The sequence below is a fragment of the Flavobacterium psychroterrae genome (assembly GCF_018380615.1).
Lineage (GTDB): Bacteria > Bacteroidota > Bacteroidia > Flavobacteriales > Flavobacteriaceae > Flavobacterium > Flavobacterium psychroterrae.
Window position 1 is genome coordinate 1 of sequence record NZ_JAGYVZ010000007.1, and the last position, 115,343, is coordinate 115,343.

At 33.3% G+C, this 115,343-nt stretch carries 91 protein-coding genes, 2 other RNA genes and 1 pseudogene (1 of these 94 running past the window's edge); 43 read left to right on the forward strand and 51 right to left on the reverse strand.

The window, feature by feature from the left end; translation table 11 throughout:
* The coding region (locus tag KHA90_RS09130; RefSeq protein WP_244860288.1) for an ATP-binding protein at positions 1 to 106 on the forward strand (106 nt) is incomplete at its 5' end.
* Positions 107 to 330: 224 nt separating this feature from the next.
* On the opposite strand, the gene KHA90_RS09135 is transcribed toward KHA90_RS09130, so the two are convergent.
* The gene (locus KHA90_RS09135; RefSeq protein ID WP_213298224.1) at positions 331 to 1,305 is read right to left on the reverse strand and encodes a YheT family hydrolase; all 975 of its coding nucleotides are present in this window, start codon (positions 1,303 to 1,305) and stop codon (positions 331 to 333) included.
* A gap of 216 nt (positions 1,306 to 1,521) precedes the next feature.
* Between KHA90_RS09135 and KHA90_RS09140 the strand changes: the two genes are divergently transcribed.
* Positions 1,522 to 1,761: a hypothetical protein gene (locus KHA90_RS09140; RefSeq protein WP_213298227.1), complete on the forward strand. Its 240-nt coding sequence runs from the start codon at positions 1,522 to 1,524 to the stop codon at positions 1,759 to 1,761.
* Between the two features lie 89 nt (positions 1,762 to 1,850).
* Here the strand turns inward: KHA90_RS09140 and KHA90_RS09145 are convergent, their stop codons facing one another.
* The 3 genes from KHA90_RS09145 to KHA90_RS09155 form a co-directional block, all read right to left on the reverse strand.
* Positions 1,851 to 2,663, reverse strand: coding sequence for a lysophospholipid acyltransferase family protein (locus KHA90_RS09145; RefSeq protein WP_213298230.1), 813 nt, complete (start codon positions 2,661 to 2,663; stop codon positions 1,851 to 1,853).
* Between the two features lie 535 nt (positions 2,664 to 3,198).
* A complete protein-coding gene (locus tag KHA90_RS09150) occupies positions 3,199 to 3,888 on the reverse strand; it encodes an SIMPL domain-containing protein (RefSeq protein ID WP_213298233.1) in 690 nt (229 codons plus the stop codon).
* A gap of 52 nt (positions 3,889 to 3,940) precedes the next feature.
* Positions 3,941 to 4,579 carry a rhomboid family intramembrane serine protease gene (locus KHA90_RS09155; RefSeq protein WP_213298235.1) on the reverse strand — a complete coding sequence of 213 codons (639 nt, stop codon included), beginning with the start codon at positions 4,577 to 4,579 and terminating at the stop codon, positions 3,941 to 3,943.
* A gap of 114 nt (positions 4,580 to 4,693) precedes the next feature.
* On the opposite strand from KHA90_RS09155, the gene KHA90_RS09160 reads away from it, so the two are divergent.
* Both KHA90_RS09160 and KHA90_RS09165 read left to right on the forward strand, forming a co-directional pair.
* On the forward strand, positions 4,694 to 5,566 hold the full coding sequence (locus tag KHA90_RS09160) for a lysophospholipid acyltransferase family protein (RefSeq protein WP_213298238.1): 873 nt from the start codon (positions 4,694 to 4,696) through the stop codon (positions 5,564 to 5,566).
* 222 nt (positions 5,567 to 5,788) lie between these two features.
* Entirely contained in the window at positions 5,789 to 7,267 is a 1,479-nt protein-coding gene (locus tag KHA90_RS09165) for a glycosyl hydrolase (protein ID WP_213298241.1), read from the forward strand.
* A 227-nt stretch (positions 7,268 to 7,494) separates the two neighbouring features.
* Here the strand turns inward: KHA90_RS09165 and glmM are convergent, their stop codons facing one another.
* Positions 7,495 to 8,883 (reverse strand): phosphoglucosamine mutase, encoded by a 1,389-nt coding sequence (glmM, locus tag KHA90_RS09170; RefSeq protein WP_213298244.1) that lies wholly within the window; start codon positions 8,881 to 8,883, stop codon positions 7,495 to 7,497.
* 269 nt (positions 8,884 to 9,152) lie between these two features.
* On the opposite strand from glmM, the gene KHA90_RS09175 reads away from it, so the two are divergent.
* The 12 genes from KHA90_RS09175 to KHA90_RS09230 all read left to right on the forward strand — a co-directional run bounded on the left by KHA90_RS09175 (position 9,153) and on the right by KHA90_RS09230 (position 26,602).
* Positions 9,153 to 9,737, forward strand: coding sequence for an acyl carrier protein phosphodiesterase (locus tag KHA90_RS09175; protein ID WP_213298247.1), 585 nt, complete (start codon positions 9,153 to 9,155; stop codon positions 9,735 to 9,737).
* 39 nt (positions 9,738 to 9,776) lie between these two features.
* Positions 9,777 to 11,459, forward strand: a complete 1,683-nt coding sequence (gene ggt / locus KHA90_RS09180; RefSeq protein ID WP_213298250.1) for a gamma-glutamyltransferase — start codon at positions 9,777 to 9,779, stop codon at positions 11,457 to 11,459.
* Positions 11,460 to 11,534: 75 nt separating this feature from the next.
* Entirely contained in the window at positions 11,535 to 13,319 is a 1,785-nt protein-coding gene (locus KHA90_RS09185) for a chloride channel protein (protein ID WP_213298253.1), read from the forward strand.
* 62 nt (positions 13,320 to 13,381) lie between these two features.
* The gene (locus KHA90_RS09190) at positions 13,382 to 14,335 is read left to right on the forward strand and encodes a Fic family protein (protein ID WP_213298256.1); all 954 of its coding nucleotides are present in this window, start codon (positions 13,382 to 13,384) and stop codon (positions 14,333 to 14,335) included.
* A 241-nt stretch (positions 14,336 to 14,576) separates the two neighbouring features.
* Positions 14,577 to 17,408: an excinuclease ABC subunit UvrA gene (uvrA, locus tag KHA90_RS09195; RefSeq protein ID WP_213298259.1), complete on the forward strand. Its 2,832-nt coding sequence runs from the start codon at positions 14,577 to 14,579 to the stop codon at positions 17,406 to 17,408.
* A gap of 60 nt (positions 17,409 to 17,468) precedes the next feature.
* Positions 17,469 to 18,620, forward strand: coding sequence for an AAA family ATPase (locus KHA90_RS09200; RefSeq protein WP_213298262.1), 1,152 nt, complete (start codon positions 17,469 to 17,471; stop codon positions 18,618 to 18,620).
* A 2-nt stretch (positions 18,621 to 18,622) separates the two neighbouring features.
* On the forward strand, positions 18,623 to 18,883 hold the full coding sequence (locus tag KHA90_RS09205) for a hypothetical protein (protein ID WP_213298266.1): 261 nt from the start codon (positions 18,623 to 18,625) through the stop codon (positions 18,881 to 18,883).
* Between the two features lie 29 nt (positions 18,884 to 18,912).
* Complete coding sequence (locus KHA90_RS09210) at positions 18,913 to 19,239, forward strand: hypothetical protein (RefSeq protein WP_213298269.1); 327 nt, start codon at positions 18,913 to 18,915, stop codon at positions 19,237 to 19,239.
* A gap of 338 nt (positions 19,240 to 19,577) precedes the next feature.
* Positions 19,578 to 19,937, forward strand: a complete 360-nt coding sequence (locus tag KHA90_RS09215) for a cupin domain-containing protein (RefSeq protein ID WP_213298272.1) — start codon at positions 19,578 to 19,580, stop codon at positions 19,935 to 19,937.
* Positions 19,938 to 20,160: 223 nt separating this feature from the next.
* Positions 20,161 to 20,889 carry an LOG family protein gene (locus KHA90_RS09220; protein ID WP_213298275.1) on the forward strand — a complete coding sequence of 243 codons (729 nt, stop codon included), beginning with the start codon at positions 20,161 to 20,163 and terminating at the stop codon, positions 20,887 to 20,889.
* 361 nt (positions 20,890 to 21,250) lie between these two features.
* On the forward strand, positions 21,251 to 24,001 hold the full coding sequence (locus KHA90_RS09225; RefSeq protein WP_213298627.1) for a gluzincin family metallopeptidase: 2,751 nt from the start codon (positions 21,251 to 21,253) through the stop codon (positions 23,999 to 24,001).
* A gap of 186 nt (positions 24,002 to 24,187) precedes the next feature.
* Positions 24,188 to 26,602: an alpha-ketoacid dehydrogenase subunit alpha/beta gene (locus KHA90_RS09230; RefSeq protein ID WP_213298278.1), complete on the forward strand. Its 2,415-nt coding sequence runs from the start codon at positions 24,188 to 24,190 to the stop codon at positions 26,600 to 26,602.
* Positions 26,603 to 26,883: 281 nt separating this feature from the next.
* On the opposite strand, the gene kdsB is transcribed toward KHA90_RS09230, so the two are convergent.
* The 3 genes from kdsB to KHA90_RS09245 form a co-directional block, all read right to left on the reverse strand.
* Positions 26,884 to 27,618: a 3-deoxy-manno-octulosonate cytidylyltransferase gene (gene kdsB, locus KHA90_RS09235; RefSeq protein ID WP_213298281.1), complete on the reverse strand. Its 735-nt coding sequence runs from the start codon at positions 27,616 to 27,618 to the stop codon at positions 26,884 to 26,886.
* 117 nt (positions 27,619 to 27,735) lie between these two features.
* The gene (gene ygiD, locus KHA90_RS09240; protein WP_213298284.1) at positions 27,736 to 28,566 is read right to left on the reverse strand and encodes a 4,5-DOPA-extradiol-dioxygenase; all 831 of its coding nucleotides are present in this window, start codon (positions 28,564 to 28,566) and stop codon (positions 27,736 to 27,738) included.
* 145 nt (positions 28,567 to 28,711) lie between these two features.
* Entirely contained in the window at positions 28,712 to 30,136 is a 1,425-nt protein-coding gene (locus KHA90_RS09245) for an ATP-dependent DNA helicase (RefSeq protein WP_213298287.1), read from the reverse strand.
* A gap of 304 nt (positions 30,137 to 30,440) precedes the next feature.
* Between KHA90_RS09245 and KHA90_RS09250 the strand changes: the two genes are divergently transcribed.
* On the forward strand, positions 30,441 to 31,262 hold the full coding sequence (locus KHA90_RS09250) for a DUF3822 family protein (protein ID WP_213298290.1): 822 nt from the start codon (positions 30,441 to 30,443) through the stop codon (positions 31,260 to 31,262).
* Entirely contained in the window at positions 31,259 to 31,861 is a 603-nt protein-coding gene (locus tag KHA90_RS09255; RefSeq protein ID WP_213298293.1) for an RsmD family RNA methyltransferase, read from the forward strand. Before KHA90_RS09250 ends, KHA90_RS09255 begins: the two co-directional genes overlap by 4 nt.
* A 52-nt stretch (positions 31,862 to 31,913) precedes the next feature.
* Here KHA90_RS09255 and KHA90_RS09260 read toward each other — a convergent pair whose 3' ends face one another.
* Positions 31,914 to 34,028, reverse strand: coding sequence for an outer membrane beta-barrel family protein (locus KHA90_RS09260; protein ID WP_213298297.1), 2,115 nt, complete (start codon positions 34,026 to 34,028; stop codon positions 31,914 to 31,916).
* 267 nt (positions 34,029 to 34,295) lie between these two features.
* Here KHA90_RS09260 and KHA90_RS09265 point away from each other — a divergent pair, with 267 nt between their 5' ends.
* The 3 genes from KHA90_RS09265 (at position 34,296) to KHA90_RS09275 (ending at position 36,660) form a co-directional block, all read left to right on the forward strand.
* On the forward strand, positions 34,296 to 35,654 hold the full coding sequence (locus KHA90_RS09265; RefSeq protein ID WP_213298300.1) for a sensor histidine kinase: 1,359 nt from the start codon (positions 34,296 to 34,298) through the stop codon (positions 35,652 to 35,654).
* A 10-nt stretch (positions 35,655 to 35,664) separates the two neighbouring features.
* On the forward strand, positions 35,665 to 36,351 hold the full coding sequence (locus KHA90_RS09270) for a response regulator transcription factor (protein ID WP_213298303.1): 687 nt from the start codon (positions 35,665 to 35,667) through the stop codon (positions 36,349 to 36,351).
* Positions 36,352 to 36,423: 72 nt separating this feature from the next.
* Positions 36,424 to 36,660, forward strand: coding sequence for a hypothetical protein (locus tag KHA90_RS09275; RefSeq protein ID WP_244860283.1), 237 nt, complete (start codon positions 36,424 to 36,426; stop codon positions 36,658 to 36,660).
* Between the two features lie 5 nt (positions 36,661 to 36,665).
* Here KHA90_RS09275 and KHA90_RS09280 read toward each other — a convergent pair whose 3' ends face one another.
* The 3 genes and pseudogenes from KHA90_RS09280 to rnpB form a co-directional block, all read right to left on the reverse strand.
* The gene (locus KHA90_RS09280) at positions 36,666 to 37,583 is read right to left on the reverse strand and encodes a ketopantoate reductase family protein (RefSeq protein WP_213298307.1); all 918 of its coding nucleotides are present in this window, start codon (positions 37,581 to 37,583) and stop codon (positions 36,666 to 36,668) included.
* 160 nt (positions 37,584 to 37,743) lie between these two features.
* Positions 37,744 to 38,885, reverse strand: a pseudogene (locus KHA90_RS09285) (cation:dicarboxylate symporter family transporter).
* Between the two features lie 138 nt (positions 38,886 to 39,023).
* An RNA gene (rnpB, locus tag KHA90_RS09290) (RNase P RNA component class A) lies at positions 39,024 to 39,341 on the reverse strand.
* A gap of 124 nt (positions 39,342 to 39,465) precedes the next feature.
* Here rnpB and KHA90_RS09295 point away from each other — a divergent pair.
* A complete protein-coding gene (locus tag KHA90_RS09295) occupies positions 39,466 to 39,759 on the forward strand; it encodes an SH3 domain-containing protein (RefSeq protein ID WP_213298310.1) in 294 nt (97 codons plus the stop codon).
* 61 nt (positions 39,760 to 39,820) lie between these two features.
* Here the strand turns inward: KHA90_RS09295 and KHA90_RS09300 are convergent, their stop codons facing one another.
* Positions 39,821 to 40,141, reverse strand: coding sequence for a nuclear transport factor 2 family protein (locus tag KHA90_RS09300; RefSeq protein ID WP_213298313.1), 321 nt, complete (start codon positions 40,139 to 40,141; stop codon positions 39,821 to 39,823).
* Between the two features lie 27 nt (positions 40,142 to 40,168).
* The gene (locus tag KHA90_RS09305; protein WP_213298316.1) at positions 40,169 to 40,963 is read right to left on the reverse strand and encodes an SDR family oxidoreductase; all 795 of its coding nucleotides are present in this window, start codon (positions 40,961 to 40,963) and stop codon (positions 40,169 to 40,171) included.
* A 135-nt stretch (positions 40,964 to 41,098) separates the two neighbouring features.
* On the opposite strand from KHA90_RS09305, the gene KHA90_RS09310 reads away from it, so the two are divergent.
* The gene (locus KHA90_RS09310) at positions 41,099 to 41,470 is read left to right on the forward strand and encodes a winged helix-turn-helix transcriptional regulator (protein WP_213298319.1); all 372 of its coding nucleotides are present in this window, start codon (positions 41,099 to 41,101) and stop codon (positions 41,468 to 41,470) included.
* Between the two features lie 746 nt (positions 41,471 to 42,216).
* Here the strand turns inward: KHA90_RS09310 and KHA90_RS09315 are convergent.
* From KHA90_RS09315 to KHA90_RS09335, 5 genes are all read right to left on the reverse strand, one after another.
* Positions 42,217 to 42,588: a LysM peptidoglycan-binding domain-containing protein gene (locus KHA90_RS09315; protein ID WP_213298322.1), complete on the reverse strand. Its 372-nt coding sequence runs from the start codon at positions 42,586 to 42,588 to the stop codon at positions 42,217 to 42,219.
* A gap of 7 nt (positions 42,589 to 42,595) precedes the next feature.
* The gene (locus KHA90_RS09320; protein ID WP_213298325.1) at positions 42,596 to 43,072 is read right to left on the reverse strand and encodes a BON domain-containing protein; all 477 of its coding nucleotides are present in this window, start codon (positions 43,070 to 43,072) and stop codon (positions 42,596 to 42,598) included.
* Positions 43,073 to 43,205: 133 nt separating this feature from the next.
* A complete protein-coding gene (locus tag KHA90_RS09325) occupies positions 43,206 to 43,691 on the reverse strand; it encodes a cupin domain-containing protein (protein WP_213298328.1) in 486 nt (161 codons plus the stop codon).
* Between the two features lie 189 nt (positions 43,692 to 43,880).
* A complete protein-coding gene (locus KHA90_RS09330) occupies positions 43,881 to 44,330 on the reverse strand; it encodes a nuclear transport factor 2 family protein (protein ID WP_213298331.1) in 450 nt (149 codons plus the stop codon).
* Between the two features lie 40 nt (positions 44,331 to 44,370).
* Positions 44,371 to 44,946, reverse strand: a complete 576-nt coding sequence (locus tag KHA90_RS09335) for a hypothetical protein (RefSeq protein WP_213298334.1) — start codon at positions 44,944 to 44,946, stop codon at positions 44,371 to 44,373.
* A gap of 376 nt (positions 44,947 to 45,322) precedes the next feature.
* On the opposite strand from KHA90_RS09335, the gene dnaX reads away from it, so the two are divergent.
* Positions 45,323 to 46,408 carry a DNA polymerase III subunit gamma/tau gene (gene dnaX / locus KHA90_RS09340; protein WP_213298337.1) on the forward strand — a complete coding sequence of 362 codons (1,086 nt, stop codon included), beginning with the start codon at positions 45,323 to 45,325 and terminating at the stop codon, positions 46,406 to 46,408.
* 73 nt (positions 46,409 to 46,481) lie between these two features.
* Here dnaX and KHA90_RS09345 read toward each other — a convergent pair whose 3' ends face one another.
* On the reverse strand, positions 46,482 to 46,640 hold the full coding sequence (locus KHA90_RS09345) for a hypothetical protein (RefSeq protein ID WP_213298340.1): 159 nt from the start codon (positions 46,638 to 46,640) through the stop codon (positions 46,482 to 46,484).
* Between the two features lie 52 nt (positions 46,641 to 46,692).
* Here KHA90_RS09345 and KHA90_RS09350 point away from each other — a divergent pair, with 52 nt between their 5' ends.
* On the forward strand, positions 46,693 to 47,067 hold the full coding sequence (locus KHA90_RS09350; RefSeq protein WP_244860284.1) for a DNA polymerase III: 375 nt from the start codon (positions 46,693 to 46,695) through the stop codon (positions 47,065 to 47,067).
* Positions 47,068 to 47,235: 168 nt separating this feature from the next.
* Here the strand turns inward: KHA90_RS09350 and KHA90_RS09355 are convergent, their stop codons facing one another.
* The 7 genes from KHA90_RS09355 to KHA90_RS09385 form a co-directional block, all read right to left on the reverse strand.
* Positions 47,236 to 47,814: an NAD(P)H-dependent oxidoreductase gene (locus KHA90_RS09355; protein ID WP_213298342.1), complete on the reverse strand. Its 579-nt coding sequence runs from the start codon at positions 47,812 to 47,814 to the stop codon at positions 47,236 to 47,238.
* A 6-nt stretch (positions 47,815 to 47,820) separates the two neighbouring features.
* Positions 47,821 to 48,849: a saccharopine dehydrogenase family protein gene (locus tag KHA90_RS09360; protein WP_213298344.1), complete on the reverse strand. Its 1,029-nt coding sequence runs from the start codon at positions 48,847 to 48,849 to the stop codon at positions 47,821 to 47,823.
* A 59-nt stretch (positions 48,850 to 48,908) separates the two neighbouring features.
* Positions 48,909 to 49,469, reverse strand: coding sequence for a Crp/Fnr family transcriptional regulator (locus tag KHA90_RS09365; RefSeq protein WP_213298346.1), 561 nt, complete (start codon positions 49,467 to 49,469; stop codon positions 48,909 to 48,911).
* A 245-nt stretch (positions 49,470 to 49,714) separates the two neighbouring features.
* A complete protein-coding gene (locus KHA90_RS09370) occupies positions 49,715 to 50,296 on the reverse strand; it encodes a TMEM175 family protein (RefSeq protein WP_213298348.1) in 582 nt (193 codons plus the stop codon).
* A gap of 168 nt (positions 50,297 to 50,464) precedes the next feature.
* Positions 50,465 to 51,355 (reverse strand): Ppx/GppA phosphatase family protein, encoded by an 891-nt coding sequence (locus KHA90_RS09375; protein ID WP_213298350.1) that lies wholly within the window; start codon positions 51,353 to 51,355, stop codon positions 50,465 to 50,467.
* 27 nt (positions 51,356 to 51,382) lie between these two features.
* Positions 51,383 to 53,464, reverse strand: coding sequence for a polyphosphate kinase 1 (gene ppk1, locus KHA90_RS09380; RefSeq protein WP_213298352.1), 2,082 nt, complete (start codon positions 53,462 to 53,464; stop codon positions 51,383 to 51,385).
* Between the two features lie 5 nt (positions 53,465 to 53,469).
* The gene (locus KHA90_RS09385) at positions 53,470 to 53,955 is read right to left on the reverse strand and encodes a SixA phosphatase family protein (RefSeq protein ID WP_213298353.1); all 486 of its coding nucleotides are present in this window, start codon (positions 53,953 to 53,955) and stop codon (positions 53,470 to 53,472) included.
* 496 nt (positions 53,956 to 54,451) lie between these two features.
* Between KHA90_RS09385 and KHA90_RS09390 the strand changes: the two genes are divergently transcribed.
* The 4 genes from KHA90_RS09390 to KHA90_RS09405 are packed head-to-tail and all read left to right on the forward strand — an operon-like array spanning position 54,452 to position 63,998.
* A complete protein-coding gene (locus KHA90_RS09390; protein ID WP_213298355.1) occupies positions 54,452 to 54,997 on the forward strand; it encodes a hypothetical protein in 546 nt (181 codons plus the stop codon).
* A gap of 37 nt (positions 54,998 to 55,034) precedes the next feature.
* Positions 55,035 to 61,100, forward strand: a complete 6,066-nt coding sequence (locus tag KHA90_RS09395; protein ID WP_213298357.1) for an HYR-like domain-containing protein — start codon at positions 55,035 to 55,037, stop codon at positions 61,098 to 61,100.
* Positions 61,101 to 61,130: 30 nt separating this feature from the next.
* Positions 61,131 to 62,048 (forward strand): PorP/SprF family type IX secretion system membrane protein, encoded by a 918-nt coding sequence (locus KHA90_RS09400; protein WP_213298358.1) that lies wholly within the window; start codon positions 61,131 to 61,133, stop codon positions 62,046 to 62,048.
* Between the two features lie 12 nt (positions 62,049 to 62,060).
* On the forward strand, positions 62,061 to 63,998 hold the full coding sequence (locus tag KHA90_RS09405; protein WP_213298360.1) for an OmpA family protein: 1,938 nt from the start codon (positions 62,061 to 62,063) through the stop codon (positions 63,996 to 63,998).
* Between the two features lie 240 nt (positions 63,999 to 64,238).
* Here KHA90_RS09405 and KHA90_RS09410 read toward each other — a convergent pair whose 3' ends face one another.
* The 7 genes from KHA90_RS09410 to pyrR form a co-directional block, all read right to left on the reverse strand.
* Entirely contained in the window at positions 64,239 to 64,742 is a 504-nt protein-coding gene (locus KHA90_RS09410) for a CAP domain-containing protein (RefSeq protein ID WP_213298362.1), read from the reverse strand.
* A gap of 171 nt (positions 64,743 to 64,913) precedes the next feature.
* Positions 64,914 to 65,558 (reverse strand): pyridoxamine 5'-phosphate oxidase, encoded by a 645-nt coding sequence (gene pdxH, locus KHA90_RS09415; RefSeq protein WP_213298363.1) that lies wholly within the window; start codon positions 65,556 to 65,558, stop codon positions 64,914 to 64,916.
* An 87-nt stretch (positions 65,559 to 65,645) separates the two neighbouring features.
* On the reverse strand, positions 65,646 to 66,551 hold the full coding sequence (locus tag KHA90_RS09420) for a ribonuclease Z (protein ID WP_213298365.1): 906 nt from the start codon (positions 66,549 to 66,551) through the stop codon (positions 65,646 to 65,648).
* A gap of 120 nt (positions 66,552 to 66,671) precedes the next feature.
* Entirely contained in the window at positions 66,672 to 67,004 is a 333-nt protein-coding gene (locus KHA90_RS09425; protein WP_213298367.1) for a ribonuclease Z, read from the reverse strand.
* Between the two features lie 430 nt (positions 67,005 to 67,434).
* A complete protein-coding gene (locus tag KHA90_RS09430) occupies positions 67,435 to 68,361 on the reverse strand; it encodes an aspartate carbamoyltransferase catalytic subunit (RefSeq protein ID WP_213298369.1) in 927 nt (308 codons plus the stop codon).
* 81 nt (positions 68,362 to 68,442) lie between these two features.
* Positions 68,443 to 69,084: a DUF6891 domain-containing protein gene (locus KHA90_RS09435; protein ID WP_213298372.1), complete on the reverse strand. Its 642-nt coding sequence runs from the start codon at positions 69,082 to 69,084 to the stop codon at positions 68,443 to 68,445.
* Positions 69,085 to 69,251: 167 nt separating this feature from the next.
* Positions 69,252 to 69,791 carry a bifunctional pyr operon transcriptional regulator/uracil phosphoribosyltransferase PyrR gene (gene pyrR, locus KHA90_RS09440; protein WP_213298375.1) on the reverse strand — a complete coding sequence of 180 codons (540 nt, stop codon included), beginning with the start codon at positions 69,789 to 69,791 and terminating at the stop codon, positions 69,252 to 69,254.
* 185 nt (positions 69,792 to 69,976) lie between these two features.
* Here pyrR and KHA90_RS09445 point away from each other — a divergent pair, with 185 nt between their 5' ends.
* The 5 genes from KHA90_RS09445 (at position 69,977) to KHA90_RS09465 (ending at position 74,171) form a co-directional block, all read left to right on the forward strand.
* Positions 69,977 to 70,747, forward strand: coding sequence for a phospholipase D family protein (locus tag KHA90_RS09445; protein WP_213298377.1), 771 nt, complete (start codon positions 69,977 to 69,979; stop codon positions 70,745 to 70,747).
* A 236-nt stretch (positions 70,748 to 70,983) separates the two neighbouring features.
* Entirely contained in the window at positions 70,984 to 71,400 is a 417-nt protein-coding gene (locus tag KHA90_RS09450) for a hypothetical protein (RefSeq protein ID WP_213298379.1), read from the forward strand.
* A gap of 108 nt (positions 71,401 to 71,508) precedes the next feature.
* Complete coding sequence (locus tag KHA90_RS09455; RefSeq protein WP_213298381.1) at positions 71,509 to 72,690, forward strand: T9SS type A sorting domain-containing protein; 1,182 nt, start codon at positions 71,509 to 71,511, stop codon at positions 72,688 to 72,690.
* 47 nt (positions 72,691 to 72,737) lie between these two features.
* A complete protein-coding gene (locus tag KHA90_RS09460; RefSeq protein WP_213298383.1) occupies positions 72,738 to 73,136 on the forward strand; it encodes a VOC family protein in 399 nt (132 codons plus the stop codon).
* 861 nt (positions 73,137 to 73,997) lie between these two features.
* The gene (locus KHA90_RS09465; protein WP_164502527.1) at positions 73,998 to 74,171 is read left to right on the forward strand and encodes a hypothetical protein; all 174 of its coding nucleotides are present in this window, start codon (positions 73,998 to 74,000) and stop codon (positions 74,169 to 74,171) included.
* Positions 74,172 to 74,230: 59 nt separating this feature from the next.
* Here KHA90_RS09465 and KHA90_RS09470 read toward each other — a convergent pair whose 3' ends face one another.
* Positions 74,231 to 75,850, reverse strand: a complete 1,620-nt coding sequence (locus KHA90_RS09470; protein WP_213298385.1) for an ABC-F family ATP-binding cassette domain-containing protein — start codon at positions 75,848 to 75,850, stop codon at positions 74,231 to 74,233.
* Positions 75,851 to 76,066: 216 nt separating this feature from the next.
* Positions 76,067 to 76,837 (reverse strand): TlpA family protein disulfide reductase, encoded by a 771-nt coding sequence (locus tag KHA90_RS09475; protein WP_213298387.1) that lies wholly within the window; start codon positions 76,835 to 76,837, stop codon positions 76,067 to 76,069.
* Positions 76,838 to 77,465: 628 nt separating this feature from the next.
* Here KHA90_RS09475 and KHA90_RS09480 point away from each other — a divergent pair.
* A complete protein-coding gene (locus KHA90_RS09480; RefSeq protein WP_213298389.1) occupies positions 77,466 to 77,696 on the forward strand; it encodes a hypothetical protein in 231 nt (76 codons plus the stop codon).
* Positions 77,697 to 78,105: 409 nt separating this feature from the next.
* Here the strand turns inward: KHA90_RS09480 and chiA are convergent, their stop codons facing one another.
* The 8 genes from chiA to KHA90_RS09520 form a co-directional block, all read right to left on the reverse strand.
* Complete coding sequence (gene chiA, locus KHA90_RS09485) at positions 78,106 to 82,851, reverse strand: T9SS-translocated chitinase ChiA (RefSeq protein WP_213298392.1); 4,746 nt, start codon at positions 82,849 to 82,851, stop codon at positions 78,106 to 78,108.
* Positions 82,852 to 83,338: 487 nt separating this feature from the next.
* Positions 83,339 to 85,405 (reverse strand): beta-N-acetylhexosaminidase, encoded by a 2,067-nt coding sequence (locus tag KHA90_RS09490; RefSeq protein WP_213298395.1) that lies wholly within the window; start codon positions 85,403 to 85,405, stop codon positions 83,339 to 83,341.
* Positions 85,406 to 85,556: 151 nt separating this feature from the next.
* Positions 85,557 to 87,494, reverse strand: coding sequence for a glucosamine-6-phosphate deaminase (gene nagB / locus KHA90_RS09495; RefSeq protein ID WP_213298398.1), 1,938 nt, complete (start codon positions 87,492 to 87,494; stop codon positions 85,557 to 85,559).
* Positions 87,495 to 87,612: 118 nt separating this feature from the next.
* Positions 87,613 to 89,196, reverse strand: a complete 1,584-nt coding sequence (locus KHA90_RS09500; RefSeq protein ID WP_213298401.1) for a RagB/SusD family nutrient uptake outer membrane protein — start codon at positions 89,194 to 89,196, stop codon at positions 87,613 to 87,615.
* 11 nt (positions 89,197 to 89,207) lie between these two features.
* Entirely contained in the window at positions 89,208 to 92,240 is a 3,033-nt protein-coding gene (locus KHA90_RS09505; protein ID WP_213298404.1) for a SusC/RagA family TonB-linked outer membrane protein, read from the reverse strand.
* Between the two features lie 350 nt (positions 92,241 to 92,590).
* Positions 92,591 to 93,613, reverse strand: a complete 1,023-nt coding sequence (locus KHA90_RS09510) for a glycosyl hydrolase family 18 protein (RefSeq protein ID WP_213298407.1) — start codon at positions 93,611 to 93,613, stop codon at positions 92,591 to 92,593.
* Positions 93,614 to 93,701: 88 nt separating this feature from the next.
* Positions 93,702 to 95,225 carry a SusD/RagB family nutrient-binding outer membrane lipoprotein gene (locus KHA90_RS09515; RefSeq protein WP_213298410.1) on the reverse strand — a complete coding sequence of 508 codons (1,524 nt, stop codon included), beginning with the start codon at positions 95,223 to 95,225 and terminating at the stop codon, positions 93,702 to 93,704.
* 11 nt (positions 95,226 to 95,236) lie between these two features.
* Positions 95,237 to 98,425, reverse strand: coding sequence for a SusC/RagA family TonB-linked outer membrane protein (locus KHA90_RS09520; protein ID WP_213298413.1), 3,189 nt, complete (start codon positions 98,423 to 98,425; stop codon positions 95,237 to 95,239).
* Positions 98,426 to 98,694: 269 nt separating this feature from the next.
* Between KHA90_RS09520 and KHA90_RS09525 the strand changes: the two genes are divergently transcribed.
* The 3 genes from KHA90_RS09525 to KHA90_RS09535 all read left to right on the forward strand — a co-directional run bounded on the left by KHA90_RS09525 (position 98,695) and on the right by KHA90_RS09535 (position 102,072).
* Positions 98,695 to 99,747: a sensor histidine kinase gene (locus KHA90_RS09525; protein ID WP_213298416.1), complete on the forward strand. Its 1,053-nt coding sequence runs from the start codon at positions 98,695 to 98,697 to the stop codon at positions 99,745 to 99,747.
* Positions 99,737 to 100,438: a LytR/AlgR family response regulator transcription factor gene (locus tag KHA90_RS09530; RefSeq protein WP_213298419.1), complete on the forward strand. Its 702-nt coding sequence runs from the start codon at positions 99,737 to 99,739 to the stop codon at positions 100,436 to 100,438. The genes KHA90_RS09525 and KHA90_RS09530 overlap by 11 nt, the downstream gene beginning before the upstream one ends.
* A gap of 179 nt (positions 100,439 to 100,617) precedes the next feature.
* Complete coding sequence (locus KHA90_RS09535) at positions 100,618 to 102,072, forward strand: MFS transporter (RefSeq protein ID WP_213298422.1); 1,455 nt, start codon at positions 100,618 to 100,620, stop codon at positions 102,070 to 102,072.
* A 201-nt stretch (positions 102,073 to 102,273) separates the two neighbouring features.
* On the opposite strand, the gene KHA90_RS09540 is transcribed toward KHA90_RS09535, so the two are convergent.
* Together KHA90_RS09540 and fsa are read right to left on the reverse strand one after the other, a co-directional pair.
* The gene (locus KHA90_RS09540; RefSeq protein ID WP_213298425.1) at positions 102,274 to 102,771 is read right to left on the reverse strand and encodes a hypothetical protein; all 498 of its coding nucleotides are present in this window, start codon (positions 102,769 to 102,771) and stop codon (positions 102,274 to 102,276) included.
* Positions 102,772 to 102,861: 90 nt separating this feature from the next.
* Entirely contained in the window at positions 102,862 to 103,518 is a 657-nt protein-coding gene (fsa, locus tag KHA90_RS09545) for a fructose-6-phosphate aldolase (protein ID WP_213298428.1), read from the reverse strand.
* A gap of 266 nt (positions 103,519 to 103,784) precedes the next feature.
* Between fsa and KHA90_RS25730 the strand changes: the two genes are divergently transcribed.
* Positions 103,785 to 105,071, forward strand: a complete 1,287-nt coding sequence (locus KHA90_RS25730) for a GAF domain-containing sensor histidine kinase (RefSeq protein ID WP_213298432.1) — start codon at positions 103,785 to 103,787, stop codon at positions 105,069 to 105,071.
* A 30-nt stretch (positions 105,072 to 105,101) separates the two neighbouring features.
* Here KHA90_RS25730 and KHA90_RS09555 read toward each other — a convergent pair whose 3' ends face one another.
* The 4 genes from KHA90_RS09555 to ffs form a co-directional block, all read right to left on the reverse strand.
* Positions 105,102 to 105,905, reverse strand: coding sequence for an SDR family oxidoreductase (locus tag KHA90_RS09555; RefSeq protein WP_213298435.1), 804 nt, complete (start codon positions 105,903 to 105,905; stop codon positions 105,102 to 105,104).
* An 84-nt stretch (positions 105,906 to 105,989) separates the two neighbouring features.
* Positions 105,990 to 106,943 (reverse strand): hypothetical protein, encoded by a 954-nt coding sequence (locus KHA90_RS09560; RefSeq protein WP_213298436.1) that lies wholly within the window; start codon positions 106,941 to 106,943, stop codon positions 105,990 to 105,992.
* Positions 106,944 to 106,946: 3 nt separating this feature from the next.
* Positions 106,947 to 108,407, reverse strand: coding sequence for an MBOAT family O-acyltransferase (locus tag KHA90_RS09565; RefSeq protein ID WP_213298439.1), 1,461 nt, complete (start codon positions 108,405 to 108,407; stop codon positions 106,947 to 106,949).
* 179 nt (positions 108,408 to 108,586) lie between these two features.
* Positions 108,587 to 108,684, reverse strand: an RNA gene (gene ffs / locus KHA90_RS09570) — signal recognition particle sRNA small type.
* A gap of 87 nt (positions 108,685 to 108,771) precedes the next feature.
* On the opposite strand from ffs, the gene KHA90_RS09575 reads away from it, so the two are divergent.
* Complete coding sequence (locus tag KHA90_RS09575) at positions 108,772 to 109,824, forward strand: glutaminyl-peptide cyclotransferase (RefSeq protein WP_213298442.1); 1,053 nt, start codon at positions 108,772 to 108,774, stop codon at positions 109,822 to 109,824.
* 209 nt (positions 109,825 to 110,033) lie between these two features.
* On the forward strand, positions 110,034 to 111,269 hold the full coding sequence (gene hutI, locus KHA90_RS09580; protein WP_213298445.1) for an imidazolonepropionase: 1,236 nt from the start codon (positions 110,034 to 110,036) through the stop codon (positions 111,267 to 111,269).
* A 426-nt stretch (positions 111,270 to 111,695) separates the two neighbouring features.
* Here hutI and KHA90_RS09585 read toward each other — a convergent pair whose 3' ends face one another.
* A complete protein-coding gene (locus tag KHA90_RS09585) occupies positions 111,696 to 112,574 on the reverse strand; it encodes a hypothetical protein (protein ID WP_213298448.1) in 879 nt (292 codons plus the stop codon).
* A 97-nt stretch (positions 112,575 to 112,671) separates the two neighbouring features.
* Here KHA90_RS09585 and KHA90_RS09590 point away from each other — a divergent pair, with 97 nt between their 5' ends.
* Both KHA90_RS09590 and KHA90_RS09595 read left to right on the forward strand, forming a co-directional pair.
* Positions 112,672 to 113,709 carry a formimidoylglutamase gene (locus KHA90_RS09590; protein WP_213298451.1) on the forward strand — a complete coding sequence of 346 codons (1,038 nt, stop codon included), beginning with the start codon at positions 112,672 to 112,674 and terminating at the stop codon, positions 113,707 to 113,709.
* Between the two features lie 487 nt (positions 113,710 to 114,196).
* A protein-coding gene (locus KHA90_RS09595) for a DEAD/DEAH box helicase (RefSeq protein ID WP_213298454.1) crosses the window boundary here: on the forward strand, positions 114,197 to 115,343 show its 5' portion. The gene runs 104 nt beyond the window's last position; only the first 1,147 of its 1,251 coding nucleotides appear in the window; its start codon is at positions 114,197 to 114,199; its stop codon lies beyond the right edge, outside the window.

Genomic DNA, 115,343 nt, shown 5'->3' on the forward strand with positions numbered 1-115,343 from the left:
CATTGCAGATGCAATTTTAGACAGAATCGTTCACAATGCTCTTCGGATAGAATTAAAAGGAGAATCAATGAGAAAAAAGAAAATAGAAAAACAACTAATAGAATAAAATAATTTTATATTTTTAAACTACTTTTTAGACACCTTTTTGAGTTCATTTATACTGCTCACTTTTATCCAGAATTAGGTGCTCACTTTATCCAGAATATCCACCCTTTGGAATGGATATGAAAATTAATCTTAATCAAAAAGGAAACTATATTTTGGTAATTGGACATTCGCAAATGGCTGATAATCCTTTTTGGGGTAAATTCAATGTGGAAATTCAGAATATTAAGCCTTAAAGCGCTCTATATTATTGCCGGTAAAAAACTCATAGGCTCTTTTCTCTGCATAAGAATATGTTGAATTACGCAATGGAAAAGCGCAGTGTCCACCATATTTTGGAGTTTCGAGATAAACATAATCGCTGTCTTTTGATATAGCTCTGGGATAACACCTTTCACCTAAAAAAGGATCATCAAGTGAATTAATAATTAAAACCGGTGTTGTAATATTTTTAAGCGAAAATTCCGGAGAGACACGTTGATAGTATTCATCACGGCTTGCAAAGCCATGAAGCGGTGCTGTAAAATAATGATCAACTTCGTCAAACGAAGAAATTTTATCAATTTGATCACGGTTTATAAAATCAGGAAACTGTGCGGCTTTATATTTCAGTTTTCTTTTTATATCAATTGTAAAATTCTTTAAATAAACTCTGTTAAAGCCTTGTTTAAGTATTGCAGCACTTGTTGCGATATGAGTTGGCACTGAAATAGTGACTGCTGCCTTTATACGCTTATCGATTTTTGACCAGCCTAAATAATTCAAAAGCTGAACACCTCCCATTGAATATCCAATTAAATAAACATCTTCGAATCCTTTTTGTAAAACAAACTGCACCACTTCATCAAGATCATCAACTGCACCGTGATGATAAAGCCTCGGAAGACGGTTCATTTCACCTCCGCAAGTGCGATTATTCCATGCGAAAACTGAAAAATTTTTCTGCTGAAAATAAGTTGCACAGCTATTATTATACGTTCTTCTGGAATCTCCTTCTAAACCATGACATAAAATAACTGCTTTTTTAGGATCACTTATAATAAAATCAATATTAATAAAATCTCCGTCACTCAACTCCAGTTTTTCTCTGGTGTATCCAGGAGCATCAAACCTTTTGAACAAAGCAGCATAAATAGTCGAAATATGCCTGTTGCGCTGAATAATAGGTGAATTATATTCTGATTGTTCAATTAAAGGCATAACAAAAAAGTTTTTATGGTGGGTAATGCAAATCTAAGCAATCCATTAACATGTAATTTAAAACTGTCGTTTTATTTCATTTCTACAAATCATAACCTTAACTCTTTGCCACAAATCATGTTTCATTTTATATTTTGAAACCTGTTTTTTTAATATTCCTTTTTAGTTATATGTAACTTTACAATAGTTATTCCAATAGTTAAAAAAATAAAAAACATGTTAATCCCTAACGAATTGTACAATGTTAAATTTGCAGAATTTATAGAGACTATAAAAAAATTGTATTTAGTAGATGATAAGTTCAAAAACATTTGTGATGATTACTGTAATAGTAAAATGAATACCGAAAAGTATAAGAGAAAATTTGAGAAAAATTTTAGTAATAAATTAAAATCCGAAAATTTATCAAAAGAACTAGAAGAAGAAGTATTGATCTACGTGATGAGAAAAATTTAAATCAACTATCAAATTTATTTACAAACCAGTTTCTTCTTTATTGTGATCATTACTTAACAAGTAAACGGTAATTACTTAAAAATTGCCAATTAATTATTTGTCCGGTTCTTAAGAGCATACACCTTTTCCCTAAGCTTTTGTAATAATAAAGGATCTTTTCCTTTTGCATCATTTAAATGAATGGGTTTTCCAATAGTCATTTTAAGTGCACATCCTTGTTTGTTAAAAAGCTCAGAAATTAGTTTTGAAGTTTGCAGCATAGGATGAATTGATTTTAGCATACTAAAGAAGAAACCATTATTTCCGTGAAAATATACAGGCAAAATAGGCACATCTGCTTTGCCAATAATTTTCCCCACAACGGGATGCCATTCAGGATCTGTAATTTCACTGGTCTTAAAATTATAAGATGAAACCTCACCGGCAGGAAATATTGCTACAGGCGTACCTTCAGACAAAGTTTTAAGTGTCATCTTTAATCCAGTAATACTAGCAGAATTTTGTACGTTTTCAAATGGATTTACTGCAATAATACATTTTGCAAGATTGGGAATTTCCTTTAATAAAAAATTTCCCATATACTTAGTGTCAGGACGAATTTTTGAAATTGTACTTAATAAAGCCAATGATTCAATACCTCCGTACGGATGATTAGCAACAACTATAAATGCTCCTTCTTTAGGAATATTAAGTAACTCGGCTGCATCAAATTGCACTTTTACACCAATTTTCGTTAAAACATAATTGGCAAAATCTGCATTCTCCAGATTACCCGCCTCTTTTACAACGGTATTTAAGCTGTTAATTTTCAATACTTTCATTAAACACGATGATAAACCGGGAATAGGAATTTTAGAAAGACCAGTAACTTCAGAAAATTTTTCTTTGGATATCAATGTCATAATGTTGTAATATTAAATATGTTTGTTAGTGTTATATATTAAAATTATAAGAATCTAAAAAGAAATAAAATTAGCGATGTCTATTATTATAAATTTTGCCAAAATTCTGATGATGGCAATGAGAAATCTAGTAAATACAATGTAATCTTTGTTTTGATCATGGCCAAAGATACTCGGATTTTATTTGCGAACATCGAATATGCAAATAAACAAATATAAAAGATGAAGTTATTTTTGTGACCCCTTCTCCAATTTCTGTTCAAATTCATATTTAGAGAACTCATAAAAAAATAATTAAATAAATTATCTAATTATTTTTAGAGTTATTTGTGACTATTGTCAACTTCATTAAAGTCATCCTTTTTAGAACAAGACATATTAGCCTGTCCGAAAAATTGTATTTTTGCTTTATAGTAAAGCTTATCGAGAAATTATTCAATAAATAAAATTTACATTATATTTTAAACAATAAAAAATCCAAACCCCAATTTTAAAGTTGGGATTTGGATTTTTGTATTTGGAAATTTATATGTCGTTAGTCTAAAATAAAACTCACACTTACGTTTGCAACAACTTCGATTTCACCCACTGCTAAAGTTTGATTTTCGGCACCGGCTGAATCCATAGCCATAGTTTTCATTGCTGAGTACATTGGTTGTGGACGATAAACCTGAGTATTATCAGCAATAGTATATGCTTTACCAACTTTTTGTCCTAAAACCGAAACGTAATCTTCTGCTTTTAGTTTAGCATCTTTTATCGCTAATTTTCTGGCTTCTGTTTCAATTTGAGCTAATTTCGATGTTTCAAAAGACACTTTGTCAATACGGTTAATACCTTGTTGAACAAGACCTTCCATCAACTCATCGTATTTAGTTAAATCTTTTAATACAATTTCTATTGTTTGAGTTGCGTTGTAACTTGTTTTCTTTTTTTCATAATCATATTGCGGATTAAGAGCTACTTGTTTTGTTTTAAAATCTGCTGTTGGCACATTCATCTTTTTGATAAATTTTAAAACTGCGTCGATTTTTTCGTCATTTTGTTTTTTGACATCTTTAGCATTATTCCCTTTTGTTTCAACAGTTGCTGAAATACAAACCTGATCCGGTGCTACTTTTACTTTTCCTTCGCCATTTACATTGATTTGAGGAATTTGTTTGATTTCCTGGCCGTAAGACATAGTCATAAACATGATTGTTAAAAATAATACTACTTTCTTCATTTTTGTTATATTTAAATTGTTTGATTATCGAATTTCAAAAGTTGTGCCAATATTATAATTTCCCCAATTTTGCCATTACAAAAAGTATTAGAATTGGGATCGCCAGTAACACCACCATCAATGTATGGTCTGCAATTAGCGAAGGCTCTTTTACCAAAGTTATTAAATACCCGCCTATAGCACCTCCAAAATGCGCTGTATGCCCAATATTATCATTTTTAGCACGCATTCCGTAAATTGAATATAATAAATATAAGATTCCGAATAAATATGCCGGCATTGGTATCACAAAGAAAATCCCCAACATCATATCAGGCTGAAGTAATATTGCAGAATATAAAATACCCGTCACCGCGCCAGAAGCTCCAACGGCACGATAACTATAATCATTTTTATGAAAAAGCATGGTTAGTAAACTTCCGAAAATTAAACTTCCAAAATAAATTAAAACAAAAGAAATCGGACCCATCCATTGAATTACTACCGGAGCAAAAAACCAAAGTGTCAACATATTAAATACCAAATGCATCATATCTGCATGTAAAAAACCGGATGAAATCATTCTGATTTGTTCTCCTGAACGAATACTTCCTACATGAAATTCGTATTTTCTAAAAAAAGCAAGATCATTAAAACCTTTGTAACTAATTACAGCATTAGCCAGTATAATCCCTATTAAAATGGTATTCATAAAAAATATTTATTGTGATTTGTAAATATAGTCATTCTTAAACATATGTTACCTTCAGACCAAATTATCGCTCATTATCCATTTTTACTTTATATTTGCTAAAAAAAATAGTACATGCAATTTCTCGTTTATATATTAGCCTATCCTTTACTTTGGCTTATCTCTATACTTCCTTTTCGATTGTTTTACTGGTTATCAGATTTTGTCTGTTTTATTATATATAGGATCGTAGGCTACCGCAAAAAAGTAGTACGTGAAAACCTGGCGCTTACTTTGCCCAACTTAAGTAAAAGCGAGTTAAAAATAATTGAAAAGAAATTTTACCACCATATGTGTGATATGTTTTTGGAAACAATTAAAACAATGAGCATTTCGCCTAAAGAAATGGAAAAGAGATTTCATGTGACCAATATTGATCTTGTAAACGACTATGCAAAAAAAGGTAAAAGCGTAATTCTTGTAGCTTCGCACTATGCAAGTTATGAATGGCTTTTGACAATTAACCCTAAAATTGACTTTAAAGGAATTGCCGTTTACAAAAGAGTTGCAAACCCATATTTTGATAAACTGGTTCGAAAAATACGCTCTAAATATGATACAGAATTAGTTGAAACAAGAAAGGCAATCCCAACTATGGCGCAAAATCAGCGTGACGGAATTTTAAGCATGTATGGATTAGCAAGTGATCAATCGCCTAAACTGGATAGAATTTTTCATTCAATGAAATTCATGGGAATCGAAGTTCCGGTTCATACAGGAGCCGAAATGCTGGCAAAAAAATACCACTTAAGCGTGATTTTTGTAAAAGTAAAAAAAGTAGCAAGAGGGTATTATGAAGCAACTTTTGTACCTATTGCAGATAATCCAAACGATTATGAAAACTTTGATATTACAGAAAAGTATTTAAGAGAAGTCGAAAAACAAATTTACGAAGCTCCTGAATTTTATTTATGGACGCACAAAAGATGGAAACATCGAGTTGAATAATATTCTTCAAAAAAAAATAAAAATCCAAAAAAGTAACAATTGCTTTTTTGGATTTTTTCATTTTATAAACTTTATAATAACAGAAACTCGTTATTCAAAGTAGAAAAATAAATTTTGATGTGTTTTTGTACTATTTTTTTTCTGAAAGAATCAAATGATAAATTACATAAAGAACATATATTTGAAAAAGATTAACCCTACTTAAATCTAAAATAACCTACTATGAAGAAAAACTTATGTTCTTTAATTTTATGTATTTCAATAGCTGCTTTCGCTCAAAGCCCCAAACGCGGAATTGCTTACGGAAATAACTCAACGGCAGATTTACTTGCTCTAAAACCAGGAGTTTCATGGTGGTACAATTGGGGATCTTCCCCAGAAAATGACACTAATGCTAATTATGAATCTATTGGTATTGAATATGTCCCGATGACATGGAATGCGGTAAGCGATGCTGATGTACAAGCTTTTATAAACAGAATAAAGCCCGGTGCAAAATATTTACTCGCCTTTAATGAACCTAATTTTAATGATGGCGCAAGATTAACTCCGCAAGAAGCCGTAAATGCATGGAAAAATGTTGAGAAAATTGCTGCCGCCAAAAACTTAGAAATAGTAAGTGCCTCACCAGCCTATAATGACCCGAATAATAATTATGGCGGTTATAGTAGTCCAACTGCGTGGCACGATCAATTTTTTCTTTTATGCCCCAATTGCAAAGTCGATTATATTGCTTTTCATACTTATGATAGCTCTTCTGGATCAGTTATTGGCGTTACCAGTCTTTTAAAAAAATACAATCGTCCGGTTTGGGTGACCGAATTTGCGAACAGAGTAATTCAAAGTGCCGCTGACAAAACTAAGTTTATGAAAGATATCATAACTAATTTTGAAAATGATCCGGACATTTACAGATATTCCTGGTTTACAGGACGAGTTCCAGCCGACTGGTTAGATATGGCAGAAGGTCCTTTATTAGCTCCCCAAAGCGGCGTTTTAAGACCAATAGGAACTGAATATATAAATACAACTTATACCTCAAAAAAGATGAATGTTCCGGGCAGAATAATTGCCAATAAACATTATCGCCGAAAAGGAACAACACTGCAAAACACAACTGATTCAGGAACAATACAAAATGTATCTAATATAGAAACAGGCGATTGGAATGAATTTATGCTGAATGTTGATAACGCAGGAACTTATAATTTCACGTTTAGAGCTGCATCAACAAGTCAGGGAAAATTTGATATTTTAGTTAATGATGTTGTAGCAAAAACAGATGAAACATTTCCAGCAACGGGAAGTTTGCAAACGTATACGAACAAAATTGTAAACGGAATCGCATTACCAAAAGGAGAAGTTTACCTGAAAATTAAATTCAAATCAAACGATATGAATTTTAATTTTATCGATGTTTCAACAGCAAACTTAGGCGTAAATGATCCTGCGGTTGAAACAGATTATTTTACGGTTTACCCAAATCCGATTAAAACGCAGGCTACACTTCATATAAAATCTGCTATTACAGAACCTTTGACTTTAAGAATAACAGATATGAAGGGAAGTATTTGTTTTTTATCAGATACAAATTTTACAAATGAAGATATTAAAATTGGAGACAAACTTTCAAGCGGAATTTATATCGTAACCGCAACTTATGGTAAAGTCAAAAAATCCTTGAAAATCATCAAAGATTAAAATTTTACCACAGAGTGCACAAAGTTTTAATTTTAATTTATGCATAGCAAACACAAAGTTCGCAAAGCTAAATATTGAATCAGCTTTGCGAACTTTGTGTTTTGTGAACGCACTATCAAATAAATCTTAGCGAACTTTGCGGTTAAATACAAGGCCGTTTTTAAACAAAAAAACACCTCTTTCGAAATCAACGAAAGAGGTGTTTTCTGTATTATAATTGTCAAAAATTAAATTCCTGCAATTGCTTTTATTTCATCTATAATTCGAAGTGCTAATACATCTGCTTTTTCCTGAGAAGGAGCTTCAGTATAAATTCTGATAATTGGTTCTGTGTTTGATTTTCTTAAATGAACCCATTCTGTAGCAAAATCAATTTTTACACCATCAATCGTTGTGATATCTTCGTTTTTATATTTATCTGTCATAGCTTCTAAAATCGCATCAACATCAATTTGTGGTGTTAATTCAATTTTATTTTTGCTCATATAATATTCAGGATATGAAGCACGCAATGCCGAAACTGATATTTTTTTGTTAGCCAAATGTGTTAAAAACAATGCTACCCCAACTAAACTATCACGTCCGTAATGAGATTCAGGATAAATGATTCCGCCGTTTCCTTCACCACCAATAATAGCGTTATTCTTTTTCATTAATTCAACAACATTCACTTCTCCAACTGCGCTGGCTTCATATTTTCCGCCATGAGCAACCGTTACATCGCGTAAAGCACGAGACGATGACATATTCGAAACTGTATTTCCGGGAGTTTTACTCAAAACATAATCGGCGCAAGCCACTAAAGTATATTCTTCGCCAAACATTTCTCCGTCTTCACAAATAAAAGCAAGACGATCCACGTCCGGATCAACCACAACACCTAAATCAGCTTTTTCTTTTACAACTAATTCAGAAATATCAGTTAAATGCTCTTTTAAAGGTTCCGGATTATGAGGGAAATGTCCGTTTGGTTCGCAGTATAATTTTACCACTTCAACGCCCATTAATTCTAATAATCTTGGGATAATTATTCCGCCTGACGAATTTACTCCATCAACAACCACCTTAAATTTTGCCGCTTTTACCGCTTCAACATCTACTAAAGGTAAATTTAAAACCTCGTCGATATGAATATCCATATAAGAATCATTTACCGTGATTTCGCCTAAATTATCAACATCCGAGAAATCGAAAGCTTCAGCATCAGCAATATCTAAAATTTTTGCTCCTTCATCTCCACTTAAAAATTCTCCTTTAGCATTCAATAATTTTAAGGCATTCCATTGTTTCGGATTATGAGATGCTGTTAAAATAATTCCACCATCCGCTTTTTCTAAAGGAACAGCAATTTCAACCGTTGGCGTTGTCGAAAGTCCCAGATCAATTACATTAATCCCTAAACCTACTAAAGTATTTACAACCAGATTGTGAATCATAGGCCCGGAAATTCTGGCATCGCGACCTATTACAACCGTTAATTTTTCTTTTGAAGTATTGTTTTTCAAGAAAGTCCCGTATGCCGATGCAAATTTTACAGCGTCAACAGGAGTCAGGTTATCTCCTACTTTCCCACCAATAGTTCCTCGTATTCCTGAGATCGATTTTATTAAAGTCATGTTTTGTGAGTTATGGTTACCAGTTACAAATATAGATTTTTTTTAAAGATGCTAAGGTGCTGAGATACTAAGTTGCTAAGGTTTTAAGATTTAAAAAGAAACCAAAATATTAAGTTTATATTGTGAAGTCTACTCTAAAAGCGATTTAAAAAAGATTTCATACTTTTACTAAAACAACTTAGTTTCTTAGTCCCGAAGTTTCTAGTAGCAACTTTAAAAAAGAAAAACTTAGAATCTTAGCCTCTCAGAAAATTAGCAACTTATAAAGAATGAACTTCCTAGCCCACATCTATTTGTCCGGAGACAATGATTTAATCAAAATTGGTAATTTTATGGCCGATGGAATTCGCGGGAAACAATTTGAACATTTTCCTGAAGAAGTTCAAAAAGGCATTATTTTGCACCGCTCCATAGACACTTACACAGATTCTCATGATGTTTTTAGGCAAAGTACCAAACGGTTACATGAAAAATACCATCATTATGCAGGCGTTATTGTTGATATTGTTTATGATCATTTCTTAGCCAAAAACTGGACAAAATATTCAGATGAAAAACTGGAAGATTTCATCAATCGGTTTTATACTTCATTACATACTAATTATGATATCCTGACCGAAAAAACTCAGGGTTTAATGCCGTATATGATCGAAAGAAACTGGCTTTTAAGTTATCAAACCGTTGAAGGAATCAAGAACATTTTGACACAAATGGACCGACGCTCAAAAAACACATCAAAAATGCAGTTTGCAAGTGAAGAATTAGTTGAATTTTATTCGGAATTTGAACAGGAATTCACGCTCTTTTTTGAAGATATCAAAAAGCATTCAAAACAAAAATTACTCTCTTTATAGAATCAGCAAAATTTTATAAAAACAAATACAATTCTTTTCATGAAAAAAATCGCCTTTTTATTCAGCTTTATTTCTATTTATAGTTTTGCCCAACAAACCGCAAAACCAACCGGATTAGTCGCTACAAAAGCAATGGTCGTTTCGGCACGTCAGGAGGCATCTAAAGTAGGTTTAGAAATTATACAAAAAGGCGGAAATGCTTTTGATGCAATGGTTGGTACCGAATTGGCTTTGGCAGTCGCATTTCCGTTTGCAGGAAATATTGGCGGCGGCGGATTTATGGTGTACCGAAAAGCAAATGGCGAAGTTGGATCTTTAGATTATCGTGAAAAAGCACCATTAGCGGCAACAAAAGATATGTTTCTGGACAAAGACGGAAATGTTATAAAAGGAAAAAGTACCCAAACTGCTTTAGCAATTGGTGTTCCGGGAACTATTGCGGGAGTTTTTGCCGTACATAAAAAATTAGGTTCTTTACCAATGGCTGAAATTTTAAAACCTGTTATTGCTCTAGCAGAAAGAGGTGTGGTTGTCACCAAAAAACAGGAAAAAAATATAAATGATTATCGGGATGCTATTGTAAAAATAAACGGTGATAAAACGCCATTGGCAACTCTGTACAAAGAAAATGACACTATTAAATATCCGGCTCTTGCCAAAACGTTAAAACGAATTGCAAAAAACGGAAGAAATGAATTCTACAAAGGCGAAACAGCTAAAATATTAGTCGAGTATCTTAATAAAAAAGGCGGAATTATCACACTTCAGGATTTAGCAAAATATGAAGCGAAATGGAGAAAACCATTGCAATTTACTTATAAAGATTTAAAAATTACTTCGATGTCTCCTCCAAGCAGCGGCGGAATTTGTCTGGCGCAGATCATGAAAATGATTGCTCCTTATGATTTAGCTAAAATGGGACATAACTCTGAAGAATCTATTCAAATAATTGTTGAAGCCGAAAGAAGGGCTTACGCCGACAGAAGCCAGTTTTTAGGAGATCCTGATTTTGTAAAAATTCCGATTAATGGTTTATTGTCTGATGTTTACTTGAAAGACAGAATGTCAACTTTTAATGTAAACAAAGCCAGTTTATCATCAGAAATAAAAGAAGGAAAAGTAAATTTTAACGAAAGTACCGAAACTACTCATTATTCGATTATTGATGCTCAGGGAAATGCCGTTGCTGCAACCACAACACTTAATGACGGTTACGGATCAAAATATTATTGTGATGAATTAGGTTTTTTTCTAAATAACGAAATGGATGATTTTAGCGCAAAACCCGGATCTCCTAATATGTTTGGCTTGGTAGGAAATGAAGCCAATAGTATCGCTCCGCAAAAAAGAATGTTAAGTTCAATGACGCCAACAATTGTCGAGAAAAACGGAAAGTTATTTATGGTCGTAGGTTCTCCAGGCGGATCGACTATTATTACAACTGTTTTACAAGCCATTTTAAATGTTTACGAATACAATTTGAGTATGCAGGAAGCGGTAAATGCACCACGATTTCATCATCAATGGTTACCGGATTTAATAACGTTTGAACCTGATGCATTTGACAAGATTACGACAGACAAACTAAAAGCTAAAGGATATTTAATCAATGAAAAAACTACGCCAGTAATTGGCAAACTTGATTGTATTTTGGTTTTACCAAATAATAATCTTGAAGGCGGAGCAGATTTTCGAGGAGACGATACTGCTGTAGGCTTTTAATTTTATTGATAATTTTCATTTATATTCAAACATTATGAGTTAAATTTGTAGTTTCCCTAACTTTTTACAAACAGAATGCTAAAAAAATATTTCAGAAGATTAGAAAGCATTATCGCTTTAGGACAATCATTAATGACTCCAAAGCAATTTATTTTTTTATCAAGTGTTTTAATTGGTGTTTCGTGCTCTTTGGCAGTAATTGTATTAAAAACTTTTGCCCATAGCGTTTTCTCTTTTGCCACCTACATCAATGGTATTTTAAAACTGAGTTTCATTAATAGTATTCTTCCAATCATCGGAATTGTACTGACGGTTTTTGTGGTAAAAAGGGTTCTTAACGGAAGCATCGAAAAAGGAACTTCTCAGATTTTATATGCAGTGGCTAAAAAAGCCAGTATTATTCCGAAGAAGCAAATGTATGCTCAAATTGTGACCTCTTCACTTACTGTTGGTTTAGGAGGTTCTGCAGGTTTAGAAAGCCCTATCGTTATTACAGGTGCAGCATTTGGATCTAATTTTGCTCAAAATTTCAAATTACCTTACAAAGACAGGACATTACTTATTGGTTGTGGTGTTGCTGCCGGAATTTCGGCTGCTTTTAACGCACCCATTGCCGGAGTTCTTTTTGCTATAGAAGTTTTATTAGTCGACGTAAGTATTTCAGCCTTTACTCCTATTATGATTTCTGCTGCGACCGGTGCTTTGGTTTCTGCTATCGTCTTAGACGAAACTATTTTATTGTCGTTCAAAAAACAAGAAGCTTTTAATTATCATAATATTCCTTTTTATGTTCTGTTAGGAATTTTAACTGGTTTCATGGCTGTTTATTACGCACGTAATTTTCAAAAAGTCGAGCATTATTTTTCGAAGTTACAAGTTGGTCCTTACAGAAAAGCGTTAATTGGATCTTCACTACTCGCATTACTTATCTTTATATTTCCCACCCTTTTTGGTGAAGGTTATGAAAGCATTAAAACACTATCTGAATCAGATCCGGGGAAATTATTAGACAATACATTATTTGCAAATTTTAGAGATAATCAATGGGTTTTACTTCTTTTTGTAGGATGTACCATGATGGTAAAAGTTTTTGCTTCCGGACTAACTCTTGGCAGCGGTGGAAACGGAGGTAACTTTGCCCCATCGTTATTTTTAGGCTCCTATCTGGGTTATTTCTTTGCGAAATTTATCAGCATGATTGGTTTATCAAAATTGCCCATTAGTAACTTTACTATGGTTGGTATGGCAGGTATTTTGAGCGGATTGTTTCATGCTCCGCTTACTGCAATTTTCTTAATTGCCGAAATTACTGGTGGTTACAGCCTGATGATTCCGCTTATGATTGTTTCCTCTATAAGTTTTGCAATCTCTAAACGTTTTGAGAAATATTCACTTGATGTAAAAGGTCTGGCTAAAAAAGGTCATGCATTCACAAGTAATAAAGATTCTAATATTTTATCTACATTAGATATTGACACCATAATTCAATGCGATTATTTAACGGTTCATCCTGACGAAAATCTCAGCAAATTAGTAGATCTTATTTCACATTCAAATCAGGTTGTTTTTGCAGTTGTTGATAATGAAAAAGATCTTGTTGGAATTGTTCATTTCAATGATATCAGGGAAATTATATTCAACAGTTATCGCGTTAAATATACTTTGATTAAAGATGTAATGAAAACTCCCGCTGCTACAATTTCATCTGATGACAGCATGGAAATCGTAATGAGCAAATTCGAAAAATCTAAATCGGCTTTTCTTCCCGTATTACGAAATGAGAAATACTTTGGATTTATATCCAAATCTATAGCACTTGAAGCCTATAGAACAAAACTCCGTTCCATGACAATTGAGTAAGCTTAATATCGGATAGTTAAAAATTTGAGTTATCCGATATTAAGACGTATCTTTGTGGGATTATGTGGAATATAGACTTGACATACAGAGAAGAATTTCAATCAACATTTGATCGATTGTACCAAAAAAGGCTTGATTTGCAAAACAGCAGACCATTGCCCAATATTGCTTTACACAAAATTCGCGAAAGCCTATCCCTTGAATGGACTTACAATTCAAATAGTATCGAAGGCAACACAATGAGTTTACGAGAAACACAAATGGTAATTCAGGAAGGAATTACTATAAAAGGAAAATCGCTTCGGGAACATTTTGAAACCCATAATCACGATAAAGCAATTGATTATTTATACTCGATTGTTGATGATAATTACAACTTAAGAAGTATAGACATTCTATCTATTCATGGATTAGTTTTACGTTCCATCGAAGATGATTTTGCCGGGCGATTACGAAACGGAGGCGTTCGAATTTCAGGCGCTAATTTTATGCCTCCCAATGCCAGCAAAGTTTCAGATTATCTGGATGAATTGATTGATTTTATCAATACAAATCCGTTAAGTTTAAACGATATAGAACTTGCCACAATTTACCATCATAAACTAGTCTGGATTCATCCATTTTTTGATGGAAATGGCCGTACAGTTCGTTTAAGCATGAATTTATTATTGATGCGTTGCGGTTTTCCGCCCGCTATCATCTTAAAAAATGATAGAAAAAAATATTATGAAGCACTTAATCAGGCTAATACTGGTAATTATCAAAAATTAACTCTTTTGATGTGTCAGGCTTTAGAACGTACGCTCAACATATACTTAAGTTCGATGCCGGGAAGTACTTATGATTTTCAGCCCATACAAAATATTGTAAGTGAACCTGAAACTCCTTACGGTCAGGAATACATTAGTTTACTGGCAAGAACCGGCAAAATTGATGCTTATAAAGAAGGTCGCAACTGGTACACCACCAAACAAGCCATCGAAGAGTATATGGCAACCCGAAAAAGAAAACGCTAACTTAGGTTCTATCGTCAGGATACAAATATTTTAATCAATTAAAACACGAATTGCACTGATTTGCACTAAATCTTTAAGATTAAATTAGTTTGTGAAATTAATTTCACAAACTAATTAGTGACAATTCGTGCAATTCATGTTTATTTTTTTGGCATTTTTTGTTACTATTTGTAACATAAAGTTTTGCTATCGAGCACAAAAGAACAAATCAAAGTGTTAACTTTGCGTTTTGCTCAAAATTATGTTAGAAAAAGACAATACTATTGAAGTTCTTGGTGCAAGAGTTCATAATCTAAAAAATATAGACATTTCTATTCCGCGTGAAAAACTGGTTGTAATTACCGGTTTATCAGGATCGGGAAAATCGTCTTTGGCATTTGATACCATTTATGCCGAAGGACAGCGTCGTTACGTTGAAACTTTTTCGGCTTATGCCAGACAGTTTCTTGGCGGGCTTGAACGTCCTGATGTTGATAAAATCGACGGACTTTCGCCTGTAATTGCGATTGAACAAAAAACAACCAGTAAAAGTCCGCGTTCAACTGTGGGAACTATTACAGAAATATACGATTTCCTGCGACTTCTTTACGCTCGTGGCGCTGACGCTTATAGTTACAACACTGGCGAAAAAATGGTTTCCTACTCTGATGAACAAATTAAAGATTTGATTATTCAGGATTTTAAAGGAAAACGTATCAATATTCTTGCTCCAATTATTAGAGCCAGAAAGGGTCATTATGCTGAGTTATTCCAGCAAATTACCAAACAAGGTTTCCTTAAAGTTCGTGTAAATGGCGAAGTAAAGGATTTAGTTTCAGGAATGAAATTAGATCGTTATAAAACCCACGATATTGAAATTGTAGTTGATCGAATGTTGATTGAAGATACTGAAGACAATCAAAAAAGATTATCAGAAAGTATCAATACTGCGATGCATCATGGTGAAAACGTTTTGATGATCCTGGATCAGGATTCCAATGAAGTTCGCTTTTTCAGCAGAAATTTAATGTGTCCATCAACTGGAATTTCATACCAAAATCCGGAACCAAATTTATTTTCGTTCAACTCCCCAAAAGGAGCTTGCCCGCATTGTAACGGATTAGGAACAGTACACGAAATCAATGTTAAAAAGATAATCCCAAATCCTAAATTATCGATTAAAGCTGGAGGTTTTGCTCCGCTTGGTGAATACAAATCGTCCTGGATTTTTAAACAACTGGAAGTTATTGGCGAAAAATTCAGTTTCAAAATAACAGACCCTATTGAGAAAATTCCGGAAGAAGCCATGACAATGATTTTGCATGGTGGAAAAGACAAGTTCGTTGTGAACTCAAAAGATTTAGGAGTAACCCGTGATTATAAAATAGATTTTGAAGGAATTTCGCATTTCATAAAAAATCAATTTGATGAAACTTCTTCAACCACAATAAAACGTTGGGCGAAAGATTTTATGGACGAAGTAAACTGTCCGGTTTGTGATGGTTCACGTTTAAAAAAAGAAGCTTTATTCTTTAAAATCAACGGAAAAAATATTGTAGAATTGTGCGATATGGATATCTCTGATTTAACGATCTGGTTTCAGGATTTAAATCAACATTTATCAGACAAACAGCTTTTGATTGCTTCAGAAGTTGTGAAAGAAATCAAGGATCGTTTGAACTTTTTAATGAATGTTGGTTTAGAATATTTGGCTTTAAGCCGAAGTTCAAAATCACTTTCGGGTGGTGAAGCGCAACGTATTCGTCTGGCAACACAAATTGGTTCACAATTGGTTGGTGTTTTATATATATTGGATGAGCCAAGTATTGGTTTACACCAAAGAGATAATGAAAAACTGATTCACTCATTGGAACAATTACGTGATATAGGAAATTCTGTTATTGTCGTTGAACACGACAAAGACATGATCGAACGCGCTGATTATGTTATTGATATTGGACCAAAAGCGGGAAAATATGGTGGAGAAATTATTAGTATCGGAACTCCGGCAGAAACTTTAAAATCAAATACAATTACCGCTCAATATTTGAACGGTACAATGAAATTAGAGATTCCGAAAGAGCGCCGTAAAGGAAATGGAAAATTCCTAAAACTAACCGGAGCAACGGGAAACAACTTAAAAAATGTTTCGATTGAATTGCCCCTAGGGAAAATGATTTGCGTAACGGGAGTTTCAGGAAGTGGAAAATCGACTTTGATAAATGAAACCCTATACCCTATTTTGAATGCTTATTATTTTAATGGCGTAAAAAAACCACAACCTTATAAAAAGATTGAAGGTCTTGAACATATTGACAAAGTAATTGATATTGACCAAAGTCCGATTGGGAGAACACCACGTTCTAATCCAGCAACTTATACCGAAGTTTTCACAGAAATTAGGAATCTGTTTACGATGACTTCTGAAAGTATGATTCGTGGATATAAAGCAGGACGTTTTAGTTTTAACGTAAAAGGCGGACGTTGCGAAACCTGTGAAGGTTCTGGTGTTAGAACTATTGAAATGAACTTTTTACCTGATGTTTATGTAGAATGTGAAACCTGTCAGGGAAAACGTTTTAACAGAGAAACATTGGAAATTCGTTATAAAGGAAAATCAATTTCGGATGTATTGAATATGACAGTTGATGAAGCGGTTCCGTTTTTTGAAATGATTCCGAAGATTTACAGAAAAGTAAAAACAATTCAGGATGTTGGTTTAGGATATATCACGCTGGGTCAACAAAGTACAACACTTTCGGGTGGTGAAGCGCAACGTATAAAATTAGCAGGAGAATTGTCTAAAAAAGATACTGGAAATACGTTTTATATTCTCGATGAACCCACTACAGGATTGCATTTTGAAGACATTCGTGTTTTGATGGACGTGATCAACAAATTAGTTGATAAAGGAAATACAATCCTGATTATCGAACACAATATGGACGTTATAAAACTTGCTGATTATATTATCGATATTGGTCCAGAAGGTGGAAAAGGCGGCGGACAATTAATCGCAAAAGGAACTCCGGAAGAAGTAGCGAAAAATAAAAAAAGCTATACGGCTAAGTTTTTGAAAAAGGAGTTATCTTAAAAAACCTCGCAAAGGAATTTTAAAAAAGTAATTATATTTGTTCTAAACACATAAAACAAAATGAAAGAATCTATCATCATAAAAAATCTTGGTCCATTAAAAGACATCTCTATTGAAGAAATAAAACCATTTACTGTCTTTATTGGAGAATCTGGAAGCGGGAAAAGTACTTTGATGAAAGTTATTTCTTTGTTTAGATGGATATATAAAATGCAAAATATTTATTCATATCTAAAGATAAGTAATGTTAATATTCCATTTGAATTTAAATCCGATATACATTCTTATTTTGAAAATAGCGGTATAGATGAATTCATAACACCAAACACTCAAATTATCTATAAAGCTACATTTGACAAAAACGTAAATTACGAGATCAAATTCCTGGGAATGAATACCTTAAGCTTTTCAAATCAAACAATCAATGCATCTTATTTATCTTTTAACAAGATTAGTTTCATTTCTGAGACTCGAAATATTATTCCACTTTGGAGTAATTCGATTTCTTCTTTAACAGGGGGGAATTTAGGATTCTACTTTCAAGAAGTATTCAAAGATTTTGATTTAGCTTCTAGTTCAATAAAAAAAATAGAATTAAAACATTTAGATTTAAAGTTTTTTGTTGATAAAAATCCTTTTGGAAAAACCTACAAAATAGAATCTAATACCAATGAAAAATTTAATATCGAATTCAGAAATAGCTCATCAGGAACTCAAACTTCGGTTCCAATACTTTTGATTTCACAATTTTTTGCAAAAAATTTCAAATTTGAGGACAGTTTTAATACTTCTATTTTAAAATATTTATCTTCTACAGATAGCTTAACAGAGTTCAAAGCAGTAAAAAATCTAAGTGATTTAAATAAAAAAATATACATTCATATAGAAGAACCAGAATTAAGTTTATTTCCTGATGCACAATGTAAATTAATAGATAATTTGGTAGAAAATTGTTTTATTAGTAATACAAATCCCGTAGAATTGTTAATTTCTACTCATAGTCCATACATCATAAATTATCTTAATCTACTTATTAAAAGATTTGACGAAAATATTAAAGAAGCAAGATACAATTATGATGAATTAGCAGTTTATCAAGTTGCTAATGGTACTTTAATTAATTTAATGGCACAAAATGAGCGATTAGTAAACACAAATCCTCTATCTGACACCATAAATGATATTTATAATGAATATGAAAAATTAGGATAATTATGGATAGCTTGTTAAAAAATGATTTTACTTCATTCCATCAGCTACCTCTTTCTAATCTAAACATACGTCAAGATACAATTTTACCATATTTTGAATTAGAAGATATTGATACAGTTTTAACACTATCTAGTATTAAAGATTCAGGAACAGCAAAATACACTAATCCTAATAATTTAGAAGTAGCTATAATTGATTACGATACTTTTCTAACTAGTTATCACATAGATTTAAGCAAGGTAAAAGTAGATGTGATGCAATAGTTTACACTCAAAATAAATCTTATTTTCTATTGAATGAATTAAAAAATAGAAAAATCGTTGATAAAAACGCATCAGAAGAAGTACTTTCAGGTGCAATTTCTCAAATGCTTAAAACTTTAAAATTAATTAAAACAACTCCATCTATTGATACTTTTATAAACCTTTTTACCCAAAAAAGATGTTGTTATTGCAATAAACAATCTACTAACCCCTCAATTACCATTGATGCTCCAAATGCGTTTAACAGATTAAACAATTTAGTACCTGATGGAATTGAAATGGAGCATATTGAAATCAATGATTTAGGATTTCAATTATTTCAATATACAGGTTCGCAAACTATAAAATTGAATTAAGTAAAAAAATCGATTGTCCCCCCTGGAACACGTTTTGTAATAACACATTTCAATATGTTAGGAATTATAATCAAGTATTCAATCCATTGAAAATTTCAACGTGCCAAAGATTTAATCATTGAATATTTCAACCACAGATTATTCCGCAATAACAATTCATCTTGTCGCATTATTATATTAATCTCCTGATAATGAATCCCCAACCAAAAACATACACTAGAAAATGTTACATTTAGATTAATAAATCCCCATTTCTGTAACAATTATCGAAAAAAGCAGTAATTTAGTACGCCCTTTTTGCCAAAGCTTTTGAATCTGGCAAGATTAAGATAAAATGTATGAATCTAAAAGAGAAATTCAGTAGCGTAAACCAATATTTTTCGCCTAAAATTATTGATGAAGTAAACGATCAATATATTAAAGTGGCTAAAATAAAAGGTCAGGAAGTTCCGTGGCATAATCACGAGAATGAAGACGAATTATTTTACATCGTCGATGGTGAACTTTTAATGGAAATTGAAAACAAGCCATCATTCACCATGAAAAAAGGTGATTTATTCGTTGTAAAAAAAGGCGTTAATCACAGGGTTTCATCGGTAGAGGAATGTTCAATAATGCTAATTGAATCGAAAACTACAGAACATACCGGAAAAGTTAAAAGTAACATTACAAAATCAATTGAAGAACAAACGTATTAATTAAAGAGAATTGTTCCTTTCTACAAAACAATGTTTCAATTGAAAACTGGTGCCCTAGCCCTGATGGTAGCGGCATCCTTTTTCTGGCTTCTTTAGCCAGGAAAAGATATAGCGTACAGCAGGAAACAGCTCCTTATTTCGATTCCGCTCAATGTAACAACTTGAATGACAATTTAAAAAAGACACAACTTAAACAAAAATATAAATTATTAAAATATCTAAAATGAGATTAGAAGATTTTGACAATGATGAGGATAAAATAATCCAGGATCGTTTGAAACAAAAAACGTGGAATGAAATTAGAACGAATGATAGTTGGGCGATTTTTAAAATCATGGCCGAGTTTGTAAATGGTTACGAAAGCATGGGACGTATTGGTCCTTGTGTATCTATTTTTGGATCTGCGAGAACAAAACCGGAGGATAAATACTATTTATTGGCCGAAAAAATTGCATACAAAATCAGTAAAGCTGGTTACGGAGTAATCACAGGAGGTGGTCCCGGAATCATGGAAGCCGGAAATAAAGGTGCACATTTAGGTGGCGGAATTTCGGTGGGATTAAATATCGAATTGCCTTTTGAACAACACTTTAACCCTTATATCGATCACGATAAAAACCTAAATTTCGACTATTTCTTTGTGAGAAAAGTAATGTTCGTTAAATATTCGCAAGGTTTTGTGGTTATGCCTGGAGGTTTTGGAACTCTTGACGAAATGTTTGAAGCGATTACTTTGATTCAGACGAAAAAAATTGGAAAATTCCCAATTATATTAGTTGGTGTTGAATTCTGGTCTGGTTTAATCGATTGGGTAAAAACGGTTTTGGTTGAAAAAATGCAAACTGTAAGTCCTGATGATTTAAACTTATTCAAGATTGTAGATACTGAAGATGAAGTTGTTGATGTATTAGATAAATTCTACAAAAAATACGATTTAAGTCCTAATTTCTAAATTATTTTTTTTACCATATAAGTGATATAAGATAATTTAAGTTGACGCAGATTAAACTGATTCGCTAAAGCGAAGATGCTGATAAAAACGGATTTATTTGGGATTTGGAATTTAAAAAATTGGAATTTTATTTTTCAACTTATATGGTAAAAAGACATTAAATCTTACAAAAAATTAAAGCTGTTTTTTAAAACAGCTTTTTTTATACTATTTTTACAGAAAACCAAAATAAACTTACAAACGTAACTTAAGCTATATCGTTAATCATTCTAAGCCATCCTTGAAACCATTTTATAAAATTATTTTCTTCGTTTTTGTTTTGATGAGCTCATTAAAACAATATGCACAACATCAGTCAAAGATGGAAGTGGCATTTAATGTTGAGCTGAAAACTTTAAACGTAAAACAGGATATTACGTATTATAACACTTCAAACGACTCTTTGATTTCGATTGTTTTGAACGATTGGAACAACGCTTTCTCTGATAAAAATACGCCGCTTGCAAGAAGATTTTCAGATGAATTTTACAGAGGTTTTCATTTAGCGAAAGCTGCGGAAAGAGGAAATACTACAATCATAAATCTAACCGATTCTGATAATATGGCGCTCGAATGGGAACGAACTGAAAAAGATCCTGATCTTGTTGTTGTTAAACTTAGGAGAAAACTTTTTCCGGGCGAAAAATTAGATTTACATCTAATATATATTTCTAAAATTCCGAGTGATAAATTTACGCATTATGGCTTTGATCAAAATGGCGGAATGAATTTGAAAAACTGGTTTTTAATTCCTGCTCGTTTTGAAAATCATAGTTTTGTGACCTATAATAATTTCAATCTGGATGATATTGCAAATGCACGCACAGATTATGAAGTAAACATCAAGATTCCGAATGAATATTCGGTTACTACAGATTTGAATTTGGTTGGTGAAGATGCAGTAAATTCGTCCTTTAAAACATACTCGTTTTCGGGAAATAACAGAACGGACTTTAACTTTTTTATCGAAAAACAAAATAGCTTTATAAGTTATGAAAATGGCTCTGTAGAAGTACTGTCGAATCTTAAAAACAAAAAAATTACCGAGATTCAGAAAGCAATTATTATCAATCGCGTTGTGACTTTTGCAAATAGTTTTATTGGGAAATATCCGCATCAAAAAATCACAGTTTCTCAAACAGATTATGATCGAAATCCGTTTTATGGACTGAATCAGTTACCATCATTTATTAGTCCGTTTACAGATGATTTTATTTTCGAAATCACCTTCTTAAAAACGTATCTTAATAATTATCTTAAGAATAGTTTAAAACTGGATCCGCGAAAAGACAATTGGGTTTATGATGGAATCCAGATTTATACAATGATGAAATTCATGGAGGAAAATCATCTGGATCAAAAAATGCTTGGAAAGCTGTCTGATTGGAAACTCTTTAAAAGTTACAATATTGCTAATTTGACTTTTAATGAGCAATACAGTTATTATTATATGCTGATGGCGAGAAAAAATCTGGATCAGCCGCTTGGGGATTCAAAGAATACTTTAATAAAATTCAACGAACAAATTGCCAGTAAATATCGTGCAGGTTTAAGCCTTAGTTATTTAGATGATTATTTAAATCATAATATTGTTCCGGAAAGTGTGCAGGAATTTTATAACCTGAACAAAACAGAACAAACTAACCGTTTTGATTTTGAGAAAATTCTAACTAAAAATAGTCCTAAAAAAATTGATTGGTTTTTTAATACGATCATCGATTCAAGAGATATAATCGATTATAAATTCTCGAACGTTTCAAGAACTAAAGACAGTGTTCAATTTAAAGTAAAAAACAAAACCAATAATTTTGTTCCTATTCCGGTTTATGGACTGAAAAAAAATACAGTCGTTTTTAAAAAATGTATCGAACCTAAAAACAATGATTCGATTTATGAATTTGATCGAAAAAATGCCGATAAAATAGTTTTAAACTACGATAATGAAGTTCCGGAATACAACTTGAGAAATAACTGGAAATCATTGAAAAGTCTGGTAATCACAAATCGACCTATCAAGTTTAATTTTGCTAAAGATTTAGAAGATCCTTATTACAATCAGATTTTATATATCCCTACCCTTACTTATAATTTATATGATGGTTTTACGCCGGGAATTCGTTTTCATAATAAAACCATTCTGGATAAACCATTTACGTTTGATGTTAATCCTGCCTATTCTATTAAAGCTGGAACTATATCCAGTTCATCTGCTTTTGTCTGGAACCAATACTATCGCAACAGCACACTTTATAATGTAAGATATTCTATTAGCCAGAATTATTTTCATTATGCGCCTGACGCAACGTATTTAAGGTTAAATCCGATGGTTCAATTTAGAATTCGGGAGGAAAATTTCAGAGACAATAGAAAACAGCTTTTTATGTTTCGTCAAGTGATCGTAAATCGGGAAGACAGTCAATATATCACAGACAATTCAAAACCTAATTATTCGATTTTTAATGCTCGTTATTCGAATACAAAAACGGAATTGATTAATCATTTTAACTTTATGACTGATCTACAATTTGCGGGAAATTTTGGAAAAGTTGCCGGAGAAATTGAATACAGACGCTTATTTGAAAACAATCATAAACTGAATTTGAGATTTTATGCAGGAAGTTTTTTGTATAACACAACAAATTCTGATTATTTTAGTTTTGGTTTAGACCGTCCGACCGATTATATGTTTGATTATAATTTTTACGGACGATCTGAAAGTACCGGCTTTTTTAGTCAGCAATATGTAATGGCCGAAGGTGGTTTTAAATCAAAATTACAGCCAGGATACGCCAATCAATGGATGACGGCATTAAATGCAAGTTACTCCATATGGAATTGGATTGAGGCTTATGGCGACATTGGTTTTATGAGAAATAAACATCAAAGTGAGAATTTTGTTTACGATAGCGGTATCCGATTAAATCTGGTTCCTGATTACTTTGAAGTCTATTTTCCTGTTTATTCTAATAACGGGTGGGAAATTTCTCAAAATAAATACAACGAAAAAATACGATTTGTTATCACATTATCACCAAAAACATTAGTCAATCTTTTTACTAGAAAATGGTTTTAATTGAATAAATTTTAAATAAAAACATGCGTTATTATCACTAAATTACGTTTTTATATCAATATACCTTAAAAAATATACGTAGTTTTTTGATTTTAAATACAAATAATTAAATTATATTTATTTTAAAGAATTATGATTATTGATTGTTTTTAAGTAATTTCGCAGTCTAACTTGACCCTCAAGATTATGATAAAAGAAAAAAGCAATACTACACTAACATTTGAAGATTTCAAAACTGAGGTATTGAACGACTACAGAATTGCAGTTACCAGCCGCGAATGTAGCCTTTTAGGTCGTAAAGAAGTATTAACAGGAAAGGCCAAATTTGGAATTTTTGGTGACGGAAAAGAAGTGCCGCAGCTTGCAATGGCAAAAGCATTTCAAAACGGAGATTTCCGTTCCGGATACTATCGCGATCAGACTTTTATGATGGCTATTGGAGAATTAACTCCTAAACAATTTTTCGCAGGTTTATACGGCCACACTGATTTAGAATATGATCCAATGTCTGCCGGAAGACAAATGGGCGGACACTTTGTAACGCACAGTTTAAACGAAGACGGATCCTGGAAAGACTTAACAAAACAAAAAAATTCAAGCGCAGATATATCTCCTACAGCCGGACAAATGCCAAGATTATTGGGATTAGCTCAGGCATCTAAAATCTATAGAAACGTTGACGGAATCACAACCAAAGACAAATTCTCTGTAAACGGAAATGAGATCGCCTGGGGAACTATAGGAAACGCAAGTACATCTGAAGGTTTGTTTTTTGAAACCATAAACGCTGCCGGAGTTTTACAAGTACCAATGGTAATGAGCGTTTGGGATGATGAATACGGAATTTCGGTTCACGCAAGACATCAAACTACTAAAGAAAATATATCTGAAATTTTAAAAGGATACCAACGCGACGAAGAATCAAACGGGTATGAAATTTTTAGAGTTAAAGGTTGGGATTATGCAGAGCTGGTTTCAACATATGAAAGAGCTGCTGCAATTGCCCGCGAACATCATATTCCGGTTTTAATTCACGTAAACGAATTAACACAGCCGCAAGGTCACTCTACTTCAGGTTCTCACGAGCGTTACAAAAATGCAGAAAGACTGGCTTGGGAGAAAGATTTTGACTGTGTTCGTCAGATGCGTTTATGGATGATTGCCATCAATATTGCATCTCCTGAAGAATTGACGGAAATTGAAAATGAATTGAAAAAAGAAGTTCTGGAAGCTAAAAAAGAAGCCTGGAATTCTTTCATTAATCCAATTATTGAAGATCAAAAAAATCTAATGGTTTTACTGGAGCAAATTTCTGCTGCGAGTATTAATCATAAAGATAAAATTCAAAAATATATCTCAGAATTAAGCGTAATTAAATCTCCTTTAAAAAAGGAAATGCTGGTAATCGCCAGAAAAATATTGCGTTTTATCGAAGTTCCAAACAGCAAGGTTTTATTATCAGACTGGATTACGAATTATATCGAAATCACACAACCAAGATTCAGCAGCAATTTGCATTCTGATTCAGATAAAAATGTTTTTTCAGTAGAAAAAGTGCTTCCGGAATATGCTGATAATGCAAAACCTGATTTAGACGGTCGAATGATTCTTCGTGATAACTTTGACGCTTTATTTACCAAATATCCTGAAACACTAATTTTTGGTGAAGACGTAGGAAACATTGGTGATGTAAATCAAGGTCTTGAAGGCATGCAGGAAAAATACGGTGAACTTCGTGTTGCCGATGTTGGTATTCGTGAAGCCACTATTATTGGGCAAGGAATTGGAATGGCTTTAAGAGGTTTACGTCCAATTGCTGAAATTCAGTATTTAGATTATTTATTATATGCGATTCAAATCATGAGTGATGATTTGGCTACTTTACAATACAGAACCGTTGGAAAACAAAAAGCACCATTAATTATCAGAACCCGCGGACATCGTCTGGAAGGAATCTGGCATTCTGGTTCACCAATGGGAATGATTATTAACGCCGTTCGCGGAATCCATGTTTTGGTTCCAAGAAATATGACACAAGCAGCAGGTTTTTACAACGCTCTTTTAGAGTGTGATGAACCAGCTTTAGTAATCGAATGTTTAAATGGTTATCGATTAAAAGAAAAAACTCCGCTGAATTTTGGTGAATTCAAAACGCCAATTGGTGTTGTTGAAACTCTAAAAGAAGGTGCAGATATTACTTTAGTATCTTACGGATCAACTTTAAGATTAGTAGAACAAGCAGCAATAGAATTACTTGATTTAGGAATTGATTGTGAAGTAATTGATGCTCAATCTCTGCTCCCGTTTGATATTAATAAAGATATTGTAAAAAGTATTGCTAAAACAAATCGTCTTTTAGTAATCGACGAAGACGTTCCCGGAGGAGCTTCCGCTTATATTTTACAACAAATTCTGGAAGAACAAAACGCTTACATTCATCTTGACAGTAAACCGCAAACACTAGCCGCAAAAGCGCACAGACCTGCGTACGGAACTGATGGTGATTATTTCTCTAAACCTTCAGCCGAAGATATTTTTGAGAAAGTATATAGTATGATGCATGAAGTTAATCCTGCTAAATATCCTAATTTATACCAATAATTTAGTTTGAATTTCAATATAAAAAAAGCTCCAAATCGTAATGATTTGGAGCTTTTTTATGCTTTTTTTGTTATTAAAACAGATAAAATCCGCGACAATCAGCGTTTTCGTGTTAGTGAATCCGTATTCATCCGTGTGCCATTTCGCAAACCAGAACTTCGACTCCGCTAAGTCTGACACACGTAAAAAACAAAAACATCGAATAAAAAATCCGTATTAATCCGCGCTTTTGCGATAGCAAATCCGTTTCATCCGTGTGCTATCTCGCAGCAATTTCACAACTATTTAGCCGCTAAAATAACACGAGCCTTTTCTAAATCTTCAGCTGTATCAATCCCAATACCTACATGAGTAGTTTCGACCATTTTAATACGTTTTCCGAATTCTAAATATCTTAGTTGTTCCAGTTTCTCAGAAGCTTCTAAAGATTTCATTGGAAGACTGTAAAAGTCTAACAAAGCCTGTTTTCTAAAAGCATAAATCCCAATATGTTGAAAATAACGCACGCCAACATCCTTATCTCTTGGATACGGAATTACTGATCTTGAAAAATACAATGCAAATTGCGACTGATCTACAACAACTTTTACATTATTAGGATTATTAATTTCGTCTTCATCTGTGATTTCACGCATTAACGAAGCTAAATCGACTTTACGATCTGCATCGTTCTTAAAAACCGACAAAACTTGTTCTAATGGTCCGGCTTCTGTAAAAGGTTCGTCTCCCTGAACATTTACTACAATATCAACATCTAAATTAGCAATGGCTTCGGCAATTCGATCACTTCCAGATTCATGTTCTTTGATACTCATAATGGCTTTTCCGCCATTTGAAACGATTTCATGAAATATAAAATCAGAATCTGTTACAACAAATACATCATCAAAAAGTTTTGTAGCAACAGTTGCTTCGTAAGTTCTTAGAATTACAGTTTTTCCTCCAAGATCCTGCATTAATTTAGCAGGAAAACGTGTTGATGCATATCGCGCCGGAATTACAGCTATTATTTTCATTCGTACTATCTTTAATTTTCTATTTTTTTTATTTTCTGTGAAAAACTTTGTGCAGCTTTGTGCTATAATTTACCACAGAGGGAAACCAAGTTTTTCACAGAGATTCGCAAAGTTTTTTTACATAATTTTCACCGAAGTCATACTTAAGGATCCAGCTAATAATTTATCATTAAACAAACTCAAATCTTCTGAATCTTCTTTTAAACCTAAAGTATAAAGCAAAGGCAGATAATGTTCAGGCGTTGGAATTGCGAGCTGGATTGCTTTATTCATTCTTTCGAAATCAATTAAAGGCTGAAAATTTCCATCTAACAAATAATTATTAATCGTTTCGCGTGCTTCAATTGCCCAATCGAAACCATAATTATCCTTGTCAAAGTTTCTAAAATCGACCAAACGTAAATTGTGAACTATATTTCCGCTCCCGATGATTAAAACCCCTTTATGACGCAAAGATTGTAACTTCTGAGCCAACTCAAAATGGTATTGTCCTGATTTTGTATAATCAATACTCAACTGAATTACAGGAACATTCGCTTCAGGATATAAATGCTTAATTACGCTCCATGCACCATGATCTAAACCCCAATGTTCGTCTAAATCAACATGAACCTGTTCTAGTATTTTTTGAGTTTCTAATGCTAATTCCGGACTTCCTTTTGCAGGATATTCTACATCGAATAACGCCTGCGGAAAACCTCCAAAATCATGAATCGTTCTTGGCATTTGCATCGAAGTAACTTTGGTTCCGTTTGTAAACCAATGCGCCGAAATACATAAAATTGCATTGGGCTGTGGCAATGTTTTGGCAAGATCACGAAAACCTGCCACAAACTGATTTTCTTCAATAGCATTCATTGGGCTGCCGTGTCCTAAAAACAAAACCGGCATTTTATCTGTATTCGAGAACGTAGATGAAATCGAATGTAAGTCATTTAATGTTGTCATTTTAAAATTGTTTTGCCCGCGGATTGTGCGGATTAAACGGATAAACACAGATTTTTTTGCCACGAAGACACGAAGTCACAAAGTTTTTCTTAGCCACAAATTACTTTTTATAAACTAATTAGTGCTAATTCGTGAAATTAATGTTTTATTCTTCAAAACTCTCGTCTTTAAATCCTATCAAATATAATTTATTTTTGGCACGCGTCATCGCCGTATAAAGCCATCTGATGTAATCACGATCGATTCCGTTTGGTAAATAAGGCTGTTCGATAAAAACAGTGTTCCATTGCCCTCCTTGTGATTTGTGACACGTAATTGCATAGGAAAATTTCACTTGCAATCCGTTGAAATATTCGTTCTCTTTAACCTTTTGGAATTTCTTGTATTTCGTCGATTCTCCTTCATAATCTTTCATTACCTCTTCATACAAACGATTTGATTCTTCGTAAGTTAATGATGGAGATTCACTTTTAATGGTATCCAAAAGTAATACTGTTTCAAAAGGTTTCTGATCCGGATAATCGACCATTCTGATCTTTACTCTTGCAAAATTGAAACCATAAAGTTCTTTTATACCGAACAATTCTAAAACCTCGATAATATCACCATTGGCAATAAATCCGGCTTCATCAGTATCTTTTAACCAAAAATAATTATTCTTCACGACCATCAAAAAATCACCAACAGAAAGTTCACTTTCTTTAAACAAAATTCGGGTTCTGATTTGCTCATTATATTGATTGGCACGTTTATTTGAACGCACAATAAAAGCCGTATCTTCAATACTATAATTACTATATGCAGAATTTATAGCATCCTGAATATCATATCCATCTGTTAAACGAACGATGTCTTTGAACTTTTTAACGTTGAATTTAAACTCGGTAATAAAACTATCTTTTAGTAATTCGCGCAGTTCAGTTGCGTTGAATAAAATCCCTGAACTTTCCTCCTGACGCATAACTTCGTCCAATTCTATATGTTCAATTTCCTTATCATAATGAATGCCCAAAGTCTGTATATCAAGCGCCGGACTAATATCTAAATTCACCGGCGGCAACTGTGCAGTATCTCCCAAAAGAATCATTTTGCAATTAGTTCCTGAATACACGTATGAAATCAAATCATCTAAAAGAGATCCATTATCATACAATTTAGAATCTGAATTGCTGTCTGAAATCATCGAAGCCTCATCGACGATAAAAATGGTGTTCTTGTGCTTATTTAATTGCTTTGTAAAAGCCACACCTCCACCAGCTGATTTTTTAGGAAAATATATTTTTTTATGAATGGTAAAAGCTGGCGTATTCGAGTAATTGGCAATTACTTTTGCCGCACGACCTGTTGGTGCCAGCAAAACAAACTTTTTATTGATATCTCCCAGATTATTTACAATCGTAGAAATCACAGTCGTTTTTCCTGTTCCTGCATATCCTTTCAAAACAAAAATCGTATCGTTATGCGTATCTGTCAGGAAAATAGCAATTTTCTGAAAAAAAATATCCTGTTTGTAAGTTGGTACAAAAGGAAATCTTTTTTGTAAAACGCCGTAAAAAAGTGATGAATTCATAAGGGAAAATTGAAATACAAAGTTCGGCTTTTTTAATGGCAATATCAATGTCAATTACAAAAATCAATTTCAATGTCAATGGAAAAAATAACGAAAAACCAAAATCTGAAATAATTTTTTTAAAAAAAATTAATACTTTCAAAATTTAAAACGTTATAAAATTATTTAAATTAATATTGAATTTCATTTTTGATTTTTCCCATTGACATTGACATTGATATTGATATTATTATTTATTTTATTTGTAAGTTTGTAATCGCCTTAAATTCTTTCTTGCAAAACAGGTAACGAATTGTAAATCAATATGTCATTGCAAAATACAAACATCACTTCTAAAAATTACAAAAAGCTTTCTATTCAGGTTTCATTGAATGGATTTTCGTTTTGTTGTTTTGATACACTAAATAATACCATTACAGCTTTTAATGAAGTCAACTTTGATAGTGCACAAAAAGCATCTAAAATCGAAGAATTATATAGTTTAGCTTTTAAAAAATTTCCGGAGTTAAAAGAAACTTACGACGAAATTTTAGTAATTCACAACAATAATCTTTCGACTTTTGTGCCCACTGCTTTATTCGACGAAGATTACTTAGGCAGTTATTTACAGTACAATACAAAAGTTTTTGAAACCGATTTTTTTACTTTCGATCAAATTTCAAAATACGAAATGCACTCCGTTTATATTCCGTACATCAACATTAATAATTTCCTCATTGATACTGTTGGTTCGTTCGACTACAAACACGTCAACAGCATTTTAGTAGAGAAAATTTTGGAAAGTTCAAAAAATAACGACCAGAAAAAAATGGTAGTGAATTTCAATCCAAATCATTTCGAAGTTATCGTTGTTCAAAATCAAAAGCTTTTATTATTTAATTCATTTGAATACCAAACGCCTGAAGATTTTATTTATTATTTGCTTTTTACAGCCGAACAATTGAGTTTAAATCCGGAAAGTTTTCCACTTGAATTGTTAGGTACAATTCATCAAAACGACGCGTTTTATGAAATTGCATACAAATATATCCGACATATTTCATTCTTGGATGTAAGCACTTTACAAGAAAAAAACAGCTTTTCAACTGCACAGAATCAAAAACATTATATCTTATTTCAATCATGAGAATCATTTCAGGAAAATACAAAGGACGACGCATTTTTCCGCCAAAAAACCTTCCTGTAAGACCTACGACCGACATGAGTAAAGAAGCATTGTTTAATGTTTTGAATAATCATTTTAGTTTTGAAGGCCTGAAGATTTTGGACCTGTTTTCAGGAACGGGAAACATTAGTTTCGAATTCGCTTCACGCGGAAGCGCACCAATTACATCTGTTGATGGAGATTTTGGATGCGTAAAATTTATCAAACAAGTTTCATCAGAATATGATTTTGACATTGCTGCAACTAAAAGCGATGTTTATAAATTTCTGGATAACTGCAAAACATCTTATGATATTATTTTTGCCGATCCTCCTTACGGATTAGATCAGGCTGCGTTTGAAAAAATTGTTCTGACGGTTTTCGAAAGAGAATTGCTTCACGAAGACGGAATGATGATTATCGAACATTCAAAATATACAAAAATGGAGCATTTGAGTAATTTCTCTTTTCAGAAGAATTATGGAGGTTCATTTTTTAGTTTCTTCGAATTAAACTCTACAGATGATGATGAGGAACTGACGATTAAACTGGATAAAGCTACAGAAGACGACGAAGGTTAATTTTTATTTAAAACATAAAAACTCCCTTGAAATTCAAGGGAGTTTTTATGTTTTATTTCAATCTATCTGAACTTTCTTCCATGGTTTTTCCTTTGAATTCAGATTCCTTCACCTTTCCAAAAGAATATTTCATCGAAAGTGAAATCTCATGCTCATCAAGGAAATAACGTGATTTTGAAGAAATTCCGTTAATAGTAAATTCTTCCTGCTGAACAATGCTTTTAAAAACATTATTACAGCTCAAAGTACAATTTAATTTTTTAAAAAAAGTCTTGGAAATTGCCGTATCTACAATAAATCTTCCACTTGTTTCATAAACGCCGCTATTTTGTTTTGTAACTCCGCGCAACGCTAAAACAGCCGAATATCCTTTTGGAAGTTTAAACTCATTATTAGAATAATAATAAAAATAGGGTTTTGATGATACAAACACCGCTGAAGCATCTTCTATCTTCTGTGAAACAAAAAGAAGTGAATTCGTAATTGTCCAGAATTTATAAGTAAAAGGCAACTCAAAATCAAGCATGAATACAGATTCCTTGTCGAAATTGACATCCTTAAAAGTCATAATATTTTGTTCTTTATCAAAAAAGAAACTACTATAAACGGGATCTGTATTTTGATAATACGTGAATTTCACAGATTTATCATGATATTGAAAAGTAGATGAAATTTCATTAACAATTGCCGGGTCCAGATTAATATTTCTTGCATACAGAAAGTTTGGATTTATGTAAGTTGTTCCCTGACTTAAAGAGGAATAGTTGGGCCTCGAAATACTTTTGGCCAAATTTAAACTAATACTTTTTACACTATCTATTGCAAATGAAAACTGAGCTTTCGGGAAAAATTTTGTATAATTTTTATCAATTAAAGGCACAAGATCAGTTTTAAATTTTCCGTCTACATTTGTATTCTCCACTCTAAATCCAATTGAGAAATCTACTTTCTTAACCTTTCCTGAAAATTGACTGTAACCAGCTAAATTTTGCTCTTTAAAATCATAATGGTTCACTTCATTAGTATTGTTTTCATAATAAAATATGTCAGAATCTGATTTAGAATCCGCTGAAGAATATAATCCTCCAATTTCAAATTTCATTTCATTTTTAAACTTTTTTTCTATATCAATTCTGCCTGAAAAAACATTTACCTCAAATTTTTGATCCCGAAGTTGTGCCAATTCAAACTGGGTATTATCATAATTATTTTCGACATTACTCCACAATCCCTGATCGAAATTTGAATATTGAAAACCTGTAAAAAGCTGCGTATCAATTGATTTTATCCTTTTATTATAATTCAAAAATGAATTAACAAAATTCTTTTTGCTGTTATTATCACTAAAAGTAATAATATGATTTTCAATATTTTGGTTTTTATTATCCGTAATTGTGTTGATAGGAAAAATGTCTTTCTGCAATTTACTATTGACGCTAAACGAAAAAAAATCATCTTCGTTCATTTTATAAAATAAGCTGCCGCCAAAAATAAATCGCCTTTTTTTAGAATTCGCCATAACATCATATTTAGAAGCAATTTTAGCGGATGGAATTTGATAGTCAATACTATGATTTTCCCAAGGATTGAGTTGGTTGTAATTAAAATTAGTTTTCCATTCCAGTTTATTCTTTTTGAAACTGGAATTAAATCCGAGATAATTATTGTAATTCTTTTTCAACGAAGCCACCTCAGAAACTTCAGTTCTAAAACTATCTTTTTTACTAAATTTTCGTGTAATTAAAATCACTGACCGCCCTTCGGCTTCATATTTTGAAGATGGATTCTGGATGATTTCGATGGTTTTAATATCGGCTACAGCCAAAGCATTCAAATCGTTCATTCCAACTTTTTGATTATCAATATAAATCAAAGAATTTCCTCTGCCAATAACCGACATACTTTCTTTATCAGCGCTCACCTGAACCGTTGGTAATTTTGCCATTAAATCAATTGTATTGGGAATCGAATTATAAATAGAATTAGCAACGTCCACCTTTATATTTCCGTTTGTATTGGTGAAAGTTTTTTTGTTTTGATTAACAACAACTTCATTTAGTTTATTCGAAATACTATCTTTCGGAGTTTCATTCTGAGAATATCCCATTAAAGAAATAAGGAAAAACAAGAGAATTAAAAAAAGTTTTAAAGGCAAATAAAGGTTCATTTTTGGTTTGATTAAGATTGTAATCCTGCAAAAGTGCTTCTAAAAAAATGTTCTGTAGGTTAATTGAAGGTTAATGCGGAGTTAACGCACTTTTGGAACGGTAAAAAGATTATTTTTGATTTTGAAAATAGCCCACAGATTTTACAGATTGAACTGATTTACACAATTCACTTATTATAAAATCTGCTTAAATAATTTTTTAAATCTGGGAGAAAAAAATCAGTCTAAACCAGTTAAATCCGCTTCATCCGCGAGCCATAAAAACTAATGAAACAAAGGATCAACTTATTAATCGCGTTTTCTGTCATTGCTTTAATCGTTTTATCAACGGTTCAATGTTATTTGGTAAAAACTACTTATGATTATAAAGTAGCGCAGTTTCATACTGAAATCAAAAATGAAATTGCTAAAATTTCTAATAATTATAGTGATATTGATTCTGTAATAGTTGCAAAAAAAGAAGCGCTTTACAAACAACTATCACAAAATTATATTCAGAAGAAAAATACGAGGCTTGAAGTAAAAAAATATATTCTTGAAAATGAATATCGGGATGTTTTGACACAGAAAATCCAACGTAAGTTTGAAATGGAATTACCCAATTTAAAAATAGATTTTGCCATTGTACTCAATAAATTTATTCTATCTCAAAACACCAAAAAGGCAGATACTATTTTCTCTGAAAAACCTCTTATACAAAACAAACTATACGGCAATCTTGCGTCATTAAATCATGCTTTTTTAGTTCGCAATTATGTTGGAACCACAAATGGTTTTTATGCAAATCAGGATTATCAATTATTGACCGAGGATTCTATGTACATCTCTGTAATCGATTGGGAAATGATTATTTTAAGACGAATGATGATCGTTCTGATTTTGTCCTTACTTTCGATTTTAACCCTGATAACGCTTTTTGTAATTGCCATAAAAGCTTTAATCAAACAAAAAAAAGTAAACGAAATCAAAACTGATTTCATCAATAACATCACGCATGAACTTAAAACGCCTTTGGCTACTTTAGGAATTTCGACTAAAATATTAGAACGAAAAGACATTCGTGATAATGATGAAAATTTTAATACAATTGTCAATACCATTTCACGTCAGAACAATCGTTTACAAAATTTAATCGATCAGGTCATGGCGAATTCATTGGCCGAAAATGGAATCGACTTACAAAAGGAAACAATAGAAACCGAAGATTTTATAGCTACAATAGTCAATGATTTTAAGATTACTTATCCTGAAATCGATATTAAAACCAGTTTTCAAACCCAAAACACAAATCTTGTTCTGGATAAATTTTATTTGACAACGGCACTTTTAAACGTACTGGAAAATGCCGTAAAATATGGTTGTAATACGATTACAATAAAAACAAAAATACATCAGAATCAATTCTCGATTAGTATTGAAGATGACGGAATTGGAATTGAAAAGAAAAAGCAATCACTTCTATTTGAAAAATTCTATCGCGTAGAACAAGGAAATCTGCACAATACAAAAGGATTAGGTTTAGGATTGTATTATGTCGATCAAATTATAAAAGCGCATCAGGGCTCAATTAACGTTGTGAGTGATTTAGGAAAAGGAACTCTGTTTACTATTTTATTAAAAGTTTAATTACATTATTTTGAAAAAATTACTTTTAGCGGAAGACGATTTTGATTTTGCCGCAATTTTAAAACAATATTTAGAACTGCATCAATTTGAAGTAATCTGTGCAGAAAATGGAGAAATAGCTTTGGACTATTTTAAAAACCAGACTTTTGACATTTGTGTTTTTGATGTCATGATGCCAAAAATGGACGGATTTTCATTGGCCGAAAAAATAATTACAATCAATCCTGAGATTCCATTTGTTTTTTTAACGGCAAGAAAGTTAAAAGAAGACAAAATCATTGGATTAAAACTAGGTGCAGACGACTATATCATCAAACCTTTTGAAGTAGACGAACTGGTGCTGCGCTTGCAGAATATTCTAAAGAGAATCGAACAAAAGAGAAGTCTGGACGGAAATAATATAATTGAAATTGGTTCTTATATTTTTGATAATGAAAGATTGACCCTAAATAATAAAAATCATGTCCAACAGCTCACAGAAATGGAAGCTTCACTTATTGAATATCTATATTTAAACCATAACCAGTTATTAAAGAGGGACCAAATTTTAATGTCGGTTTGGAAAAAAGATGATTATTTCTCAGGGCGAAGTATGGATGTTTTTATCAGCAGACTAAGGAAATATTTTAATTCAGATCCAAAAATCAGCATTGAAAGTGTTCGAAATATTGGTTTGGAATTTAAAATAATACCTTGAAAAATAAATCAACCTCAAGTTTACTGTGAATGATATAAGTTTTTTACATCAATTGTATAACATTTTCATTTTATGAAGATTATACATTTGTACAGAACATTAAAACCAAACATCATGAACCTAAAAAGATTTTTCGGAGGATTATTAACCATCCTCGGGATTGTTGGTTTGATTTACACTGCTGTTATATTTGCAGGTACATCAGGCGAAACACGAGATATTAAATCATTAATTATTTACGGTATACTTGGAATCGTATTTTTCATGTCTGGAATCAGTTTAGTTCGCGCTACAAAAGACGAAGCATAAACTTTTCAGGACAATAATATACCTGATATTTTTTCGTACAGAGGAGTTTTTACGCCATATTTTACACCTTCACTCACAACGAATTTTGTAAGCGAAGATGCTTCTATTTTATTCCCTGCCAAATAATCCCTGTGCATAGATGAAGTCGCTTCTTTAGGCGATTTTTCTAGTTTTAGAATGGTTTGATTTACGATATCTTCGGGTAAACTCAAACCTTTTGCTTTCGCAACTAATTCGATTTCATTCAGCAATTCTACATAAACCGCTTTAGATTCCGGATTGCTTAAAATCTTTCCAATATTCTGATTGAGATAAGAAGTTGCAGAGGCTAATGCAGATATAAAAATGAATTTTTCCCAAACGGTTTCTTCAATATTTTCGGCAATATAACTTTCGATTTTTGCGTTTTGAAAAATACTTTGTAATTCATTTATTTTTGAAGCCGAAACTGTTTTTGAACCAAAGAACAACTTTTCATAAAAACCAATTTTACGAATGGTTCCAGGCGAAAAAATCATCGAAATAATATAAACGCAACCATGTAAAACTTCATTTTCAGGAAATAGTTCAAGAATGCGTTCCGGCGCATCAACGCCATTATATAACGGAAGAATTATAGTTTTTGAAGTAATGCATTGCTGTAACGAAAGCAAACTGTCCTCAATATCATACGTTTTGGTAGCGCAAATTAAATAATCTAATTCGCCAATTTCATCCGGATTATTAGAAACTAATTTTGGGTAAGCTACCATTTCAGCATCATCTGTAATGATTTTTAATCCGCTTTCAGCGATTGCTTGTTTTGTTTCACCACGAGCAATAAAGATAATTTCGATATCATATGATTTATAATAGGCTTTTGCCAAAAGTCCTCCAAAATAGCCACCTACTCCACCAAGTCCTAAAATTCCGATTCTTCTCATAAATTCCAAATTTAAAATTCCAAATTCCAATACTATAAAAAATGCGCAGACTAACTGATAAACAAAACACAAACCAATAAAAAAATCTGCAAAAATCCGCGCTTTCGCGAAAGCGAATCAGTCTCATCTGCGTGCCATTTTCCACACAGCTAGCAAGCCATTATTCTCCTGCAACAGGTTCTAAATTCAATTCAATAAAATCTTGTTCACTTTTAGAAATTACAATTGTCGCCACCGTATTTCCTATCAAATTCGTTATGGCACGCGCTTCGCTCATAAATTTATCAACGCCCAATAAAAAAGCCAAACCTTCGACCGGAATTTTATGTAAAGCCGTCAAAGTCGACGCCAACACAATAAATCCGCTTCCGGTAACGCCCGCCGCACCTTTTGAAGTAACCATCAGAATCCCGATTACGCTTAATATTTCGAAAAAACTCAAATGAACATCATACAATTGCGCCAAAAATATCACCGACATCGACAAATAAATCGAAGTTCCGTCGAGATTAAAGGAATATCCGGTAGGAATCACCAATCCCACAACCGACTTACTGCAGCCCATTTGTTCTAGTTTTACCATAATACTTGGTAAAGCGGCTTCAGAAGATGAAGTTCCTAAAACCAGCAAAAGTTCTTCTTTAATGTATTTTAAAATCGACAGCATGCTAATTTTATAATACCTTAAAATACTTCCTAAAACCAGAAACACAAACAAAGCCATTGTCAAATAAACACACAACATCAATTTCCCAAGCGGAATCAAAGTTGCCAGTCCAAACTTACCAATTGTAAACGCCATTCCGCCAAAAGCACCTATTGGAGCCAGATACATTACGTATTTCAAACCTGTAAAAACCACTTTTGAAACACGTTCTAAAACCAAAATTGTCTGTTCACGTTTTTTATAAAAATTCAAGGCAATTCCACAAATAATTGCCGCCAATAAAACCTGTAATGTAAAGTTCGAAAAGAAAAATTGCAGCCACGAAAAATGTTCGGCATTTCCTTTTGTATATTGACTTGCATCGCCAAGAGTCAAACCTGATCTGTCAATTTTTCCGGGCTTAAAAAAATAAGCAACGCTAACGCCAATTGCCACGCAACTGTTGAAACTACCTCAAAATATCCGAGAGCTTTGATCCCAATTCGCCCCACTTTTTTAAGATTTCCCATTCCGGAAATTCCCAAAACAATCGTCAGAAAGATAATCGGACCAATAAAAAGTTTGATAATATCGATAAATCTTTTTCCTAATATTTCCATTTTTACCCCATTTTCAGGAGAAAAATGTCCAAGCAAAATACCGGCGATAATAGCAATCAATACCCAAAAAGTAAGATTGGTAATTATAATTTGAAAAGTACTTTTTTTAGGTTTATTCGAAGATTCTGGAGCGGTTATATTCATGAAGATAGATTAGGTATTTCACAAATATATAAAAAATGCAGACCTATAAGCCGGATTCTGTCCCTGATAAATCAGAGCCTTATCATTTATCTAGATTCCGCATTACTACGGAACTCAAGCTACCTACCCTTCAACAACGGACGAGAAGCCCTTAAATGCTGATATACTTGGTATTTCACCGCATAGAGTTTACCTGGTTTCACTACAGCATTACCTGTACATACTTTCTGTTGCACTTGTCCTTGTCCCGAAGATTCGGGACCGACGGGTGTTACCCGCTATGCTTCTCTCTGGTGTCCGGACTTTCCTCCCCCCAACGAATTGAGCGACGATAAGGCGGTCTGCGCGGCAAAAGTAGCGATTTATACCCTAACAATAATGATTTTAAATTTTAGATTTTCGCATAAAATTCGCAACGATTTAATTTTAAATTAGTTATCTTTAAAATCCATAATTTTAAAATTCAATTATCATGACAAGAATGTATCACTACGCAACTGTTTCAAAAGCTTTAGATCAACTTCATGAAAAAGGATTTACATGTGATTTTAATCTGAACTCAGATCTGATTAAAAAAAATCCTGAAAAATTTGAAATTGTACATGTGTATCGATACGAAGGGGAATCAGACCCTGGCGATGAGGCAGTTGTATACGGAATTAAATCAACATCAGGCAAAAAAGGCGTGTATGTAGCAGGCTTCTCCGCCGACTCAGATCAGGAAACCGCAATGCTTTTAAATGATTTGACCATTAAAGGAAGATAATAACAAGTCGGTGAGTTTAGAGATTGCTTTAAAACTCACCGACAAAAATAATTTTACGATTTTAAACCGTAATTTTCAAACTATCAATTTTTCCGTCCTTCAATTCAAAATGATATTTTAAAATAATTGGGCTTCCTTCAAAATTTCCGCTCACTTTTGTTTTTACAATAGTTGTATCAGCTATTAAAAAATCTAAAACTTCAAGTTGAGTCTGATACATTTCATTTGTTTTTTCATTCCATTTCTTTATTTCGTTTTGACCTTTATGCGTTTCATTTTCATCAAAAACCAAAGCCGATTCCGAGAAACATTTCGCGTAAGCTTTACTATCAAAATTTGATTGTGCTGCAATTAAATCTAAAATTATGTTCGGTAAATTCATCACTATTCTTTTATTAATTATTACAATTTAAATCGTCGGAATTGTTCCGCCATCAATTACAAATTCAGTTCCTGTTAGATAATTTGCTCTTGGCGAAACCAGAAAACCAACTAATTCGGCCACTTCTTCTGGTTGTGCAGGTCGCCCAAAAGGAATTCCGCCCAAAGCGTTCATCACACTTTCAGTAGCTTCTTCAATTGTTCCGTTTGAACTTTCGGCAATTCGTTCCATCATTCTCATTGCCGATGTTGTCATAATCCAGCCTGGTGAAACCGTAAGTACGCGAACACCTTTTGGCGCCACCTCATTAGATAAACTTTTGCTGTAATTTCGCAATCCCGCTTTTGCCGCCGCATAAGGCAAAGTCGAATCATACAAAGGTAATTTTCCCTGAATTGAAGCAATATGAATTATCACGCCCGACTTTTGCTGGATCATTTCGGGCAAAAAACCACGATCTAATCGTACTGGCGCAAACAAATTCGCCTGAAAAGTTTTTTCCCAGTCTTCATCATTCAAAACCTCAAAACCGCCACCTGGAGTTTCAGAGCTTCCCAGATTATTAATCAGGATATTCAATTTTCCAAAACTCCTTTGTACTTCCTCAATTACCTTTTTAGTTCCGCTTGAAATACTCAAATCAGCCGAAATAAAATGCACGTTCGCGTTCTCATTTTCGGGTTTGTTTCTTGCCGTAATAATTACAGTTGCGCCCGCTTGCAATAATCGATCAGCGATTGCTTTTCCTGTTCCTTTTGTTCCGCCGGTTACCAAAGCTATCTTGCCCGATAACTCCATATTAAAATCAAATTGTTTTTCCATTTTTTGTGCTATTTAGTTTTCTATAGCGCAAATTTCGGCAGTATCGCCGGTTCTCACAATTACGGAAAACCGAATTGCATACGGATAAATTTTTCCCCTATTGTGCAGTTTCGAACATTAGGTTATTTTTGTGTTATGTACGAAAGAAAAATTCCTTTGAATTTAAATTGCGGACTCGACCTCATTGGCGAAGTCCTTTACGGCAAATGGAAAATCCGTTTGTTGTGGTTTATCAATGAAGGGGTTCTGCGTCCAAGCGAACTGCAGCGCAAAATTCCCGATGCTTCAAGAAGAGTATTAAACATTCAGCTAAAAGAACTTGAACAGCACGAATTAGTCTCCAAAATTATTTACCCACAAATGCCTCCCAAAGTCGAATACAGCCTGACCGATTTTGGCAAAACATTAATTCCAATAATTTCAGCCTTGGGAAACTGGGGAGACGAAAACGAAGATCGTTTGAGAAAGGCGATTTTAAAACAGCCTTTAAGTGATAATGATGAATAGTAATATTGTTTTCAGGAGCTAATTCCTGCTGTCCGCTATATCTTTTTCTTGCTAAAGAAGCAAGAAAAAGGATGACGCTCCCATCAGGGCTAGGGCTTTAGGATTTATAAGGGGATTTTTTTACTACAATTTAAACTTAGTAACCACAATTTATGTCATCCGATTTCTATAATAAAACCAAATCTTTTTGATAAGGGATTTGGTTCTAATTTCTCGCAGATTTTGCAGATTAAGCAGATTTTTTATTTTGACAAAGACTGGCATTCCGAGGAACGAGGGATTTTCATAAGTAGCTCGACATGCAAGATAAACTTTGCGTTAGTTTCTTACGGAGATCCCTCGTTCCTCGGAATGACAGACTTTACGATTAATCCTTAAAATCTGCGGGCAAAATAAAAGACAATTTTTATCTAGCAACTTGCTTAGATCCCTCGTTCGGGAAGACAAACCATACAAAAATAGTGTTATGAAAATGATTTCCCTAGCCCCGATAGAAGTGGAAATCCTTTTGTGGCGAGGTTCGCCACAAAAGATTGAAACGGATAGCGGGATTAGCTCCTGAAAAAAAAATGTTTTATCATAAAATCGGGATGACAAGCAATGAGAGAAGAAAAAATAAAAAATCCGCTTAAATCTGCGTTTTCGCTTTAGCGAATCCGTCTCATCCGCGTGCCATATCTCACCAATAAGCACAAAAAAAAGTCCATCATAAAATGACGGACTTTCAATAACAGCTTATAAATAAATTATGCTGTTGGTATTTTTATTTTCCAACCCGGTTGAATCAGGTCAGGATTTTTAATAATATCTCTATTGGCTTCAAAAATTGATTCCCATGAAACACCGTGTGCTTTCCCTATTTTTGATAACGAATCGCCACTTGCAATAGTATATTCTGTAGTTGCACCTTCGGTAACATCAATATTCATTACCACATCACCAGCTCTAAAGTCAGGATCAATTTTTCCGTAAGCGTCCCAGATTTTTTGTTTATCATCTGCAGATTTTGATGTACCATCAATATACAATACATTATCCTGCTCTCTTACCTGCAAATTAGCGATTCCTAAATTAGTAGCAAGATCTGTTAACTCTTTGTATTTATCTTTTAAACTCATGATATCCTTATTTAATAGTTAACTTATTATCGACTTTTTTAGGTTTCAATTCCTGTACACTTTTTATCAGGTTTGGCAATTGACTTTTTTTGATTTCTCCAGAAAGTGTTACAACACCACCTACAACAGTTACACTTACACCATCATAATTATCAACTACTTTGTGTACCGCTTTATCTAATTCAGTATCCGGGCTAATTATCACAGCAGCTGCGGCAGTTTCTTCCGGCGCTACAATCTGGCAGTTGTTTACTACAGATTTTACCCCTTTAATTTCTTTTATAGAACTTTCAACACTTTGCTTTAATGCATCATCCTTACAAATTCCTGAAATCGTAGCAACTCCATCCTGTACGGTAACTTGAACTTCAGGAGTACTGCTTAATTTTGCACTGATTTCTTTTTGAATATCTGCATCTTTTGGTCCACAAGCTACTAACGAAATCGCAAGACCCATTCCTAATAAAACTGATTTAATCTTCATAATCGATATTTTTAATTAATTACTAATAAAGTTAAACGAATAAAAATACTAAATATTACATAATAATCTTACAATTTTATATTTTTTTAATTTAGAAGTTAAATTAAAATGGAGTTGTTGTTAATATCATTCTCTAATCCAGATAATTTTCCGGATACATAGTCTGACCGAATTTTTCAAAAAGAGTTTGTACTTTCTCTTTTTTAGTCGATTCATCGTCCGTAGAAGCTATTTCCATGTATTCCGCCATTTCTTCAAACAAACCATCCAATCCTGCCGGAGTTACGGTGCATAATAATTTAGCCGTTTCGTTACTCAGGTTTTTAAAACCATGAACAATTCCGCCTTTTGGGATATTGATAAACGAATTTTTCTTAGCGACATAACTTCCTAATTCTGATTTAAAAGAAACTTCCCCTTCTAACACATAAAAAGTCTCCGCAAAATCAGCATGAGAATGTGGATTTGGTCCCGCTCCCGGAGGAACCGACATTTCGATTACGGCATATTCTCCATCGGTTTGCTTTCCCGAAATTATGATTCGGTAATTTCCTCCGGCAATGTTTAGTTTTTGACCTTGGGTTTCGTTAACAGTTATGATTGGGTTTGGAGTTTTCATTTTTTAAGCAATTTTTAGTTTTTTCTACTCTGTTTTTTTATTTAATTAACTAAAATTAAAACTGAATATAAAGGCAAAATAGAATACGATTAATCCAATAAAAAGGAGAAAAATTCCCAAAGCTATCAACCCGGTTTTTACTAATTTATTCATTTTACAATTAATTTAAATTAATTTTTACAAAGAGATTCACTCATGCTGCGTCACATCATTATATTGCCAAAGCACATTTATTATTTTCCATTCTCCATTTGTTTTTACAATGTGCATATAATCAATCCAGGCATCGGCTAATAATTTTACAGATGCTGTTCTGGCAGAAACATCTAAAAGCTTAATTTCTTTTCTTGGATTCTTTGGGAATTTATCTCCTTTTACATTGTAAGTTTCGGCGAGAATAATCATGTTTTCGGTAAAATATTCAGATACAAAATCTTTTTGGGCTGTTTTATTTCTAAATACGGATCTCTTGACCATTCTTGGATGCAAAGCACTTTCCATCAATTTCGGATTTGGATTGTGTTGTGCTTCAATATATGCCAAAGCAACACGTTTTATGTCAAGTGTATCTTGAGCAGTTTGCGCCTGAAGTTGAAAAGAAAATAAAGCAATTGTAAATAATAAAAAGTATTTTTTCATTGGAAAAGAATATTTAATCATTAAATAATTTCGTTGTTTACTATTTCGAAATTATATCAAAAATGGTCTTTTCCTTTAATAATTTGCCTTGCAAAAATGGAATTCCAACAGGAAAACACCATGCTCCGGCAAAATATAAAAAATTAGGAATTCGTTCGTTCTTAAGTAACAGCGTTAATTTTTTTGAAACAAAATAGCTAAGATAAATATAACTGGCAAATACTATCAAAGTATACAAACCTGCTATTATTCCCAAAATTGTCCAAATAGAATTATCTAATAAAACTGGTTTATGGGTGATATCAAGTTCTAGATTTAATGTAAACTGAACGATACAATAGGAAAAAAATATCCAATATGAAATTTTAAAATACAGCTTATCTACAATTTCCTTTTCTTCAACATAATAAACAATAGCCCAAGTCCAAATTAAATAAATTAAAACGTCTATTGTAATGGAAATAGTAAATAATGGAAAGATAAATTCAAAATCTGTAAACAATAATATAATGGTGATTATTGCTGTTATTGTCATTGAAAGAAAAGGAACTAATAGTAATAATATCGCTAAAGTTGCAGGTTTTAATTTTAAAATTTTATAAAATATTTTTTCCATTTTGATAAGGTTAGTTTGTTTTGGTTGATGCTAAAATAATTCTTTTTCATCATAAATTAAATTATATGTTGTTATCATAATATTTTACGCCTAAACTTCACCAGATTGCTTCATTCAACGCAAAAAGTTGATTGTCCACAATCTTTGTGATCCTTCGACTCCGCTCAGGAAGACAATGGAAAAAAAAAATCCGCACAAATCCGCGTTTTCGCTTTAGCGAATCCGTTTTATCAGCGTTCCATTTCGTCAAGCTTATATTAAAATCGCTCCTTACTTTCTCATATTCAAAACACTCAAAAATCACTTGAATATTTATGAATTTCAGATTTGTGATTTGGTAAATTTCAGCCTATATTTGTTCTCGAATAAAAAGAATATGGAACAATTTGTAGTATCGGCTCGTAAGTATCGCCCACAAACCTTTAAGGATGTTGTAGGTCAGAAAGCCATTACCAACACTTTGCTAAATGCTATTGAAAGCAATCACCTTGCTTCTGCCCTTTTATTTACAGGACCGCGTGGAGTTGGAAAAACGACTTGCGCCCGTATTTTGGCTCGTAAAATAAATCAGCCGGGATATGATGATCCTAACGAAGATTTTGCTTTTAACGTTTTTGAGTTAGATGCGGCTTCAAACAACTCTGTTGATGATATCCGTAGCCTGATTGATCAGGTTCGAATCCCGCCACAAACTGGGCAATATAAAGTTTATATTATTGACGAGGTTCATATGTTGTCTTCGGCAGCTTTTAATGCTTTTTTGAAAACATTAGAAGAACCGCCTAAACATGCTATTTTCATCTTAGCAACAACAGAAAAACACAAAATTATTCCAACGATTTTATCTCGTTGTCAGATATTTGATTTTAAAAGAATTACCGTAAAAGATGCTAAAGAACATTTAGCGGAAGTTGCTACAAGTCAGGGAATCAATTTTGAAGACGATGCTTTGCACATTATTGCTCAAAAAGCTGATGGTGCAATGCGTGATGCTTTATCTATTTTTGACCGTGTAGTTTCATATTGCGGAACTAATTTGACGCGTCAGGCTGTAACCGAAAACCTTAACGTTTTAGATTACGAAACTTACATTAGTATTACCGATTTACTTTTAGAAAATAAGATTCCGGATCTTTTATTGGCTTACAATGATATTTTGTCAAAAGGTTTTGACGGACATCATTTTATTGCCGGTCTTGCATCACATTTTAGAGATTTATTGGTAAGCAAAACCCCCGCTACAATCTCTTTACTTGAAGTGGGCGAACAAGCACAGCAAATGTATGGCGTACAAGCTCAAAAATGCTCTCAGGAATTTTTATTAAAAGGAATTGATACTGCAAATGATTGTGATTTAAAATATAAATTAAGTCAGAATCAGCGTCTTTTAGTTGAATTATGCCTGATGCAATTGGCCTCTATCACTTTTGATGGAGAAAAAAAAAAGTTGAGCAATTCATAATTCCACCTACTTATTATAAAAACGGCAGCTACTCAATAGTTGAAGTTGAAAGTCAAAAGTCAAAAGTCGAAAGTCAACCTGAGACTGAAAAAACAACTGGAAATATTGCTGTTGAAACCCCACAAAAGGATGAAACTCCTGTAACTCCTAAAGCTGAAGCTCCTGTCACTCCAAAACCTGAAGTTAGCGGTGAACCTAAAATTTCGGCTTTTTCATTATCCAGTATTCGCAAGAAAAAAGAATTGGAAGCCACCAATAAATCTTATGTAAAACCTACGTCGGTAATGCCTACGGAAGAATTTACAGAGACTGAAATGTTAGTGGAATGGAATAAATATGCGCAGCGTTTGGGCGATAAAGGTTTGAAAATTATGGAATCGTTATTACTCATTAACGATCCAACTTTGGACGGAACTAAGATTACGCTAGAATTGCCAAATGAAGGTTCTAAACTGGATTTTGAAAGTCAGATTAATGGACTTTTAGGTCATTTAAAAGGTCATTTACACAATCACGACATCACAATTCATGTTAATGTAAATGAAGCGGTAGAAAGTAAAAGAAGTTTAAATGATCAGGATCGTTACAATCGTTTATTAGAGCTGAATCCAAATATTGAGCTTTTACGTTCTACTTTTGGATTGGATTTACATACTTAAGATTTTACATTGACTTTTTTTTAGCCACGAATTCACGAATTTTTATTTGCTGTACGCGAAATTACTATGTTTTTTTGCCGCGAATTTCACGAATTTTCATTAATTTTTTTATGAGGAATGTGTAAAAATTAATTAGTGAAAATTCGTGAAATTCGTAGCAACCTTTTTTTATTTATTTCTCATTCCAAAATCATACACTTTTTCAAGCCATTTTTTTCTCTGAGTATCTTCAGAACCTTTTATGATTCCGATGTAAGTTACTTTTACAGGTTTTACTCCAGAGAATTCTAAGGTTGATTTCTTTAATTGATTGACGCTTGGTCGTCCATAAAAAAATCTGTAATACCAGCTTGGCTGATCTAATGTTGTGATAATATGTGCCGTTTTTCCTTTTAGTAATTTATCCCACCAAACCGAATTTTCGCGATATTGAAACGCCATTCCGGGTAAAAACAAACGATCGATAAATCCTTTTGTAATTGCGGGAAGTCCGCCCCACCAAACCGGATGAATCCAAACTAAATGATTGGCTTTTTTAATTTTCTCCCATGATTCTAATAAATCAGGTTCTAATTCGGTTCGTTTTTGATAACCAAATTGTAAATTCGGATTAAAATTTAAAGAAGCAACTGTAATCGTATCAACTTCTGCTCCGGAAGCAATTGCGCCTTTTAAGTAAGATTCGGCTATTGCGAAATTAAAACTTGACGGATTAGGGTGTCCGTTTATAATGAGTATATTTTTCATTTTCCGTTAAGTTAATTTAATATTAATTGTACTATAATCCTGGAATGCATCATAAACTTCATGTGATGAATGTATTTGATGACTGAAATAAACTCCGCTCAGTAAAGTGTTACTCAACATTTTTTCGATATGTAAAACTGTAGAAAATGCAGTTAATTCAGCCTGACCTTTACTACTTTGTACGCTGACTTTTTTTATTTTATCATTAGTTTTAATAACTACTTCAAAAATAGTCTGATCTCCATTTCCACTTGAACCAAACAGCAATTGTCTTTCTCTTAGAAACATGATATTAAAAATCTTAAGCGATTGAAAATATCCCATTAAATTAGTTATAAACTTTGAGTTATACGTCATCTTAACAGAAACGGTTGGTACTTTTTCTATCTGATTTAAAATGAATAAATCCGGAACATCAAGGTTGTAAGCTTTACGTTTCCCTATTCCGAATGAAAAATCAAAATTTTCAGCATCTAAAAAGTGCTTGACTTTTTTTGGCTGGTTATTTCTATAAACAATGAATGGCTTACATACATTTTCGGCTAAAAAATTAGCTGAACTTTTTCCAGCCAAATCTTTCACAGAGTAATAAATATAGATATTTACTTCCTGAATTTTATGTTTTTCGGGCTCTGTAAAATTGATTAAACTTGCTACGATACCTCCCATCCAACCAGAGCTAAAAATAATTCGGCTATTTATTTGTTCAACTGATTTCGCTAAATTATATGCAGCAGTTAAATCCGGAGTTGGCTTTGTAATATCAATATAATCAAGTTTGTTTTTTATAGCAAACTGTAAAATTTCATTGTTACTATCTTTGGTACACATTACAATCAAATCGATTTTATTCTGTATAATGCAATTAAAAGTTTTAGGATTATTTACATCAATAACTAAATCATTGTTAGTATTTCCTAACTGGCGACTTCCAACAAACAAGTTATAGTCAGGATTTCTTCCTTCAAGAATACGCAATATGACTTTGCCTACTAATCCTGTTCCTCCAATTACTAAAATATTTTTTCTCATCATTATATATTGTTTTCAGCAAAAATAATGACGGAATATCTCTTAACAACCAGACAAATGTCCTATAAAATCGCTTTTCTGATTCGGCTTAAATGCCTTGGCGTTACGCCTAAATATGACGCTAAATATTGAAGCGGAATCAACTGAAGGTATTTTTTATGATGCTTGTAAAGTTCTTCGTAACGTTGCGTTCCGGACAATTTCTGGAAAGAAATCATTCTTTTTTGAAGCGTTACATATTCCATTTCAGTTAGTTTACGCCCTATTTGCTGCCAATGAATACCTAATTGATACAGCTTTTCTAAACTTTCACGGCTTAGGACTTGCAACTCTGTATCTGATAATGCCTGAATGTTTTCTTCGGCTACATTTTGTGTTATAAAACTGGAAAAAGATGCCATAAATTCGTTTTCGAAAGCGAAACAATTCGTGATTTCGTCTCCTTGATGATTGAAAAAATATGAACGTAAAATTCCTTTTTTAATAAATACAATTTCATCGCAAACCTGGTTTTCCTTTAATAAAAGTTCTCCTTTTTTGAGTGTTCTAAAAGTAATCAAATCATCTAATTGATCTAATTCATTTTGCGGTAAATCCTGAATCGATTGAAAAACTGATTTCATTATAAGGAAAAAAATTATTTATTTAGGGTTGAAAAACTATATTATTATATGTCGCTCCGCTGGAGCTTTGGCTGGGATCTGATCTTTCTATAAATATATCGCTCCGCTGGAGCTTTGGTTGGGATCTGATCTGTCTATAAATATGTCGCACCGCTGGAGCTTTGCCAGAGATCTGATCTTCTTTTCTATACATACCGCTCCGATGGAGCGTTTAATAATAGAAAACTAAACCATTTTAAAGGAAATTAATTTTTAGATTCAAAAGCGCGTTCTATCCTTTTATCGGGAATTAACCATAATAAAGCAACAATAAAGTAAGCTGCACCGGCAATCCATTCGTTATAAAATGAAGAAATTATTCCGATTACGTATAAAATTGAAGATGCTTTTCCTTTTACATCTCGTCCAATTGCTTTTGCCAATATGGAGTTTTCACCTTCGTTGTTAATGACAATTTTCTGTAAAATGAAATATGCTACAGAAGATAAAAACAAAACTCCGCCATACAATGCCATTGAGGCTTTAGCAAAATTATGTTCTCCCATCCAGCCCGTTGAAACGGGAATTAACGACAACCAGAAAAGTAAATGTAAGTTGCTCCACAAAACTTTTCCGTTTACTTTTGATAATCCGTGAAATAAATAGTGGTGATTGTTCCAGTAAATTCCAACATAAATAAAACTCAAAATATAACTTAGAAACTTCGGAATCAGCGGTTTTAAATCAGCGAATTCGTGCCCTTCAGGAACTTTTATTTCTAAAATCATGATGGTTATAATAATGGCTAATACACCGTCACTAAAGGCTTCGAGTCTTGTTTTGTTCATTTATTTATATTTATTGTATTTTCTTAGTGTAGCAAATATTAGAAAAAGTTCGCCGCGAATTTCACGAATTTTCACTAATTTTTCATACTTAATATGCAAAATAGTAATTCGTGAAAATTTGTGAAATTTGTGGCAAAAAATCTTTCTTCTTGCATCTTTATCTAACTCTTAGATTTTACCGTAGTACATTGCTTTTACGATTCCGTCAGAAAGTCCAATTTTTGGGACGTAAATTTGGCGTGCTCCACTCCATTTCATAGCATTCAGGTAAATTCTTGTAGCGTGAATAATAACATCGGCGCGATCAGAGTTTAAACCTAATTCAGCGATTCTTTGTTCGTAAGTCAATGAATTTAAAAACGCATACTGCGAATTAATATAAATGTATGAAAGCGGTTTTTCCTGTTGTTTTCCGGACATTTTAAACAATTTATTGATGTTTCCGCCAGAACCAATCAAGGTAACTTCTTCATACCCTGCGGTGTTGGTTTTAATCCATTTTTCGATTTCATCCCAAACCACACCATGAACCATATTGTTTAATAAACGAACTGTTCCGGCTTTAAAAGATCTTGAATTGACCAATTTCCCGTCTGAGAATAAAGTAAACTCTGTACTTCCGCCGCCAACATCTACAAAAAGATAGGTTTCGTCTGTTTTTAAAAGATGATGTAAATCTGTAGAAGCAATAATTGCCGCTTCTTTTTTACCATCAATAATTTCGATTTTTATGTCGGCTTTTTTCTTGATTATAGCAACAACTTCTTTGGCATTATAGGCTTCACGCATTGCCGAAGTGGCAAACGCCATATAACGTTCTACTTTATGTACTTTCATCAAAAGATTGAATGCTTTCATGGCATCAACCATTCGGTCTATATTTTCTTCCGAAATTTCTCCTACTGTAAAGGCATCTTGTCCCAAACGAATTGGTACACGAACAAGCGAACTTTTATTGAATTGCGGTTCTTTGCCATCTTGTTCTACAACATTGGATATCAGAAGCCTCATGGCATTTGAACCGATATCTATTGCTGCAAGTTTTTTTATATTAATCATGCTCACTTTATGATTTGAAATTTATTTTTAATTTATTTTTTGTGGAATCTGCTCTGACAACAAAACTTTATTTTGGTAATATTTATAAGTTTCAAGCTGAGCTCTAAATGGGGCATGATGATTTCGTGGCTTGTATTTATTATCTAATTTATAGGAATGATATCTCACTTTAACATTCCCTTTCCATGCAATACTAAAATTATCAATTAGTTCTTTCTTTATTTCAAGATCATAGATCGGGCAGGTTACCTCAACTCTTCCGTCAAGATTTCTGGTCATAAAATCTGCTGATGATATGTAAACTTCGGTTAAACCGGCATTCCCGAAAATATAAACCCGGGTATGTTCGAGGTAATTATCGACAATACTTATGGCTTCGATATTTTCGCTCATTCCAGGAATTCCAGGAATCAGGGAACAAATTCCTCTTACCTGAAGCTGGATTTTTACTCCTGCATTACTGGCTTCGTATAATTTATCGATCATTTTAAAATCTGACAAACTATTCATTTTTAATTTGATATGTGTTTTTCTACCTGCTAATGCGTGCAGAATTTCACGATCAATTAGTTTTATGAATTTGGTTCTCGTATAATGTGGCGATACTATTAAATGTTTGTATCTGTGTACTCTGTAATTGATATCAAAAAATTCGAATATTTTCGAAATGTCTTTCAAAATTCCCTGATGACAGGTGAAAAGGGTAACATCTGTATAAATTTTTGCTGTTGATTCATTGAAATTTCCTGTTGAAATAAATCCGTAACGGCGTGTTTTTTCATCTTCAACTCTTTCAATAACACAAATTTTACTGTGCACTTTTAAGCCTTTTATTCCAAAGATTAAATTATTTTTTTTTTTCAAGCAGAAGACGGCATACGAGATATTGGTTGCTTCATCAAAACGCGCCTGAAGTTCGATTTGTACGGTTACTTTTTTTCCGTTTTTCGCCGCATTAATCAAGGAACTAATGATTTGCGAATTTTTAGCCAAACGATATAGGGTAATTTTTATACTGGTTACTTTTGGATCTAAAGCGGCTTCACGCAAAAATTTGGTCAAATATGAAAATGACTGATATGGTGCGTGTAATAAATAATCTTTTCTGCTGATTTTTTCCAGAATACTTCCTCCCAAACTTAATCCGGGAATTGGCAATGGCTCGTTTGGTTTGTAGAGTAAATCATATCTTCCTAAATTGGGGAAATTCATATAATCACGACGATTATGATATCTTCCGCCTGGAATAATACTGTCCATTTCTACGATTTTCATTTTATCAAGAAAGAATTGTAATGTATCTTCTTCGATTAAATTATCATATATAAAACGAACGGGCTCGCCTATTCTTCTGTCTTTTACTGATGTTGCGATTTTTTCGAGCATACTTTTACTCAAATCACTATCAATATCTAATTGTGCATCTCGCGTAATTTTGATCATATGTGCCGAAACACTTTTATAATCAAAAATATTAAAGATGTTTTTTAGATTATATCTTATTACGTCATCAATTAAAATAACATAATGTTTTTCATCGTGCGATGGCAGGACAACAAACCTGTTTATAGTTTTTGGAATTTCGATAACAGCGTAACGAACTTCATCGTTTGTATTCATTTCTAAACGAACGGCAAGATATCCTAAAGTGTCTTTCAGAATAGGAAATTCGGCAAGATCATTTAAGATAATCGTCACTAATTCCGGACTTAATCTTTGGGTAAAAAAATCTTTTAGAAAAATTTCCTGATCGGCTGTAATTTCATTTTCATTGATCATGAAGATGTTTTCAGCCTCAAGTTCTGCTTCGATATTGCCTAAAATACGTAGACTTTCAGATTGCTGCTGAATCACGATTTCGGTAATATCCTTAATTAACTGGTGTGCAGAAACTCCTCCAAGATATTTTTCACCTGAAATTCCAGAAAGACTTAATCGTCTGATTGCGGCATAACGAACTCTAAAAAACTCATCTAAATTGTTCGAAAAAATTCCAACAAAACGCAGTCTGTCTAAAAGCGGAACCGTGTTATCTGCTGCTTCCTGAAGAACTCTGGCATTAAACGCTAACCAACTTTTTTCTCTATCGATATATTTCTGTTCGTACACTTTATTTATTTTAAATCTTTGGGGAAAATTGTTTTATGAGTTTTACCTTTATTAATGGTATTCCAGCTTTCTGCATCAAATTGTAGGGACACAAAACCGGAAGTAGGAACATTTTCGATAAAAACATCCCCAAATTTATTAACAAAATTTGTAATAGCCTCGTTATGTCCAAAAAGAATAACGCTTTCGAAACTATTATCACATGATTTGATAACCTTTTCGAGCTGTTTGTCATCAAAAGTATATAAATCGTCTTTAAAAATGATACTTTCTATAGGGTATGAAATATTTTGAGCAAATATAAGTGCCGTTTCTGAGGCTCGTGCGGCAGTACTGCTCCACATTATATATGTTTTAGGAAGAAATTTTGAAATGTTTGCTGATACATCATGAGCATCTAAAATTCCTCTTTTCATTAAAGGCCTGTCAAAATCTTTTAAAGGTGCTTCCCAACTTGATTTTGCATGGCGTATTAAAATTAAATTTTTCATAAGCTAAAGGTTTAGATACCTCTTAAGAGGTAACATTTTTTTATAGAACTTCTAATTTACAAAAGAAATATGAAACCCTCTTACTTTTTTAATTCTGTTAACATTTATTCTAAATTTTAACAGGAACATTTTAACTTTTAAGTGTAAAACTCACTAAAAAGTAAAAATTAAATATTTATTAAAATGTGCTCTTCATCTGTAAAATCAAACACTTAGTCGATTTGCGCATATTTGCAATAAATTAACTAAATAACTGATTATTAATCATTTAAAATATTTTAAAAATTGACTATTTAATCAAAAATGAAAGAAACTTCCTTTTTTTATTTGTTAGAAATTACCAAAAAAATTGCTTTTTAAACTGTTATTTAACAAAAAAGTGACGTTTCAACGAGTTTTTAGGTTAGTTACAGATAAAAAAAATCAAAAATAGTTGCTCTATATAACTTTGAATGTGTTAAAATTTTATAAATATCACAAACAAAAATCATAAGTTATGAGAACTAAAACTACTCTTGAAAAAGCAGTGAAATTTGTTAATAATTGTAAGTTCATTTTTTCTTTCCGAAATATTTTTAAGAAAAACCTTTTTCTCTTATTCTTTTTAATTCCAATAATTTCATTTGCTCAGTCTGGTTCGTGCAATGGTATCTTGATTGTTGAAAATAATGGAAATATCAGAAGCACTCCGCTTGACGGAACGTATTATTCGATGGTACTTACCAATAACAGCTCATCGACAGACACTTATGTCCTGAGTAAAAAGAATATTAATGTTTCCTGCGCCAATACTGACGGAAGTTCTACAGCAGGAAATATAACGATTAACGCAGATTTTATAGATTCTGAAAGGAATTCTATCAGCGAAATTACCTTAAATGCGGGGCAATCTGTCAATTTCTACATTCATATTACAATACCAAATGGGACTTCTATTCAAAAATGGTCTTGTGATGAGATTACTGCAACTTCAAAAAACTGTTCAAACTACGCTGTTACGACTGTTTTACATACTTATATCATTAATCCGGTTAATGATTAAAAACAAAAGATCAAGTATTCCCTTAAAATAATTTAAAATGGAAAAACTATTACTCTCTTTAAGCAATTATTTACGAGATTTTAAAAAAATATACTTCACTGTATTATTTCTTATGCCTTTATGTGGACTTGCGCAATCAATCACAACGAACAAAACCGTAACTGCCAATGCAACAAATTGTGGCATTGTGAATGTAAAAGTTGCTATTACGGGCGCGAATCCTATTACTCGTAACTCTGACGTAATTTTAGCAATTGATGTTTCCGGAAGTATGGGAAATACGATTTCGGGAGATTTTAAAACATCTATGGATTATGCGAAAGATGCTGCAAAAGCGTTTCTGACTCAGGCAAAAGCGAATCCTCAAAACCGAATTGCGATTGTTGCCTACAGTACAACTGCGTCTTTAAAAATAGGACTTACTTATTTGAATGCGGCGGGTGTAACTTTGATAACCAACCAGATTAATGCTTTGCAGGCAACAAATTCTACCAATATTTATGCGGGAATTGTTAAAGCTGAAACTGAATTAGAAACAAACGGACGTTTTGATTGCAGCACGGCAAGGGCAATTATTTTACTTACAGATGGTGTAACTAATGTAACTGGCACAAACGGAAATACAAATTGTAGTGTCAGCAAAACATCACAATGTGTTACCGATGCTATAAATGCTGCAACAAATGCAAAAACGACAACAAAATCAAGTGTTGTTTATAATAATCAGGTTTTTTCGGTGGGGCTTTTTGGAGGTATCAGCGGCAATATCAATACTAATAACAGCGATCAGAATATTGCTAAATTTACTTTGGATGGTATCCAGGGAAGTCCGGCTTCTATTACGCAAAGCGGCGCTAATTTAACCGCCATATACAACCAGATAGCGACTCAAATTTCATGGATTGCTCAAAATTTAATTACAAAAGAAACTGTTATTCCCGGTTTTACAATTGCTTCGATTACAACAAGCAAAGGAACTACTTCGTTATCAGGACAGGTGATTACTTGGAATACTGATTTTTTAAATTCGGAAACTATTACTTTAAATTACCAATTAACTCCTACGGGAACCGCGTGCGGAACTCAAACGGTGAGTACTTCGACTTTAAATTATCAAAATTCAGCTTGTGCCAATGATTCAAAAGCAATCAGCAGTCCAAGTTATTTTGTTCCTTGTGCGCCTGTAATTACAGGGGTTTTAACAGCCTGCGGATCAACTACATTAACCGCTACAACAAATGCAGCTTCGCCAGCCTATGTTTGGTATAAAGATGGAAATGTCATAAGCGGAGAAACTGCTGCTACACTTTTGGTAACCGTAAGCGGTGCTTATAAGGTAAAAGTAAAAAATGGCGTTACAAATTGTGAATTAACCTCAGCAGAATCTACAGTTTCTATTAGTCCGGCAGCGGCACTTACAGCTCCTGCAAATGCAAATATTTCGGGCTGCGGAACATCAGCAATAACCGGACTTTTGTATAGTACGGCAAGCACGACTATAACTTTGGCTCAATTAACAACTGCAGGAGGAATATTGCCTAACAATGCTTCAATAGGAAATTATACTATTTCTTATTCTGATGTTGCATCCGGAACTTGCCCAACAATTGTTACCCGAACTTTTAAAGTGGCGACAAGTTGCGGAAATAGTACTTCGGCACAAATTATTACAATCACAGATACTACTGCGCCAACATGGATAACTCCCGTTTCTTCTTTGAATAAAACCATTGAATGCAGCGACGCTTTGGGTTTGACTTCCGCGCAAGCGTTGTTTCCTGTGGCTTCAGATTTATGTGATAGCGATGTTTCGAATATTGTAAAAGTAAGCGGTGTTTTTGTGGCTTCCGCCGATTGTTCGAATTCGGGAACTTATACGAATACATGGACGGTGAAAGACGATTGCGGAAATACTTCTGAAACTTTTACACAAGTAATTACAATTCAGGATACTTCTGCTCCAACTTGGTCAACTCCCGTTTCTTCTTTGAATAAAACTATTGAATGCAGCGACGCTTTGGCTTTGACTTCCGCGCAAGCGTTATTTCCTGCGGCTGTAGATTTATGCGATAATGATGTTTCGAATATTGTAAAAGTAAGCGGTGTTTTTGTGGCTTCCGCAGATTGTGCAAATGCGGGAACTTATACGAATAAATGGACGGTGAAAGACGATTGTGGAAATATTTCTGATGCTTTTACACAAGTAATTTCTATTGAAGATACTACTGCGCCAACTTGGTCAACTCAAATTGCTTCTTTGAATAAAACTATTGAATGCAGCGATGCTTTGGCTTTGACTTCCGCGCAAGCGTTATTTCCTGTGGCTTTAGATTTATGTGATAATGATGTTTCGAATATTGTAAAAGTAAGCGGTGTTTTTGTGGCTTCTGCCGATTGTGCAAATGCGGGAACTTATACGAATACATGGACGGTAAAAGACGATTGCGGAAATACTTCTGAAACTTTTACACAAGTAATTACGATTCAGGATACTACAGCGCCAACTTGGTCAACTCCCGTTTCTTCTTTGAATAAAACTATTGAATGTAGCGATGCTTTGGCTTTGACTTCCGCGCAAGCGTTGTTTCCTGTGGCTTTAGATTTATGTGATAGCGATGTTTCGAATATTGTAAAAGTAAGCGGTGTTTTTGTGGCTTCCGCGGATTGTTCGAATTCAGGAACTTATACGAATACATGGACGGTGAAAGACGATTGTGGAAATACTTCTGAAACTTTTACGCAAATAATTACGATTCAGGATACTTCTGCTCCAACTTGGTCAACTCCTATTTCTTCTTTGAATAAAACTATTGAATGCAGCGACGCTTTGGCTTTGACATCCGCGCAAGCGTTATTTCCTGTGGCTTCAGATTTATGTGATAATGATGTTTCGAATATTGTAAAAATAAGCGGTGTTTTTGTGGCTTCCGCCGATTGTTCGAATTCGGGAACTTATACGAATACATGGACGGTGAAAGATGATTGCGGAAATACCTCTGATAATTTTACGCAAGTGATTTCTATTGAAGATACTACTGCGCCAACATGGATAACTCAAATTGCTTCTTTAAATAAAACTATTGAATGCAGCGATGCTTTGGCTTTAACTTCTGCGCAAGCGTTGTTTCATGTGGCTTTAGATTTATGTGATAGCGATGTTTCGAATATTGTAAAAGTAAGCGGAGGTTTTATAGCTTCTGCCGATTGTTCGAATTCGGGAACTTATACGAATAAATGGACGGTGAAAGACGATTGCGGAAATACTTCTGAAACTTTTACACAAATAATTGCACTTGAAGATACTACAAAACCAATATTTATTGGAGATCTTCCATCTGATAGTACTGTTTCTTGCGACGCTGTTCCTGAACCTGCAAATGTAGAGGCTTTGGATAATTGCAACGGTAATTTACCTATTGTTTTCAGCGAAATAAAAAGCAATATCGTAAACGAATGTGCTACAAATTACACCTTAACTCGTACCTGGAAGACCAGCGATTGTGGCAGAAATACAGCATCTTACACTCAAATTATTACGGTTAGAGATACTACTCCGCCCACGGGAACTGCTCCTGCCGATGTCACTAATTTGCAGACTGTTGCCGATATTCCCGTTGGAAATGTGACCGACATAATAAATCCCGCTGATAATTGCAGTGCTACGGTAAATATTACGGTTAGTGATGCTAATAATGGCGGCACTGGTTGTGAAGGAAACGCTTATATCTTAACCAGAACATATATTTTGACGGATTGTGCGGGCAATAAAACCGAATTAAAACAAACTTTTACTGTCGAAAATAAAGTTTCGGTAACAGGAATTGCTACTAATGCAACTTGTTTTGGCGGAAAAGATGGTTCTATTTTAGTTACCAATAGTCCTGGATCAACTGTTGTTATTACCAATGAAAATAATGAAGTTGTTGGAAATTCGAATTTATCTGCCGGAACTTACACCCTTACAGCAACATCAGCAGTAAATTCAGGAAACCAGACTTGTTCTGCAATTGTAACTGTTGTGATTACGCAACCCATTTATACGGTTAAAATTTCCGGACAAATCATTAATAAAGACACGAATACGCCCATTGCAAATGTGCCGGTTACTTTAGTTCCGCAAGGTGCTACAACTGGTCCTGTTTTATTGCGTATTACGGGTGCTGATGGTTTTTATACTTTTTCGGGTATGGTGGCCGGAAGTTATTTAGTTCAGGTTCAAGATGCTAATTTAAATAGCGCACATCAATTGTATCCTGTAGATTCCAGTTTGTTTTTTACCACTCTTGAAGACTGTAAAATTCAGCAACATAATTTTGAATATGGCGCATCAACGCTTCCCGTTTTAGGTGATTATGTTTGGTATGATACAAATAGTAACGGAATTCAGGATGAATGGTATGACGCTAATAATGACGGAATTGTTACTAAAAATATCCCAGACGGAAACGGCGCCGTTGATTACAGTCAATGGGAATGGATTGACCTTAATGGCGACGGAAGTTACAAAGGAACTTTGAATGTTGGGGAATTAAATGCAGGCGGTTTCGGGAATTCTTTGAGCCCGAATGTTATTATTGATGGTCCTAACGGCTATCATCAGGAAGTAATTGTAGGTATTGAAGGTTTCTGGAGAACGAGACCAAATGCTGTAAATCCTTATGGAGATTACACGATTAAACTCGTAAAAGATGCTAATCTTAATGCTGTTGCTTCGGCTTTAGGAAATACTGGTTTGGTAAAAGTGCTTCCATCTATTACAGATAAAAAAGCGACCAATAAAACCAGTAAATCACAATTACACACAGTTTGCAGTACAACCGGCGGTGCAAGCGGATACATTGTAACTATTACGCCTGAAGATTTAGTTCATTTAAATGCTGATTTTGGTGTGAATTGCAAAGTGTTCGCTGATATTGTGGCTAATGATGATTCGGCTGGACCAATTGCGAGCGTTAACCATATCACGGAAAATGTCCTCAACGTATTAAATAACGATACGCTCGAAGGTGTTGTTGTAAAAGCATCTGATGTAATTATAACGACTGTAACACCAAATGAATTTTTACAATTAAATCCGGACGGATCTGTTGCAATTTTACCAAATGCGCCGGTTGGAACATTGACATTGGTCTACCAAATTTGCGAGGCAGATCAAACATCAAATTGTGATACGGCAACTGTAACTGTTATAATTAGTGCTTCAATTCCGGCAATAATTGCTAATGATGATACTTACAATAACATTGGCTGTAACACTTTTGGATTAGTCGGCAATGTTTTGAGCAATGATTTTAAAGGTTTGACAAAAGCTTCATTAGATCTGGTAAACTTCACCTTATTGAGTTCTAATATCGGAACAAAAACGGATCCGAATATCACTTTTGACATTTTAGGAAACGCAACCGTTTCGGCTTTAACACCTGCGGGAACTTATACTTACAGTTATCAGATTTGTGATAAACTAAATGCTGATAATTGCGATACTGCAACTGTGACAATTATTGTGGTTCCAAATGCAGTAACAAATATATCGAGTACGGCTTGTAATGATGATTCGACACTTATTGATTTACTGGCTTTATTACCGGAAAATACGCCAACAACAGGAATTTGGATTGATCCAAATAATAGCAATACGATACAAGGCAATACTTTTAACGCATTAGGTTTAGCACTTGGCAATTATACATTTGAGTATAAAATAACCAACCAAATTTGTCCAAGAAGCATTTTACTGACTATGATAATTAATAATGATTGTAAAGTATTAGCGTGCGGAAATGTGATTGTTCACAACGCGTTTTCTCCTAATGGTGACGGAATAAATGATGTTTTTAAAATAGACAGTATTGACGATATAACTTGTTATCCTGAAAACGACGTAGAAATCTACAATCGCTGGGGAATATTAGTATTTGAAACTGAAAATTATAACAATATTACAAATGTATTTGACGGAGTATCCAGAGGAAGAACAACGGTAAAACAATCTGACGGATTACCTACGGGAACTTATTTCTACATTATTAATTACAAATCATTAGACGGCAATAATGTACTTCAAAATAATAAAAAAGACGGGTATTTATATCTATCCAAATAAAATCAATAGTAATACTATAAATAATCTACTATGAGAACAAAATTATTTTTCTTCGTCATTATGTTTGTCACCATTGCCGGTTATGCACAACAAGATGCACAATTTACGCAATACATGTACAACACAATAGCTATTAATCCAGCTTATGCGGGATCGCGGGGAGCTTTAAGTGTTTTTGGTTTGTACCGCACCCAATGGGTTGGGCTTGACGGAGCTCCGGAAACCAGCAGCTTTTCTGTCAATTCACCTATTAATAATAGTAATTTAGGAATTGGCGTATCACTTGTAAACGATAAAATAGGACCAACTAACGAAAACAATCTTTCTGTAGATTTATCCTATACTGTTCAGACTTCGGCAGATTTTAAATTGTCGTTTGGTATCAAAGGAACTGCTAATTTATTCAATCTTGACATCAATAAATTAAATCCCGAGATTCAGGGAGATCCACAATTTCAGGATTTGGATAATAAATTTTCGCCCAATGTGGGAGCCGGAGTTTATTGGCATTCTGATAAAGCCTACATTGGATTATCAGTTCCTAATTTTATCGAAACCAATCGTTATGATGATAATGAAATTGCCATTTTTAAGGATAAAATCAATTATTACTTCATTGCAGGTTACGTTTTTGATTTGGATAAATACCAATACATAAAATTCAAACCTGCCTTACTTACAAAAATGGTCGAAGGAGCGCCGCTTCAGGTTGATGTTTCGGCAAATTTTATGTTCATTGATAAATTTGTTGTGGGTCTTGCTTATAGATGGAGCGCTTCTATAAGTGCCATGGTGGGATTTCAGGTTACAGACGGACTTTATATTGGATATGGTTACGATCGCGAAACCACCAACTTAAACAACTATAATTCAGGATCTCACGAAATATTCCTGCGTTATGAATTCTTCAAAAACAATGGTAAACTGACAACTCCTCGTTTCTTCTAAAAATAAATGATTATGAAAAATTATATATTCCTTTGCTTCAGCCTTATAATTGTTTTTTCATTTAACAGTTATTCGCAGAAATCAAAAACAGCTGCCGGAGACAAAAAATACGACAGTTACGCTTATATTGATGCTATTAAAACCTATGAACGTGTTGCTCAAAAAGGATACAAGTCTGAAGATATGTTTAAAAAACTAGGCAATTCCTATTACTTTAATTCTGATTTTGAAGGCGCTGCAAAATGGTACGGTGCATTATTTGAAATGAATACAGCGGTAGAACCTGAGTATTATTACAGATATGCGCAATCGCTAAAATCAACGGGACAAAACGAAATGGCAAATAAAATTTTATCTGAGTTCACCGCCAAATACAAAAACGACAACAGAGGAAAATTATTCAAAGATGATGTCAATTATCTAGATGAAATCAAAGCAAATTCAGGACGCTATACAATTGAAGATGCGGGAATCAACTCAAAATATTCTGATTACAGTTCCTATGTTTACGACAATAAAATCTACTTTGCCTCAGCAAGAGATACAGGAAATTTTTCGCAGCGCAAACACAAATGGACGAATGAATATTTTACCAATTTATATTTTGCCGATGTTGATCCAACAACAAACAAAAGTTCGAAAGTCAATAAATTCAAAACTTCGATAAATACTAAATTTCATGAATCTTCTCCGGCTTTCGCCAAAGATGGAAAAACAGTTTATTTTACCCGAAACAATTATGTAAACGGCAAAAAAGGAAAAGATGACAACAAAATTACTTTAATAAAAATATACAAAGCCACGCTGGATAATAATGGAAAATGGGCGAATATAACCGAACTTCCTTTTAATAGTGACAATTACAGTACGGCTCATCCTGCACTTAGTCCTGACGATAAAACTTTATATTTTGCCTCAGACATGGCGGGAACTTTAGGACAATCAGACATTTATAAAGTGACGATTAATGGAGATAATTACGGAGCTCCGCAGAATTTGGGAAACAGCATTAATACCGAAGGCAAGGAAACTTTCCCGTACATTACTAATGAGAACGAAATTTATTTTGCTTCTGACGGTCGTCCCGGACTTGGCGGATTGGATGTTTTTGTGGGCAAAATTGAGGATGACGGAACTATAAGTAACATTCAGAATCTGGGCGCTGATATAAATTCTCCTAAAGATGATTTTGCGTATATAATAGGTCCGGTTTCCCGAAGAGGCTATTTTAGTTCCAATAAAGATGGTGGCAAAGGTTCTGACGATATCTATAAATTCTTGGAAACCCGAAAACTTCAATGTATTCAGGAATTAACGGGAATCATTACTGATGCTGAAACAAATATGATTTTACCTGAAACAAAAGTTACTATATATGAAGGTCAAAACATAAAAAGCACTACAATTTCTGACGGAAGCGGCGCATATACTTTTCCTGTAGAATGTGGAAAAACCTATAATCTAAGAGCCGAAAAACAAGATTATACCACGAAAGAAGTCAGTATTACTATTAGCAAATTGACAGGAAAAACAAGTTTGCCAATTGCCTTGGATAAATCAACTTGCAAAGTCATGATTGGCGATGATTTAGGGAAATGTTTCGCAATTAAAATGATTTATTTTGATTTGGATAAATCCAATATCAGAATTGAAGCCGCTTTAGATTTAGAAAAAATCCTCGACGTATTGAACAACAATCCCACAATGAAATTAGACATTCGTTCACACACAGATAGTCGGGCAACATTTAAATACAATGAATCTTTATCTGACAGAAGAGCAAAATCGACTATTTCATGGCTGATTAAAAATGGTGTTGCCAAAAACCGATTAACCGGAAAAGGTTACGGTGAAACCCAACTTGTAAACGGCTGTTCTGATGGCGTACAATGTACAGAGGAAGAACATCAAATGAACAGAAGAAGCGAATTTATTATTACCGAACTATAAAGGATAAATTCAAAATTTTTGAAATTCCAAGTTTTTTAAATTCCAAATTCCAATAATGAATCCGTTATTGGAATTTGGAATTTCTTCTTTTATCTTTCATCTTTTATCTTTCATCTTTCATCTTTCATCTTTCATCTTTCATCTCTCTTCTTTCATCTTTCATCTCTCTTCTAAACAGAAAGTCGTTGTAAATCAATGATTCACAACGACTCCTAAAAACCAACCAGTCCAATAATATATCTAAATTTTTGCGAATATATTCGTATAGTATTTTTTTCCGGTTGCATCAGTTGTTACTGATAAACCAAAATGAGTATAATCACCTTCGATATTTGCTTTATGTCCAGGACTATCTAACCACCCTTTTACTACAGCTTCAGATGTTTTGTAATTATAAGCGACGTTTTCGCCTACTTTTTTTGCTCCTAAAACAGTTATAATATTATCTGAACGTGAAGTGAAATCATTATGATCGACAACATTATTAGCGATCATATATTTATTATGCTCCTCACATTTAAACGAAATATGATTTATTTTTTCTAATGCATTTAAACCAATACTTACTCGATAATCGTTGATAAGTTTCATGGTTTCAATCTCTGAATCGTTGTACGCGTAGTTCGTAATCAGAGTTCCTGTTGTAATACTATTATCTGTTCCTTCGGCATTGTCATCTGCTGAGCATGAGTTCATTGCAATAAGCATCACAACGAACATCATGGCACACATAATCTTTTTCATAAATCAATAGCAGTTAAAATTAAAGTAGATGTTGGGGCAAATTCCTTAATATATTATTTTAATAAATTGTTCTTGTTTTTTCTTCTTCAAACATATTCAATTTATCGGCAAACTACAAAATTAATCGATGAAATACATATTATATCCTTTATTCAGAATAAAAATCTTACATTAAGAAGATAGTCGTTCTATCTTCCATGAAAAATCAGATTGACTTTGATAACGAATCCTGTCATGCAGCCTGTTAGGTCTTCCCTGCCAAAATTCTACTTCTAAAGGAGTTACTAGAAATCCTCCCCAATTGTCCGGTCTCGGAATTGGTTTTCCTTCAAACTCAGCTTCTAGTTTTTTTAAATTATCTTCTAAAAATGTTCTTGACGGAATTACTTCACTTTGATGCGAAACTATCGCACCTAGTTTACTTCCGTCAGGACGGGAATCAAAATAACCATCAGATATATTTTCAGATGTTCTTTGTGCAATTCCTTTTATGATTACCTGACGTTCCATTTCCTGCCAAAAAAAAGACAAACAAACATGAGGGTTTGCAGCAATTGCTTTTCCTTTTTCTGAATCATAATTGGTATAGAAAATAAAACCTTCCTCAGAAAATTTCTTTAGTAAAACAACTCTTGATTTCGGGAAACTATCTAATCCAATTGTTGAAACTGTCATGGCGTTTACTTCTCCGTTTGCGCCGAAATCCTCCACTTCATGAAACCATCTGTTAAAAAGATTAATGGGATCTTCCGGAATATTAGATTCTAATAATTCACTTTTCTCATAAGATTTTCTATAATTGCTTAAATCATTCATTTTTTTAGATTGTTAGATTTTTGGAATCCTTAGATTGTTAGATTTTAAACTTAGTAACTTAGAACCTCAGCAACTTAGAACCTTAGACTAAAACTCAAAACTAACTCCGTCATCTCCGGATAAAACATTTGGAAAAATGGTTTCGGCTTCTTCTTTAAAACGTTCAATTCCGTCATATCGAGTTGAGTAATGACCTAACACAAGATGTTTGGCATTTGCTTTAAGCGCGATTGTGGCGGCTTCTTTTGCTGTTGAATGCAATGTTTTTTGTGCCAAAGCAGCTTCGGATTCTAAAAAAGTAGCTTCGTGATACAGAACATCCACATCTTTAATAATCGGAAGTATAACTTCGTGATATACGGTATCAGAACAAAATGCGTAACTCAATGGAGGAATTGGATCAAAAGATAATTTCTCATTTTCGATTACAGTTCCGTCATCCAGCGTGATGTCTCCGCCATTTTTTATCTTTTGATAATATGCGGTATGAATATCGTATTGCTGAACCGCTTCAACATTCAGTTTTCTTTCTCCGGGTTTTTCCTGAAACAAAAAACCATTCGTATACACGCGATGTTTTAAAGGAATTGTTGTAACAATTACGCGATTATCTTCAAAAATAACTTCACTTTCTTTCGATTCTAATTCATGGAAAAACAATTCATAAGTTGTCCATGAATTGGACAATTTAAGTTGTAAAGTGATAATTTCTTTCACTCCTTTTGGACCGTAAATATGTAAATCAGTTGTACGTCCTAAAAGTGCAAATGTAGAAATGGTTCCTATTAATCCAAAAAAGTGATCTCCGTGCAAATGCGAAATAAAAATGTGATTAATTTTTGAGAATTTAATCTTGTTTTTACGCAATTGAACCTGAGTTCCTTCGCCACAATCAATTAAAAACAATCTGTTTTTAATTTCTAAAACCTGCGAGGTCGGATTAGTAAGTGTTCTGGGAGTTGCGGCATAACAGCCAAGTATGGTGAGCTTCAATTTTTATGTTTATTCGTTTAATTGTTTATTGTTGAATCGTGAAATTGGTAATTTGTCAATCATAAATTGATTAAACAGCTTAACGATTAACCAATTAACAGTTAAACAATTAAACCAATTTTAAAATCCCAGGTCTCTTTCTATTTCGTCCATTTCAATAATATCGTGTGCTTCTAAAAGAGAAGGAACTACGATTAATTTATCAGAAATTGCATTAAAATCAAGATCTGCAACCACGATTACAAATGACTTTTTTGATTTTTTTTGTTGTTTCGAAAGGGGTAAAAAAAGTTTCAAATCTTTCTCAGTCAATCCGGAATCAGCTGATAAATCGATTATAATATTTTGTTTTTCAAAGGTTTTAAACTGCTGCGTTACTTTTTCCAGAAAAGCATTAAAATCTCCCTGTGTATTTTTAATTGTAACGGTATGTCCTTTTTGATCTACTTTCATCTTCTTATTTATGGGCGCTTATTTCAAAAGCTAAGGTACGTTTTTTTTAGTTTTATTTTTTGTTTCATATTGAAATGAGAATTTACCGCAAAGGCCGCTAAGTTTTTTAACTAATATTATGTTGAGAAAACACAAAGTTCGCAAAGTTAGATCAATACAAAGCTTTACAAAGTAAATGAAAAAATTTACCGCAGAGCACGCAAAGTTTTTTGTCTGGCGTTGCGGTTAGTAAACACGAAGTTCACAAAGCTAGATCAATACAAAGCTTTAGGGTAAAAGTTAGTTTCAATTTTGAGGCTTCAGGTTTGTCAGGCTGAGCGGAGTCGAAACCTGTTCCTATTGGTGCGTCCTTCGACTTCGCTCAGGGTGACAATCATTTCAAAACTGAGACCGAGACTGAAAACTGCGACTGAAAACTGAAAACTAAAACCTACTGAATCTTAGACGCCAATAAATAAATCACCGCCATTCTGATCGCTACTCCATTCTCCACCTGATTCAAAATCACCGAATGACTGGAATCAGCAACTTCAGAAGTGATTTCTACTCCTCTGTTGATTGGTCCGGGATGCATGATTACGATTTCTTTACCAAGGGAATCTAATAATGGTTTATCGACTCCATATTGTTGTGCGTATTCACGTGTTGAAGGGAAAAAATTGACGTCCATACGTTCGTTTTGTACCCGAAGCATATTCGCAACATCACACCACTCTAATGCTTTTCGTAAATTCGGCTCGACCGTAACTCCAAGTGATTCAATATATCTTGGGATAAGCGTTTTAGGCCCGCACACTTTTACTTCTGCACCTTGCATTTGCAAAGCATATATATTTGATAAGGCAACTCTTGAATGCAAAACATCACCTACAATAACTACTTTTTTTCCGGCTACATCGCCTAATTTTTCTCTGATAGAATAGCTGTCTAATAAAGCCTGAGTGGGATGTTCGTGTGCTCCGTCTCCGGCGTTTACGATACTTGCTTTGACATTTTTAGATAAAAAATAAGCCGCTCCGGGATTGGAGTGGCGCATTACAACCATGTCAACTTTCATGGAAAGGATATTATTTACAGTATCAATCAGGGTTTCTCCTTTTTTAACCGAAGACTGAGCTGCCGAAAAACTAATAACATCGGCGGATAATCTTTTTTGAGCTAACTCGAACGAAAGTTTTGTTCTGGTACTGTTTTCGAAGAAAATGTTAGCAATCGTAATATCTCGTAATGAAGGAACTTTTTTAATAGGTCGGTTAATGACTTCTTTAAAATGATCGGCAGTTTCAAAAATCAGGTTAATATCATTCTCGTTGATGTATTTTATTCCTAATAAATGATTTACGCTTAATTCTTTCATTTTTATTTCTTTAATATTTATTTGTCAAATTCCTGAAGTTCTGAAAATATTCAGTTCTTCAATGCTTTAAAGAGAACTTCTCTATTGAACCATTCTGTCTACCACTTCACTATAATCCTGCAAATCTCTTGCATCTTCATCAAAAATCTTCTGCCATCTGAAACCTGGAATTTCAATTTTTGTTTTTGCAGAACCGTCCCATTTTATTTTAAAATCGTTGTTTATTAAAACTTCGGCAACTCGCTTCCCTACTTCTATTGTAGTTGCATCATCAGTATTGTCTACTTTCTGAAAAGCAATAAACAAATTCGAATCTTCAACAGCAACTGCTCTTGCCAAATCCTGTCCATGATAAAAACAATAACCATCAGACTCAACTTCGTTTTCCTGCAATTCTCTTTCAACCTCAACTACTTCATATTCACCTTCGGTTGTCGTGTAACCAGCGTTGTGAAGCGCTACAATATTTTCATCACCTAATTCATCAAACGCTTTTATTAGCCTTTCAGTATCTGTTGGGCTTTTCCATTGTTTACTTTCTGCAAGTAACTTTTGGTATTCCTCTTTTATTTTATCGAAAGCCCACTCTTCTGAAATTTCGTCTGCAAATTCGTTGTCTTCAATTTCTTCTAAAATGTTTTCCTGAATCTCATCAAGAGAAAGAAATCCCATTCTGACCTGATTAAAAATTGATTCATAAATAAACGCTTCGTTCTCTGTCATGTTTTTTTGTTTAATCGTTTTATTTTTTAACCGTTTATTTGTTTGTTTATTTGTTAAATTGTTTAATCGTCTCGTTTTTGCGATTAACAGTTTAACGATTTACCCTATTAAACTTTTTAATCCTCTCATTTTCCGATTTAACAATTAACCGGTTAACCGATTAAACTTTAATTAGTTATCAGGAAAACGGTGTCTTCTCCGTCATTTTCTTTCCAGCTTACTTTTACTTTTTCGCCATTAATTGCATCTACCTGACGACCGCGATAATCGGGCTGAATAGGTAAATTACGACTAAAACGTCTGTCGATTAACACTAACAATTCGATTTCTGAAGGTCGCCCAAAAGACTGAATTGCGGTTAAGGCAGAACGAATGCTTCGTCCGGTAAACAATACATCATCGATAAAAATGACTTTCTTGTTTTCGACTATAAAATTTATTTGTGTTTTGTTGGCTTCTAATGGTTTATCAGTTCGGCGAAAGTCATCTCTAAAAAAAGTGATGTCCAGATATCCCAAAGAAATTTCAGGGACCTGATATTCGTTTTCTAATATTTGTTTTAAACGTTCAGCTAAAAAAACGCCTCTCGGCTGAATTCCGACTAAAATAGTATCTGAGAAATCTAAGTGTTTTTCGATTAACTGACAAGCCAAACGATGGAGTATGATAGTAACTTCTTTTGAATTAAGTAATACTTTTTGGCTCATAATTAAGTGTGATGTTTGGTTGGGCAAATATACAAAATCAGAATTATTTGTTGGGGTGTTATGTGGGGAAATATTTTTTTTTGATTTTTAGCAAGAAGAAGAATTTAAAGCAGCTTTTTTTATACAAATTTATTCCAATGACTTTAAAAATAAAATCTTAAATTTGTAAGAAATTATACAGAAAAATGGGTGTGTTTTATAATGGTGCTAATTGCGATATTTATATAGGTAAAGGAGCTGGTAAAAAATTACTCCAAGAGATTTCAAATGCGAAAAAATCCGTTAAAATAATTTCTCCATACCTTTCCCCTTCATTAATAAATGAATTAATAGTCCTTCATTTAAAAGGTATCAAAATTTCGTTAATAACAAATGATACAATTGAAGATTTCCACAAAGACTCTGATAAAAATATTTATAAATTAATTCTTCAAAAACGTACTTTAGATCACGATGCTGAAGAAATAAGAAATAAATGGATTAATGTTGAAGAAATACTTCGTTATATATTTTGGGGATTATCTGCTATTTTAGTTTTTACATTATTTTTATTTAATAATTTTAAACTTTTTTATATTCTAATTCCTTTATCTTTAATCTTTATTGTAAGGAAAGCTTATTTAAATAAAATAAGAAATAAACGCATCTATCATTATCAATATAATCAGTTATTTCTTTTCAAAGTTTTTATATCATATCAAAAGACGAATACTAACGCAAATACATTTATTCATGGTAAAATATATATAATTGACGACGAAATAGTTTTTATGGGTTCATTAAATTTTACCTATAGCGGCACAACAAATAATTATGAAACAAGAATTAGGACTATAGATAAAACTGCTGTAGATAAAATTGTAAAAGAGCATGATGACTTATTTTACAGATCTGGTTATCCTGAAAGAGATATTCAAGATTGGGGAAAAGAATTGTATAAGGAACCTATAAATTAAATCATAATAGTTTCAATTAATAGAATCACTCACAAAGACGGTGTAAATTAAAGGTAGAATATCTATTACTCTTTTCCTTTCTTGTGCTTGTAAACTGGATTAAAATCCAGCTCTACGATATGTTCGAGCCGATGGCTCTTTTTTTTAGATAATGTTCATTACAATTGATAGATATAAAAAATAAGTATGGAAAAAACAGTAAATTTAAAAAACATAAAACCTGACCGATCAGATATATGATTTACATAGATAAAAGTACATTTCCACATTCTTATATCGAAGAAAAAAAATTTGATTGGGGAGAACCTTACGAAAATATAATACCAATTTTTAATTTATCTATTAATCCTGAATTATCAGATATTGAATATACAATTGAAGTTTTAGGCAAAAACAATTTCAAAATTAATTTACAAAAGCTATATAATATTCTACTTAACAAAGAAGAGAATGATCGTATAGAAAACTTTAATACGCCAATTTTTAATCGCGAAATTCTATTAAATAATATTCAAAAATATTTGAACTCTAATGAAGATCCGAATTCTCCTTGGGAACAATCATATGATAGATATCCTAGCGAAAATGATTATTTGGAAGCAATTGAAAAAGATCTAAACAGAATAATATTATTTGAACGAAAAGAATACTAATTATATTTACACAACGAAGCCCTAAAGCGTTATATAAAATTCTCGAACCTAATTACATTTTTAACCAAGAAAGTGAGGAGTCAACACATAAACACTGACACAATAAATATGAAACATACATTACTTTTAGTATTCTTTTTATTCGGTTTACAAAACAGCAATGCGCAATGGAGCAAAATCACATCGCCATATGCCGGAAATTTATGGACCATTAAATTCTTTGATGCACAAAATGGATATATAGGTGGAAACACTGCCATTTTAAAAACTACTGATGGCGGTGTAACGTGGACATCAAAATCGATTAGTAATTTTTTAATAAATAGTTTTTCATTCCCAAGTGCTACTGTTGGATATTATGGCTGCAATAATAATATTGTTGCAAAAACTACGGATGCAGGTATAACCTGGACAAATCAGAATCCAAATGCAAGTCCTTATGCAATTTTATCTGTTAGTTTTCCCACCGCAACTACAGGATATGCAGTTGGTGACGCAGGAACAATCAGAAAAACAACTGATGGCGGATCAACGTGGGCACCTCAAACTTCGGGATTGACAACCGGAATAGAAGAAGTTCATTTTTTTGATGTAAATACCGGTATTTGTATTGGAGATGGCGGAAAAATTAAAAGAACAACAAATGGCGGTGCAAACTGGGTTACAATAGCAAGCGGAACTACGCAAAATCTATATGATCTCTTTTTTCTAGATGCAAATACAGGTTTTATAGCCGGAGGAACAGGTACAATACTTAAAACAACAAATGGCGGACAAAGCTGGGCTGCTTTAAGTTCAGGATTTACCAGCTGGTTATATGCAATCTGTTTCAAAGATGCATTAACAGGATATGCAGGAGGTGCTAACGGAAAAATATTTAAAACTATTGATGGAGGATTAACCTGGACGCCAGAAGTTTCCGGAGTCAGTAGTGCAAATAGTATAAACGACATTATTTATTTTAATAATAGATTTATTGCCGTAGGAGATCAGGGAGTAATAATTACTGATGTAGCTACTTTAGGTACTGCTGAAAACATTAAAGAAGATGCTTCGGTAATAGTTTATCCAAATCCTGTTTCTGATTCGTTTTCAATAGAGTTACATAACAATAAAAATTTGGCTTTAAACATCCATATTATTGATATAAATGGGGCTATCGTGAAATCAAAAGTTTTAAGCGATAATGAACGTACAGTGAATGTTAAGGATTTAAGCAACGCTGTTTATATTATTGAAATGAAAGCGGAGCAATTTTCAGCCAGAAAAAAAATAATAATTAAAAAATAATAATTAAAAAATAATAATTAGCTTTATGCGAGTAAAAAAGCATAAAGATGAAAGTAAAAGTTATCGGAATTCCAGTTTTAGATCAGGAAAAAGCATTGCAGTTTTATACTAACAAATTGGGTTTTATAAAAAAGCATGATATTCCTCTAGGTGAAAACAACAGATGGTTAACGGTAGTTTCTAAAGACGAACCAGACGGAGTTGAAGTTTTATTAGAACCTTCTCCAAATCATTTTGAACCGTCAAAAACATATCAAAGCGCACTTTTTGAAGCTGGAATTCCGTACACTCAATTTAATGTTGATAATCTTCAGGATGAATTTAACCGATTGATTAATCTTGGTGTCGAATTTACCATGCAACCAACAGCAATGGGAAATGTAAAAATTGCGATTCTAAATGATACGTGCGGGAATAAAATTCAGTTGATTGAGATGTTATCGTAATGTACGGTCATCAGTGATAGTCCCAGCGGGACGTTATATTTATAGCAGATTTATAGATTATATCAGATAACCCCAGCGGGGTGACATGTATTGAATTCAAATAATATATCGCTCCGATGGAGCTTTTACCAATCGAACGTATTTATTAGCTATAAATATGGCGCTCCTATGGAGCTTTTATGTATTGGAAAGCGATTATTTATTATTAAAAAACAATCTCTAAATTAAAACTTTTGATCCAATTATATAACCATTTGCAACAATTGCGATTTTGGGATGATTCGTGCGGGAATAAAATTCAATTAATGGAAATGTTATCTTAATTTATGTTCATCATTCTGAATAGTCCCAGCGGGACGTTATATTTATATCAGATTATAGATTATTTCATATGAACCCCAGCGGGGTGGCATGTATTGAATTCAAAATATTATATCGCTCCGCTAGCTTTAACCATTGAACATATTAATTAAGCTATAAATATTATATCGCTCCGCTGGAGCTCTTATGAATTTGGAAGGCGATTATTTTGCAGCATATACCCTTATTTTCTTTTTTGTCTTCTTCTTATAATAATATTTGAAATAAAATTAACTTCAATCATTCATATGACTACTTTTTATAGTATCAAATGATAGTTTCAAAATAAAATCTACATACGAAATAACCACAGAATATTAAAGCTAATTGTTTCTGTGTCTGAAAAATTCTTATGAGCATTTTCTAAAAACAAAACTCTTATCCAAATCATAGAACTTTCCCGTAAAATTATATAACACTTTTTTTGTTGTTTGAAGTAATTTTATTCTACGATAATTAGAATATTAAATTCTTTTTAAAACAATTAAAAACAGCAAAATCATGCAAAAGAACATTACACGTTTGTTAATGGTATTCGTAATACTATTTTCATTTACAAGTTGCGAAGTTATTGGAGACATTTTTAAGGCCGGAATGGGATTCGGGATCTTTATTGTGATTTTTATTGTTGCAATAATCATCTTTATATTCGCTAAGCTTTTCGGAAGAAAGTAAATATAAAAAAATCCCGTTCGATTACCGAACGGGATTTCTTTTTTATATAAAACTATGTTTTATTTAGCGTACATTTTTGTTCTTAATTCCTGAACTTTTTCGTCGTCTAAATATTCATCAAATGTCATGTAGCGATCGATTGCTCCGTTTGGTGTAAGCTCTACTACTCTATTACCAACAGTTTGTGCAAACTCGTGATCATGTGTTGTGAAAATCACAGAACCTTTGAAGTTTTTTAATGAATTATTGAAAGCTGTAATAGATTCCAAATCCAAGTGATTTGTTGGTTCATCAAGCATAAGGATATTGGCTCTTTCCATCATCATTCTGGAAAGCATACAACGTACTTTTTCTCCTCCTGATAACACACGGCTTGTTTTTAAAGCTTCTTCTCCAGAGAAAATCATTTTTCCTAGAAATCCTCTAATAAATACCTCATCGCGTTCTTCTTCTGTTTTTGCGTATTGACGTAACCAGTCTACTAGTGTCAAATCGTTTTCAAAGAATGAGTGATTTTCAGCTGGTAAATAAGCTTGATTCGTAGTAATTCCCCAATCAAAAGTTCCTGCGTCAGCTTTTTGCTGATTGTTTAGGATTTCGTAGAATGCTGTTGTAGCACGTGAATCTTTTGAGAAAAGCACGATTTTGTCGCCTTTTGCCATATTCAAGTGTACTCCTTTAAACAAAAGTTCTCCATCTACAGAAGCTTCTAAATTTTCTACATTCAAAATCTGATCTCCTGCTTCACGATCCTGATCAAAAATAATCGCAGGATAACGACGGCTTGAAGGTTTAATATCTGAAATATTCAATTTAGAGATCATTTTTTTACGGGATGTTGCTTGTTTTGATTTTGCAACGTTGGCGCTAAAACGACGAATAAATTCTTCTAATTCCTGTTTCTTTTCTTCTGCTTTTTTGTTTTGCTGTGCACGTTGTTTTGCCGCTAATTGGCTAGACTCGTACCAGAATGTATAGTTTCCTGAATAATGGTTTATTTTTCCAAAATCAATATCTGAAATATGTGTACAAACTGAATCTAAAAAGTGACGGTCGTGAGAAACTACAATTACTGTATTTTCATAATTTGCTAAGAAATTTTCTAACCAGGAAATGGTTTCAAAATCCAGGTCGTTGGTAGGCTCATCCATAATAAGCAAATCAGGGTTTCCGAAAAGGGCTTGCGCCAAAAGTACACGCACTTTAATTTTCCCCTCAAGATCACCCATTAATGTATAATGATGTTCTTCGTTGATTCCTAAGTTAGACAACATCGAAGCTGCATCAGAATCTGCATTCCAACCGTTCATTTCTTCAAACTGAACCTGAAGTTCTCCAATTCTGTCTGCGTTTTTGTCGTTGTAGTCTAAATAAAGTTCATCCATTTCTTTTTTAACAGCATAAAGAACTTTATTTCCCATCAAAACAGTTTCCAAAACCGTATGCTCGTCGAACAAATTGTGATTTTGGGTTAAAACCGACATACGTTTTCCCGGTTCTAAATGAATGTGTCCGGAAGTTGGGTCAATATCGCCTGAAATGATTTTTAGAAAAGTAGATTTTCCAGCACCATTGGCTCCAATAACTCCATAAATATTTCCGTGTGTGAATGTGGTATTTACTTCGTCAAACAAAATTCGTTTGCCAAATTGAACTGATAAATTATTGACTGTTAACATGAATGTCTTTTTAATTAATTTTGTGCAAAAGTACGGAAAAAGGTTCAGAGTTGCAAAGGAACTTCGGGGCGAAATTTTCACCATATAAGTGATGTAAGTTCATTTAAACTAAACTTATTGCCTAATAAAAACTTTGCACCTTTGCGAGATTAATTAAACTTCTTTGCAATTTAAATCAACCTTATATTTTCTTATATCACTTATATGGTTTAAAAACTACAATTCACTTACCTTCGATAGCGCTACTTCCAAGCTTTCGAAATTAGGAAGAACCTTTGAAATCAAACCTTCTTTATTTAAAATAAAATGTGTTGGGAAAGCATTTAAATCGAGTTTTTCATTCATATAAATTTTCATATCCGGAATTACAGAATATGCCAATGGTCTTTTTGCTAAAAATACTTTTAATTGTTGGGGAGAATCTTCGGCGAGGCTTATAAATAGTATATCTTTTCGGTCTTTGTATTTGTCTGCTAGTTTATTTACTTGGGGAAATTCTCTTATGCAAGGCGTGCAGTGAATGTACCAGCATTTTATGACAATAATTTTACCTTTCATTGATTCGTTTGAAACCAGATTTCCGTTTAAATCTTTGAAGGAAAATTTAGGGAAAGGCGTTCCTTCCATTTTGTAATTCTTAAGTGCGTCAAAAGCAATTTGATTGATGGTGGCTTTTATGCTTGTATCTGAATTAGGCTGAATCTGAAATAATTTAAAATAGTAAATTGAATCTTCTGATTTTAATTGAATTGGAATATAGTTTCCATTTGCTAATTGGTCTAAAAAAGATTCTTTTGAAATTTCTTTTGAATTTGAATCAAATGCAATAAAATCTCTGGAAAGCATGATGTTTTTGCTTTGATATACTGACCAATTGCTGAAGTTATTCTGAATTTGGATTGGGTCAACTTTCGGGGTTTCATGATTTGTTTGACTGAAACATGAAGTGAATATTAAAAATATTATGATGTTGATTGATTTTTGCATGGAATTTTTAATGGAATAATTGGGATTCAAAAGTACTTAAAATTACTGCGCAAAAAAATGGCACGCGGATGACACGGATTTGCTATCGCGAAAACGCGGATTTGACACGGATTTTTTATTCTCCTTTTTGTCGAAAATGATTGTGGTTAGTTTGTGTTGTAATGGCGCACGGGTTTTACGGATTTAACTAATTTACACGGATTTTCTTTTTGTTTTTACTCGCATTTTTTGTCATCCTGACGAAGGAAGGATCTCCGTAAGTAGCTCGACAAAGATTGGTCACATTCTGTACGGAGTATCTTGCGGAGATCCTTCCTTCGTCAGGATGACAATACTGGGGTTACTTTGTGTTTTTATACAATCTCAGGATGAAAAACAAGATGTTAAATACTTCTAGATTTCTTATGAATTCTAATGTCATAGCCCCGATAGAAGTGGAAATCCTTTTGTGTCCGCCGCGGCGGACATAAAAGATTGAAACGGATAGCGGGATTAGCTCCTGAAAAAATTGCTTATAATTAAAATAAAATTTAAAAAGTTACTCTAATATCAAGAAATACATCACTTTGACACAAATTTGTGTCATATCAAAAATAAATGTTCTTTAAGTTTGTAAAAAAATAAGACAATGACTACAGATAGCCTTTCAAATAAAGTTGAAACGAGATTAAACATTTTTTTTAATGATGATATTGATTCTAAAGAAATGGCAAAAATAATACGAGAAGTAAATAATGCGCTTTCGTTAAGCGTTATGAGAGGGTGTGAAACTATACAATCTGAAATAAAGAATATTGAAGATAATTTTTACTGGCTTAATAAACTGGCAGAAATTTTAGATCCTTATTTGGAAGATTAAATATTGTAAATAATTCTAACGCAAAGTTCCCTAAGATTTTATCGAATAGGATGTTTAAAAAACACAAAGTTCACAAAGCTTTGTCTCGATCCAGCTTTGTGAACTTTGTGTTTTCTATGTGTACAGTAAAATTAAATCTTAGTGAACTTTGCGGTAAAATTCATTCCTAATTTATAACTCCACAGGTTTTGGCATTAATCCTAAATAATTAATAGAAATTGTTCCAAACAAAAAAACCTGACAATAAAATTGCCAGGTTCATAATGCTCTCCTTTAGGTGAAAACCAAATAACAAATCACCTAAACTTGATGCATTTATTCGAAATAAAAACCAGATTAAAAAATAAATAACCAAACTCAATTTTAACCGTTCCAATTTTTTTATTTCTAGATTTTCATTCGTTGAACTTTAGTTTAAAAAGTTCATTACTTTGAATGATTTTTTGTTTCCTGCTTTGTCGGTTACTACAACTATAAACAATTGTTTTGTTGTGAAACTTTGGTTTTGAAGCAAGATTTCTTTGTTATTCTGAATGTTTTTATGACTTAGAACTGATTGTCCGATGGTGTTGTATACATCAACCTGTGCGATATCTTCGGTGTCATTTGTAACTGATAATAAATCGTTTTTGAAATAAGCTATCGTTTTACCATTCGCTTCGATTTTATCCAATGACAGCATTTTTGCTGTTGACTGTGAAGCAAAATAAGCGGCATACGCTTTAGATAATTCAGATGAATTACCACATGAAGATGCATCCCAGTTTACAGACCAGGTCATTAAACCTCTTAACGAAGGATAAGGTCCGCCTGGCTGCATAGTGTATGTTCTTCCTGAAAAAGTGGTTCCGGTTCTTAAATAATTCATAGCACTAATTCCTTCTGCCGGCGTTAAATAACCGCTGCCTGCTGCACTTGGACATGCCGGTAATGCAATAAGAACTTTTGACGGCGGTAAACCATCAAAATGCATTCCTGTTGTACCAATGTTATATCCTTTTATCACCATATCGGTTAGGGCTGTTACCATGTTTGCTTTTTTAGCTGAACCATAATATTGACCATCTAATCCGTTTTCTCCTCCTGTATTATACAATTGTACCGCTAACAAATCTAATTCATTACGTAAGTTTTGAATGATTGGCACAAAAGAACCAAAAGTATCTGTATAGGTAGAATATCCTCCTTGTACGTATTGTGTTTCAGGAGCTGCAGTTAATAAAAATCCAGGACCATAGTACGCTTTTAATTCTTTGAAAGCATCTACTACGTTTTTTAATCTTGGATAAGCAGAAATACCTGCATAAGAAATATCTCTTAAACCTCCTGCATTAAAATTCATTGATCCGCCTTCAAAATCAATATCAACTCCATCAAATTGATACTCATCAATAATTGCTTTCAGGCCATTAACAAAAATATTTTTTTGAGTTACATTGTCTAAAACAACATGACCATTTTGACCTCCAATAGAGACAATAACAGGAACTCCGCTATCTCTTAAGGATTTTATATCATTTTTCAACAATTGCTTATTGAAAACGCCATTAGTCAAATATCTTGTGTCATTTGTAGTTAATATTGGTGTGTAACCATCACGATTAACTGTTTCTACGAAAGAATAATCAACTACGTTAAATTTACTTCCCACCATTTGAGAAAAATACAAAAATGGAGCACCAGCATTTTCCCAAGAATGTGCGTATCCTAAAATAATTTTGGATGGAAGCGGAATGAATCTATTCGTGCTTACCGGAGCAATTTTAATGGTATTGTTTAATGTAGTTACACCAGATTGATTATCGGTTGCTTTGATTACAACTGGATAATCCTTGTAAGCAGATGGTGTAAAATTATACGTATAGGTATTATTTGTACCTGCTGTCATGTTAAACGTACCTCCATTTATTGTAATAGTAACGCCTGAAACCGATCCGTTACTATCTACTGCTGTAACTGAAATTGGCACAACCTGGAAAGTACTTTGGTTTACAGTCGTATTCGATGGTGAATTCCAAGTAATTACAGGCAATGAATTTGGACAGTTTGCACCTGAACAATTTAATGTAAAACTGTATGTTTTTGCATCTGTTGTCCCGTTTGATGCAGTAGCCGTAACGGTTAAAGTATGACTAAGCGAAAACTGATTTGCTGCCGGTGTCCAAACGGATGTATAAGTTCCTGATGAATTTGTAACACTCAGGCTTTGTCCATCTAAACTAAATACAACCGATGAGATTGTAGTGGCATCAGCAGCACTTAAACCAACACTTGCAACAAAATTAATTGCTGATCCTAAATTTATAGCAATCGTTGAAGCTGTTGGCGCTGTGATCGTAACCACTGGCTTAGTCGCAACCACCGCTTGTCTATTAAAATTATAAACTGTTGGAGTTGTTGGAACTGCAAAGTTGGCTAAGTTATTTGGGTAATAAGTCACTTCACCATTTTCCCAAGCATTTAATTTCAAACTTAAAACTTGTGTATAACCAGCTACAACTGTATTATCGAAAGTATAATTTCCTGATGCATCTGTTGTTGCTATAACACTTTTCCAGTTGTGTGTGTTATCTGTCCATGGTAAAACTAATTCTACTTTTGCTCCTGCAACAGCAGTTGTTCCATTTTTTACAGAACCGCTAATAAAGTTTGTACTCGCCAGCGCAGCTCTTGCAGTAGAACTTGTATTAAAGTTATACACGGTTGGGTTTGCAGGAACTGGAAAGTTTGCCAGATTAGATGGTAAATAAACTACTTCTCCGTTTTCCCAACTATTTAATTTTAAGCTTGTAACTGTTGTATATCGTGCTACAACTGCGTTATCAAAACTGTATTTTCCTTGTGCATCTGTTGTTGCAATAACACTTTTCCAATTGTGCGTGTTATCTGTCCAGGGTAAAACCAATTCTACTTTTGCACCAGCAACCGGATTAGTTCCGTTTTTAACTGTTCCGCTAATTTTGTTTGTACCAATTACAACAACATCCTGAGCGAAGTTTAATGTTTTATTTGCATTTAAATTAGTATAAACTGTTGAAGCCGGCGTGTACGTTTGTCCAGCTAAAGCAGCTGTTACTGTATAATTTCCTGCAGAAGGCAAACTAAGCGAATAAACGCCGCTTGCATTTGTAACTGCTGTAAAATTTCCTGCTGTAGAAGTTGCTGTAACTGTTACACCAGAAACCGGAGTTGTATTGTTTAAAATAGTTCCGCTTACTGTGTAGTTAACAACTGGTAATCCCTGAGCAAAATTCAACGTTTTGTTTGCATCAATTGCATTGTAAACAGTTGAAGCCGGTGTGTATGAGAATCCTGATTTTGCAGCTGTAACTGTAAAATTAAGTCCTGCTGTTAAACCTGCAACGCTGTAAACTCCGCTTGCATTTGAAACTGCAGTTAAAACTGTTGCTCCTGAAGTTGCTGTAACTGTTACGCCAGAAACTGGAGTTGCTCCGTTAAGCACTGTTCCTCCAACGGTATAAGTTGGTTGAGTTCCGTTGATAACGACAGCGGTTTGGTTTACTGTAACATTTGTTAACGTTACGGCAGTAAAAGTATACGTCGCTTTTGAAGCGGTAAGAATATAATTTTGTCCCGATGTTAAATTGCTGAAGGTAAAATTACCGCCTGTAGAAACTACTGTTTGTAATACTACATTGCTTGCATTACGTAAATCAACGGTTACATCCGGAACTAAAGCTGATCCGTTTTTCACAGATCCTGAAATACTTACTGTTCCGGGAACAACGCTTCCAAATGATGTGTCAACCTGAGTTAATAATGAATTTGGGATAGAACCTCTGGTATCCTGAGATAATTCCCAAACCATACCTCCGGCAAGATTTCTTGATTTAATATATTGTACTTTTAAATCCATTGATTGCTTATCTTCATAAGAAATAAACTGTTTTAAAGTAGCATTATACAAATAAGGAACTTTTGTTGTATTGTCAAAATAGCGAACCCATCCTGCAGCTGCTGCAGTTGGTGTAACTAACATGGTACTTGGATCTAAATAAGCATGTGAATTTGTTACGGGATTCCCGACTAAATCACAAATTTCGATGCTTCCTGATTTTTCGCAGGCAGCGGGACCGTCCCATGTTCCTGTTGGATTTTGCGGATTTGTGCATCCTGAAACTGTATATCTTGGTGCAGAAACGAATAATCCCGGTAAATTAGGATTGGTTCCGTTATTGGCAACATTATCGAATTTCTTTCCGTAGAAAGGCAATCCCATGATTAATTTATTCGCAGGAAAACCAACAACATTTAAATATTGATTCGTTAATTCGTCTAATGATTCGGATTGTGCTGCGCCATAAAGTGGATCGTTTGTGTTTCCGCTTGCATATAATGGTGCATTGTAGCATGTTTTATCGTACCAGTTTCCGCCAAAATCATATCCAAAATAAGTGATGTAATCACAATAAGTCGAAATGTCTTCTGTCATTCCGTATTGTGTTCTGTTGTTTGGTCCTAGATATTGAGATCCAACTTTACGAACATTGTTTCCGGCAGCAATTGTCACTAATTTATTTGGCATTGCCTGACGCATTGCTTTCAATAAATACACTAAATTTTTGTTGTCGTCCGGACTGTACTTTTGTGGAGGAATTGGTGCGCCGTTAATTACTTCGGTACCATCTGTTCCGCCGGAAAGAGGATATTCCCAGTCAATGTCAAATCCATCAATAAACGGATATGTTACAATAAATTTTGCCATATCTGCTGCCAAAGCGGCTCTTGCAACTGGACTTGCTGCAATTGGAGAAAGATCCTGACCTTTTGTCCATCCTCCTACAGAAATAAGAATTTTTAAGTGCGGATACTTTTGCTTGAGTTTCATCAAGTCATAAAAGTTTCCTTTTACCGGAGCATCCCACGGGATTCCGCCTTCCATATGTTCAAAATCCGCGTAGGAATCTAAACATAACAACTTCGTATTCTCCGGATGGGCAGGATCAAAAGTTGTCCCATAAAAAGAATAATTCAAATGCGTAATTTTACTTCCATCTATTTTTGGGACATTGAAATCCCGGGCATAAATAGACCATTGCGCATAATACCCTACTACCTTTTTACCGTGAGCCGGTTGAGCTAACGCAAGTAAGGGAAACAGTAACAAAAAAAGCAATCTGTAATAATGTTTCATAATTAAATTAATATTGGTTAATAGAAAATAAATATTCCAATTACGATACCTTACATACCAACAAAGCATGTAAATACAACAACTGGGATTCAGTTCATTGCAAATAGAAAACATTGCAACTCACTGGAAATTAATTCATATAACTTCTAGAAATAAATACTACTATTACCGATCATCCATAATCATTAGTAAATAGTACTGATTGATATTTATTTAATTGTTTAAAAAATTAGGTTAACTACAACTGATAAATTTGGGATTCATCAATTTCACTACTTGGTTTGTCATGTTTTGTTTTTACTCTACTTATTTGGTTTTTAAATGTTAATAATTCTTTTTGGTGGTTATTTTTTATGTTTTTTGATTCATTGTTCTAAATGTATTGCGTTACCATATTATCTCTGCCAGAGAGGAATTCTGGCAGAGATAAAAAAATTACTAATAATCATGGTAACAAAACGTACTAAATACTAACTCAAACTAAACTTTATATTAATTTTTTAAGACTTGTATATACTGATAGCTCAACATCAGCATGGTCTTTAGAATTACATTGTTCAATTAAATTTTTTAAATCATCTGTTTTTAATGTGGATTTTTTGTCTAAAACAAGCAACAATTCCTGTGATGCGTCATTTAGTTTTTTAGACAATGGTAATAGAGATTGCACTAAAGGAGCATTGGCACTCAGTTCGATTAATCCTTTGTTTACTGCAATCCATTTATTAAAAAATGCGGTTACTTTTGCTTTATTTTCTGGCGTTTTATTGGCTAAATATTGTGTTACGGCATCATCAAAAGCTAAAGATTCTTTGGCATCCGGCGTACAGGCATCGGCAAAAAGTGTGAATGGAGAATACATTTGATATTCTGTTCCGCCTTTGTTACGTGTGTATCCTTTTAATGGTTCGCAAACATTTGCAAATTCGTTTAGGGATTTTATATTTTGATTATTTGAGATGTTTCTTAAAATAACGGCTCTGTTTCGAATGTGTGTCAATCCAAGTTCTTCTAACCTAAAAGAAACTACTTCAAGACGTTTGCGCATACTTGCCACATCTGTGATATCTTCGGCTGACCAGAGTCTTTCTGCAATTGCAGCTGTTCTTGGCCAAAGTCTTGAATCAATTGTTGTTGGCGTTGCTAATTCTGTCCACATTGTAGCTTCTCCACCTAATATTCTTGCTTTTTCTTCTGCTGTTAAATCCGCTCCTTTTGGCATTGGATCATTTAAATAATGACTTGCAATTGGGTACATCAAATCGATATAATAGCCGTTTGACAATACTGTTTTATAGCCTTTTTTTACGGCATCCGTTAATGATTGTCCTGCAACAACTCCTTCATTAGGACCTCTCCAGGAATGAATAATGGCCTCTTTTGACATGTTTTTAGTCAAAATTTCTTCCCATCCCATTAATTGTTTTCCGTGTTTTTTCAACATTGGAACTAATTGCATGGTAAAATAGGTTTGCAATTCATGATTGGATGCTAACTTATTTTTCTTTTTGAATTCCTGAATTTTTGGGTTTGCATCCCAGTCTTTACCTTCGTTTTCATCGCCCCCGATATGAAAATAAGAGCCTGGGAATAACGGACAAACCTCATCAAATATCTCACTTAATAATTGGTATGTTTTAGGATTTGAAGGATCTAATGTTGGCGAAAAAATCCCAGCATTTCTTTCAATTCCATAGGTCGCAATTGCTGTTCCCTGAATATTTTTTTCAGATGTTCCTCCTGTCAGTGTAATCACTTTGCTTCCTATTTCCGGATAAGCGGTAAGTATTGCCGATCCATGACCCGGAACGTCTATTTCAGGAACGATTAAAATACCACGCTCATCAGCATATTTTACGATATTTCTAATTTCCTCTTGTGTGTAATATTGTCCATCCGAAGCTAATTCGATTAATTTTGGATGTTTTTTCATTTCGATTCTCCAACCCTGATCGTCTACTAAATGCCAGTGAAAAACGTTCATTTTCATGGCTGCCAATGCATCGACATTTCGTTTAATAACATCAACCGGCTGAAAATGTCTTGCAGCATCTATCATTAATCCTCTCCATGTAAATCTTGGAAAATCTGAAACTTTTGAGTTTGGAAAATAAAATGAAGTACTATTATTTTGCAACATTTGCAATAACGTTTCCAGGCCGTGAAGTGCGCCTAAATCACTGGTTGCATTTATTGTAATTTGATTTTGTTTGATGTCTAAATGGTAACTTTCATCTTCATACAAACCAATTTTTCCGCCTTTCTCACAATTGATCTGAAGTGTCGCATTAGGAACTTCATTTAATTTTGCAATAAAACCCTGTTCGAAAAAAATACCGGTTCTACCATCTAAGCGGCGCAAAAAACGAGTTACTCCTCCAAAAATTCTTGGATTAGGATTTCCGGTAATGTTTACTTTAAAATTTTTATTTAAAGTAAAATTTCCATCGTTTAAAACAACACTTTGAGGCCAGGGCATAAGATTTAATTGCTCTTTTTGAATTTGAGCACTAGATGTTACACCTGCTAATATTAGGACTAATAAATATTTCATTTTTAATTTTTTTGAAAGATGTTATCCTGAGATAACGGTATTAAATAATAAGAAACAAAACTCAGAGTGACTTCCGGACCCTCACTATCATTATGAAATCAATCTGAATTTTGTAATGTGATTCGCTCTCACCCGAATCTAAATTTTAATTTTAGTAATCAAAACGTTTGAATGCTTCGATTGCTTCGTATTCTGCCAATCCTAAATCATCGTATAGAATTGCTGTATTTTTATTACGGTCCTCAGCTCTTACCCAAAATTCTCTTGAGTCATTTCCCTGAAACATTACTCTGTCTTTTTGAGACTGGTGGTATAAAATCGCATGACGTTTCAATAATACTTCTGATGGAGAAAGCGGCACTGCCATATCAATTTCGTGAATGTCCCATTCGTGCCAAGCGCCTCTATACAACCAAAGCCAGCAATCGTCCATGTATTTTTCTGGTTTCAATTGCTTCATTGCTGCAAATATTGCGTTTAAACAAACCTCATGCGTTCCGTGTGGATCTGCAAGATCTCCCGCAGCAAATACCTGATGTGGTTTTATTTGAGCAATAATATCTTTTACAATAGCAATATCTTCAGGCCCTAGCGGATTCTTTTTTACTTGTCCTGTTTCATAAAACGGAAGATCTAAAAAGTGTGTATTCTCATCTTTTAAACCTATGTATCTTGTTGCTGCATAAGATTCTCTTCTTCTGATAAGTCCTTTTAATTTTCGAACTTCAAGAGAATCGATCTGGTTTTCTGATTTATTGTTTAAAAATTCAATGATCGATTTGAAGTTGATTCCACTTGCAGCATCGCCAACAAAATCCTTGGCAACTTCAGCAAATTTCAATGCTTCGTCATCTGTAACAGCTATATTTCCGGAGGTTTGATATACTACGTGTACATCATGACCTTGTTTTATCAATTTTGAAAAAGTTCCTCCCATAGAAATCACATCATCATCAGGATGTGGACTAAAAAGAATCACTCGTTTTTTTGCAGGATTTGCTCTTTCCGGACGGTGTGAATCGTCGGTATTGGGTTTTCCACCCGGCCATCCTGTAATGGTATGTTGCAATACGTTGAACATGTTGATGTTCAAATCATAAGCAGAACCTTCTTGTGCCAAAAGATCAGACATTCCGTTGTTATTGTAATCTCTGTCGGTTAATTTTAATATCGATTGTTTTGTTTTTTGGCACAACCAAACAATCGCTTTGCTTTTTAATTCCTGATTCCAAATGCATTCTCCCACTAACCAAGGCGTTTTGAAACGCGTTAATTCTGATGCTGCAGACTGATCCAATACGAAAGTTGCATTGGCATGATTTTGTAAAAATGTAGCCGGAACTTCTGAAGTAATATCCCCCTGAATGGTTCTTTTGACGATATCGGCTTTGTTTTGTCCCCATGCCATCAGTACAATTCTTTTTGATCTCATGATGGTTGAAACTCCCATGGTAATCGCTCTTTTAGGAACGTTATCAATACCATTAAAATCTGATGAAGCATCGACTCTTGTAATGTGATCCAGTGTAATAATTCTGGTTCCGGAATTGATGTGTGATCCTGGTTCGTTGAAACCTACGTGACCTGTACGCCCAATTCCTAATAGTTGAAAATCAAGTCCTCCTGCATTTTTAATATTCATTTCATAGTCGATACAATATTGATTTAATTCTTCAATATTGATGGTTCCATCAGGAATATTAACATTATCAGGGTTGATATCAATGTGATTAAAAAGATGCTGATGCATGAAATAATGATAGCTTTGATTGTTCTCTCTTGTCATTGGATAATATTCATCCAGATTAAAAGTGATAACATTGCTAAAGCTTAATCCTTCTTCTTTGTGCATTCTCACTAATTCCTCATAGACTTTTATAGGAGAAGAACCTGTTGCTAAACCTAATACGCAAGATTTATTTTTTTCTTGTTTAGATCTAATTAATTGCGCGATTTCCTGCGCTACAATTATCGAAGCTTCTGCTGAATTTTTGAAGATTTCATTGTGGATTTTTTCAAATCTGGTTTCTTCAAATTTTCCCGCGCTTTTATAGCTGATATCAGGTTTGATTTCTAAAGCACTTTTCATTTCTTTTTCTTTTTTTTGCTATTTACAATTTTGGTTTTGAAATGGTATAAGTAACTTTCGTCACTCATACCATTTACTTACCAAACTTAAATTCTTATAATTCTTTTGATATTTTTTTTTAGAAATTTGGAGCTGTAGTATCCCACCAAAGTCTGGTTCCGCCATTATCCGGTCCTCCTAATTTAGCAACTCCCGTTGCCACACCTTCTTTGTTGTTTGCAATCTCAGACTGAACAAAGTTGATTCTTCTTACTCCAAGGGCTGTAGAAATTTTTCCTCCACTGTTATTTACAACTACAGGAAATAATTTTGGATAACCTGTTCTTCTGTAATCAGACCATGCTTCTTGTCCTTCAGGAAAACCAGCGATCCATTTTTGAGTAATAATTTTTTGCAATTTTACCTCGTTAGTCGCAGCAGCATCCCAGGCAATTGTTACATTATTTACTGGAGCAGCATTATTGACAGGAAAACTAGGATCTGTGTAAGCTACAGGTAGTTTAACATTGTCTGCTGAATATGCAGCAGCTCCCGAAGCACCTCTTTGATCAAATGAAGCCTGAATACCTAATTTATATAATGATTCAGCATCACTACCCATATTCCAGCCTCTTAAAGCTCCTTCAGCTCTTAAAAAATAAGCTTCGGCAGTTGTAAAAAGATAAATTTCTTTCGATTTTACAACAGCACCAATTCCTGAAAAATCCTGGTGATCTCCTTTTCCTCCAATAGTAATACCAGTACGAATTCCTTTATATTGTCCTGGAAATTGAGTTGATGTATCAAAATATGTAGCTATTCTAGGATCTTCATAACCTTTTAAAATAGATTCCATATCTGCAGACATGCGAATATCTAACCATGAACCACTAATTGTAGCAATAGGATTTGTAAAATCCGGCGATACAATTTTAAACGCATCTCCATTTGTAGTCATTACTCCAAATTTTTGTGCAATTGCTTTTTCAGCCTGAGCTTTTGCAATATCCGGTTTTACTTTTACAATGCGCATTGCTAATCTTAAACGTAAAGTATTGGCAAATTTTACCCATTGTTTATAATTACCTTCATAACCTGATAAATCTGTAGCGGTAAAAGCTGAAGGTTCACCTGCATCCACCCTTTTTGTCAATTCGGTAACAGCAATATCTAATTCAGAAAACATTAGGTTGTAAACCTCTTCCTGAGAATCGTAAGGTATTGGTGCTTCTTTACCGTATTGAGAATAAATAATTGGTCCAAAAATATCCGTAACTCTGTGCATTCCTTCTACTTTTAAAATAAGAGAAAGTGCATAAAACTGATCGTATTTCCCTTTTGCTTTATTGGCAATATTATATGCATTAAACATTACATTTGGATACGCATTACTCCATATTGCAACGTTCCATCCATCAACTAAATCGTAAGTTGTATTATTACTTCCTCCTCTAAAACCAGTTGGTGTAGCCATATAACCAGACCAAACATCAGCATTTAAGTTTTGTTGCAGCTGGTATTGATCTTCTCTTTGATTCCCTAATACCTGAATATTATTAAACATTGGAGCAAAACCTCCTTTGATGTGGTTAAAGTCTTGCGTTAATTGCTCCTCACTAAAACCATTAGGATTTGTATTAATATCCTCAAAATTATCTGTACAACCTATTGCAGCAAGTAATGAAATACAGACAGCTGTTGTTTTTATATTTTTTAATTTCATTTTTTTTGAATTTAGAAAGTTACATTTAAATTAAGACCGACACTTCTAGTAGATGGTAAACCATAGATATCAACACCTTGCAATCCTTCTCCTGTACTTAATGCAATATTTGGATCAAATGGAGCGTCTTTATAAATAAAGAATAAGTTTCTGGCAATTAAAGAGATACTAGCTGTTTGAAAAACAGGAAGTCTTTTAGGATTAAAAGTATATCCTATAGAAATTTCTCTTACACTTACATTTGTACCACTATAAACATATTCTCCCGTAATTCCGTCTCTTCCTCCAACTGTTTTGTAATAATCTTTAGCATCCATTGTGGTAACTGCTGTTCCATCAGGCATAACAGCATTGATTGCAACTCCTCCAGCATTTCTGGCATCACCTGTAGCCTTAGATACTCCAAAATAATCATTTTGAGCCTGAGTCATACTCATTACCTCGCCACCAAAACGTCCGTCAATTAAAACATTTGCAAAGAATGCTCCTAATTTGAAAGAGTTAGAAAAACCTAACATAAAATCAGGATTTGCATTACCTACTTCAACAAAATCTGAACCGTTATTTTGAATTTTTCCATCTGCATTTAATAAAATTCTACCTTGAGCATCTCTTAAGATATTTTTACCCATAATGGCTCCAAATGGTCTTCCTTCTATTATTGAATATTGGTAATTGTTAACTCCAGGATCTGTAAGGTTAACAACTTTTTCTAATGAATCAGGAAGTTCTTTTACCTTGTTTCTATTTTGAGAGAAGTTTATTGATGAATCCCATGAAAATTTATCACCTCTGACAATACCAGCATTTAATACTATCTCGAAACCTTTATTTTCGATACTTCCTGCATTAAATCCGTAATATTTAACTCCTTCTGGGTTTCCTTCGGGAGCAATAACCTGTAAATATTGATTTTTAGTTTCAGAGCTATAGTAAGAAATTTCAAAACCTAATCTGTTGTTAAACATTCTCCATTCAGTACCAAATTCAAACTCTGATTTTAATTCCGGTTTTAAAGTCGTTCCACTTTGTACACCAACCTGAGGCTGTGCAGGAAGTCCAGGAAGGAAATAATTTACAGGAGTTGTAACGAAAGAAGAAATGTCATTACCAACTTGAGCATAAGTTCCACGAACTTTAGCAAAACTTATAAATTCAGGCATTGTAAACATTTCGCTAAGAATTCCTGTTACACCCACTGAAGGATAAAAGTAAGATGGACTATCTGTATTCACTAATGTAGATGACCAGTCATTTCTAGCCGCTAAATCTAAATACAACATTTCTTTATATCCAAAAGTAGTAGTTGCAAATACAGATTGTACTTCTCTTTTAGAGCCAATTGTTTGATAATTTCCTGTGTTATTTACAAAGTTATGTAGTGTAAACCAGTTAGTAAGAGTTAATCCTCCACCAATTCCAGAATCTAAAATTGTTTTTTGATTTGTTAATGTATTTGTTATACTTGTACCAACGTTAGCATTGAATGTTATATCATCAGTAATTTTTGTATTAATTGTAGCAATTAAATCTCCGTAACGTTGTGTGCTATAAGAGTTTTCGTTGATGTAGCGTCCATTTGCATTTGACAATGTTCCCTGAGTTGTAGCAAATATTTTTTTATCAAATTCGCTGTCAATTCTGTTATAACTATATCTTGAAGCAATAGTTAACCAATTATTAGCTTTGTAAGAAGCTGTAATTGCACCATTAAAGAAAGTATTTAGGTCTTCAGATTTATTTCTGTTAATTGCCCAATATGGGTTTTGCATAATATCTCTGTTAGTCATCCAATTTTGAGCCATTAAATTTCTGTCTGTATCAAAAACTTCATAATTTTCCTTATATGCATTAAAGTCATTTCCTCTAGGCATTAAATAAACTCCTGTCAAAGGATTAAAGTAAAGACCGTTAACTGGTTTATTTGCAATTGATTGGGTTGTATAGTTTGCATTTACTCCAACTGTTAATTTATCATCAAAAAACTTAGCACTTTGGCGAATACCAAAATTATTTTTCTTGATACTATTTCCAGGGATAATTCCTGTTCCTGATGTATTAGCATAAGATAATGCTGTAGAAGTAGTTGCTGTTGCTGCAGAATATCCTACAGATGTAATTTGTGTCGTTCCTGTATTAAAGAAATCTTTTACGTGATCTTTCGATTTTTGTTTGTCACCCCAAGTTTCGTCTTCACCTACATTAGCAATGTAATCAGATTGAAATTTTGGTAAATAAGCAGCTGTTTCAAAAGTTGTAACAGATGAAGCTGTAATGTTTCCTTTTCCTTCTTTAGCTTTTTTAGATGAAAGTAAAATTACTCCGTTTGCTCCCTGAGAACCGTATAATACAGAAGCTGCAGCTCCTTTAAGAACTGTCATTCCTTCGTAATCATCAGGATTAATCAATGAAACAACATCTCCTCCATCACGGTTTCCTCCTGATAAACTACCAAATGTATCATTAGGCTGACCTGATCCTGAGTTCAACATTGGGATACCATCGATAACATATAAAGGTTGATTATTTGTCACAGAAGAGTTTCCACGAATCACAACTTTAGTAGATCCACCAGTACCTCCAGAACTTTTTGTTACGGCAACACCGGCAATTTTACCTGCAATTGTATTGATAAGGTTGGCATCTTTTACACGAGTTAACTCTTCTCCCTTAAGTTCCTGAGCTGAATAAGTCAATGATTTTCTTGTTTTCTTTATACCTAATGAAGTTACAACAACTTCATTTAACGCATTAGATGCTCCTTGTTGCATTTTTACATTAATTGTAGCAGCATCTCCTACAACTATTGATTGTGTTTCAAGACCTACATAAGTAAAAACTAAAGTCTGTCCTTTTTGTGCTTCAATTGTGTACAAACCATCAAAATCGGTAGTAGCACCTTTTTGACCTCCTTGCACTGCAACAGATGCCCCTGGTAATGGCAATCCATCAGAATCTGTAATCACACCTTTGACACTTTTTACTTGTGCAAGCGAAACTTGCGCTGTAAAAACAATCATAAAGATTAAGAAAATTTTTTTCATGTTTATTTATTTTGTTAGTTATGGTGTAAATTTATTCTTAACGTATTGTTAAAAAAAATAATTTATACAAACGACTTTAAATTTTAAACCAACGACATAAAACAATCAATAATGCGTTTTACGAAAACGTTTTCAAGTTGAATTATTTATTCCTTTTATCACTTTTACTAAAGCTTTATGCAGTGTTTTTAGATATTTGATAAAAAATCATCATTTATAATAAAAACCTAATACTGTGGTATTTAGAATAAAAAGCATCTCAAATGGCATATAATTTATATTAATTCGAAAAATGCAAAGAGTTAAAATCTTATTAATATATAGTAATCGTGTTTTTATTCTTAAAATGATTAATTACCGCACAATCGTGTTGTTCTAACTTTTAAACTTGTATATTTTTCATGAATTACATCTAATAAAGAATATTCTGTAAAAGAATCCTGTGCTATTTCCCAAATCATAATTCCACCGGAATTTTGAAAAGCGAGTTCCACTTTTTGGGCAATTGTTGGTCTTCCGTTATAATATATTTTTCCGAGTTCGTCCTGATCTGCAAATTGAATTCCGGATTCGACAATTTCACTATATGTAGCACTTTTAACATCCGGAGAAGTAAAATTGTAACCATAAAACGGAACGCCAAGAGTTAGTTTATCACTTGGAATATTTTGAAGTTTGTGCCAAAAATCAATTCCTTCTTTAGCAAAATCAAAAGAACTATGTTGCCCCGGATTATTGGGAGTCCACGGTCCGGTACTATCATAAGCCATTATATTTATAAAATCGAATGTATTTAATGCTTCTGAATTTATATTTTCGAATCGGGAATTATTGGGCAAAGATGCTGTCAATAATTTTTTATGTGTTATCAGGTTCTTTTTTAACTCAATAACAAAATCACTATATCCTGAGGTCACCGCATTCCATTCAAGATCAACATCTACTCCATCTAAATGATGCGATTCGACAAAATTTATAATGTTTTGAATAAAAGCTGGTCGGTTTTCTGGTTTATCAATCAAAAAAGACCAATTTGAAGTCTGTTCCTCTGATATAACACCACCGGCTAACGAAATACTAATTACAATTTTAGGATTAACCGATTTCGCATATTGAATTAAAGCATCAATATCTCCGTTAAAAATTAAATTTCCGTTTTGATCAGGATTTGCAAAAGCGACATTAAGATGTGTCAATTTACAAAACTGAATTGAGGTCATTTTATTAATATTATCCGATGATAAATACCCTACAACTCTGGCTGATTTTTTTGAATTTTCAATATCAGTTTGTTTTTCAACCGAACAACTGTAAGCTGAAAAAAGCGAACTTATAAAAAAAAGGATGCCTAATAAGGCTTTATTTTTTATCATAATTTTTAATTTAAACGTATTGTTTTTAATTTTTAATTAGAATGAAAATAACACCTCATCAGGCATGACTTTATTTTGAAATTAGTATCTAGTTTTTATCCCACCAAACTTTATTCAACCAATCATTTTTACCACCCATTCTGGACAAAGCTTCTAAATAATTTGTTTCGTTTTTCTGCATTTCATCATTTGGATAATACAAACGTGTTGGTGTGATTCCTCCCGTTTCAGAATCCGGATTTGTGATAGGAATTAATTGCGGAAATCCTGTTCTTCTCCAATTTGAATATGCTTCAATACTATTAAAGATATAGGTAATCCAAAGTTGCGTTCCAATTTGTTCTTTTTCTTTTCCTGCTACTAAAGGTTTCGCATTTAAATAGGTATCAATACTTGCCTGAGTTGCCGGTTCAGCACCATAAATTTCTAATTGTTTAATTCCTGCTTCAACACCTTTTTTATAGTAATCGGCCGCACTTCCTGGAACCCAGCCTCTAAAAGCGGCTTCTGCAAGTAATAATTGAGTTTCTGAATAGCTTACATGTAAAAATGGTGTTGTTTTTTTCTTAAAATAAGATTGTATTCCTGACGTTGAGCTTGCTCCCATTGGAACTTCCCATTGAAAAAGTCCTGGTTTAACACCTTCATATAAAGATTCGCCCGGTTGTATTGCGCCTCCGTAAGCAATGCCACTTGTTGTTTTAGGGCTTGCGTACATTGTTAATCTTGGATCTCCGTTGTCTTTTAAAAAGTTGATGACCAAAGTACTAAAGTGATCTCCATTTTCATTTCCGTTAAAAGCATACGCCAGACCATTCCCTCTAAAATCAATAGATGCCGGATCATCATTAAATGTTGCATCTAAGTGCTGCATGATACAGTTATCCTCATTGCTTGTAAATACGCCCGCCTGTAAAGCCGCTTTTACCTGCTTTTCAGCTTCTGCCGGTTTTACTTCAGAAATTCTCATTCCTAAACGCAGTCGTAAAGTATTGGCTAGTTTTTTCCATTTTGTAATGTCTCCATTATAGAACAAATCACCTTTTACAGCTCCGCCACCAGCATTTAACTGATTATGAGCTTCTTCTAAATCTTTAAAAAAGGAGGTATAAATATCTTCCTGTTTATCATATTTAGGCGTTACAATTGCTTTAGAAAAACCTAATCCGGCTTCAGAATACGGAATATCTCCATAAATATCCGTAATGCGTTGCGCCACCATTACCTTCATGATTTTTGCAACAGCATTCATGTTTACAGCAGCAGGATCGGCTTGTGTTTTTTCCAGAATGTCTACTACATTTTTCAATTCGTTTTGGTAACCATTTCTCCATAATGCAGTTGCATATCCGTCGTCTTTTTTGAATTTACTCCCAAATTCAGTTACATTCCAAGCACCTGCATAATGCTGCACAAAACCACCTGAATAAATTAAGTTAGTTCGCCATTGGTAAAATCCATCACCTGACATTGCCAACTGGGTAAACGTAAGTTGACCGGCTGGATTTGCAGACAATGCTACTGGATCTTTTTCCAGTTCGTCAAAATTTTCGGTACAGCCTACTACGGTAAACAATGCGAGTATGGCTATTATTATCTGTTTAAATTTCATAATTTCTTTTTTTAGAATGCAACTTTAATATTAAAACCAAATGATCTTCTAAATGGTAATGAACCATATTCAAATCCTTGTCCGTTTCCGGAAGTATACATTGACTCCGGATCAACGTTTGGCAGATCTTTACTAAAAGTCAATAAGTTTCTTGCAAATGCCGAGATATAAATTGAATTAATTTTTGCTCCTGCAAACACACTTTTCGGAATTGTATATCCTAAACTTACCTCTCTTAATTTTACATATGAAGCATCATAAACAAACGGTGCCGGTGTATTATTAAAAACTGTATTCCAGTAATCCTGAGGATTAACAGGAGTTGTGTTTTTTGTATATACAGGATTATCAGCGGTTCCGGTATTTACAACACCTTCGGCAACATAACCCGCAGTTGGTACCCAAGTAGACTGGCTAAAATTGGGATCATTGGCTACAGCCTGAGCTCTTGCCTGATTGTATGCATCTCTGCCTTCTGTAGTTACATCAAGGAGTCCTTTTGTGGCAGCAACTGAATTTGTCATTGAATATACATCCATTCCAAATTTCATATCAAGTAAAAACTGAAGTGTAATCCCTTTATAGGAAAATCTGTTTGTTAAACCCGCAGCCCAATCCGGAAGTCCTTTTCCTAATGCTACTTTTTCATCTGTAAATAAGGGTAAACCATTTGCGGCAACTACTTTTTCTCCAGCTTCATTTCTTAAAAAATCCCTGCCCATAATAGTTCCGTATTGTCCGCCAACTTGTGCCACGATTGCAGCTCCGGCCCAACGCGCCTCAGAAATAGTATAAGTATCAATATCCGGATGTAAGGAAAGAATTGAGTTTTTATTTTTTGAGAAGTTCAAATCAATTCCCCACTCAAAATCTTTCGTTTTTATAGGCGAACCCGATATAAAAAGCTCGATACCTTCGTTTCGTAATTCTCCTGCATTTACAGATATATATTCATATCCTGAAGTGGCAGATGAAGGCAAATCAAGTGTCTGATCTGATGTATCTTCACGATATACTGTAATATCTGCTCTTAATCTGTTTTTGAAGAAAGCCGTTTCAAGTCCAAATTCAATTCCTGTTTTTGACTGATAGGTTAAATCAGGATTTGGTGCGGCACTGTTTTTAATATTGACAACACTCTGACCATTATAAGATGCAAAAGTGGTATAGTTCAATGCATTTTTATAAGCTCCCGGAGCATTTGAAACCTGCGCCCATGAACCTCTTAATTTTCCATAAGAAAAAGAATCGCTCTGTATTCCAAAAGCATCAGAAAACACAAAACCTAACGAAGCTGCAGGATAAAAAGCATCTTTATTAATAACGCTAAACCAGTCATTTCTACCCGTAAACTCAGCATATAAATATCCTTTGTAGTCAAATTTTGCAGAACCGTAAACGGAGTTTGTTCTTGTTTCGGTTACAACCGGAGCATTTTCTGTCTGATTTACAAAATTGCTGATATATTCTGTTCCCGGCTCAATAATTTTTGTTCCAAATCTTGAGTTCTGTTCTCTTTTAAAATCTCTTCTGCTCGCTCCTAAAATTCCGGAGAAAGTAAAATCTTTCGCTAATTTTATGTCGCTGAAAGTCGCAATTAAATCAGTATTCATTTCTGATACATTGATATTATTCAAACCAAGATATCCTTCATCTCTTCCCGGCCATGTACTTCCTGCCGCCATAAAATCCTTAGCATTAAATGCATAATTATCTAAACCTGTTCTAAATGTTAACGCTGCCCATTTTTTTAACTGATAAGTTCCGGCAACATTCCCAATAAAACGATTCTTTACAGATGCGTTATGATTTTCCTGAGTTGTGAAATAAGGATTCAGCAAATACACATTATTGTTCCAGGGATAAATTTGACCCGTTTCCTCGTTTTTATAATTCTTAAGCCATGCCTGATCGATATTCGGAGCCAATCCGCTTAATGAGTATCCCACGTTATTAGGCGAATCTCCTAAACCGGGTCTGTTATTGGTGTTTTCTGCAATATAATTTACGTTAGCATCCAAAGTAAATTTATCCGATTTTAAAGTAGCATTTAAACTGGCATCATTTCTTTCCAGACCTGAACCCGGAATCACGTCATCATTTTTCAGGTTATTAAAACCAAAACGGACAAATGCATTTTCGCCTCCGCCAGATAAAGCTACTCCATTTGTAGTTGTAAATCCGGTTCTAAAGAAATCCTGAATATTATTCTCTACTTTTTCGTAAGGTCGCATTGAACCGTCAAATATTTTCACCTGTTGTCCTACCGCTTCAGAAAACTTAGGTCCCCAGGCATTTGTTGTATAACCATAAATTTCTGTAGGAGCTTTTATAGGATCGGGTAAAACACCGTTTGATCCAGTTCCGTAATCGCTTTGAAAATCTTTATATTTAGCATTTACTCGGTCAAAACTCACGCCGCTGGTTAATTCGACCTGAAGTTTTCCTTTGCTTCCTTTTTTAGTGGTAATTAAAATTACACCATTCAAAGCTCTTGATCCATATAATGCTGCTGCTGCCGCACCTTTTAATACTGTTAAACTTTCAATGTTATTTGGATTAATCCCGGAAATTCCGTCTCCGTTATCTCTTCCGTCAAACCATTTGCTTGTTGCGGCACTATCATTTGACAAACCACCATTATCAATTGGGATTCCGTCAACAATATAAAGCGGTTGATTACTCTCGCCTATACTTGAAATACCTCTAATAATAACTCTTGTACTTCCCGCAACTCCGGTGGCAGGAATCGAAACATCGACTCCGGCAATTTTACCTGAAAGCGATGTCATAACATTGGTTGTAATTACTTTATTTAACTGATCGCCTTTTATATCCTGAACGGCATATCCCAGTTCTTTCTTCTGCCTTTTAATACCTAAAGCAGTAACTATAACTTCATTTAAATTTTGAGCATCTTCTGCCAGCACCACATTTATTGTAGCTGAAGTCGATACTGTTACCGTTTTAGTTTTGATTCCGATATACGAAAAAACAAGAACATCTCCTGTAGATGCCTGTATTGTATACATACCGTCATAATCAGATTGGGTTGCAGTTTTTCCGCCCTGAATAATAATACTTACTCCCGGAAGCGGCAATCCGTTTTGATCGCTTACTAAACCTTTGATTGTTTTTACTTGTGCAAGCGAGACCTGCGCAGTAAATGCAATCATAAAGATTAACATAATTTGTTTCATTTTGTCATGGTTTTCTTGGTTAAGTGATAAATTTATTGTTAAAATTAACATAAATAAAACATTTTAAACAAACAACCCAAAACCTTAAACCAACGACACAAAACAATCAATAATACGTTTTACGAAAACGTTATCCCAAGTAAATAATATATTAATTCCGTTTTTTTATAAAATTTTATTTAAAAGAATTGCGTTTTAGCCAGTAATTGTTTAAAGTTGCACAATATTTATTAAGAAGAAACAAACCCAGCTAAATCATTAAATCAAAGTTGACTGAAATTCAAAAATTAAAATTTGACATTAAGCTTAAAAATCACGTTTGGTTTTGGGGAAGCTACTTCACCCTTAACTTTTTACGATGGGGAGCGTACTTTAATGATTATCCTTACTCGTTTAAATCAAATTTAATTGAGTTTTCCTTACACATTCCCTTAGTATATTTTAATCTTTTTGTTTTGGTTCCGCGTTACGTTCTAAAACAGAAATACATTACTTATACGTTTTCATTAATAGTAAGTTTGTTTGGTATTTATTTATTAAAAACCGCCTTAACTTATTATATCATTTCCGAAAATATCTGGCCAGAGGCAAACAGGGAATATCATCCTTTTGAAATCAACCATATTGTTGCCGTTTGTATTGGCGAATTGTATGTTCTTGCCATGGCTTCATCAGTTTATTTGACTTTAACCTGGTTAAGGGAACGCGAAAGAAACCGATCATTAAGAGAAAACCAATTCAAAATCAAGTTAAAGTATCTTGAAAATCAAATTCAGCCACATTTCTTTTTCAATACGCTAAATAATCTATACGCTTTATCATTAGAATCATCTGATAAAGTTCCCGATGTGATTATAAAACTGTCAAATTTGATGGAATATGTTTTATATGATGTAAAAGGAACCAAATTTGTTCCATTAATTAAAGAAATTGATTACATTCAAAATTATATCGAAATTGAGAAGTTACGCTTTGAAAACGTTGAGGTTACGGTCAATTTAGAATCCAATATCGAAGACATTGTTGTGCCTCCTTTAATATTCATTTCATTGGTCGAAAACGCCTTTAAACACGGAGGTGTGAACAATAATAATCTAAAAATTAAGATCAATTGTAAAGTTATCGACAACAAAATGTTAGATTTTGAAATCTTAAATAATTTTGTAAATTCACAAAATCTAAATGCTAAAGGCGGAATTGGCTTAGTGAATACTAAAAAGAGATTAAAATTAATTTATAAAAACGATTTCAGTTTAAAACATAAAACGAAATTAAACTACTATATAATCCGTTTGCAAATACCTATTAATAATGAAGATTAAATGCGTGTTGATTGACGATGAGCCATTAGCTATCAAAGTCCTGCAAAATTATTTCATCAATTTTACAGATTTTGAGGTAATCGGCACCTTCAATAATTCTCTGGAAGCGCTTGATTTCATCAACAGTACTCCTGTCGATGCCGTATTTCTTGACATTAACATGCCTATGATGACAGGTTTTGAACTCATTAGTTTAATCGAAAACAAAACCAAAGTAATCATAACCACAGCGTTTAGGGAGTTTGCTGCCGAAAGTTATGACCTTGATGTTTTAGATTATTTAGTAAAACCCATTCCGTTACCGCGATTTATAAAATGCATCAATAAAATCACTACCGAATACAATTTAAAAAATAATATTAAGGTCGAAAACACAAAAGGCGACTCTCATATTTTTATCAAAGTCGATAAAAAAATGATGAAAATTAATATCGAGGAAATTTTATTTGTTGAAGGAATGAAGGAATACATAAAAGTTGTAACCCCTGATAAAACCTACATTACCCACAAATCCCTGACCTCATTATCTGAAGAATTACCTGCTGATCGATTTCTACGCATACATAAATCTTATGTAATTGCACTGAATAAAGTAAAATCTATTGAAGGAAATCGTATTCAAATCCAATCCTATACCATTCCCATAGGCAGAAATTACAGCAAAGAGGTAAAAAACAAAATTCTTGAATAAAATCTAATTCACAAATTCATTTTCTAACTAGGTATAAATTAACACATTGTTGAAAAAATGATGCCGTTGGTTTAAATTTAACATTATTTGTGCCTTTTTATTTTTTTTTGATATACTTAACAAATATATTTACGGTCTTCAAAAAACAATAAAATAAAAAATTAACCTTATTTAAAATTATGAGTTCAGAAAATGTACAAACCAAGTGGGGACAGTTTATTCCCCTTGTTATCGTATTCTTCTTTTGGGGATTTGTTGCCGCAAGTAACGATATCCTAATTCCTGTTTTTAAAACAGCCTTCAATTTATCACAAGGAGAAAGTCAATTAGTATCATTAGCATTTTATATTGCTTACACAGTTGGATCTCTTATATATATGGGAATCTCTGCTTTAATCAAAGAAGATTTAGTGAACAGAATAGGATATAAAAATGGTCTTTCGCTAGGTTTATTAATTTCTGCAGTAGGAACATTATTATTTTATCCGGCTGCTAATACCGGATCATTTCCTTTAATGTTATCCGGATTATTTATTGTAGCCTTAGGTTTTTCATTACAACAAACAGTTGCAAACCCTTTAGCAATTGCTTTAGGTCCTATTAAAACCGGATCTCAACGTTTAACTCTAGCAGGAGGAATAAACAATTTAGGAACTACAATTGGACCCTTAATTGTAACTTTTGCTATTTTCGGATCAAGCACAGGAGCTTCTACTTTAAGTATCGAAAGCGTAAAAATCCCTTATTTAATACTTGGTTTAGCATTTTTATTAGTTGCTATTTTATTAAAATTCTCTTCTTTACCTGACAGACCAGCTTTAATAGAAGAAGAAATTGCTACAGATGGCGTAACTGCAAAAAGTTCAGCATTACAATATCCACAATTAGTTATGGGAATGATTGCGATCTTCCTTTATGTTGGTGTTGAAGTTTCTACAGCAAGTAATTTACCTGCTTATATGGAATCTCTAATAAATGCAAAAACAGGCGTTCTTTATACTTTACAGGAAATTTCACCTTACATCTCTCTTTATTGGGCAAGTTTAATGATCGGAAGATGGACTGGTGCAATTGAAGCTTTTACAGAAAAAGCAAGCTTACAACAAATATTACGTTTTGTTGCGCCTTATTTAGCATTTGGAGTATTTTTAGGCGTAAATGCAATTGCGAAACATGATTTGACACCATTTTATATCTATGGATTAATCATCTTGGTATTAATTGCTGCTGATATTGCCAGCAAAGGAAATCCTGCAAGAATGTTACTAATATTTTCTTTATTAGGAATTATTGCATTAGCGATCGGAATGTCAACTAATGGTATTGTAAGTATTTATGCTTTCACAAGCGTTGGTTTATTCTGTAGTACACTTTGGCCATGTATCTTTACATTAGCTGTAAGCGGATTAGGAAAAAACACAAGTCAGGGAAGTAGTTTCTTGATTATGATGATTATGGGTGGTGGAGTTATCAGCTGGCTGCAAGGTTTTGCATCAGAATTTATTGGTATTCACAGTAGTTATTTAGTTGGAGTTGTATGTTTTGCTTACCTTGCATTTTATGCCTGGAGCGTAAGCGGAATCCTTAAAAAACAAGGAATCAATTTTGACAAAAAACTTTCAGGAGGTCACTAATTCAAAATAAAAAACAATAAAAAAATCCCAAATTCCAATTCTTAAATTGAAATTTGGGATTTTTTATTTACAACTATATTATTTAAACCCCACAGCTTTTAAAAACCACTCAGTTTAATATATTAAGTCAAAACCTCTGAACCTTTGCATCTTTGAACCTTTGTACTTAAAAACTCAGCAACTCAGAACCTTAGAAAAAAGCTACTTCGCATTAATTACATTCTCCAAATTCTTTTTAAAAACAGCCTTATTTTGCGCCGTTAAGGTATAAACAACATCTTTATCAGCGTGAATTATCACCTTATCGATATTTGCTTCTAAAAGTGCTTTAGGATCTTTTATTTTCAGCGTACAAGCGCCATCAAAATAACCATCTTCTTCAATAATTTTTTTAGCGTCGATAATAGTTCCATCAGTTAAAACTGCCGATATAGTCATTGTATTATTCAATATCTTCGAATAAAAACCATCCATAACCAACAACAATCGGTACGTATTTTTTAATTCCGGACCTTTAAACTCATGACGGGTAATATTATACCGCAAACCTTTCGCCAGAGTCTGAAATTGTTTCGAGCAATCCAGCTCAAAACTAGCCACGTCGCCCGCTTCATTAACATGCTTTAAAATTTTAGCCGCCTGAGCATTTACAGCCATATTTCCAATCAAAAAAACTAAAACCAAGATAAATTTTTTCATATATAATTCTTTTTGAGACATATAAATATAAAAAAAATCGTCATCTTTCTATTGAAAAATGACGATTTTAAGAATTATTTATCTAAAGTATTACTTATTTCCTTTTTCGAAATCAGCAACAAATTGAGCCAATCCAATATCAGTTAGCGGGTGTTTCAACAATCCGTAAATTGCAGAAAGCGGTCCGGTCATAACATCAGCACCAATTTTAGCACAATTTACAATATGCATTGTATGACGCACAGAAGCAGCTAAAATTTGAGTTTCGTAACCATAGTTATCATAAATCAATCTGATTTCTTCAATCAAATTCAATCCATCAGTTGATACATCATCTAAACGACCAATAAAAGGAGAAACATAAGTAGCTCCGGCTTTTGCAGCCAATAAAGCCTGACCTGCAGAAAACACAAGTGTAACGTTTGTTTTGATTCCTTTATCAGAGAAATATTTTGCAGCCATCACACCCTCTTTTGTCATAGGTAATTTCACCACGATTTGCTCATGTAATTCCGCTAATTCTTCACCTTCCTTGATCATTCCATCATAATCCAGCGCATTAACTTCAGCACTAACATCACCTTCAACAAGATTACAAATGTCAACATAATGCTTTAAAATGCTGTTTTTCCCGGTAATACCTTCTTTTGCCATCAATGACGGATTAGTCGTTACACCATCTAAAACACCTAAAGCCTGTGCTTCTTTAATCTGAGCTAAATTAGCTGTGTCAATAAAAAATTTCATAATTATATCTATTTAATTGTGTTCATTTTTTGGGCGTTCCCCAAGGGTCGGGCTATCCACTATATCTTTTATTTTTCTAAAGAAAAAAAATAAAAGGATATCGTTCCTATCCCTAACGCAAATTCCGTGCGAAATTACGATTTATAATTTCCATAAAATAAAAAACTAAAAAAAAATTCTAAAAACCAGAATCCATTAGTGGTAATCATGTAAGATGTAACCAATTTTATTTTTGTACTTTTATACCATCAAAATTCCCCCCAAAAGTGCTAGAAGATAATTTCAAACAAGATATAGTCAATATCGGGAACATATCAATTGTTCCTACTCTACTCAACGTTATTTGCCAAACAACCGGAATGGGTTTTGCAGCAATAGCGCGGGTTACTGAGGATCGATGGATAACTTGCAGCGTTCAGGACAACGTTCTTTTTGGTTTAAAACCAGGAGACGAATTAAAAATAAAAACAACGATTTGCAACGAAATCAGGAAAGATCCAAAACCTGTAATAATCGACAATGTAAGCGAAGATCCCCATTATCACGATCATCATACTCCAGCAATGTATAAATTACAGAGCTATATTTCTGTACCCATTATTCGTCAGGACGGAACATTTTTTGGAACTTTATGTGCCATTGACCCAAAACCAAACAGCCTGAAAGAATTCAGAATTAGCGAAATGTTCAATTTATTTGCTCTGCTAATTTCGTTTCACCTTTCGGCAATTGAACAATCAGTAGAAAATAAGCAGGTTTTAAAAGAAAAAACGAATCTTCTTAAAAAAACAGTTGATGAGAAAAAAAGTATCGAGAAAAAACTGATTGAAAAAAATATCTCACTTGAAAAAATGAACAGTGAGCTAGAAGCTTTCAACTATATTTCAAGCCACGATTTGCAGGAACCTTTAAGAAAAATCCAGCTTTTTACAGACACAATTGAACGAGAAGAATCCAGCAATTTATCCGAAAAAGGAAAAGCTGCTTTTCATAAAATCAAGACTTCGGCTTTTAGAATGCAAAACCTTATAAATGATCTTTTAATCTATTCTAAAACGAAATTTGACGATAGAAAGTTCGTAGTAAAAGACTTAAATATTATCGCTAAAGATGTTATTGAAGATCTTACCAATGAGTTTGAAAACAAAAATGTAACTTTTGATATACAGGAATTAGGAAAACTCTCCATAATAGAATTTCAATTCAGGCAATTGCTTTATAATCTTATCAATAACTCATTAAAATTTGCAAGCCCTGACCGAAATTTAGTCATAACGGTATCAGCAAAAATCACAAATGGACAATTAGAAAAGCTTTCGCCGCTTACTAAATATTATACAATAACAATTGCAGATAACGGTATTGGGTTCGAGCCAACATATAGCGAAAAGATATTTGGACTTTTCCAGGCATTGCACACTAAACCCTTGAAAAGTACCGGAATTGGACTTACTATAGTAAAACGAATTGTAGAAAACCATAACGGTTTTATTAAAGCAGAAGGAGCTTTAAATCAAGGAGCAAAATTTGATATTTTTATTCCGATAGAATAAAAATATCAAATTTTGCTCCCACTCTATTTATTATAACTTATAATGATTCATTAACATCTTTTCATAGATTTTATCCGGAAGCGCGCGCTTTAAAACAATCGAAAACTTCTGCATAAAAGCACCTACTTTATAATGTACGTTTGGTTTTTTCTGCTGCATGATTTTATAAACTGCTTCTGCCATTTCGTTAGGATTACTTCCCGCATCAACATGTTCGTTCATAGTTGCAAGCGTATCACCATAGACTTTTTCATAAGCAGAACCTTTTACAACCGGCGCATGGTAACGACCTGAAGCAATATTTGTTGCAAAATCGCCAGGTGCTACATTTGTAATTTCGATTCCAAATGACTTTACTTCCATACGCAAAGCCTCGGTAATTAATTCTAATGCCCCTTTTGATGCTGAATAAACGCTACGATAAGGCAATCCCATATAAGCAGCAATCGACGTAATATTAATAATCAAACCAGATTTTTGTTCCCGCATTTGTGGCAAAACCGCTTTCATAACTTCAATTGGACCAAAAAAATTGGTTTCAAAATTATTCCTGATTTCCTGCGTCGGGATTTCCTCTAACGGTCCTGTGATTCCAACACCAGCATTATTAATTACAACATCTAATCGACCGGAAGTGGCAATAATTTTAGCCACGGCAGATTGAATTGATTCAGCATTTCGAACATCTAAAGCAATCAATGGAAAAATTGAATTGAATACCTTTTCAGGATTTCGACTCGTTCCATAAACCACGAAACCTTTTTTATGTAAAAATTCTCCAATTGATTTTCCAATCCCTGAGGATCCTCCGGTAATTAAAACGACTTTATTCATTTAACTAATTATATTATTTCATTAATATTCTAAATTTCCGGTAAAAACCAGAAAACACTTTAAACTAAAGTGACAAACACAAATTTACTTTTCCTTATTAAGTATTTCGGCAATTTTTTTTGAAAAAACACCTACACCAACCTTATTCATATGCATTGAATTATAAAAGTTTCCTTTATCAAAACATAAAGAATCTTTTGAAAAATTATAATATTTTATTTCATTGTCCATTGAAATCTTCCTTATAATACTGTTTATCCCTTTTTTATTAAATGCCATATACTCACTTGATTTATAATAAGATGGAGACTCAACAAAAATCACTTTTATATTGTTAGCTTTACAATCTCTAATTATTTCACGTAAAACAGCCAATCCTTTTTTATAATTCTTTACAGAAAATATATCTTTTGCTTTATCTCTTTTGATAATTTTATTAAAACTCAACTGATCTTTTTGTATCCAATTTATATCGTTTTCAACATATCCATTCACATTATTAGAACAAAAATCAGGATTGCTTAATGATTTGATTTGATTGTAAACATTCATTTTGTATCCCCTGTATTTATAAATCGGAATAAACTTCTCAAAATAATAGTCTTTATCTACACCTTTTGCAACTTCTCCATATTCATTTGTATTTAAATAAGGTAAATATTGAAATTTATTAAATAAACTTTCAGAGTCCAGTAATGAATTATAATCTAATACTAAAATTTTAGCCTTTTTATTATGATTAAGATATGATTTCCATCTAATTTTCAAAAGATTATAATGTGTACCGCTTAATCCAATGTTATAAGTTTTCAACCCTGTTATATTTTTTATAATTTGAGTATCATAATGCACCTCTGCTCTGGATGTTCCTAAAACAACCACTTCTGCCTGAACTTCACCTTCAAATATATGATGCCAGGTATTATTATTACAACAACTGTCCTTTTTTAAATAAAAATCAATTATTAATTGCAATCCGGACAATAGCAAATATATTACAACAGTCGTACTTGTCAATTTTAAAATAAATTTTCTCATAGTTTAAAATTGAAAATAAATAAAACTAGTTGATTGATTTCTAATTGATAACAAAATACTAATTATTACAAATATGTAACAAATGTATTTGAAAAATGTTGCCGTTCTCGTATCACAAGACTTTGTAAAAATAACTTCTTCATTTTTATAATACCATTCAATAATAAGGAATATAAAAATAGAAATAAATAAAGGTCTTATACTGACTTCATAAGTTAAAGCAGTATGAATATTAAAGAAATCTGAAGGTTTAAAAATCCCTTTCAGATAGCCAACAGCATCAGTTAATGTATTTGATCTAAAAAATATCCAGGCAAAAGTTGTGAGACCAAAGGTTATAAAAATATCAAAAACTTCTTTTATTTTCGATAAAAAACCACTTTGAAAACTATTTCCAACATATTTTCTGTTATTCTTCATTAAAAATGACGGAATAAAATATAGCGCATTTAGCAATCCCCAAATTATAAAAGTCCAATTGGCTCCATGCCAAAAACCACTTAAAATAAAAATAATTAAAATATTGCGAATCGATTTAAACTGACTTCCTTTTGAACCACCAAGCGGAATATAAACATAATCCCTAAACCAACTTGATAACGAAATATGCCATCGTCTCCAGAATTCGCCAATGTTTCTTGAAAAATAAGGCATTTTGAAATTTATAATCAAATCAATTCCCAGTAATTTTGCTACTCCTATTGCTATATCAGAATATCCTGAAAAGTCACAATATATCTGAAAAGAAAAAAGAAAAGCACCTAATATTAGTGTACCTCCAGTATAATTATAATAATTTTGAAATATATCATCAACAAAAATTGAACAGGTATCAGCTATTACAATTTTCTTAAAAAGCCCCCATAAGATTTGCCTTAAACCATTGACAGCCGTTTCATAATCAAACTTTCTTGCTTTTTTTATCTGAGGCAAAAGATGAGTTGCCCTCTCAATGGGTCCCGCTACTAATAATGGAAAAAAGCTAACAAAGACTCCATAATCAACGAAGTTTCTCTCTGCTTTAATTTTTCCTTTATAAATATCAATAACATATGATAATCCATGAAAGGTATAAAATGAAATACCAACTGGTAAAATAACATTTAAAGTTTTTGGATTTAGAACATATCCAAAATTTGAAAATAGATCTGCAAATGACGTTACAAAAAAATTATAGTACTTAAAAATGCCTAAAAAGCCAAGATTTACAGAAATACTCAACCAAAACCAAAATCTTTTAGAGCTTTCATTCTTAGCATTCGAAATTTTAATTCCCGAATAATAGTCCAGTAAAGTTGAAAAAATAAGTAAAAATAAAAAGCGCCAATCCCAGAAAGCATAAAAAACATAACTGGAAACTAATAGAAGTATATTTTGTAATTTTAAACTTTTATTAGTTACAAACCAATAAAGTATAAAAATCAGGATAAAAAACAGTGCAAAATTCAAAGAATTAAAAAGCATTTTTATTTTATTTAGTTTTAATTATTCATACATTAAAAACCTTAAAGCTACTTTTTACATTCAACTAATTGCCCTATAAAAATTTTAACATTTTCCAAAAATAAAAAAATCTTCCATAAGGAAGACTGCATTTGAATTAATTCTAAAAAAAAATCTGAATATAAATTCAGATTAAAAAAAAATGGCAAGCGACCTACATCGCACCGCTCAACCACGTACCCTTGCTATGTTCCCATCCTGGGGGAGTCTGCAGGAGCTGGTCGTGTAGGACTTGCCGGTGCAAATATACAATCTTTTTATATTTTTGCAAGGCCTTGTTGCTATAAAAATATCGTCGTATATTGGCTTATTCAAATTTTAAACTATGAAAAAATATAACTTCCTAACTATCATTTTATTAGGAATCACATTAATTGGATGTGGAGATACAAAAAAAGGTGAAAATTCTTTATTTAACATCGATGATTCGGCTTTTCCGGCACATTTTAAACAACAAGAATCAATTTCTATTGGAATTTTGAATCCAAATTCGAAAGAAATTGACAGCGTTGCATACTTTATTAATGATAAAAAAGTAGGAAGTACAAAAGGTACCGAAAAATTTAAATATGCATTAAAAGATCAAAAACTAGGATATCAATATTTAAAAGCAACAGTGTATTTTGGATCTGATTCCTCTGATGCTACAAAACGTATCGAATTAGTTTCGAATATTGAGCCTAAATTATTAAAATACAAAGTTGTCAATACTTATCCTCACGACAAACAAGCTTTTACTGAAGGTTTTGAATTTTACAACGATACATTGTATGAAAGCACAGGGCAAGAAGGCGCTTCGCACATTAAAAAATACGATTACAAAACAGGAAAAATTTACAAACAAATTGATCTTGACAAAGAATATTTTGGTGAAGGAATCACTTTTATAGGTGGAAAATTATTTCAATTGACTTATAAAAACAAAAAAGGTTTTATCTATGATGCCAAAACATTAAAATTAGAAAAAACTTTTGATTACGAGAAAGAAATTGAAGGCTGGGGAATGACAAATGACGGTAAATACATTTATCAAACTGACGGAACGGAGAAAATTTGGAAAGTTGATCCGGCTACTCAAAAAATGGTAGATTATATCAACGTATATTCAGGAGATTCAAAAATTAAAGCTATTAATGAATTAGAATGGATTAACGGAAAAATCTATACTAATGTTTGGTTCAAAGATGCAATTGCGGTTGTAAATCCAGCTTCGGGAGCTGTTGAAGGAATTTTAAACATGCCGGATTTGCGCAAATCTATGACTGACATTACTAAAGATGATGTTTTAAACGGAATTGCCTACAATCCTAAAACCAAAACAATTTTTGTAACAGGTAAAAACTGGAGCAAAATGTTCGAAATCAGAGTTTCGGAATAAAAACTAAAGGGAAATATTCAATTTTTAAATTCCAAATTCCAATATTTCAACTCAAATTTTAATAACAACACAGATTTCACAGATTTTCACGAATTAAATTAGTGCTAATTTGTGACCCGACCGAAGGGAATAGGCGAAGCAAATTTGTGTTTTACTTTGATAACTAAATATCAAAAAAGCTTTTTCTTCAATACAACTAAATACCAATTATGATTACTCTTATCAAAAATATAAAAGAATTACTTCAGGTTCGTGAAACTTCAATTGCAAAAATTTCAGGAGCAGAAATGGCAATACTTCCTACCATAAAAAATGCTTTTTTAATTTTAAGAAATAATCTAATTGAGGATTTTGGTGCTATGGAAAATCTTCCTGAAATCAAAGCTGATAAAGTTATTGATGCTACAGGAAAAATTGTTTTGCCATCCTGGTGCGACAGCCATACACATATTGTATATGCAGGAAATCGCGAACAGGAATTTGTAGACAGAATCAACGGATTCTCCTATGAAGAAATCGCCAATCGCGGTGGTGGAATTTTAAATTCGGCTAAAAAACTGAATGAAACCTCTGAAGAAGAAATCTACGAACAATCAAAACTTCGGTTAGAAGAAGTCATGCATTTAGGAACCGGAGCTGTCGAAATAAAATCCGGTTACGGTTTAACGATCGAAGGCGAACTGAAAATGTTACGAGTTATTAAAAAACTGGCTGATAATTATCCAGTTACTATCAAAGCCACATTTTTGGGTGCACATGCTTTTCCTGTTCATTATAAAGAAAACAAAGAGGGTTATATTGATGAAATCATAACTAAAATGCTTCCTGAAATCGCCCAAAATAAATTAGCAGATTATGTTGATGTTTTCTGTGAAACGGGTTATTTTTCTGTTGAAGAAACAGAAAATATAATGGAAGCGGGAATTAAATTCGGCTTAAAGCCGAAAATTCACGTCAATCAGTTTAATTCTATTGGAGGAATCCAGGCAGGAATTAAATTTAACGCCCTTTCTGTGGATCATCTTGAAATTATGACACCGGAAGATATTGAAGCTTTAAAAAAAACCGAAACAATGCCTGTAGCACTACCATCATGCTCCTACTTTTTAAGTATTCCGTATACGCCGGCACGAGAAATGATAAAAGCCGGACTTCCGCTGGCATTGGCAACAGATTTTAACCCTGGTTCTACTCCATCAGGAAATATGAACTTTGTGGTTGCAACGGCTTGTATCAAAATGAAAATGACGCCTGAAGAAGCCATCAACGCAGCAACTATAAATGGCGCGTACGCAATGGGAATCTCCCAAACTCACGGAAGTATTACTAAAGGCAAAAAAGCCAACCTGATCCTTACAAAACCTATTTCATCGTATTATCAAATTCCGTATGCTTTTGGCAGTAACCTGATTGAAAGTGTTTTTGTCGAAGGTGAAATTTTATAAATTATAAGAAGCTGTTTAACAACTCTTTAAATAGCCTCTTTTTCTGTTTTTTATTCGGACTCCTGTCGGAGCGCATATCTCAAATATTCAATTCTCAAGGAGTTGTTTTAGTTTTGAGACATCCTCTTTTCAATACATAATCGCAGATCAAAAATTAAAAGTCTGCATTTTGTGCCGTCAGGCACTAAATATTGGTAGAAATCAGAAATGGGAATGAATTTAGCGTGCCGTAGGTACGCAATAGCTATCATTTTATTGCGTACCTACGGCACGTTAACATATTTACGAAACTATAATCCTACCAATATTGAGTACCTAAAGGCACAACTTAACTAATTAATTAGTATTATTCCATAAAAAAAGGTCTGTGAAAAATCACAGACCTTTAATATTTTAGTGGTATTCTTACTTAAACGACAGATATTATTATCTTAAGTTAAAACTAGTTTTAGAAACTAATTCGTCATTATCAAAAACATTGATAAAATAAGCTCCTTTAGCAAAATCTTTACCTGGTAAATCTTCACTTACGTTAACTGTTTTGTTTTCGTACTTAACAGTAGTTTTAAAACTATAAGTTAAAGTGTTATCGCCAAAGCTTTCTGTTTTTTTATCTCCTAAAACATTGTTTTTAGAGTCGATAACTTGTACATAATACGTTTTATCACCAGATTTAGCGATTGAGTTTTCAGCAACAGTAAAACTAATTTTCAAAACGTCAGCACGGCTTGCTTTATCAGTTTCAACTTGTTTCCCTGAGCTTTTCAATTTGTAAGCTGCAGTTTTTGTATTCAAAATTGACAATTTAGCACCTTTTTCAACAGTTTTAGCCAATTCTTCGTTTTGACCAACTAATACTTCATTATACTTTTTAGATTCACCTAAAACTACAATTGTACTATCTCTTTGAACTGTTAAAACACCATTTTGTTTTTTCAATTCGTCATTTTCAGCCACTAAGGTTTTCATTTTACCTTGCATAGCCTGAACCTGAGATCTAAATTTAGATACATCACCTTTTGATTTGTTTAAATCATCCATTAGAGCGACTACTTTATCTCTTTCCTGAATTAACTCATCAGACATTGACGTGTTTTCTGCGATTGCTGCATCATAAGTTGTTTTTAACTCTTGCAGATCTTTCATAACAGATTCTTTCTCTGTCAATGTTGACGTAAGTTCAGTTTTTGTAACATCTGAATCTGACGACAATTTAAAAATATACACTAAGCTACCAATCAGTAGGACTGCTAAAACTGCGATTACCGCTTTTAGACTTGAGTTGTTGTTCTTCGGGTTTTCCATATTTAAAAAATTTTCTTTAAAACAAATTTAAGAATTAATATAAGGTTATAACGTAAGTTAATACAATTATATTATTTTTGGAAAATAAATTTTTTTCATGGAGAAATTAGTCCCGTTTACTATCAATGATTTAGCAAAAGTCACAAATCATCGAAGTGGTGAAATAAAGTTTGGAGAAAAGATGATTATCATCCCAAAAGGAGTCGATAAGGTCGAATTTCTAAAAGAAAGCGAAGCCAAATATGTTCTTTTGGGAATTCCCGAAGATATTGGTGTGCGTGCCAACTACGGAAGACCCGGAACAGCATCTGCATGGGAAAATGCTATAAAGAGCATTGCAAACATTCAGCACAATCGTTTTTCAAAAGGAAGTCAGATCATTGTTTTAGGACATATTAATGTTACTGAAGAAATGCGTGATGTCGAAAATCTCGATTTCAACGATATCGACGATCGCTCAAAATTAAGTCAGTTAGTTGAAAAAATTGACAAAGAAGTTTCCCATATCATCTTTACGATTATAAAAGCCGGAAAAACTCCAATTATCATCGGCGGAGGCCATAATAATGCCTACGGGAATATAAAAGGTTCGGCTTTAGCCAAAGGAAAACCAATCAACGCCATTAATTTTGATGCACATTCGGATTTTAGAATTCTGGAAGGGCGTCACAGCGGAAACGGTTTCTCTTATGCTTATGAAGAAGGTTTCCTGAAAAAATATTTCATTTTTGGTTTGCACGAAAACTACACTTCAAAAAGTGTTTTGGATATTATCAAAAAACTGGAAGACAGAGTTCGTTACAATACTTATGACAGCGTAAATATCCGTAAGGAAAAAGATTTTGAAAAGGAAATGGCCTTGGCTTTAGAATTTATCAAAACAGATTCTTTTGGTATTGAAATAGATTTGGATGCAATTCCTAATATTGCCAGCAGCGCTATGACAATCAGCGGATTTTCTGTGGAAGAATTACGCCAGTTTATATCGTTTTTCGGACAGCACAGAAATGCCACTTATTTGCATATTTGCGAAGGCGCGCCGGATTTAGCCGACTCTCCAAACAATAATTTAATTGGTAAATTAATTGGTTATCTGATTACTGATTTTATCAAAGCCAATAACGAAAAAGAGTAATTTAACCGATTGGTGTAATTAATAAATGTTCAATTAAACACATAGTCCCGATAGCTATCCTACCATCTGGACACAAATATTATTAATCAATTTTGAACACGAATTTCACGAATTTGCACAAATTTTAATAGGTTAATCTAGTTTGTGAAATTAATTCCACAAACTAAATTAGTGTCAATTAGTGAAATTCGTGTTTGTTTTGTACTTGTGTCCAGACGTTAGGATAGCTATCGGGACATAGATTTAATGCACTTAAAAAGTCGTTTTTTACTTGTTTTAAAAAGCACAGTGTTTACGCAAAATACAATATTTCTATGTGTTCAATAAATTTATAATTTGCGACTAAAGCTTTAATTTGTTAAGATATTAAGGACTGGAAATTAGCGCATTTGGCAAATAATACAAGATTCAAATAAACGATTGGTCGAATAAACCTATCTTTGCACAGAATTTTAGTACTTAAAACTAAATTCTTAATACCTAAGATATGTTATTCGAAGATTTATCACTTTCAAAAAGTATACAAAAAGCCGTATTTGAAGAAGGCTACCTTAACCCTACTCCTATTCAGGAACAATCTATCCCGATTGTTTTGGCAGGAAGGGATTTAATTGGTTGTGCCCAAACCGGTACAGGAAAAACCGCTGCATTTGCAATCCCAATCATACATCAGTTACACAGAATTGTAGGTTCAACAAAAAAAGCCAAAGTAATTCGTGCTCTTATAGTTACGCCTACTCGTGAATTAGCGGTTCAAATTGGACAAAGTTTTGACACTTATGGCAAATATACCAACTTAACTCAATTGACCATTTTTGGTGGAGTTTCGCAAAATCCGCAAGTCGATGCGTTAAAAAACGGAGTTGATATTTTAGTTGCAACGCCGGGAAGATTATTGGATTTACAAAAACAAGGGTTTCTTGATTTAGATCATTTACACACTTTAGTTTTAGATGAAGCAGATCAAATGCTTGATATGGGTTTCATTAACGACGTAAAAAAGATCGTAAAATTAACGCCTAAAAACCGTCAGACTTTACTGTTTTCTGCTACAATGCCAATTGCAATTCGCGAATTAGCCGAGATGTTTTTACAGGATCCGGCAAAAGTAGAAGTTTCTCCGGTTTCATCAACAGCCGAAAATGTAGAACAACGCGTTTATTTTGTTGAAAAAACAGAAAAAAGAAATCTTTTATATCATTTGATCAAAAACGAAGATTTATCAAACGTTTTGGTTTTTTCAAGAACAAAACACGGAGCTGATAATGTTGTAAAAGCACTTAGAAAAAATAATATCGCAGCCGAAGCAATTCACGGTGATAAATCGCAAAATGCAAGACAACGTGTTCTTGATGCTTTCAAAAACAAAGAAGTTGGTGTTCTTGTTGCTACAGATATTGCTGCACGTGGAATTGACATTGACCAATTACCATTTGTAATTAATTTTGATTTACCTAATATTCCTGAAACTTACGTGCACAGAATTGGTAGAACCGGACGTGCAGGAAACGGAGGAATTGCGATTTCTTTTTGTAGTAAAGACGAACATGCTTACTGGAAAGACATTCAGAAATTGATAAAAGTTGATGTGAAAACTATTTCAGATCATCCGTATCAATGGCATGCAGGAAGTC

What these genes read in the sequence shown, in the direction of transcription:
- KHA90_RS09135 (WP_213298224.1), bottom strand. Translation starts at nt 1,305, where the DNA reads ATGCCTTTAATTGAACAATCAGAATATAATTCACCTATTATTCAGCGC.
- KHA90_RS09140 (WP_213298227.1), top strand. Translation starts at nt 1,522, where the DNA reads ATGTTAATCCCTAACGAATTGTACAATGTTAAATTTGCAGAATTTATA.
- KHA90_RS09145 (WP_213298230.1), bottom strand. Translation starts at nt 2,663, where the DNA reads ATGACATTGATATCCAAAGAAAAATTTTCTGAAGTTACTGGTCTTTCT.
- KHA90_RS09150 (WP_213298233.1), bottom strand. Translation starts at nt 3,888, where the DNA reads ATGAAGAAAGTAGTATTATTTTTAACAATCATGTTTATGACTATGTCT.
- KHA90_RS09155 (WP_213298235.1), bottom strand. Translation starts at nt 4,579, where the DNA reads ATGAATACCATTTTAATAGGGATTATACTGGCTAATGCTGTAATTAGT.
- KHA90_RS09160 (WP_213298238.1), top strand. Translation starts at nt 4,694, where the DNA reads ATGCAATTTCTCGTTTATATATTAGCCTATCCTTTACTTTGGCTTATC.
- KHA90_RS09165 (WP_213298241.1), top strand. Translation starts at nt 5,789, where the DNA reads ATGAAGAAAAACTTATGTTCTTTAATTTTATGTATTTCAATAGCTGCT.
- glmM (WP_213298244.1), bottom strand. Translation starts at nt 8,883, where the DNA reads ATGACTTTAATAAAATCGATCTCAGGAATACGAGGAACTATTGGTGGG.
- KHA90_RS09175 (WP_213298247.1), top strand. Translation starts at nt 9,153, where the DNA reads ATGAACTTCCTAGCCCACATCTATTTGTCCGGAGACAATGATTTAATC.
- ggt (WP_213298250.1), top strand. Translation starts at nt 9,777, where the DNA reads ATGAAAAAAATCGCCTTTTTATTCAGCTTTATTTCTATTTATAGTTTT.
- KHA90_RS09185 (WP_213298253.1), top strand. Translation starts at nt 11,535, where the DNA reads ATGCTAAAAAAATATTTCAGAAGATTAGAAAGCATTATCGCTTTAGGA.
- KHA90_RS09190 (WP_213298256.1), top strand. Translation starts at nt 13,382, where the DNA reads ATGTGGAATATAGACTTGACATACAGAGAAGAATTTCAATCAACATTT.
- uvrA (WP_213298259.1), top strand. Translation starts at nt 14,577, where the DNA reads ATGTTAGAAAAAGACAATACTATTGAAGTTCTTGGTGCAAGAGTTCAT.
- KHA90_RS09200 (WP_213298262.1), top strand. Translation starts at nt 17,469, where the DNA reads ATGAAAGAATCTATCATCATAAAAAATCTTGGTCCATTAAAAGACATC.
- KHA90_RS09205 (WP_213298266.1), top strand. Translation starts at nt 18,623, where the DNA reads ATGGATAGCTTGTTAAAAAATGATTTTACTTCATTCCATCAGCTACCT.
- KHA90_RS09215 (WP_213298272.1), top strand. Translation starts at nt 19,578, where the DNA reads ATGAATCTAAAAGAGAAATTCAGTAGCGTAAACCAATATTTTTCGCCT.
- KHA90_RS09220 (WP_213298275.1), top strand. Translation starts at nt 20,161, where the DNA reads ATGAGATTAGAAGATTTTGACAATGATGAGGATAAAATAATCCAGGAT.
- KHA90_RS09225 (WP_213298627.1), top strand. Translation starts at nt 21,251, where the DNA reads ATGGAAGTGGCATTTAATGTTGAGCTGAAAACTTTAAACGTAAAACAG.
- KHA90_RS09230 (WP_213298278.1), top strand. Translation starts at nt 24,188, where the DNA reads ATGATAAAAGAAAAAAGCAATACTACACTAACATTTGAAGATTTCAAA.
- kdsB (WP_213298281.1), bottom strand. Translation starts at nt 27,618, where the DNA reads ATGAAAATAATAGCTGTAATTCCGGCGCGATATGCATCAACACGTTTT.
- ygiD (WP_213298284.1), bottom strand. Translation starts at nt 28,566, where the DNA reads ATGACAACATTAAATGACTTACATTCGATTTCATCTACGTTCTCGAAT.
- KHA90_RS09245 (WP_213298287.1), bottom strand. Translation starts at nt 30,136, where the DNA reads ATGAATTCATCACTTTTTTACGGCGTTTTACAAAAAAGATTTCCTTTT.
- KHA90_RS09250 (WP_213298290.1), top strand. Translation starts at nt 30,441, where the DNA reads ATGTCATTGCAAAATACAAACATCACTTCTAAAAATTACAAAAAGCTT.
- KHA90_RS09255 (WP_213298293.1), top strand. Translation starts at nt 31,259, where the DNA reads ATGAGAATCATTTCAGGAAAATACAAAGGACGACGCATTTTTCCGCCA.
- KHA90_RS09260 (WP_213298297.1), bottom strand. Translation starts at nt 34,028, where the DNA reads ATGAACCTTTATTTGCCTTTAAAACTTTTTTTAATTCTCTTGTTTTTC.
- KHA90_RS09265 (WP_213298300.1), top strand. Translation starts at nt 34,296, where the DNA reads ATGAAACAAAGGATCAACTTATTAATCGCGTTTTCTGTCATTGCTTTA.
- KHA90_RS09275 (WP_244860283.1), top strand. Translation starts at nt 36,424, where the DNA reads ATGAAGATTATACATTTGTACAGAACATTAAAACCAAACATCATGAAC.
- KHA90_RS09280 (WP_213298307.1), bottom strand. Translation starts at nt 37,583, where the DNA reads ATGAGAAGAATCGGAATTTTAGGACTTGGTGGAGTAGGTGGCTATTTT.
- KHA90_RS09295 (WP_213298310.1), top strand. Translation starts at nt 39,466, where the DNA reads ATGACAAGAATGTATCACTACGCAACTGTTTCAAAAGCTTTAGATCAA.
- KHA90_RS09300 (WP_213298313.1), bottom strand. Translation starts at nt 40,141, where the DNA reads ATGAATTTACCGAACATAATTTTAGATTTAATTGCAGCACAATCAAAT.
- KHA90_RS09305 (WP_213298316.1), bottom strand. Translation starts at nt 40,963, where the DNA reads ATGGAAAAACAATTTGATTTTAATATGGAGTTATCGGGCAAGATAGCT.
- KHA90_RS09310 (WP_213298319.1), top strand. Translation starts at nt 41,099, where the DNA reads ATGTACGAAAGAAAAATTCCTTTGAATTTAAATTGCGGACTCGACCTC.
- KHA90_RS09315 (WP_213298322.1), bottom strand. Translation starts at nt 42,588, where the DNA reads ATGAGTTTAAAAGATAAATACAAAGAGTTAACAGATCTTGCTACTAAT.
- KHA90_RS09320 (WP_213298325.1), bottom strand. Translation starts at nt 43,072, where the DNA reads ATGAAGATTAAATCAGTTTTATTAGGAATGGGTCTTGCGATTTCGTTA.
- KHA90_RS09325 (WP_213298328.1), bottom strand. Translation starts at nt 43,691, where the DNA reads ATGAAAACTCCAAACCCAATCATAACTGTTAACGAAACCCAAGGTCAA.
- KHA90_RS09330 (WP_213298331.1), bottom strand. Translation starts at nt 44,330, where the DNA reads ATGAAAAAATACTTTTTATTATTTACAATTGCTTTATTTTCTTTTCAA.
- KHA90_RS09335 (WP_213298334.1), bottom strand. Translation starts at nt 44,946, where the DNA reads ATGGAAAAAATATTTTATAAAATTTTAAAATTAAAACCTGCAACTTTA.
- dnaX (WP_213298337.1), top strand. Translation starts at nt 45,323, where the DNA reads ATGGAACAATTTGTAGTATCGGCTCGTAAGTATCGCCCACAAACCTTT.
- KHA90_RS09350 (WP_244860284.1), top strand. Translation starts at nt 46,693, where the DNA reads ATGCCTACGGAAGAATTTACAGAGACTGAAATGTTAGTGGAATGGAAT.
- KHA90_RS09355 (WP_213298342.1), bottom strand. Translation starts at nt 47,814, where the DNA reads ATGAAAAATATACTCATTATAAACGGACACCCTAATCCGTCAAGTTTT.
- KHA90_RS09360 (WP_213298344.1), bottom strand. Translation starts at nt 48,849, where the DNA reads ATGATGAGAAAAAATATTTTAGTAATTGGAGGAACAGGATTAGTAGGC.
- KHA90_RS09365 (WP_213298346.1), bottom strand. Translation starts at nt 49,469, where the DNA reads ATGAAATCAGTTTTTCAATCGATTCAGGATTTACCGCAAAATGAATTA.
- KHA90_RS09370 (WP_213298348.1), bottom strand. Translation starts at nt 50,296, where the DNA reads ATGAACAAAACAAGACTCGAAGCCTTTAGTGACGGTGTATTAGCCATT.
- KHA90_RS09375 (WP_213298350.1), bottom strand. Translation starts at nt 51,355, where the DNA reads ATGATTAATATAAAAAAACTTGCAGCAATAGATATCGGTTCAAATGCC.
- KHA90_RS09385 (WP_213298353.1), bottom strand. Translation starts at nt 53,955, where the DNA reads ATGAAAAATTTAATTTTAATACGCCATGCAAAATCAAGTTGGGAAGCA.
- KHA90_RS09390 (WP_213298355.1), top strand. Translation starts at nt 54,452, where the DNA reads ATGAGAACTAAAACTACTCTTGAAAAAGCAGTGAAATTTGTTAATAAT.
- KHA90_RS09395 (WP_213298357.1), top strand. Translation starts at nt 55,035, where the DNA reads ATGGAAAAACTATTACTCTCTTTAAGCAATTATTTACGAGATTTTAAA.
- KHA90_RS09400 (WP_213298358.1), top strand. Translation starts at nt 61,131, where the DNA reads ATGAGAACAAAATTATTTTTCTTCGTCATTATGTTTGTCACCATTGCC.
- KHA90_RS09405 (WP_213298360.1), top strand. Translation starts at nt 62,061, where the DNA reads ATGAAAAATTATATATTCCTTTGCTTCAGCCTTATAATTGTTTTTTCA.
- KHA90_RS09410 (WP_213298362.1), bottom strand. Translation starts at nt 64,742, where the DNA reads ATGAAAAAGATTATGTGTGCCATGATGTTCGTTGTGATGCTTATTGCA.
- pdxH (WP_213298363.1), bottom strand. Translation starts at nt 65,558, where the DNA reads ATGAATGATTTAAGCAATTATAGAAAATCTTATGAGAAAAGTGAATTA.
- KHA90_RS09425 (WP_213298367.1), bottom strand. Translation starts at nt 67,004, where the DNA reads ATGAAAGTAGATCAAAAAGGACATACCGTTACAATTAAAAATACACAG.
- KHA90_RS09430 (WP_213298369.1), bottom strand. Translation starts at nt 68,361, where the DNA reads ATGAAAGAATTAAGCGTAAATCATTTATTAGGAATAAAATACATCAAC.
- KHA90_RS09435 (WP_213298372.1), bottom strand. Translation starts at nt 69,084, where the DNA reads ATGACAGAGAACGAAGCGTTTATTTATGAATCAATTTTTAATCAGGTC.
- pyrR (WP_213298375.1), bottom strand. Translation starts at nt 69,791, where the DNA reads ATGAGCCAAAAAGTATTACTTAATTCAAAAGAAGTTACTATCATACTC.
- KHA90_RS09445 (WP_213298377.1), top strand. Translation starts at nt 69,977, where the DNA reads ATGGGTGTGTTTTATAATGGTGCTAATTGCGATATTTATATAGGTAAA.
- KHA90_RS09450 (WP_213298379.1), top strand. Translation starts at nt 70,984, where the DNA reads ATGATTTACATAGATAAAAGTACATTTCCACATTCTTATATCGAAGAA.
- KHA90_RS09455 (WP_213298381.1), top strand. Translation starts at nt 71,509, where the DNA reads ATGAAACATACATTACTTTTAGTATTCTTTTTATTCGGTTTACAAAAC.
- KHA90_RS09460 (WP_213298383.1), top strand. Translation starts at nt 72,738, where the DNA reads ATGAAAGTAAAAGTTATCGGAATTCCAGTTTTAGATCAGGAAAAAGCA.
- KHA90_RS09465 (WP_164502527.1), top strand. Translation starts at nt 73,998, where the DNA reads ATGCAAAAGAACATTACACGTTTGTTAATGGTATTCGTAATACTATTT.
- KHA90_RS09470 (WP_213298385.1), bottom strand. Translation starts at nt 75,850, where the DNA reads ATGTTAACAGTCAATAATTTATCAGTTCAATTTGGCAAACGAATTTTG.
- KHA90_RS09475 (WP_213298387.1), bottom strand. Translation starts at nt 76,837, where the DNA reads ATGCAAAAATCAATCAACATCATAATATTTTTAATATTCACTTCATGT.
- KHA90_RS09480 (WP_213298389.1), top strand. Translation starts at nt 77,466, where the DNA reads ATGACTACAGATAGCCTTTCAAATAAAGTTGAAACGAGATTAAACATT.
- chiA (WP_213298392.1), bottom strand. Translation starts at nt 82,851, where the DNA reads ATGAAACATTATTACAGATTGCTTTTTTTGTTACTGTTTCCCTTACTT.
- KHA90_RS09490 (WP_213298395.1), bottom strand. Translation starts at nt 85,405, where the DNA reads ATGAAATATTTATTAGTCCTAATATTAGCAGGTGTAACATCTAGTGCT.
- nagB (WP_213298398.1), bottom strand. Translation starts at nt 87,494, where the DNA reads ATGAAAAGTGCTTTAGAAATCAAACCTGATATCAGCTATAAAAGCGCG.
- KHA90_RS09500 (WP_213298401.1), bottom strand. Translation starts at nt 89,196, where the DNA reads ATGAAATTAAAAAATATAAAAACAACAGCTGTCTGTATTTCATTACTT.
- KHA90_RS09505 (WP_213298404.1), bottom strand. Translation starts at nt 92,240, where the DNA reads ATGAAAAAAATTTTCTTAATCTTTATGATTGTTTTTACAGCGCAAGTT.
- KHA90_RS09510 (WP_213298407.1), bottom strand. Translation starts at nt 93,613, where the DNA reads ATGATAAAAAATAAAGCCTTATTAGGCATCCTTTTTTTTATAAGTTCG.
- KHA90_RS09515 (WP_213298410.1), bottom strand. Translation starts at nt 95,225, where the DNA reads ATGAAATTTAAACAGATAATAATAGCCATACTCGCATTGTTTACCGTA.
- KHA90_RS09520 (WP_213298413.1), bottom strand. Translation starts at nt 98,425, where the DNA reads ATGAAACAAATTATGTTAATCTTTATGATTGCATTTACTGCGCAGGTC.
- KHA90_RS09530 (WP_213298419.1), top strand. Translation starts at nt 99,737, where the DNA reads ATGAAGATTAAATGCGTGTTGATTGACGATGAGCCATTAGCTATCAAA.
- KHA90_RS09535 (WP_213298422.1), top strand. Translation starts at nt 100,618, where the DNA reads ATGAGTTCAGAAAATGTACAAACCAAGTGGGGACAGTTTATTCCCCTT.
- KHA90_RS09540 (WP_213298425.1), bottom strand. Translation starts at nt 102,771, where the DNA reads ATGAAAAAATTTATCTTGGTTTTAGTTTTTTTGATTGGAAATATGGCT.
- fsa (WP_213298428.1), bottom strand. Translation starts at nt 103,518, where the DNA reads ATGAAATTTTTTATTGACACAGCTAATTTAGCTCAGATTAAAGAAGCA.
- KHA90_RS09555 (WP_213298435.1), bottom strand. Translation starts at nt 105,905, where the DNA reads ATGAATAAAGTCGTTTTAATTACCGGAGGATCCTCAGGGATTGGAAAA.
- KHA90_RS09560 (WP_213298436.1), bottom strand. Translation starts at nt 106,943, where the DNA reads ATGAGAAAATTTATTTTAAAATTGACAAGTACGACTGTTGTAATATAT.
- KHA90_RS09565 (WP_213298439.1), bottom strand. Translation starts at nt 108,407, where the DNA reads ATGCTTTTTAATTCTTTGAATTTTGCACTGTTTTTTATCCTGATTTTT.
- KHA90_RS09575 (WP_213298442.1), top strand. Translation starts at nt 108,772, where the DNA reads ATGAAAAAATATAACTTCCTAACTATCATTTTATTAGGAATCACATTA.
- hutI (WP_213298445.1), top strand. Translation starts at nt 110,034, where the DNA reads ATGATTACTCTTATCAAAAATATAAAAGAATTACTTCAGGTTCGTGAA.
- KHA90_RS09585 (WP_213298448.1), bottom strand. Translation starts at nt 112,574, where the DNA reads ATGGAAAACCCGAAGAACAACAACTCAAGTCTAAAAGCGGTAATCGCA.
- KHA90_RS09590 (WP_213298451.1), top strand. Translation starts at nt 112,672, where the DNA reads ATGGAGAAATTAGTCCCGTTTACTATCAATGATTTAGCAAAAGTCACA.